This is a genomic window from Paenibacillus montanisoli (assembly GCF_003268025.1).
GTDB classification, from domain to species: domain Bacteria; phylum Bacillota; class Bacilli; order Paenibacillales; family Paenibacillaceae; genus Paenibacillus_Z; species Paenibacillus_Z montanisoli.
The window spans coordinates 1498029-1613371 of sequence record NZ_QLUW01000001.1; the positions used below are offsets into that span (position 1 = coordinate 1498029).

107 protein-coding genes (2 of these 107 cut by a window edge) are annotated in these 115343 nt (G+C 55.2%); 76 read left to right on the forward strand and 31 right to left on the reverse strand.

What is annotated here, in order from left to right:
* The 18 genes from DL346_RS06670 to spoVM all read left to right on the forward strand — a co-directional run.
* A protein-coding gene (locus DL346_RS06670; RefSeq protein WP_112881241.1) for a bifunctional homocysteine S-methyltransferase/methylenetetrahydrofolate reductase crosses the window boundary here: on the forward strand, window positions 1-1800 show its 3' portion. It extends 96 nt beyond the left edge of the window; 1800 of the gene's 1896 nt are visible here — the last part of the coding sequence; the start codon falls outside the window, past its left edge; its stop codon occupies window positions 1798-1800.
* Window positions 1801-2111: 311 nt separating this feature from the next.
* On the forward strand, window positions 2112-2372 hold the full coding sequence (remA, locus tag DL346_RS06675) for an extracellular matrix/biofilm regulator RemA (RefSeq protein WP_020615370.1): 261 nt from the start codon (window positions 2112-2114) through the stop codon (window positions 2370-2372).
* A gap of 17 nt (window positions 2373-2389) precedes the next feature.
* Window positions 2390-3007: a guanylate kinase gene (gene gmk / locus DL346_RS06680; protein ID WP_112881242.1), complete on the forward strand. Its 618-nt coding sequence runs from the start codon at window positions 2390-2392 to the stop codon at window positions 3005-3007.
* Between the two features lie 21 nt (window positions 3008-3028).
* On the forward strand, window positions 3029-3238 hold the full coding sequence (rpoZ, locus tag DL346_RS06685; protein WP_112881243.1) for a DNA-directed RNA polymerase subunit omega: 210 nt from the start codon (window positions 3029-3031) through the stop codon (window positions 3236-3238).
* A gap of 131 nt (window positions 3239-3369) precedes the next feature.
* Complete coding sequence (locus DL346_RS06690; RefSeq protein WP_112881244.1) at window positions 3370-3696, forward strand: ArsR/SmtB family transcription factor; 327 nt, start codon at window positions 3370-3372, stop codon at window positions 3694-3696.
* A gap of 114 nt (window positions 3697-3810) precedes the next feature.
* A complete protein-coding gene (locus tag DL346_RS06695; RefSeq protein WP_112881245.1) occupies window positions 3811-5418 on the forward strand; it encodes a SulP family inorganic anion transporter in 1608 nt (535 codons plus the stop codon).
* A gap of 112 nt (window positions 5419-5530) precedes the next feature.
* Window positions 5531-6751: a bifunctional phosphopantothenoylcysteine decarboxylase/phosphopantothenate--cysteine ligase CoaBC gene (gene coaBC, locus DL346_RS06700; protein WP_112881246.1), complete on the forward strand. Its 1221-nt coding sequence runs from the start codon at window positions 5531-5533 to the stop codon at window positions 6749-6751.
* Window positions 6748-9279: a primosomal protein N' gene (gene priA / locus DL346_RS06705; RefSeq protein WP_112881247.1), complete on the forward strand. Its 2532-nt coding sequence runs from the start codon at window positions 6748-6750 to the stop codon at window positions 9277-9279. Before coaBC ends, priA begins: the two co-directional genes overlap by 4 nt.
* 29 nt (window positions 9280-9308) lie before the next feature.
* Window positions 9309-9794, forward strand: a complete 486-nt coding sequence (def, locus tag DL346_RS06710; protein WP_112881248.1) for a peptide deformylase — start codon at window positions 9309-9311, stop codon at window positions 9792-9794.
* Window positions 9795-9799: 5 nt separating this feature from the next.
* Window positions 9800-10744: a methionyl-tRNA formyltransferase gene (gene fmt / locus DL346_RS06715; protein ID WP_112881249.1), complete on the forward strand. Its 945-nt coding sequence runs from the start codon at window positions 9800-9802 to the stop codon at window positions 10742-10744.
* A complete protein-coding gene (gene rsmB, locus DL346_RS06720) occupies window positions 10741-12219 on the forward strand; it encodes a 16S rRNA (cytosine(967)-C(5))-methyltransferase RsmB (RefSeq protein WP_240633050.1) in 1479 nt (492 codons plus the stop codon). Before fmt ends, rsmB begins: the two co-directional genes overlap by 4 nt.
* A gap of 133 nt (window positions 12220-12352) precedes the next feature.
* The gene (rlmN, locus tag DL346_RS06725) at window positions 12353-13399 is read left to right on the forward strand and encodes a dual-specificity RNA methyltransferase RlmN (protein WP_112881250.1); all 1047 of its coding nucleotides are present in this window, start codon (window positions 12353-12355) and stop codon (window positions 13397-13399) included.
* 6 nt (window positions 13400-13405) lie between these two features.
* Window positions 13406-14161, forward strand: coding sequence for a Stp1/IreP family PP2C-type Ser/Thr phosphatase (locus tag DL346_RS06730; RefSeq protein WP_112881251.1), 756 nt, complete (start codon window positions 13406-13408; stop codon window positions 14159-14161).
* A gap of 5 nt (window positions 14162-14166) precedes the next feature.
* The gene (pknB, locus tag DL346_RS06735) at window positions 14167-16332 is read left to right on the forward strand and encodes a Stk1 family PASTA domain-containing Ser/Thr kinase (protein WP_112881252.1); all 2166 of its coding nucleotides are present in this window, start codon (window positions 14167-14169) and stop codon (window positions 16330-16332) included.
* Complete coding sequence (gene rsgA / locus DL346_RS06740) at window positions 16286-17248, forward strand: ribosome small subunit-dependent GTPase A (protein ID WP_240633052.1); 963 nt, start codon at window positions 16286-16288, stop codon at window positions 17246-17248. Before pknB ends, rsgA begins: the two co-directional genes overlap by 47 nt.
* 1 nt (window position 17249) lies before the next feature.
* Window positions 17250-17894: a ribulose-phosphate 3-epimerase gene (gene rpe, locus DL346_RS06745; protein WP_112881253.1), complete on the forward strand. Its 645-nt coding sequence runs from the start codon at window positions 17250-17252 to the stop codon at window positions 17892-17894.
* 10 nt (window positions 17895-17904) lie between these two features.
* On the forward strand, window positions 17905-18204 hold the full coding sequence (locus DL346_RS06750) for a hypothetical protein (RefSeq protein ID WP_112881254.1): 300 nt from the start codon (window positions 17905-17907) through the stop codon (window positions 18202-18204).
* Window positions 18205-18397: 193 nt separating this feature from the next.
* A complete protein-coding gene (gene spoVM, locus DL346_RS06755) occupies window positions 18398-18478 on the forward strand; it encodes a stage V sporulation protein SpoVM (protein ID WP_010345573.1) in 81 nt (26 codons plus the stop codon).
* A gap of 140 nt (window positions 18479-18618) precedes the next feature.
* Here the strand turns inward: spoVM and rpmB are convergent, their stop codons facing one another.
* Window positions 18619-18807, reverse strand: a complete 189-nt coding sequence (rpmB, locus tag DL346_RS06760) for a 50S ribosomal protein L28 (RefSeq protein ID WP_112881255.1) — start codon at window positions 18805-18807, stop codon at window positions 18619-18621.
* Between the two features lie 220 nt (window positions 18808-19027).
* Between rpmB and DL346_RS06765 the strand changes: the two genes are divergently transcribed.
* The 5 genes from DL346_RS06765 (at window position 19028) to DL346_RS06785 (ending at window position 24534) form a co-directional block, all read left to right on the forward strand.
* Window positions 19028-19387, forward strand: coding sequence for an Asp23/Gls24 family envelope stress response protein (locus DL346_RS06765; RefSeq protein WP_112881256.1), 360 nt, complete (start codon window positions 19028-19030; stop codon window positions 19385-19387).
* A 55-nt stretch (window positions 19388-19442) separates the two neighbouring features.
* Window positions 19443-21248, forward strand: a complete 1806-nt coding sequence (locus DL346_RS06770; RefSeq protein WP_112881822.1) for a DAK2 domain-containing protein — start codon at window positions 19443-19445, stop codon at window positions 21246-21248.
* 12 nt (window positions 21249-21260) lie between these two features.
* Window positions 21261-22115 (forward strand): DegV family protein, encoded by an 855-nt coding sequence (locus DL346_RS06775; RefSeq protein ID WP_112881257.1) that lies wholly within the window; start codon window positions 21261-21263, stop codon window positions 22113-22115.
* A gap of 10 nt (window positions 22116-22125) precedes the next feature.
* Window positions 22126-24174, forward strand: a complete 2049-nt coding sequence (gene recG, locus DL346_RS06780) for an ATP-dependent DNA helicase RecG (protein WP_112881258.1) — start codon at window positions 22126-22128, stop codon at window positions 24172-24174.
* Between the two features lie 72 nt (window positions 24175-24246).
* The gene (locus DL346_RS06785; RefSeq protein WP_112881259.1) at window positions 24247-24534 is read left to right on the forward strand and encodes a stage VI sporulation protein F; all 288 of its coding nucleotides are present in this window, start codon (window positions 24247-24249) and stop codon (window positions 24532-24534) included.
* Window positions 24535-24566: 32 nt separating this feature from the next.
* Here DL346_RS06785 and DL346_RS06790 read toward each other — a convergent pair whose 3' ends face one another.
* Window positions 24567-25235, reverse strand: coding sequence for an SOS response-associated peptidase (locus DL346_RS06790; RefSeq protein ID WP_112881260.1), 669 nt, complete (start codon window positions 25233-25235; stop codon window positions 24567-24569).
* A 120-nt stretch (window positions 25236-25355) separates the two neighbouring features.
* On the opposite strand from DL346_RS06790, the gene DL346_RS06795 reads away from it, so the two are divergent.
* Window positions 25356-26690 carry a DUF2515 family protein gene (locus DL346_RS06795; protein ID WP_112881261.1) on the forward strand — a complete coding sequence of 445 codons (1335 nt, stop codon included), beginning with the start codon at window positions 25356-25358 and terminating at the stop codon, window positions 26688-26690.
* Window positions 26691-26730: 40 nt separating this feature from the next.
* Here DL346_RS06795 and mtnB read toward each other — a convergent pair whose 3' ends face one another.
* From mtnB to DL346_RS06835, 8 genes are all read right to left on the reverse strand, one after another.
* A complete protein-coding gene (gene mtnB / locus DL346_RS06800) occupies window positions 26731-27381 on the reverse strand; it encodes a methylthioribulose 1-phosphate dehydratase (protein WP_112881262.1) in 651 nt (216 codons plus the stop codon).
* Between the two features lie 2 nt (window positions 27382-27383).
* The gene (locus DL346_RS06805; RefSeq protein ID WP_112881263.1) at window positions 27384-28058 is read right to left on the reverse strand and encodes a 2-hydroxy-3-keto-5-methylthiopentenyl-1-phosphate phosphatase; all 675 of its coding nucleotides are present in this window, start codon (window positions 28056-28058) and stop codon (window positions 27384-27386) included.
* On the reverse strand, window positions 28058-29287 hold the full coding sequence (locus DL346_RS06810) for a 2,3-diketo-5-methylthiopentyl-1-phosphate enolase (protein ID WP_112881264.1): 1230 nt from the start codon (window positions 29285-29287) through the stop codon (window positions 28058-28060). Before DL346_RS06810 ends, DL346_RS06805 begins: the two co-directional genes overlap by 1 nt.
* Complete coding sequence (gene proC, locus DL346_RS06815) at window positions 29284-30165, reverse strand: pyrroline-5-carboxylate reductase (protein WP_112881265.1); 882 nt, start codon at window positions 30163-30165, stop codon at window positions 29284-29286. Before proC ends, DL346_RS06810 begins: the two co-directional genes overlap by 4 nt.
* 18 nt (window positions 30166-30183) lie before the next feature.
* Window positions 30184-31431, reverse strand: a complete 1248-nt coding sequence (locus tag DL346_RS06820) for a glutamate-5-semialdehyde dehydrogenase (RefSeq protein WP_112881266.1) — start codon at window positions 31429-31431, stop codon at window positions 30184-30186.
* A gap of 25 nt (window positions 31432-31456) precedes the next feature.
* Window positions 31457-32572, reverse strand: coding sequence for a glutamate 5-kinase (gene proB / locus DL346_RS06825; protein WP_112881267.1), 1116 nt, complete (start codon window positions 32570-32572; stop codon window positions 31457-31459).
* A gap of 408 nt (window positions 32573-32980) precedes the next feature.
* Entirely contained in the window at window positions 32981-34171 is a 1191-nt protein-coding gene (locus tag DL346_RS06830; protein WP_112881268.1) for a pyridoxal phosphate-dependent aminotransferase, read from the reverse strand.
* A 108-nt stretch (window positions 34172-34279) separates the two neighbouring features.
* Entirely contained in the window at window positions 34280-34729 is a 450-nt protein-coding gene (locus DL346_RS06835) for a hypothetical protein (RefSeq protein ID WP_112881269.1), read from the reverse strand.
* Between the two features lie 115 nt (window positions 34730-34844).
* Here DL346_RS06835 and DL346_RS06840 point away from each other — a divergent pair, with 115 nt between their 5' ends.
* Window positions 34845-35642: a carbon-nitrogen family hydrolase gene (locus DL346_RS06840; protein WP_112881270.1), complete on the forward strand. Its 798-nt coding sequence runs from the start codon at window positions 34845-34847 to the stop codon at window positions 35640-35642.
* Here the strand turns inward: DL346_RS06840 and DL346_RS06845 are convergent.
* Window positions 35631-36521, reverse strand: coding sequence for a LysR family transcriptional regulator (locus tag DL346_RS06845; RefSeq protein ID WP_112881271.1), 891 nt, complete (start codon window positions 36519-36521; stop codon window positions 35631-35633). The genes DL346_RS06840 and DL346_RS06845 overlap by 12 nt on opposite strands.
* 174 nt (window positions 36522-36695) lie before the next feature.
* Here DL346_RS06845 and leuC point away from each other — a divergent pair, with 174 nt between their 5' ends.
* From leuC to gyrA, 17 genes are all read left to right on the forward strand, one after another.
* Window positions 36696-38117 (forward strand): 3-isopropylmalate dehydratase large subunit, encoded by a 1422-nt coding sequence (gene leuC / locus DL346_RS06850; protein WP_112881272.1) that lies wholly within the window; start codon window positions 36696-36698, stop codon window positions 38115-38117.
* Window positions 38118-38193: 76 nt separating this feature from the next.
* Window positions 38194-38787: a 3-isopropylmalate dehydratase small subunit gene (gene leuD / locus DL346_RS06855; protein ID WP_112881273.1), complete on the forward strand. Its 594-nt coding sequence runs from the start codon at window positions 38194-38196 to the stop codon at window positions 38785-38787.
* A gap of 171 nt (window positions 38788-38958) precedes the next feature.
* On the forward strand, window positions 38959-39765 hold the full coding sequence (locus tag DL346_RS06860) for an NAD-dependent epimerase/dehydratase family protein (protein WP_112881274.1): 807 nt from the start codon (window positions 38959-38961) through the stop codon (window positions 39763-39765).
* A gap of 173 nt (window positions 39766-39938) precedes the next feature.
* The gene (locus DL346_RS06865; protein WP_112881275.1) at window positions 39939-41354 is read left to right on the forward strand and encodes an N-acetylmuramoyl-L-alanine amidase; all 1416 of its coding nucleotides are present in this window, start codon (window positions 39939-39941) and stop codon (window positions 41352-41354) included.
* A 10-nt stretch (window positions 41355-41364) separates the two neighbouring features.
* Entirely contained in the window at window positions 41365-41973 is a 609-nt protein-coding gene (locus DL346_RS06870; protein ID WP_165822394.1) for a GerMN domain-containing protein, read from the forward strand.
* A 17-nt stretch (window positions 41974-41990) separates the two neighbouring features.
* Complete coding sequence (locus tag DL346_RS06875; protein WP_112881277.1) at window positions 41991-44708, forward strand: S-layer homology domain-containing protein; 2718 nt, start codon at window positions 41991-41993, stop codon at window positions 44706-44708.
* 180 nt (window positions 44709-44888) lie between these two features.
* Window positions 44889-45536 carry an endonuclease III gene (gene nth / locus DL346_RS06880; protein WP_112881823.1) on the forward strand — a complete coding sequence of 216 codons (648 nt, stop codon included), beginning with the start codon at window positions 44889-44891 and terminating at the stop codon, window positions 45534-45536.
* Between the two features lie 48 nt (window positions 45537-45584).
* The gene (locus DL346_RS06885) at window positions 45585-45851 is read left to right on the forward strand and encodes an NAD/NADP transhydrogenase alpha subunit (RefSeq protein ID WP_112881278.1); all 267 of its coding nucleotides are present in this window, start codon (window positions 45585-45587) and stop codon (window positions 45849-45851) included.
* 44 nt (window positions 45852-45895) lie between these two features.
* Window positions 45896-49543 (forward strand): dynamin family protein, encoded by a 3648-nt coding sequence (locus DL346_RS06890; protein WP_112881279.1) that lies wholly within the window; start codon window positions 45896-45898, stop codon window positions 49541-49543.
* Between the two features lie 306 nt (window positions 49544-49849).
* Complete coding sequence (locus DL346_RS06900) at window positions 49850-51628, forward strand: ABC transporter ATP-binding protein (protein ID WP_112881281.1); 1779 nt, start codon at window positions 49850-49852, stop codon at window positions 51626-51628.
* On the forward strand, window positions 51625-53460 hold the full coding sequence (locus DL346_RS06905) for an ABC transporter ATP-binding protein (protein ID WP_240633053.1): 1836 nt from the start codon (window positions 51625-51627) through the stop codon (window positions 53458-53460). Before DL346_RS06900 ends, DL346_RS06905 begins: the two co-directional genes overlap by 4 nt.
* 68 nt (window positions 53461-53528) lie before the next feature.
* Entirely contained in the window at window positions 53529-54707 is a 1179-nt protein-coding gene (gene purT, locus DL346_RS06910) for a formate-dependent phosphoribosylglycinamide formyltransferase (RefSeq protein WP_112881282.1), read from the forward strand.
* A gap of 191 nt (window positions 54708-54898) precedes the next feature.
* Window positions 54899-55726, forward strand: a complete 828-nt coding sequence (locus DL346_RS06915; protein WP_112881283.1) for a GDSL-type esterase/lipase family protein — start codon at window positions 54899-54901, stop codon at window positions 55724-55726.
* Window positions 55727-55741: 15 nt separating this feature from the next.
* Complete coding sequence (locus DL346_RS06920) at window positions 55742-56710, forward strand: ABC transporter ATP-binding protein (RefSeq protein WP_112881284.1); 969 nt, start codon at window positions 55742-55744, stop codon at window positions 56708-56710.
* Window positions 56703-57689 (forward strand): ABC transporter permease, encoded by a 987-nt coding sequence (locus tag DL346_RS06925; protein ID WP_112881285.1) that lies wholly within the window; start codon window positions 56703-56705, stop codon window positions 57687-57689. The genes DL346_RS06920 and DL346_RS06925 overlap by 8 nt, the downstream gene beginning before the upstream one ends.
* Window positions 57690-57762: 73 nt before the next feature.
* Window positions 57763-59736 (forward strand): DNA topoisomerase IV subunit B, encoded by a 1974-nt coding sequence (parE, locus tag DL346_RS06930; protein ID WP_112881286.1) that lies wholly within the window; start codon window positions 57763-57765, stop codon window positions 59734-59736.
* Between the two features lie 20 nt (window positions 59737-59756).
* Window positions 59757-62198 carry a DNA gyrase subunit A gene (gene gyrA / locus DL346_RS06935; protein WP_112881287.1) on the forward strand — a complete coding sequence of 814 codons (2442 nt, stop codon included), beginning with the start codon at window positions 59757-59759 and terminating at the stop codon, window positions 62196-62198.
* Window positions 62199-62202: 4 nt separating this feature from the next.
* Here gyrA and DL346_RS28955 read toward each other — a convergent pair whose 3' ends face one another.
* Complete coding sequence (locus DL346_RS28955; RefSeq protein WP_165822395.1) at window positions 62203-62373, reverse strand: hypothetical protein; 171 nt, start codon at window positions 62371-62373, stop codon at window positions 62203-62205.
* Between the two features lie 197 nt (window positions 62374-62570).
* Between DL346_RS28955 and DL346_RS06940 the strand changes: the two genes are divergently transcribed.
* Entirely contained in the window at window positions 62571-62978 is a 408-nt protein-coding gene (locus DL346_RS06940) for a MarR family winged helix-turn-helix transcriptional regulator (RefSeq protein ID WP_112881825.1), read from the forward strand.
* A 78-nt stretch (window positions 62979-63056) separates the two neighbouring features.
* On the opposite strand, the gene DL346_RS06945 is transcribed toward DL346_RS06940, so the two are convergent.
* From DL346_RS06945 to DL346_RS06960, 4 genes are read right to left on the reverse strand one after another with little or no spacing between them, the layout of a single operon-like run.
* The gene (locus DL346_RS06945) at window positions 63057-64403 is read right to left on the reverse strand and encodes a CapA family protein (RefSeq protein ID WP_240633054.1); all 1347 of its coding nucleotides are present in this window, start codon (window positions 64401-64403) and stop codon (window positions 63057-63059) included.
* Window positions 64400-65158, reverse strand: coding sequence for an RluA family pseudouridine synthase (locus DL346_RS06950; RefSeq protein ID WP_112881288.1), 759 nt, complete (start codon window positions 65156-65158; stop codon window positions 64400-64402). The genes DL346_RS06945 and DL346_RS06950 overlap by 4 nt, the downstream gene beginning before the upstream one ends.
* A gap of 1 nt (window position 65159) precedes the next feature.
* Window positions 65160-66026, reverse strand: a complete 867-nt coding sequence (locus DL346_RS06955; RefSeq protein WP_112881289.1) for a class I SAM-dependent methyltransferase — start codon at window positions 66024-66026, stop codon at window positions 65160-65162.
* A complete protein-coding gene (locus DL346_RS06960; protein ID WP_112881290.1) occupies window positions 66013-66741 on the reverse strand; it encodes a response regulator transcription factor in 729 nt (242 codons plus the stop codon). The genes DL346_RS06955 and DL346_RS06960 overlap by 14 nt, the downstream gene beginning before the upstream one ends.
* A gap of 80 nt (window positions 66742-66821) precedes the next feature.
* Between DL346_RS06960 and DL346_RS06965 the strand changes: the two genes are divergently transcribed.
* Window positions 66822-68933, forward strand: coding sequence for an ATP-binding protein (locus DL346_RS06965; RefSeq protein ID WP_112881291.1), 2112 nt, complete (start codon window positions 66822-66824; stop codon window positions 68931-68933).
* Here DL346_RS06965 and DL346_RS06970 read toward each other — a convergent pair.
* Together DL346_RS06970 and shc are read right to left on the reverse strand one after the other, a co-directional pair.
* Window positions 68917-69240, reverse strand: a complete 324-nt coding sequence (locus DL346_RS06970; protein ID WP_112881292.1) for a helix-turn-helix domain-containing protein — start codon at window positions 69238-69240, stop codon at window positions 68917-68919. The two genes, DL346_RS06965 and DL346_RS06970, sit on opposite strands and share 17 nt — an antisense overlap.
* A gap of 190 nt (window positions 69241-69430) precedes the next feature.
* Window positions 69431-71320 carry a squalene--hopene cyclase gene (shc, locus tag DL346_RS06975; protein WP_240633055.1) on the reverse strand — a complete coding sequence of 630 codons (1890 nt, stop codon included), beginning with the start codon at window positions 71318-71320 and terminating at the stop codon, window positions 69431-69433.
* A gap of 159 nt (window positions 71321-71479) precedes the next feature.
* On the opposite strand from shc, the gene DL346_RS06980 reads away from it, so the two are divergent.
* From DL346_RS06980 to DL346_RS06995, 4 genes are all read left to right on the forward strand, one after another.
* Window positions 71480-72526, forward strand: a complete 1047-nt coding sequence (locus DL346_RS06980) for a FecCD family ABC transporter permease (protein WP_240633056.1) — start codon at window positions 71480-71482, stop codon at window positions 72524-72526.
* Window positions 72527-73543, forward strand: coding sequence for a FecCD family ABC transporter permease (locus DL346_RS06985; RefSeq protein WP_112881294.1), 1017 nt, complete (start codon window positions 72527-72529; stop codon window positions 73541-73543).
* 33 nt (window positions 73544-73576) lie between these two features.
* Window positions 73577-75295: an ABC transporter ATP-binding protein gene (locus DL346_RS06990; protein WP_112881828.1), complete on the forward strand. Its 1719-nt coding sequence runs from the start codon at window positions 73577-73579 to the stop codon at window positions 75293-75295.
* A gap of 138 nt (window positions 75296-75433) precedes the next feature.
* Window positions 75434-76669, forward strand: coding sequence for an aminopeptidase (locus DL346_RS06995; protein WP_112881295.1), 1236 nt, complete (start codon window positions 75434-75436; stop codon window positions 76667-76669).
* A 74-nt stretch (window positions 76670-76743) separates the two neighbouring features.
* Here the strand turns inward: DL346_RS06995 and DL346_RS07000 are convergent, their stop codons facing one another.
* The 6 genes from DL346_RS07000 to DL346_RS07025 all read right to left on the reverse strand — a co-directional run bounded on the left by DL346_RS07000 (window position 76744) and on the right by DL346_RS07025 (window position 80788).
* Window positions 76744-77277 carry a GNAT family N-acetyltransferase gene (locus DL346_RS07000; protein ID WP_112881296.1) on the reverse strand — a complete coding sequence of 178 codons (534 nt, stop codon included), beginning with the start codon at window positions 77275-77277 and terminating at the stop codon, window positions 76744-76746.
* A gap of 56 nt (window positions 77278-77333) precedes the next feature.
* Complete coding sequence (locus DL346_RS07005) at window positions 77334-77966, reverse strand: hypothetical protein (protein WP_112881297.1); 633 nt, start codon at window positions 77964-77966, stop codon at window positions 77334-77336.
* Window positions 77967-77978: 12 nt separating this feature from the next.
* Window positions 77979-78389, reverse strand: a complete 411-nt coding sequence (locus DL346_RS07010) for a permease prefix domain 1-containing protein (protein ID WP_112881298.1) — start codon at window positions 78387-78389, stop codon at window positions 77979-77981.
* A gap of 1 nt (window position 78390) precedes the next feature.
* Window positions 78391-78717, reverse strand: coding sequence for a PadR family transcriptional regulator (locus tag DL346_RS07015; RefSeq protein WP_112881299.1), 327 nt, complete (start codon window positions 78715-78717; stop codon window positions 78391-78393).
* Window positions 78718-79614: 897 nt separating this feature from the next.
* Window positions 79615-80040, reverse strand: coding sequence for a VOC family protein (locus tag DL346_RS07020; RefSeq protein WP_112881300.1), 426 nt, complete (start codon window positions 80038-80040; stop codon window positions 79615-79617).
* A 190-nt stretch (window positions 80041-80230) separates the two neighbouring features.
* On the reverse strand, window positions 80231-80788 hold the full coding sequence (locus DL346_RS07025; protein WP_112881301.1) for a CBO0543 family protein: 558 nt from the start codon (window positions 80786-80788) through the stop codon (window positions 80231-80233).
* A gap of 193 nt (window positions 80789-80981) precedes the next feature.
* Here DL346_RS07025 and DL346_RS07030 point away from each other — a divergent pair, with 193 nt between their 5' ends.
* From DL346_RS07030 to DL346_RS07065, 9 genes are all read left to right on the forward strand, one after another.
* Window positions 80982-81761 carry a hypothetical protein gene (locus DL346_RS07030; RefSeq protein WP_112881302.1) on the forward strand — a complete coding sequence of 260 codons (780 nt, stop codon included), beginning with the start codon at window positions 80982-80984 and terminating at the stop codon, window positions 81759-81761.
* Between the two features lie 12 nt (window positions 81762-81773).
* A complete protein-coding gene (locus DL346_RS07035) occupies window positions 81774-82577 on the forward strand; it encodes a hypothetical protein (RefSeq protein WP_112881303.1) in 804 nt (267 codons plus the stop codon).
* A gap of 6 nt (window positions 82578-82583) precedes the next feature.
* Window positions 82584-83045: a hypothetical protein gene (locus DL346_RS07040; protein WP_112881304.1), complete on the forward strand. Its 462-nt coding sequence runs from the start codon at window positions 82584-82586 to the stop codon at window positions 83043-83045.
* A 9-nt stretch (window positions 83046-83054) separates the two neighbouring features.
* Window positions 83055-83429: a hypothetical protein gene (locus tag DL346_RS28960; RefSeq protein ID WP_165822396.1), complete on the forward strand. Its 375-nt coding sequence runs from the start codon at window positions 83055-83057 to the stop codon at window positions 83427-83429.
* Window positions 83430-83609: 180 nt separating this feature from the next.
* Entirely contained in the window at window positions 83610-84485 is an 876-nt protein-coding gene (locus DL346_RS07050; RefSeq protein ID WP_112881305.1) for an AraC family transcriptional regulator, read from the forward strand.
* A gap of 163 nt (window positions 84486-84648) precedes the next feature.
* Window positions 84649-84789 (forward strand): hypothetical protein, encoded by a 141-nt coding sequence (locus DL346_RS28965; protein WP_165822397.1) that lies wholly within the window; start codon window positions 84649-84651, stop codon window positions 84787-84789.
* Complete coding sequence (locus tag DL346_RS07055) at window positions 84779-85906, forward strand: cytochrome P450 (RefSeq protein ID WP_112881306.1); 1128 nt, start codon at window positions 84779-84781, stop codon at window positions 85904-85906. Before DL346_RS28965 ends, DL346_RS07055 begins: the two co-directional genes overlap by 11 nt.
* A gap of 108 nt (window positions 85907-86014) precedes the next feature.
* The gene (speD, locus tag DL346_RS07060) at window positions 86015-86827 is read left to right on the forward strand and encodes an adenosylmethionine decarboxylase (protein ID WP_112881307.1); all 813 of its coding nucleotides are present in this window, start codon (window positions 86015-86017) and stop codon (window positions 86825-86827) included.
* A gap of 119 nt (window positions 86828-86946) precedes the next feature.
* A complete protein-coding gene (locus tag DL346_RS07065; protein WP_112881308.1) occupies window positions 86947-87474 on the forward strand; it encodes a GNAT family N-acetyltransferase in 528 nt (175 codons plus the stop codon).
* Window positions 87475-87537: 63 nt separating this feature from the next.
* Here the strand turns inward: DL346_RS07065 and ytxJ are convergent, their stop codons facing one another.
* From ytxJ to DL346_RS07085, 4 genes are all read right to left on the reverse strand, one after another.
* Window positions 87538-87885 carry a bacillithiol system redox-active protein YtxJ gene (gene ytxJ, locus DL346_RS07070; protein ID WP_112881309.1) on the reverse strand — a complete coding sequence of 116 codons (348 nt, stop codon included), beginning with the start codon at window positions 87883-87885 and terminating at the stop codon, window positions 87538-87540.
* Between the two features lie 105 nt (window positions 87886-87990).
* Window positions 87991-89925 (reverse strand): glycosyl hydrolase family 18 protein, encoded by a 1935-nt coding sequence (locus DL346_RS07075; protein ID WP_112881310.1) that lies wholly within the window; start codon window positions 89923-89925, stop codon window positions 87991-87993.
* Between the two features lie 140 nt (window positions 89926-90065).
* Window positions 90066-90344, reverse strand: a complete 279-nt coding sequence (locus tag DL346_RS07080) for a YxcD family protein (protein WP_112881311.1) — start codon at window positions 90342-90344, stop codon at window positions 90066-90068.
* A gap of 3 nt (window positions 90345-90347) precedes the next feature.
* Window positions 90348-90776, reverse strand: coding sequence for a hypothetical protein (locus DL346_RS07085; RefSeq protein WP_112881312.1), 429 nt, complete (start codon window positions 90774-90776; stop codon window positions 90348-90350).
* A 132-nt stretch (window positions 90777-90908) separates the two neighbouring features.
* Here DL346_RS07085 and DL346_RS07090 point away from each other — a divergent pair, with 132 nt between their 5' ends.
* The gene (locus DL346_RS07090) at window positions 90909-91427 is read left to right on the forward strand and encodes a DUF309 domain-containing protein (protein ID WP_240633057.1); all 519 of its coding nucleotides are present in this window, start codon (window positions 90909-90911) and stop codon (window positions 91425-91427) included.
* A gap of 100 nt (window positions 91428-91527) precedes the next feature.
* Here DL346_RS07090 and DL346_RS07095 read toward each other — a convergent pair whose 3' ends face one another.
* Together DL346_RS07095 and DL346_RS07100 are read right to left on the reverse strand one after the other, a co-directional pair.
* Window positions 91528-92097, reverse strand: coding sequence for a beta-class carbonic anhydrase (locus DL346_RS07095; protein WP_112881314.1), 570 nt, complete (start codon window positions 92095-92097; stop codon window positions 91528-91530).
* A gap of 55 nt (window positions 92098-92152) precedes the next feature.
* Window positions 92153-92473, reverse strand: a complete 321-nt coding sequence (locus DL346_RS07100) for an iron-sulfur cluster biosynthesis family protein (RefSeq protein ID WP_112881315.1) — start codon at window positions 92471-92473, stop codon at window positions 92153-92155.
* A 121-nt stretch (window positions 92474-92594) separates the two neighbouring features.
* Here DL346_RS07100 and DL346_RS07105 point away from each other — a divergent pair, with 121 nt between their 5' ends.
* The 5 genes from DL346_RS07105 (at window position 92595) to DL346_RS07125 (ending at window position 97704) form a co-directional block, all read left to right on the forward strand.
* Complete coding sequence (locus tag DL346_RS07105; RefSeq protein WP_112881316.1) at window positions 92595-94097, forward strand: carboxypeptidase M32; 1503 nt, start codon at window positions 92595-92597, stop codon at window positions 94095-94097.
* Between the two features lie 55 nt (window positions 94098-94152).
* Window positions 94153-94347, forward strand: coding sequence for a sugar-binding protein (locus DL346_RS07110; protein ID WP_276311536.1), 195 nt, complete (start codon window positions 94153-94155; stop codon window positions 94345-94347).
* A gap of 153 nt (window positions 94348-94500) precedes the next feature.
* The gene (locus tag DL346_RS07115) at window positions 94501-95490 is read left to right on the forward strand and encodes an aromatic acid exporter family protein (RefSeq protein WP_112881318.1); all 990 of its coding nucleotides are present in this window, start codon (window positions 94501-94503) and stop codon (window positions 95488-95490) included.
* A gap of 127 nt (window positions 95491-95617) precedes the next feature.
* Window positions 95618-96172 (forward strand): outer spore coat protein CotE, encoded by a 555-nt coding sequence (locus tag DL346_RS07120; protein WP_112881319.1) that lies wholly within the window; start codon window positions 95618-95620, stop codon window positions 96170-96172.
* Between the two features lie 137 nt (window positions 96173-96309).
* Complete coding sequence (locus DL346_RS07125; RefSeq protein WP_112881320.1) at window positions 96310-97704, forward strand: putative amidoligase domain-containing protein; 1395 nt, start codon at window positions 96310-96312, stop codon at window positions 97702-97704.
* A 128-nt stretch (window positions 97705-97832) separates the two neighbouring features.
* Here the strand turns inward: DL346_RS07125 and DL346_RS07130 are convergent, their stop codons facing one another.
* Window positions 97833-98837: a glycoside hydrolase family 172 protein gene (locus DL346_RS07130; protein ID WP_240633100.1), complete on the reverse strand. Its 1005-nt coding sequence runs from the start codon at window positions 98835-98837 to the stop codon at window positions 97833-97835.
* 172 nt (window positions 98838-99009) lie between these two features.
* Between DL346_RS07130 and mutS the strand changes: the two genes are divergently transcribed.
* The 13 genes from mutS to DL346_RS07195 form a co-directional block, all read left to right on the forward strand.
* On the forward strand, window positions 99010-101754 hold the full coding sequence (gene mutS, locus DL346_RS07135; protein WP_112881322.1) for a DNA mismatch repair protein MutS: 2745 nt from the start codon (window positions 99010-99012) through the stop codon (window positions 101752-101754).
* A gap of 23 nt (window positions 101755-101777) precedes the next feature.
* Window positions 101778-104015, forward strand: a complete 2238-nt coding sequence (gene mutL, locus DL346_RS07140; RefSeq protein ID WP_112881323.1) for a DNA mismatch repair endonuclease MutL — start codon at window positions 101778-101780, stop codon at window positions 104013-104015.
* Window positions 104012-104782 carry a class I SAM-dependent methyltransferase gene (locus DL346_RS07145; protein WP_240633058.1) on the forward strand — a complete coding sequence of 257 codons (771 nt, stop codon included), beginning with the start codon at window positions 104012-104014 and terminating at the stop codon, window positions 104780-104782. The genes mutL and DL346_RS07145 overlap by 4 nt, the downstream gene beginning before the upstream one ends.
* Complete coding sequence (gene miaA / locus DL346_RS07150; protein ID WP_112881324.1) at window positions 104779-105792, forward strand: tRNA (adenosine(37)-N6)-dimethylallyltransferase MiaA; 1014 nt, start codon at window positions 104779-104781, stop codon at window positions 105790-105792. The genes DL346_RS07145 and miaA overlap by 4 nt, the downstream gene beginning before the upstream one ends.
* Entirely contained in the window at window positions 105789-106028 is a 240-nt protein-coding gene (gene hfq, locus DL346_RS07155) for an RNA chaperone Hfq (RefSeq protein WP_112881325.1), read from the forward strand. Before miaA ends, hfq begins: the two co-directional genes overlap by 4 nt.
* Before the next feature lie 217 nt (window positions 106029-106245).
* Complete coding sequence (locus tag DL346_RS07160; RefSeq protein ID WP_112881326.1) at window positions 106246-108828, forward strand: PBP1A family penicillin-binding protein; 2583 nt, start codon at window positions 106246-106248, stop codon at window positions 108826-108828.
* 47 nt (window positions 108829-108875) lie between these two features.
* Window positions 108876-109571 (forward strand): peptidylprolyl isomerase, encoded by a 696-nt coding sequence (locus DL346_RS07165; protein ID WP_112881327.1) that lies wholly within the window; start codon window positions 108876-108878, stop codon window positions 109569-109571.
* Between the two features lie 233 nt (window positions 109572-109804).
* Entirely contained in the window at window positions 109805-110359 is a 555-nt protein-coding gene (locus DL346_RS07170; protein ID WP_090985338.1) for a ribonuclease FAU-1 family protein, read from the forward strand.
* Window positions 110356-111036: a YdcF family protein gene (locus DL346_RS07175; RefSeq protein ID WP_112881328.1), complete on the forward strand. Its 681-nt coding sequence runs from the start codon at window positions 110356-110358 to the stop codon at window positions 111034-111036. The genes DL346_RS07170 and DL346_RS07175 overlap by 4 nt, the downstream gene beginning before the upstream one ends.
* A gap of 105 nt (window positions 111037-111141) precedes the next feature.
* Window positions 111142-112119, forward strand: coding sequence for an AAA family ATPase (locus DL346_RS07180; protein WP_112881831.1), 978 nt, complete (start codon window positions 111142-111144; stop codon window positions 112117-112119).
* Window positions 112120-112152: 33 nt separating this feature from the next.
* A complete protein-coding gene (gene hflX, locus DL346_RS07185) occupies window positions 112153-113445 on the forward strand; it encodes a GTPase HflX (protein ID WP_112881329.1) in 1293 nt (430 codons plus the stop codon).
* Between the two features lie 217 nt (window positions 113446-113662).
* On the forward strand, window positions 113663-114949 hold the full coding sequence (locus tag DL346_RS07190; protein ID WP_420849521.1) for a methionine gamma-lyase family protein: 1287 nt from the start codon (window positions 113663-113665) through the stop codon (window positions 114947-114949).
* A gap of 61 nt (window positions 114950-115010) precedes the next feature.
* Window positions 115011-115343: the 5' portion of a MerR family transcriptional regulator gene (locus DL346_RS07195; protein WP_112881330.1), read on the forward strand. Its footprint extends 78 nt past the window's final position; only the first 333 of its 411 coding nucleotides appear in the window; it begins with the start codon at window positions 115011-115013; the stop codon falls past the right edge of the window.

The window sequence follows — 115343 nt, forward strand, 5'->3', positions numbered from 1 at the left end:
GTTTCATACGAAGAATTTAACGTGCTGCGTCCCGAAGTCATCGCGGACGTGCACCGTCGATATTACGAAGCAGGGGCGCGGGTCATCGAGACGAACACGTTCTCGGCGAACCTGGCCAGCCTCTCGAATTATGGGCTGGATAACCAGGTTGAGGCGATTAACCGCGCTGGCGTGCAGATCGCAAGAGCCGCGGTCGGAAGCGATGCGTACATTGTCGGCGCGGTCGGTTCGATTCGTGCCGGCAAACGCAGAAATATCGGCATGCAGCAGCTCGAGCAGTTGTTCGCGCAACAGATCGACGCGCTTCTCGGTGCAGGCGCCGATGGCATTTTGCTGGAGACGTTCTATGACTTAGAAGAAGCATTGCTCGCACTGCGCATTGCGCGCAAGCTGTCCAATGTGCCGGTCCTCTGCCAGTTTGCGGTTGAGAAAGAGGCTGTGACGCTGGACGGACAACCGCTCGCAGCGGCCTTCGACAGGCTGCGGCAGGAAGGCGCCGATGTCGTCGGCTTCAACTGCAGAAGCGGCCCGAACGGCATTCTGAGGGCGATCGACTCGATCGTCGGCGACGTCGAATTGCCGTTGTCGGTCTTTCCAAACGCGGGCATTCCGGATTATGTGGACGGTAAGTATAAGTTTTCGGCGACGCCGGAGTACTTCGCCGAATCCGCCCGCAAATTCGCGGACCGCGGCGCTCGGATTATAGGCGGATGCTGCGGTACGACGCCGGCGCATATCGCGGCAATCGCGAAGGCGCTGGACGGCTACGCGCCCCAGCCGGTCGAAGCGGATGCGGTCCAACCTGCGGTTCAGCCCGAAGCGATCGTCGTTCAACCGGCCGTGGCACCTGAACCCGGTCCGATCAAAGCAGCCGAAGCCGGCGGCATTATAGAGGCTGAGCCGAACATCGTGGAGCTCGTGAAACAGCGCCACACGGTTATCGTAGAGCTTGACCCGCCGCGAGACCTGAACATTCAGAAGTTCATGGACGGCGCAAAGGCGCTCAAAGCGTGCAAAGCGGACGCCGTAACGATGGCCGACAATTCGCTGGCCGTCACGCGCATGAGCAACATTGCGCTTGCATCGCTCCTTCAACAGCAGGTCGGCATTCGTCCGCTCGTGCATATCGCCTGCCGTGACCGCAACTTGATCGGTACGCAGTCGCATATGATGGGGCTTGATGCGCTCGGTATCGACCATGTGCTTGCCGTGACGGGCGATCCCGCGAGATTCGGCGACCTGCCGGACTCAAGCTCCGTATACGATTTGACGTCGTTCGAAATGATCCGCATGATCAAGCAGCTGAACGAGGGCGTTGCATTCTCGGGCAAGCCGCTGAAGCAGAAGGCGAACTTCATCACAGGGGCTGCGTTCAATCCGAATGTCAAATATTTGGATAAGGCGATCGCGCGTCTGGAGAAGAAAATCGATTCCGGGGCCGACTATATCATGACGCAGCCGGTGTACGACAACGAGCTGATTATTCGGATCGCGGAAGCGACGAAGCATCTGTCCGTGCCGATTTTTATCGGCATCATGCCGCTGGCAAGCGGACGGAACGCCGAATATTTGCACAACGAGGTGCCGGGCATCCAGCTGTCAGACGAGGTCCGCAAGCGGATGGCGGGCCTGGAAGGCGAAGAAGGCCGAGCGGAAGGCGTGAAAATCGCCGAAGAACTGCTAGATACCGCGCTTGAGCATTTCAATGGCATCTATCTGATTACGCCGTTTATGTTCTATGACATGACAGTCAAGCTGACGGAATACGTATGGCAAAAAACGAGAGAAAAAACGGGTTAACCTCGTTTTTTCTCTCGTTTACGCTTTAACACTTGTTCGACTAAAGAAAATGAATTAGAATAGTCAATGGATGCACTTGCCATGCCGCTTCGAATGCGATAGAATAGGTGACCTGACTGTCACTGAGGGGATCGCAAGCAATCGGCTGGCCGAACGTATGCTCCGGACATTTTTCGTCAAGAATAATGCAATATTCTGTCATTATGAATCAAGGTTTTTGGCAGAAGATTAGACTCCATCATTCTTGCGCTTATCTATACATCGTGTTCAATTGCATGATCATGCACGGGAGATACCGGAGGGGAACAAACATGGCCATTAAGCTCATCAATATCGGATTCGGAAACATCGTTTCCGCCAATCGCATTATTTCGATTGTCAGTCCGGAATCGGCGCCGATTAAACGAATTATTCAAGAAGCACGCGACCGCCATATGCTCATCGACGCGACATACGGACGGCGCACACGCGCTGTCATTATTACGGACAGCGATCACGTCATTCTATCCGCCGTGCAGCCGGAGACAGTCGCGCACAGGCTATCGACCAAGGATGACGATCACGACGAATAACGGTGACGGGGAGTATTATGAAAAAGGGATTGTTAATCGTTTTATCCGGCCCATCGGGCGTAGGCAAGGGGACGGTCTGTTCCGAACTTCGGCATAAGCAGAGCGACCTCGTGTATTCCGTTTCGGCCACAACTCGCGCACCCCGCACGGGGGAGATTGACGGCATTAATTATTTCTTCAAGACGCGCGAGCAATTTCAAGAAATGATCGCGAACGACGCGCTTCTCGAGCATGCGGAGTATGTAGGCAACTATTACGGCACGCCCCGCGATTTCGTTGAGCGTACGCTGGAATCGGGGAAGGACATCATTCTTGAAATTGAAGTGCAAGGCGCTTTAAAGGTGAAAGAGAAGTTTCCTCAAGGTGTCTTTATTTTCTTGGTGCCGCCATCCCTGGATGTGCTCAAGCAGCGAATTACAGGACGCGGGACGGAGAATGCCGATATTATTGACCATCGCATGACCGTCGCGGTGGAAGAAATGAATCTGATTCATTATTACGATTATGCGGTCGTCAACGACCAGATTGATGCAGCATGTCATCGCATACAGAGCATTATCGTCGCGGAGCATTGCCGTCGCGACCGGTTTATCGAAGAGCTTGAGGAAGTAAAAGAAGCTTCCGAGAAAGCCTAGCATGAGTGAGGTGAGGGAACGTTGTTATATCCATCGATCGATGAAATGATGAAGAAAGTTGACAGCAAGTATTCCTTGGTAGTTGCGGCATCCCGCCGTGCAAGAATGCTTCGCGACGGCAGCAAGACCGAAATTCGCACGCCAAAGTCCCATAAACACGTCGGCGTTGCGCTCGAGGAGATCTACCACGACATTCTGGTCGTCGAGAGCACGCTGAATAAGAAAGACTAGTTTCGCATCCATTCGACTTCATCAACATTCCAGTAAGGTCACTGTCTCGATTTTTGAGGAGTGGCCTTATTTGATTAACGGGACAAAGGCCATTTGATCCCAACACTACGGTTAAAGGGGAATATAATGTTGTGAACCTTGAACTGCAACAGTTTAAAGCGGAGTTTTTTAAAGCGCTGGCCCATCCGATGCGGATCCGGATATTGGAGGTGCTGTCGGAAGGCGACCGGACGGTGAACGAAATTCAATCCATCATCGGAAGCGAAGGCTCGGCGGTATCCCAGCAGCTTGCGATCCTGCGCAGCAAGAACGTCGTATATGGCAGTAAAGACGGCACGACCGTCATCTATAGCCTGCGCGACCCCTTAGTAAAGGATCTGTTAAGCGTGGCCAAGCGCATCTTCGACAATCACTTGGTCGGTACGATCACGATGCTTGAAAATATGCGCACGGAATGATAGCAGAAAACAACTAATCAATGCCTAAGAGGCGTTGATTTTTTTTGTGCTCGGAGTTATTATTTCTCCATATATTCAAATATTCAAATATTATAAGAAAAGAAGGGTTCCAGTATGAAATGGTCGGGCAGATTCGAAGGGTATCGCTTGGAATCGTTGCGGCGGGATATCGTTTCGGGCTTGATTGTCGGGATCGTCGCGATCCCGCTGGCGATGTCTTTTGCTATTGCTTCAGGCGTAAACCCGCAATTCGGCATTTATACGACGGTTATTGCAGGCTTTCTCATTTCATTGCTCGGGGGATCGAAATTTCAGATTGGCGGGCCGACCGGAGCGTTTATTCCAATCCTGCTCGGCATCGTGCTGCAATATGGATATGAGAAATTGTTGATCGCCGGCATGCTTGCAGGGGTTATGCTGGTTCTCATGGGGATTTTCAAGCTTGGCGTTCTGATTCAATTCATTCCTCGCCCTGTCACCATCGGTTTTACGGCAGGCATCGCCGTTATTATCTTCTCCGGACAGATCTCTAATTTCCTCGGGCTCCGCGGCATCGAGCGGCACGATGATTTTCTCTCAAACCTAGGGGAAATCCTTTCGCACCTGTCAACCATCAATATGTACAGCGTAGCGACCGCGTTTATCTGCTTGATCATCATGCTTCTCATGCCTAGGTATCTTCCGAAGGTCCCCGCTTCGCTTCTAGGACTCCTCATCTCAACCATTGTATCGGTTCTGTTCTTTCATGGGAAAGTGACGACGATCGGTTCGGCTTACGGCTCGATTCCAAGCTCGTTCCCAGTGCTTGTTATTCCCCATTTAACGTTTGAAACCGTGATTCAGCTGCTGCAGCCGGCTTTTGTAATCGCCATGCTTGGCGGCATTGAATCTCTGCTGTCCGCCGTTGTCGCAGACGGCATGACCGGCACCAAACACAACAGCAACCGGGAGTTGATCGGGCAAGGGATCGCCAATCTGGCGGCTCCGCTATTCGGCGGAATTCCGGCTACGGGAGCGATTGCGCGCACGGCAACCAATATTAAGAGCGGGGCCGCTTCGCCGGTTTCAGGCATGGTCCATGGGGTAGCCGTGCTGCTCATACTATTGCTGTTCGCGCCGCTTGCATCCGACATTCCGCTCGCCGCCATGGCGCCCATTCTTATGGTCGTTGCTTGGAATATGAGCGAGCGTAAACATTTCGTTCAAGTGCTTCGGCTGAAGACGAGCGATTCTCTTATCATGGCGGCAACCTTTCTCCTCACCGTTCTGACGAACCTGACTACGGCAGTCGAGCTGGGGCTTCTCATGGCGGCTATTATTTTTGTGTATCGCATGAGGAGCGCATTAACCGTAACTAGAGTGCAGCTTGATCAGAGATCTTCGCAGATCAGCATCATTACGATCGAAGGTCCGCTTTTCTTTGGTGCGGCAAGCAGATTTGAGGAGCTATTCAAGCCCTCGATGCCTCCGAAGCCGAACGTGACGATTCTACAAATGGCGGGCGTTCCTTTCATCGATTCAACAGGTGAACATAAACTGGACATGATCGTCGATCGGATCCATCGGGATGGCGGTTCGGTCGTTTTAGCCGGGATTCAAAAACAGCCGCTGCAATTATTGCAAGCTAGCGGATTGGCCCTGAAGATTGGGGAAGCGAATATCGTGGAGCATCCGGACGAAGCGCTGCACGTCGCGATTCATAGAAAGGATACCGGCAAATAACTAGATTTATTCGGTGCACAGGTTGAACAATTTGACAGGATGGTTATGATAGAAAGAGCATGTTTTAAAAGAGTTTTTATTTCGGATGCAAGTGTGCGAGGAGAGTGCTTAGATGCTGAAAGGGAAAACGATCGTGCTTGGGATCTCCGGCGGAATCGCGGCGTATAAAGCGGCGACGGTATGCAGCAGATTGGTGCAAGCGGGAGCGAATGTGCGCGTCATCATGACGGAATCGGCAACGAAGTTCATCACGCCGCTTACCTTGCAAACCTTGTCGCGCCATACGGTTTATACCGATACGTTCGATGAATTCGATCCCGCCGTCGTAGCGCATATCAATATCGCCGACAGCGCGGATCTCGTCGTGATCGCGCCGGCCACTGCGAACGTGCTTGCCAAGATGGCGAACGGGCTCGCCGACGATATGCTGAGCACAACGCTGCTTGCGACAACGGCGCCGATTCTTGTCGCGCCTGCGATGAACGTGCATATGTACGACCATCCGGCCGTTCAGCACAACATGGAGGTGCTCGCGGAGCGCGGCGTTCGCTTTGTGGAGCCGGGCACCGGGCTGCTTGCATGCGGTTATGTCGGCAAAGGGCGGCTTGCGGAGCCGGAAGATATCGTGCATGCCGTGCAGCAATGGTTCGCGCACAGCCAGGATTTGGCCGGCAAGTCCGTGCTGGTCACGGCGGGCGGAACGGTTGAACGGCTGGACCCGGTACGCTTCCTGACGAACGATTCCTCGGGCAAAATGGGCTTCGCTCTAGCGGAAGCAGCGGCAAATCGCGGCGCGGATGTCACGCTCGTCGCGGCGCGAACTACGTCGGAGCCTATCCAAGGCGTAAACGTCGTCCGCGTCGAATCGGCCGAGCAAATGCTGCAGGCGGTGCTGGAGCGATACGATACGGCGGACTTGGTTATTAAAGCCGCTGCTGTAGCGGATTACCGTCCGGCCGTTCGCGCGAACAGCAAAATCAAGAAGAGCGAAGAGAAGCTCGTTCTTGAGCTGGAGCGGACGACGGATATATTGAAGACGCTCGGCGAGCGGAAGAAGCATCAGTTTCTGGTCGGTTTTGCGGCTGAAACGGAGCAGATCGAGCGGTACGCCATGGACAAGCTCACGAGGAAACGCTGCGATCTCGTTGTCGCCAATGATGTTTCGCAAGAAGGCGCAGGGTTCAACGTCGATACGAACATCGTGCATATCTATGGCGAAGAAGGCCTGGTGGAGGCCTTGCCGATGCTGCAAAAGCGGGAAGTCGCGGACCGGTTGCTAGGTGTTATCGTTAATCGTATGAAGGCGAAGACGGCCAAGGAGGCCGCCGAATGATTGCGAAAGTCATTGTGGATGTGCCGAGCCGCGCGACGGATCGGCCTTTTGATTATGCAATTCCGGCGGACCTGTATGGCTGGGTAGAGATCGGAAGCCGCGTAGGCGTGCCGTTCGGCGGCCGCGTCCTGCAAGGCTTCGTGATCGGGCTGGCAGAGTTTGCCGACATCGACGAAAGCAAGCTGAAGCCGATTGCCGAGCTGCTCGACCATATTCCGCCGTTATCGCCGGATTTGGTTGAGCTGGCGCAATGGATCAGCGACAAATACTGCTGTGCTCTAACGACGGCTCTGCAGGCGATGATTCCGTCGGCGCTCAAAGGGAAAGCGGACTCCGTTGTGACTCTCTCCGAGGACGAGGACACGGCCTTGTTCTCGAATGCCGTATACAGTGAGGCGCCGTGGCTTGCTTATATTCGGGCGAGCAGCGGTCCTGTTCGCATGGCGGCATTGCAGGAACGGTTTCCTGCGGACGCGGCGGCCATTAAGCAAGCGGTCAAACTTGGCGCGCTGACCGAGCAGGTTTCGATCCGGGATCGGCTTGCCGTCCGCAAAGCGCTGACCGTGTTTCCGCCGGAGCAAGCAGCGCTCGCGCAGGAGGCGCTGGCGAATTACCCGGCCCGAGCGGCCAAGCAGCGGGACGTGCTGCGCTATATGCTGGAGCATCCCGAACCGATCGCGCTGACCGCGCTCGTGGAGGCGCTGTCCACGACATCCGCTACGATTCGGGCGGTCGCGGACAAAGGCTGGATTACGATCCGCGAGGTAGAGCAGCAGCGCGATCCTTACGCGGGCCGCGATTTCAAGCAGACCGAGCCGCTTCCGTTAACGGAGGGACAGCAGGCCGTCTATGAGGAGATCGCGGAAGCGCTGGATGCCGAGTCATCCCGCGTATTTCTGCTTCACGGCGTAACCGGCAGCGGCAAAACGGAGGTTTATCTGCAAACGATCGAACGTTGTTTGCAGCACGAACGCCAAGCGATCGTGCTCGTGCCGGAGATCGCGCTCACGCCGCAGATGGTCGAGCGGTTCAAAGGCCGTTTCGGAGATTCCGTAGCCGTGCTGCACAGCCGCCTCTCAAGCGGCGAGCGGTACGACGAATGGCGTAAAATCCGCGAGGGACGGGCCCAAGTCGCGGTAGGCGCAAGATCGGCGGTATTTGCTCCGTTTCCGCGCGTCGGCTTGATCATTATCGACGAAGAGCATGAATCCTCCTATAAGCAGGAAGAGAGTCCGAAGTATCATGCGCGGGACGTGGCGGTAAGGCGTGCAAGGCAGCATGGCGCGTCGGTCGTGTTGGGTTCGGCAACCCCGTCGCTTGAAAGCTATGCAGCGGCTTCCCGAGTGCTCTCGCCAACGCAGACGGACGCTTCGGCGAGCTCTAGAACACCAGGCGGAGCTGCGCTGCTTGCGATGCCAAACCGAGTGGGCAACCGGCCGCTGCCTAAGGTTCATCTGATCGATATGCGGGAGGAGCTTAAAGCGGGCAACCGGTCGATGTTCAGCCGGCAGCTCCACGAAGCGCTGCTGGACCGTCTGGAGAAAGGCGAGCAGTCTGTGCTCCTTCTGAACCGCAGAGGTTATTCCACCTTCGTCATGTGCCGCTCTTGCGGATACACCGCGCAGTGCCCTCATTGCGATATCTCGCTGACCTATCATCAGAAATCCCGCGTCATGCGCTGCCACTATTGCGGCCACGCCGAACAAGCGCCGGAGAAATGCCCTTCGTGCGAGAGCGAGCACATCCGTTTTTTTGGGACGGGCACGCAGCGGGTGGAGGAGGAGCTGGCCAAACTGTTTCCCGGCATTCGCGTCATTCGCATGGACGTGGATACGACGACCGAGAAGGGCTCGCACGAGAAATGGCTCACGATGTTCGGCGAACGCAAAGCGGATGTGCTGCTCGGCACCCAGATGGTGGCGAAAGGGCTCGATTTTCCATACGTTACATTGGTAGGGGTCATTGCGGCGGATACTTCACTGCATTTGCCGGATTTTCGGGCGGCGGAGAAGACGTTTCAGCTTCTGACGCAGGTCGCGGGGCGGGCAGGGAGACATGAGCTCCCGGGCGAGGTTGTCATTCAAACGTACAACCCGGACCATTATGCGATCGTGACGGCTCAGCATCATGACTACGCCGGGTTTGTGCAGGAAGAATTGAAGCATCGCCGCTTCATGTCATACCCGCCTTTCTGCCGCTTGATCGTCGTGACGTTGTCGGATGAGCAGCTGACGCATTTGATCACGGCTGGCGACAAGCTGGCCGCGACGCTTCGCCAGCTCGCTTACGAGTCCGGCGTGAAGGGCTCGATCGACAGTGACGGCACGCGGTTTATCGATATATTAGGGCCAGTCGCCTCTCCGATTCCTAGGATGAAAGATCGCTATCGTTTTCAATGTATGGTAAAATATCGTGGAAACGCAGGGGCGATCGAGCTGCTGAAGAAAGCGATCGCGATGCTGTCGGGGCCGCAGGGTCAGCCGCCGGTGCAGTTAAGCGTGGATGTCGATCCGCAAGTTATTTTATAAGAGGATTGTTTATTATAGGAGGTTTGACGATGGCTATTCGACTGATTGTACAAGATCCGGATCCGGTGCTGCGCGAACGCGCTGCCCAAGTGACCAAGTTTAACGCAAATTTGCATAAATTGCTTCGCGATATGGCTGAAACGATGTACGATGCGGAAGGGGTTGGCCTCGCGGCGCCGCAGGTGGGCATTTCCAAACGAGTAATCGTGGTCGATGTAGGCGACGATCACGGTTTGATCGAAATGGTCAACCCGGAAATCATCGAGGCATCCGGCGAGCAGCTCGGACCTGAAGGTTGCCTCAGCATCCAGAAGCTGAGCGGCGATGTCCGGAGAGCGCAGAAAATAAAAGTGAGAGGGCAGGACCGCAACGGCGCGACGTTCGAGATGGAAGCGTCCGATTTCCTGGCGCGCGCGTTCCAGCATGAGGTGGACCATTTGAACGGCGTATTGTTTACGGATATCGCCGAATCGATCTATGATTCCGCCAACCGCCCTCCACGGGACGGAGAGTGAGCAGCGTGCGAATCGTATTTATGGGGACGCCGGAGTTTGCCGTCCCGTCTCTTGAGGCCATACTTGCCGCGGGTCACACGGTAGAGCTCGTTGTTACGCAGCCCGATCGTCCTAAAGGACGCAAAAAAACGTTGACGCCGCCTCCGGTCAAGGAAGCGGCTCTTCTTCGCGGCTTGCCGATCGCTCAGCCGGAGAAGCTGCGAGGCTCGGGAACCGTTCAGCAAATTGCCGACCTGCAGCCCGATCTTATCGTAACGGCGGCATACGGACAGATTTTGCCTAAGGCTGTTCTCGACGTGCCGCGGCTCGGCTGCATCAACGTTCACGGCTCCTTGCTGCCGCGCTATCGCGGCGGGGCGCCGATTCAGCGCGCAATCATAAACGGCGAGACGATGACCGGCGTCACGATCATGTACATGGCTGAAGGCCTGGATACCGGCGATATGATCAGCGCGGTCCAGGTGCCGATCGACGAGGACGATACGTCCGGCACGTTATTTGCGAAGCTGACCGAAGCGGGAGCGAAGCTGCTCGGCGAGACGCTGCCGGCAATTGAAGCCGGAACGGCCGGACGTACGGCGCAGAACCACGAAGAAGCTACATATGCGCCGAATTTGACGCGCGATGACGAGCGGATCGATTGGACCCGCCCTGCGCGCAGCGTCTATAACCAAGTCCGCGGGCTGTCTCCGATGGCCGGAGGCTTTACGATCTGGAACGGCGAGCCGTTTAAAGTATGGGGCTGCCGGGTCGTGAAACGCGGCAGCGGTACGGCGCAGCCGGGTACGGTGACAGCCGTTGCCGACGAAGGCATCGTAGTGCAGACCGGCGAAGAAGCGCTGCTGCTTACGTTGATCCAGCCGGCAGGGAAAAAGGCGATGCCTGCCTCCGAATGGCTGAAAGGCGCGCGGCTTGAAGCCGGCACTCGATTCGGCGGTGACGAAGCGTGAGCGGCGGAGCAGGAAATGGCCGCGGCAAAGGCGGCGCCGTGGCCGGACAAGCCCGCGCAGGCAAGAAGCCTGAGGACGGGAAGTCCGTCAAGCCGCAGCAGCAGCCGAGAAAGAGAACCGCGCGCGAAGTAGCGCTCGATACGCTAGTTAAAGTAGCGGAAGCCGGCGCCTACAGCAATCTGCAGTTGAACCGCGCCTTGCAGGAAGCCCAGCTGTCGCGGCCGGACGCCGGTCTTGCCACCGAGCTCGTCTACGGCACGATTCAGCATCAGCGTTACCTCGATGATCGGCTGAGCATTCTCGTAACGAAAGGCTTTCAAAAGCTGACGCCATGGGTGCTTGCGCTCCTTCGGATGAGCGCCTATCAATTGCTGATGCTGGACCGGATACCGCCTCATGCCGCGGTCAACGAGGCCGTCGTCATTGCGAAGCGTCGCGGCCACAGCGGCATATCCGGCATGGTGAACGGCGTGCTCCGCAACATGGAGCGCAGATTGTCGGAGCTTAAGCAGCCGATCGAGCGTGACAATCCGGCCGAGCGGATCGGCATTGCCCATTCGTACCCGGACTGGCTCGTGCGCCGCTGGATCGACGCCTATGGCGAAGCGGAGGCAGAGCGGATCTGTGCCGCCGGCAACGAGCCGCCGCACAGCAGCCTTCGCGTGAACCCGCTGCGCTTGTCCCGGGATAAGGCGATCGGGATGTTGAAGGAAAGCGGCTTCGATGCAGCCGGATCAAGGCTTTCGGACGCCGCGGTAATCGTAAGCGGAGGCGGAAATCTGGCTCAATCGGAAGGCTATCAGTCCGGTCTATGGTCGCTGCAGGACGAGAGCTCCATGCTTGTCGCCGAAGTATGCGCGCCGGCTCCCGGGATGAAGGTGCTCGATTGCTGCGCGGCGCCGGGCGGCAAGACGACGCATCTGGCCGAGCTGATGGAGGACCGCGGGCAAGTGATCGCCAACGACGTCCATCCGCATAAGAAGCAGCTGATCGAAGAGCAAGCTGCAAGGCTTGGCCTTCAGACCGTACAAGCCGTTACCGGCGATGCGCTGGATCTTGCGGCCCGGTTCGAGCCGGAGAGCTTTGATCTCGTCCTGCTTGACGCTCCATGCTCCGGCTTCGGCGTCATCAGGCGCAAGCCGGAAATCAAATGGACGAAGAGCGAAGCGGATGTGCACGCCATCGCCGGCTTGCAGTCGGACCTGCTTCAGGTGGCGGCGAAGCTGGTGCGTCCGGGCGGAACGCTCGTGTACAGCACTTGCACAATCGAACGGGAAGAGAACGAACGGCAGGTAGAGAGGTTTCTGGAGACTCACCCGGCGTTCAAGCTGGATGCCGATTGGTCGCCGAAGGTTCTGCGGCCGCTTCGGGAAGGCCGGGCGGTCGATGACAGCTTTGGCGGGATGGTGCAGCTGCTGCCGCAGCAGTTCGGCAGCGACGGCTTTTTTATCGCCCGCATGAAGCGCGGCGAATAGATGAAAACACGACCAATAAACGCTCATGACGGCACAAGTGGCCTGTTATGGGCGTTTGTGGTAAAATAATCAGGGGCACTCTTTTCATAAAGCGTGCCGCACATATTTTTGGAAAAGAAACAGGTGCATATCGATGAAACCGTTCATCTACGACTATACGTTAGAGCAATTGCAGGATTGGATGAAAGAGAACGGCGAATCCGCTTTTCGCGGAACCCAGCTGTTCGAATGGCTGTATGTGAAACGAGTAAAGAGCTTCGACGAAATGAGCAATCTCTCCAAGTCGCTTCGCCAGAAGCTGGACGACCATTTTCAATTTGTTACGCTTACCGAGATCACGAAGTTTGAATCGAAGGACGGAACCGTCAAGTTCCTCTTCGGGCTGCACGACAACCATGCCATCGAAACCGTCATTATGCGCCATAATTACGGGAACAGCATCTGCGTTACGACGCAGGTGGGATGCCGGATCGGCTGCACGTTCTGCGCTTCGACGCTCGGCGGCTTGAAGCGGAATTTGACGGCGGGCGAAATCGTTGCGCAGGTCGTCGTTGCGCAGCAGCTGCTGGACGCAACGAAGGAGCGCGTTTCCAGCATCGTTATTATGGGATCCGGCGAACCGTTCGAGAATTACGATGCGACGATGACCTTCCTGCGCCTCATGATTCACGAGAAAGGGCTGAATATCGGCCAGCGCCACATTACGGTATCTACGAGCGGCATCGTTCCGAGCATTTACAAATTCGCCGAAGAGAACACGCAAATCAACCTGGCGATTTCGATTCATGCTCCGAACGATAAGCTCCGTTCCAAGCTGATGCCGGTTAACCGCCGTTTCCCGTTCGAGGAAGTGATGGAAGCGTGCCGGTATTACATCGCGAAGACCGGACGCCGGATTACGTTCGAATATGCGCTTATCGGCAGCGTGAACGACCAGAACGAGCACGCGCAGGAGCTGGCTGATGTATTGAAAGGCATGCTCTGCCACGTCAATTTGATTCCGGTTAACCATGTGCCGGAGCGGGATTACGTGCGCACGCCGCGCGAGCAAATTTTCGAGTTCCACCGGATTTTAGAGAAGAACCAGATCAATGCCACCATCCGCAGAGAACAGGGACATGACATTGCAGCGGCATGCGGACAGCTACGTGCGAAACATATGGAGTCTACGGCGGGGTGATGAGTTGTGATAATCGCGTATCGGAGCGATGTTGGGCGAGTTCGGTCAGTGAATGAAGATACGGCTTGGTCGGACTCGTATGAGTTCGGCCTGACCGTGGCGATTGTTGCCGACGGTATGGGCGGTCATAAGGCCGGAGAAGTAGCCAGCCAGCTGGCGGTCGATACGTTCCGGGAAGCGCTGCAGCATGTAACTGCGGCGCTGCCTTTGGAGGATCGGAAGCTGCTGATGAGCCAAGCTATTCTGCAGGCGAACGAAGTGATTTACGATTTGGGTTCGAACAATGAGCAATTTCATAATATGGGAACGACAGTCGTTGCCGCACTTATTCAAGATGATACCAGTGTTATCGGACATATCGGCGACAGCCGGGTGTACAAATGGAAAGACGGCGTTTTGACGCAGCTGACCGAAGATCATACGCTTGTATATGAACTTGTTAAATCCGGGCAAATCACGCTTGAAGAAGCGGCTACCCATCCGCGGCGCAACGTTATTACACGCGCGCTCGGTACGGATGAGCAGATAGAGGTAGATATCATTTGCACGTCGTGGCAGGCCGGCGATATGCTTATGCTTTGCAGCGATGGATTGGTTGACATGGCGAGTCCGTCGTCGATTGTTGAAACATTGGGGCGGGAAGATCTGAATCTGGACCAGAAAGCGGATCGACTCGTACAGCTGGCGCTTGAAGCCGGCGGAGAAGACAATATTACCGTAATCCTGCTGCATCATGCCGAAAACACAGAGCTTGAGGGGTGATCGACATGATTGGACATGAATTGGGAGGACGTTACGAAATTATTACCCGCATCGGCGGGGGCGGCATGGCGCTTGTTTATAAAGCCCATGATATTTTGCTGAACCGAAACGTGGCCGTCAAGGTGCTGCGCCAGCAGTTCGTGCACGACGAGGAGTTTATTCGCCGCTTCAGGCGCGAAGCGCAGTCTGCGGCAGCGCTTTCCCATCCGAACGTCGTCAGTATCTACGATGTCGGGCAAGAGGAAGATACCCACTATATCGTCATGGAGTATGTAGAAGGCAATAATTTGAACGAAATCATCAAAGAGCGTGCGCCGCTTCAAACGGAAGAATCAGTACGGATCGCGCAGCAAATTTGCGACGCGCTCGAACACGCGCATCATAATCAAATCATTCATCGCGATATTAAACCGCATAATATTCTAATCGGCAAGAACGGCCGCGTGAAAGTGACGGACTTTGGCATCGCGCGGGCGGTAACGTCTTCAACGATCACTCAAACCGGCTCTGTCGTCGGATCCGTTCACTATTTCTCTCCGGAGCATGCCAAGGGCGTCGTTACGGGCGAGAAATCCGACCTGTATTCTCTGGGTATCGTGCTGTATCAGATGGTGACGGGCAAGCTGCCGTTTCTGGGTGAAAGCCCGATCAGCGTCGCTCTTAAGCATCTGCAGGAAAACTTTGCGGAGCCGCGGACGATTAATCCATACATACCGCAAAGCGTCGAAAATATCATTTTGCGCGCGATGCGCAAAAATCCGGGCGAGCGTTACGATTCCGCCTCGGAGATGCTTGGCGATCTAGAAAGCTGCCTGCAGCCGGACCGTTTGGGCGAACCGAAGATTACGTTCAGCAATCCGGATTTTGACGAGACGCGCGTCATGCCCGCAATTCGCGGCAGCATTTCCGATAATAGGACGGCAAGTACGTCGAGCGTGAAGTCCTCCGATCCAAATAGTTCAGGTTCAGGATCCGGCACAGGATCCGGTCCCGGCGAGAAAGGGGCTGCCGATTCGGATGCCGATCGCTGGAGCTCGGACGGACTTGAAGAAGAGCCGCGCAAACGCAAATGGGTCAAACCTGTCATCACCGTCGCAACGACGCTTATTATCATTGGACTCGTTTATTGGGGCGCTATGACGGTTCTTAGCTGGTTCGATATCGAAGAGGTCGACGTCCCTTACGTGGTAGACATGACCGAAGCCGAGGCCCGAACGACGCTTGAGCAAGCGGGACTTAAAGTAGAGGAGCCATCGATTTACACGGAGAAGGAAGGCGTGCCCAAGGACGTCGTCTATGAGCAATCCAAGCCCAACCAGCGGGTGAAAGTAGGTTCGTTCATTAAGCTTTACGTCAGCAAGGGACCGAAGCTTGAGAAGGCAGGCAATTATACCGGCAAGTCTTACGAGGATACCGTCGCGGCACTGGTCGCCCTTGGCGTTGATGAGGTGAACATCGAGAAGGACGAGGAATACAGCGATGAAGCGCCGGGGACCGTGTTAAGTCAAACGCCCGAGGCCGGAACGGAATTCGATCCGAAAAACGCGGCATTCAGCTTTACCGTCAGCCAAGGCAAGGAAACGTTCCCGATGCCGAAGCTGACTGACCTGACGGAGAAAGAAGCGATTGCGCTGCTGAAATCCAAGGGGCTCGAAATCAATGAAGAAGACATCGTACGCGAGCCTAGCTATAAAGAGAAAGGCACCGTTATCGCCCAGTATCCGTTCGATCCGGAAGCGCCTGTAACCAAAGGAGCGGCTATTACGCTCACAGTCAGCTCCGGCTTGCCTGAAGAAGCGCTCGAATATACGTTCAATATCGTTATTTCGCCGGCCGAAGCCGGGAAGACTAGCAGTATCCGCATTGTGTATACCGATGCGCGCGGCGAGAATATCGAATGGGGCAAACGTAAAATTAAAGATACCCAGACCTTCCCGGTGAAAGTCGTGCTGGATCCGAACACGGAAGCGATGGTTACGATCTATCGAGATAATCAATTTACCGATACCTTCTCCAAAACCTACGATGAGGTGAAATCGGGCGCAACCGGAGCGCCTGAAACGGTACCGGGCAACGAAACGCCGCCGGCAGACCAGCCGGCGCAAACCGAGGAGAATCCGACTGATGAAGGCGATCCAGCCACAAACGAGACAGACCAAAATGGACAGTAAAGCAAGCCAAACAGGAAGGATCGTAAAAGCATTGAGCGGCTATTATTATGTAAAGCCGCTCGATGCTTCTTCGATCGAGGAGCCGATTCAATGCAGAGCCCGCGGCATCTTCAAGAAGCGCGGCGAATCGCCGCTTGTCGGCGATGTCGTGGAATTCGAAGAGACGGAGAACGGCGAAGGCGCCGTCAACCGGATCATGCCGCGCAGTTCCGAACTGATTCGTCCGCCAGTTGCAAATGTCGATTTGGCTGTTCTGGTATTCTCAGTCACGGAGCCGGCTTTGAACCTGCAGCTGCTGGACAAGTTTCTCGTTCATATCGAGCACGCCGGCATCGAGGCGGTGCTTTGCTTAAGCAAACAAGATTTAGCAGTAGACAGCGAGGATGCGGAAACGGCTCGCAGCGCCATGAACGACGTGCTCCGCATCTACGAGCCGATCGGCTATCAAGTGCTGGTGACGAGCTCGCGGCAAGGCGAAGGAACGGCTGCGCTGTCTGAACGGCTTCAAGGCCATCTTGCCGTGTTTGCCGGTCAATCGGGCGTAGGCAAGTCATCCCTTCTAAATGCGCTGGTACCGGGCTTAACGCTTGAAACGAACGCGATCAGCAACCGGCTGGGACGCGGCAAGCATACGACGCGCCATGTCGAGCTTATCGACATTGGCGGCGGTTATGTCGCGGATACGCCCGGCTTTAGTCAGCTGGATTTCGCCGAGCTCGGCATCGAGGAGCTGGGCAGCTGCTTCAGGGAAATGCGCGAGCTGTCTTCCTCCTGCAAATTCCGCGGCTGCACCCATATCCATGAACCGGAGTGCGCCGTGCTTGCGGCGCTGGAACGCGGCGAAATCGCGCCTTCACGCCATAGCAACTACGTTCTGTTCATGGCGGAAATGAAAGAGAAAAAGCGGAGGTACTGAAATGTCTATCATAGCACCATCGATATTGTCGGCTAATTTCGCGACACTCGCAGACGAAATCAAAGACGTGGAACGTGCCGGAGCGGATTGGATACATATTGACGTAATGGATGGCCATTTCGTCCCCACGCTGACGTTCGGACCGCTCGTCATCAGCGCCGTTCGGCCAGCAACGAAGCTTGCGTTCGATGTTCACTTAATGATCGAGCATCCGGAGCATCATATCGCTTCTTATGTCGCGGCAGGCGCCGACCGCATTACGGTTCATGCCGAAGCATGCGTCCACCTGCACCGCGTGATCCATCAAATTAAAGAAGCCGGATTGCCTGCAGGCGTCGCGTTGAACCCGGCTACGCCGATCCATGCCCTGGAGAACGTCCTGGGCGATATCGACATGGTTCTGCTCATGACGGTGAATCCCGGCTTCGGCGGGCAGCAATTCATCCCGCAATCGCTGCAGAAACTTCGCCAGCTCCGTCAGCTGCTGGAGTCGCATGGTCAAGGAGACATGCTGATTCAAGTGGATGGAGGGATCAACGCAGCTACGGCACCGCTCGTTAGGGAAGCGGGCGCTAACGTGCTTGTTGCGGGCAATGCCGTATTTACAGAGAGCGACCGTGCGGCTGCGATCGCCGCGCTTCGCTAGGAGGACAACCATGGGCGAAACCGTAAAGAAAGCGCTGTGGTGCACCCTTTATAGCTTAGGCTGCGGGCTGATGCTGGCGATCTTTCCGAATGTGAAGACAGGCATTAATTTTATTTTCTCAATACTTGCGCTCGTGATCGGGATATTCTATTTCAAGCGGGCAACTTCGCTTCGTTCGCGCATCGTATTCGTTGTAATGACGTTGATTTTCTTCCTGCTTTTTACCGTCGTGATCGCCATCGTCGTCTACATTCGTTCGCATCCGATGCCGGCTGCGGCCGCCTGGACGATGGTCCCGGGTTTGGAATAGGACAATCATAGATCGCATAGGATGGTTACATGAACTAACGTTCTTGTAGCCTTTTTTATTGGGACCAAAAGGCGAGGACCGTTACGGATGTTTATTCAGCATACAAAGAACGTTTTGCTCACGTACAATCCGGTTCACGCTGTATGCTTGCGAAGTAGTTTTGCATCCGCAAAACTTTTAGGAGGGGTGGAGCATGAAATTTTACACGATCAAGCTGCCGAAGTTTTTGGGTGGCTTCGTGAAGGCGATTCTAAATACGTTCCAGAAAAATTGAACGAATGCGAACCGGCCCCAGCGGCCGGTTCGAGACGGACGATCCTGCGCACAGATCGCGGCTTTCTGTTCCACCTGTGCCTAGATATGCAAAAAAGCACCTGAAAAGATCAGGTGCTTTTTGTCCATGGCTGAATGCCGTTATACACGAGTCACTTTGCCGGATTTCAGAGCACGAGTGCTGACATAAACGCGCTTTGGTTTACCGTCCACAAGGATTCTAACTTTTTGAACGTTAACGCCCCAAGAGCGGCGGGTTTTGTTGTTAGCGTGCGAAACGTGGTTACCTACCCCTGGACCTTTGCCCGTAATGAAACATTTGCGAGACATGGAATACACCTCCCTTGAAGATTCACTGCAAACAAACAGACTCCAATATAATATCATATCTCTGGACATTCATCAAGCATGAGTAACCGCGCAAATCAGGTATATAAAGCGCTTAAAATGCAGAAAATGGTCGTAAAATGGGCGTTGGACTTCAAAATCGTTATTATTTATAGTACAATGTTGTTTAGTCCATAATAATACGGTGAAGGAGTGGTTTTCCATGCCCCTGCAGATTAATTCGGAATTAGGCAATGTATTCATAACCGATCATGTGATCTCCGTTCTTGCCGGTTCAGCGGCGCTGGATTGTTATGGACTGGTAGGTATGGCTTCAAGAAAGCAGTTGAAAGACGGCATCGCCGAGCTGCTTGGTCGAGATAATTTGTCGCGCGGTGTTGAAGTCCACCGAGAGAACGAATACTTACACATTGATCTGTACATCATCGTCAGCTATGGCACAAAAATTTCCGAGGTCGCACATAACATTCAGTCCAAAGTGAAATATGTGATGAACGAGGTTATCGGCATTAAGGTCGACGTCGTGAATATTTTTGTCCAGGGCGTACGGGTATCTCGGTAGGAAGGGGTAATCACGTTTGATTAAACGCTTTATTAACGGCTCAGATTTTGCAAGCATGGTACTGAGCGGAGCGGAAAGTTTACAAAAAAATGTTGAGCGCATCAACGCGCTGAATGTGTTCCCGGTTCCCGACGGCGATACCGGGACGAATATGAATTTAACGATGACATCCGGCAAACGCGAGCTTCAGAGCAAAACCTCGCCTGCCATAGGCAAAGTTGCGGAAGCGCTTTCTAAGGGGTTGCTTATGGGCGCGCGGGGCAATTCCGGGGTTATTTTGTCACAGCTATTTCGGGGGTTCGCGAAGAGCGTCGCCAATCAGGATCAGATCGATTCGGTCCAGTTTGCGGCTGCGCTTCAAAACGGGGTTGATATGGCTTATAAGGCCGTCGTCAAGCCGGTTGAGGGGACAATTCTTACCGTAGCGAAGGATACCGCCAAGCATGCCGTATCCATTGCCAAGCGCACGACAGACCTTACAGAAATGCTGCGCGAGGTCGTTACGAAATCCAATGAGTCGCTGACACGCACGCCTGATCTGCTGCCGGTGCTCAAACAGGTCGGCGTCGTCGATTCCGGCGGCCAAGGTCTTGTCTGTATTTATGAAGGGTTTCTGCAAGCGATGAATGAAAATGCCGGAACGGCCGACGACAGTCAAATGGGGTCGGAGGCAGCGTTGCCGGAATTATTCTCTTCTACCGCAGCGAAGGCGCCTGCAACGCCCGCACCGCGCTTGAATCAGGCGCCGGCAAGCGCGCAATCGCAACTGGCGACTGAGAACATCGAGTTTTTATATGACATGGAATTTTTCATTAACCGGAAGCTTGCAAGCCGCAATGCGCTGCGCTTTGACGAGGCCTTGTTCAAAGGCATGCTTGGCAGGGACGGGGATTCGATTCTGGTCATTGCCGATGATGAAATCATTAAAGTTCATGTGCATACACGCAAGCCGGGGGATGTGCTGAATTATGCGCTTCCATACGGCGAGCTAACGGAAATTCATATACTGAACATGCGCGAGCAGCACCGCGATCTTCTGCATGAAGAGTCCGCGGGCCTGAGCGGTACGGGCACTGCCGCGCCTGCTGGCGAGAGCTTGAAAGAAACGGCGATCGTAGAAGAAGCGGCGCTTGGACTTGCCGTTCCCGAAGTGCTGACTGGCACGCCTGCGGAATCCATCTCCACAGAGCAAGCCCATGAGTGGGCGCCGTTCGGGATTATCGCAGTCGCGATGGGCGAAGGCATCGCATCGATCTTCATGGACAACAACGTCGATGTCGTGCTGTCGGGCGGACAGTCGATGAATCCGTCAACGGAAGATTTCGTGAATGCGATCGAATCGCTTTCGGCGGAGCATATCTACCTGCTGCCGAACAACGGCAACATCATCATGGCTGCTCAGCAGGCTGCAGAGCTGTTAGAGCGCAGCGTCACCGTCATCCGGACGAAGAATATTCCGCAAGGACTTGCGGCGGTTCTCGCGTTCAAGGAAGACAGGACGGCCGAAGAGAATGCGGAAGCGATGAACGCGGCGGCTGGCTCCGTGCGTTCCGGCCAAGTGACGAGCGCGGTTCGCAATACATCGATTGACGGCATCTCCATTCAAGAGGGCGACTATATCGGTATTATGGAGAAATCCATCGTAACCGCTTCTGCCAGCCTGCAGGATACATGCCGGGAGCTGCTTGCGAAGATGCTTGAAGACGGCGGAGAGCTTGTGACGGTCCTAACCGGCGAGCAGGCCGACGCAGCCGAAACCAAGGCATTCGTTCAATGGGCGAATGAAACCTTCTCTCATGCCGAGCTAGAGGTTCATGAAGGCGGTCAACCGCTTTACCCTTATCTGATAGCAGTGGAATAGGAGGTGCTCCGAATGGGTGCGATCAAGATTATGACGGACAGCACGGCCGATGTGCCAAAGCGTGTCCGAGAGCAGCATGGCATCGAGATGGTACCGCTGAAGGTGCTCTTCGGGGAAGATACGTATTTGGACGCGGTAACCATCACGAACAATCAATTTTACGAACGACTGGCCAAATCGGAGATGCTGCCTACGACCTCGCAGCCTTCTCCCGCGGAGTTCATGGAGGCCTACGAGAAGGTGCTTGCATCCGGGGCGGACAATTCGATCATTTCCATTCATCTGTCTTCCGCACTGAGCGGCACTTATCAGTCTGCGGTACTTGGCTCGAATCTGCTCGATGCGCCGGGCGACATAACGGTCATCGATTCCAAATCCGCTTCCTACGGCTGCGGCATGCTTGTCGTGAAGGCGGCGGAAATGGTCGCTGCCGGCGAAAGCAAGGAAGCGATCATCGCCAAAGTGGAAGAAATGATTCAAGACAGGAGAATGTACTTCCTGCTCGACACATTGGAATATTTGCAGAAGGGCGGCCGTATCGGAAAAGCTGCCGCATTGTTCGGCTCGATTCTGAACATTAAGCCAATTCTGACGATTGATGGCGAAGGCGAAGTTATGGCGGTCGATAAAGTTCGCGGCACGAAGAAGGCGATGCAGCGCATCGTTGATTTGCTGAAGAGCGATTTCGGCAGCGATCCGATCGAAATGACGGTCGGATGGACGCATAAGAGCGAGCTGGCGCTTGAGCTGGCGGCATTGGCGCAAACGCAGCTTAACGTTCGCAATATACGCCAAACCGAGATCGGTGCAGTTATCGGCACGCACGCAGGCCCGGGCGCGGCTGCCTTATTTATAACACGGGTGTGAGGTAATGGGGATGAAGCTGGATCAAATACCGGTCCGGCAAATGAAAGGCGTGAGTGCTCAGAAGGAACAGGAGCTTCACGCCTTTGGCGTTCATACGATCGCGGATTTGCTGGATTATTTTCCGTTTCGATACGAGGACTATCGCATACGGAGCTTAGGGGAAACGAAGGACGGCGAGAAGGCAACCTTCGAGGGTAAAATCATGGGAAATCCGCTGCTGCAGCGGTACGGCCGCGCCAAGAACCGCTTAACGTGCAAGGTCGCCATCGACGGCGTATTGGTGACGGCGGTTTGGTTCAACCGGCATTTCCTGCAGGAGCATTTGATTCCCGGACGGGATATCGTGCTGACAGGCAAATGGGAGCAGCAGCGGCTGCAGATTACGGTTTCGGAATCGGAATTCCCCGATAAAGGCGCTTCGCGCTCCGGAACGCTGCAGGCCGTTTACTCCATAGGCGGCGGCGTAACGCAGCCATGGATCCGCAAGCTGATGAAGCAGGCGCTGCAGCAGTATGGACCGATGGTGGAAGAGATTTTACCCGTCGAGCTGATGGACAAGCATGGGTTAATGCTGCGGCGCGATGCGGTCCTGCATATTCATCAGCCGGATGATATTGCGCAAGGACAAGCGGCACGGCGCAGGCTGGTTTACGAGGAGTTGTTCCTGTTTCAGCTGAAGCTGCAAGCGTACCGTTCGCTGAACCGCAAACGGATGGACGGCGTCGCCCATGTAGTGGACGGGGAGTCGATCCGGGTGTTCGTGCGGACGCTGCCGTTCGAGCTGACGGACTCGCAGAAGAAAGTCGTGAACGAGATTCTTATCGACATGCGGCATCCATCGTGCATGAACCGCTTGCTGCAGGGCGATGTCGGCTCAGGCAAAACGGTCGTCGCGGCCGTTGCGCTGTTTGCAACCGTGAAAGCAGGTCATCAGGGGGCGCTGATGGTGCCGACGGAAATACTCGCCGAGCAGCATTACCGCTCGTTGCAGAAGCTGCTGGGCGGCGTAGGGCTGCAGGTTGCGCTCCTGACCGGCAGCCTGACGGAGAAGAAACGGCGCGACGTGCTTGCAGGTCTGCAGATGGGACTTATCGATGTCATTGTCGGCACGCAGGCGATCATTCAGGAAGGCGTCAATTTCCGCAGCCTTGGCCTCGTTGTTACCGACGAGCAGCATCGCTTCGGCGTCAATCAGCGGAGCGTGTTGCGCCGCAAAGGGATGAATCCGGACGTGCTCACCATGACGGCAACTCCGATTCCAAGAACGCTTGCGATTTCGGCGTTCGGGGATATGGATGTCTCTACGCTTCGCGAGCGTCCGCAAGGCCGTAAGCCGATTCAGACGAATTGGGTGAAGCACAGCATGCTGGACCGCGTGCTCGGGTTTATCCGCCGGGAAGTGGAGGCAGGCCGCCAATGCTATTTCATATGTCCGCTCATCGAGGAATCGGATAAGCTGGACGTGCAAAACGCGATCGACCTGCATATTCAAATCCAGCAGGCTTTTCCCGATCTCCGCGTCGGTCTTCTTCACGGACGGCTTTCCACGGCGGAGAAGGATGAAGTGATGCGCTCTTTCAGCGAGAACGAGGTGCATGTGCTCGTGGCGACGACGGTCGTGGAGGTCGGGGTGGACGTTCCGAATGCGACGTTGATGGTCATTATGGACGCCGAACGGTTCGGCTTGTCGCAGCTGCATCAGCTTCGCGGCCGTGTCGGCCGCGGCGGACACCAATCGTACTGCGTCCTGATCGCGGATCCGAAATCGGAAATCGGACGGGAACGGATGAAGATCATGACCGAAACCGATGACGGCTTCGAGGTCTCGAGGCGGGATTTGGAGCTGAGGGGACCGGGCGATTTTTTCGGCACGAAGCAAAGCGGCGTACCGGATTTCAAGCTGGCCGATATGGCGGCGGATTTTGCGGTGCTGGAGGAGGCGCGGGACGACGCGGCGGACATGACGGCGAAAGCCGATTTCTGGACGGCTGCGGCCTATGCTCGACTGCGAGAGGTGCTTCGGAAGGAGCAACTTTTTCAAGGGGATCTCTTGGACTAGTTTTTAAAGCGCCGCCTGCGGCATATAGTACAACGTATGGCCTAAGAAGCCGGACGGAGGTGCTGCCCTAGGATGAGCTACACGAAATATGGGATACGTCCCGAACTGGTCGAGCGAGTCAAGGTGAAAATGAAGAATCCGGTCATGAAAGATCGAGTTAAGATGCTGCTCAATGGGGTAACCAAATATGATTTGCAGGACCGTACCAAGGTGAAGAAGCTGATTCGGACCTCGGCCGGTATCTTGCAGGAAAATCTGACTGAACAGCAAGAAGATCAATTAATCGCATTTGTTATAGGCCAAAAAATCGACCCGTCCAATACGCTGCATCTCATTAAGCTGTGGGCGATGTTCCGCTGATCTTCGGATCGGCGGATTTTTTTTTTTGCCGCTTATAGAGGCTCAATGCAGGCAGCATCGTCGTTGGCCACGCTGCCGACCGTTTTGGCGACTGGATAGGCTTCCAGCAGTTCGGACGGGAAAGGGCGGAGAAGGGCCCCCAGCTGCTCGTGATCCTGCACGGTTCGATCCAGCCATAGCGCTTCGCTTTCTTCGTGCAAAATGACCGGCATCCGATCATGGATCGGTTCCATTAGCTTGTTGGGCGTAGTCGTCAGAATCGTGCACGTGCTCAGCTTGATGCCAGCAGGCGACACCCACGTATCGTAAAGACCGGCCATGCTGAACAGCTTGCGGTCGCGCTTCACGATGCGCATCGGCTGCTTGTCTTCTCCGTCCTTGCGCCATTCATAGAAGCCGTCAGCCGGAATGATGCAGCGTTTGCGGCGGATCAGCTGCTTGAAAGCGGGCTTCTCCCAGACCGTTTCGGAACGGGCGTTCAGCATTTTGTTGCCGACCTTCAGGTTGTCGGCCCATGCAGGGACAAGCCCCCATTTGAGCTCGCCCAAACGGTTCTGCGTTCCGTCGCTCACGATGGCAAACACCATTTGTCCGGGGGCTACGTTATATTTGGGCCGATGGTATGGCACATTCGTGGAGGAAATCCAATAACGTAACATAAGTTCTTCCAAAGATACTGTAATCGTATATCGTCCGCACATAGGTTGTTCGTGCCTCCTCGAAACGGTTGGACTACTCCCCTCAGTATACTACGAGCGGCTAATGGAATGTAGAGAAGCCCATACTAAATTGTATACGAAAGAAAGGAGCGGCATAAGCGGATGGAGCAACGCCATACAACGGGAACGTCCTTCTTCGAAAGGTTTGTGCTTGCGCTGCGAAGGTTACCTGCCCGGATAGCGGCATACGTGCAAGCGAAGCGTAAAGCCAGGCGCGAATCCGAGCTGCTGTCCCGGCATGCCGTGCGGCTTGAATTGAAGCCGGAATCAGTCCGGGAGCTGAACGCTGCGTGGCTCGCTAGCGCGGCGCCTTCGTCGCCTGCATCCGCTGATCCGCTTTTCGCATCCGCTGATGCGCATAGCGAGCGCGAACGCGCCCTCATTCAACGAATCCTCCAGGAAACGGAGAAGGCAAACCGGAATAACGTTACCCGAACGGAAGCGTACCGTGCGCTCTATTTTCGTTGTCCCGAGCTGCATTGGGCGCTGCTCGCCCATCTGGTATCCCGCAATGGCGGCTGGAACATGACCGACCTGCAGGGCGAGCTTCTGCCGCGTCTGCTTGGCCGCTCCTTCCGGAAGCATGCTTTTCTGCTGCTGGAACGGGCGAATGCGCTTATTTTCCAGGACGCGTATCCTCAGCTGCTGCTCTATGAAGCGTCGCGCAAGGAAGGGCGGGAGCACTTCGGCTTGCTGCCTGCTTTTGGCGTGTCGAGGTTCATGCGACCGGTCTGGTCGCAGTTTTGGCGCCGCCGCGATGCAGCCATACTAACGACTGCGCTCATCGTTAACGAGCAGAACGTCATCGAAGAGCCGATCGTTCGCAGCGCTTACTTCAAGGAACACGTTCTGCGGCAGCCGGCGTTTCTCCTTCAAGCGCCGCTTCAAACAAATTCGGTGTTCATGCCGTATGGGGCGCCGAGCGAAGACGGGATGAAGCTGGCCGGCCTCGTGCTCGAAAATTTCCGCAGCTTGCAGGAAAGGATCGAATTCGGCAAACGGCTCTACGCCATCTTGTTCGGCGTCACGGACGTGAAGAATGGCGTGCTGGCGTTTGTGCGTGCCGTTCCGCACACCGGCTCGCGCGCCGACTATGCGCCTCAGCTGTTTACCAAGCAACCGCGCAACACATCCGCGAAAGGATACGCCGTTAAGCTGGATGGCTGCAAGCTGAAGCGGGGAGCAAGAAAGCTGTCCAGTCCGGAGCTGGAGATGGCTTGGCAGGACGTGCCCGTCGAGATCGGCAGCCGGTCGGATTGGTTCACGGGTTCGGAAGAAGCCGCAGAAGAGGTTGCCGCATATTTCAAAGCGCTGCCGCTCCCCGACGTCTTCGAAATTACGGAGGAGCACTGCAGCGGAATCAAAAAAATCGAACTGGCCGTTATGGCAGCACAGCGTATAAAGCCGGCGGTTCCGCTGCAAGAGAAAAGGCGATAAAGAAAAGCTTGTTCAAGCTCTCCTTTATCGCCTTTCGTTGTCACGTTCTGCTTTTCAGCAGCTCCCAGCGGTACACATATTCGAACAGAAACTCGAAGGCTTCCAAATGCCGCTTCGCTTCGAAGGCGTTCGCGCCCCAAGCGTAAATGCCGTGCTTGCGCAGCATGATGCCCGGAATTCGCTTATCCAGCCGTTCGGTTACTTCCGGCACGATGCTAGGGATATGCGCGAAGTTGGACACGATTGGAATGTCGATATGAGCTTCCTCGTCCCAAATGTTGAACGCTTTAATGAGCTCAACGCCGTCGACCGGAATCGATGTGCGCTCCCAGAACAGCTCGGAAACGAGGTTGTTGAATACGGTATGTACGTGGAAAATCGCGCCGCAGCCGGTCTGCTTGTAAATTTCGCAGTGGATCAGCGTCTCTGCCGACGGCTTTAGTTTGGTTGGCTCGCTTGGCTTGCCGTCTTGATCGACGAACAGAAAGTCTTCCGGCGTCGAGCGGGACTTGTCTTTGCCGCTGGCTGTGATGGCGAAGTGAAACTCCTCCGGAGTGAAATCGCCAACGCGGATCGACAGGTTGCCGCTCGTTCCGGGAAACCAGCCGCGGGAAGCGAACAGGCTCTTTACTTCGGTTAGTTCTGCAAGCACGCGCTGCTTGTCTTCTAAGGCTAAGTGTGCAAATGACATCGTTAAGTGGTCGCCTCCTGCAGGTTCAGTACATCGATGACGTCATGGAACGTCTTGTATTCATGGTAAGGCAGCCCGAGCTCCTTGCATTTCTGCGTCAGGTGGGAGCGGGCGAATACCACGTCGACGAGCTTGGCGCCTTCGAAATCCGTTACGCTGTCGCCAATGAGAATACGCTCGAATTGGCCGGCAGGGAAGCGGCGGATAATGCTTGTTTTGCACATGCCGCAGTCGGTTTTGCATTCGCCTTCGCAGGGATGCGGCCATGTAATATCGATTCGCTCGCCGGAAAAATCGCTGCCGTTGCAGTAAATATGATCCTCCGGTATGCCAAATGGCGCAAGGAGCGGATAGACGAAGAAGTCGATTCCTCCGCTTGTGACGTAGAATTGGATGTCATGCTCCTTGCAAAACGCAAGAAGGTCGGCAAAGCCTGCGCGGATCTTGGCGTTCGAAATCGCATAATCCACGACTTCCTTCTTCATGGAGGTCGGGAGGAGGCGGAACAGCTCGCCGACGCCTTGGCGAATCGATTTGCGCTGGCCGACGATGTCGTTTACGATCGTTTCCCATCCGGCCGGATTGAAATGGCGGATAATCGCGACGATGTTGTCGTTCTCGGTGATGGTGCCGTCAAAATCACAAAAAATAACGCGTTTTACGGGTCTGGCTGTCATTATTGTTTATACCCCCAACTGTCAATCGCGGCTTGAAGCGCTTCGTTACCCGGCTTAGCAGCTGCGTCCGGCAGAGAAACGCCGGCTCTTGCCGCTTCGATTGCGATACGGAACGCTTGTCCGCCCGCTGCGGTTCCCATCGGATGACCGTGAATGCCGCCGCCTGCATTAACGACGACATCGGTGCCGAAATCGCGCAGAATGAGCGGAACGAGTCCCGGATGTATGCCTGCCGAAGGAACCGGGAAGCTGGGCGCTACTGGCAGTGCCGGATCGATGAGCGCGGCTTGAACGGCCAAATTCTCTTCCCGCGGCATGACGACGGAGCCATATGGCGAAGGGAAGAGGACCAGATCGGCTCCGGCGAGTCTCATCAGCTTGCCAAGCAGGAGCGGAGCTGCGATGCCATAATGCGTGGACGGATACAAGGCGCCGGCCATAGCGGGATGCGCCGCGATCGGCACCGTAATCTCGGGATCGCTGCTTAGCTCGTGCAGGACATCGTAGCCATACGCAAGGACATTGAACAGGAGCGCATTCGCGCCCGCCCCGATTGCGCGTTTCGCCTGCGAAGCCAGCTTCGAGGTCGGACCGGTCAGGTTAACGGCATACAGAAGTTTTTGGCCGGTTACCTCTTCGGCTTGGCGCGCCGCTTCCATGCAAGCTTCTACGCGTTTCTCAAGCGGGGTCAGCGGATTCTCGAACAAAATTTCGTCATCCTTAATGAGATCGACGCCGCCAAGCGCTTGCTGATAGAATTGCTCGCGCAAATTAGGCAGGTCATGGCCGATGACGGATTTGAAAATGCTCATTAGCAACGGGCGCTCATAAGCGCCCAGCAGCTTGCGGACGCCATCGATTCCAAACTTCGGTCCAGGAAATGCCGATACGAACTCGCTGGAGAAATCGAGATCCAGCAGCTTGATTCGGCCGTCCATGGACAGCTTGCCGAATACGGTAACGAGCAGGGCAGGGAGGTCCCGGCTGAAGTTGACGTCCGGATATGCGATGCGGAGATCGGCATAACGCTCTCCGGGTACGGAGCTTTCATGCACGTCGACGGAAATGACGCGGCCGAGATGCTTCTCCATCTCGGCTTTGCGCGCTTCCGGCAAATCGGTCCAGCTGCCAACGGTCAGCCCGACGGCGATCCCTTGCGCTTTCTTATGAAAATCAGCTTTGTCATCGTAACTTCGATAGGTAGCGATACATACGGCTTGATTGCTCATGAGGTTGCTTTCCTTTCAATCTCTGCTCCCATTTCCGCGGCGCGCTCCGCAGCGCGCGAAATCGCGCTGATGACCGCCTGCGAGAATTGGTTCGCATCTAGTTTCTCGATTGCGGCCTGCGTCGTGCCGTTCGGAGAGGTGACTTTGCGGCGCAGCTCCGCCGGGTTCTCCCCAGTAGCTTTCACCATATGCGCAGCTCCTAGTACGGTTTGCACCGTAAGCTCGCGCGCCGCTTCCTCCGACAGGCCAAGCTCGCTGCCTGCCGCAATCATCGCTTCCATCAGGTAATACACATAGGCTGGACCGCTCCCGGATAAGCCGGTTACGACCTCAAGCATCCGTTCCTCCACGACCGTCGTCAACCCGACGGCTTGGAACATCGTTTCGGCCAGCAAGCGCTGCTCCTGCGACACCGCAGCCGAGAAGCTTACGCCGGTCGCTCCGAGCCCGATCGTGCTGGACGTATTCGGCATCGTGCGGACGATCGGCATCGGCTTGCCAAGCAGCGTTTCCAGGGTGCGGATCGTCATGCCCGCGATGACGGAGATAATCAGCTGCCCAGGGTGAAGCAATTCCCGCACTTGGCCGATTGCCTCAGCCGCATCCTTCGGCTTCATCATCAGAAACACGATATCCGCTTCTTTCAGCATGGCGGATTTGTCCGCCTCGATCATCGAGGTATTGACGCCGTAGCGGGCGGTGAGCTCTTCCATGCGAGCGGCATTTTGCCGGTTCATCATGCTGATTTGGCCCGGCTCCGTCAGCCCGCGGTCGAGGAGACCGCGCACCATGGCTTCCGCCATCGATCCCGCGCCATAGAAGCACATTTTCAGCGACGCGATTTTATGTGTTGCATTCGAAGATGAAATTAACGTCATGATCGTGATTCCTCCTGTCTATCCGCGGATTTGACCGCTGCCGTAGATGCGGTATTTGGTTGATGTCAATGCCGGAAGTCCCATCGGGCCTCTTGCATGAAGCTTCTGCGTGCTGATGCCGATTTCGGCGCCGAAGCCGAATTCGAAGCCGTCCGTAAAGCGGGTGGACGCGTTGTGATAGACAGCGGCGGCATCAACCTGCTGAAGGAAGAGCTCCGCATGCTCCCGGTTCTCCGTCACGATGCATTCGGAGTGCATCGTGCCGTACTTGCGAATATGGTCAATCGCTTCGTCGAGGCCGGAGACCATATGAATATTCAAAATGTAATCATTATATTCGGTCGCGAAATCGGCAGCAGTGACTGCAATCGCCTCCGGCACGATAGCGCGCGTCCGGTCGCAGCCGCGAAGCTCGACGCCTGCGTTAAGCATGCGGTCCGCCAATTCGCGCAGATGGCGGGAGGCAAACGATTCATGGACGAGCAGCGTCTCCATGGAATTGCAAACGGAAGGCCGCTGAACTTTGGCGTTGAAGGCGATGTCCGACGCCATGGACGGCTGCGCGCTTTCATCCAAGTAAGTATGACAAATGCCCGCGCCTGTTTCAATGACCGGAACGGTCGCATTTTCAACAACATTTCGAATTAGCGATGCGCCGCCGCGAGGGATGACGACATCCAGCAGGCCGTTCAATTTCAACATTTCGTCGACGGATGCGCGTGACGGGTCCTCGATCAGCTGAAGCGCATCGGCCGGCAGAGCTGTGGAGGCAAGCGCTTCTCGCAGCACCTCCACGATGCGGCGATTCGATTCAAGCGCCGCGGAGCCGCCACGCAGAACGACGGCGTTGCCGGTTTTCAAGCAAAGACCGGCCGCATCGACCGTCACGTTCGGACGCGCCTCGTAGATCATGCCGATCACGCCGAGCGGCACCGAAATTTTCTCCACGCGAAGGCCATTAGGGCGTTCAAAGGCTTCAAGCACGCGGCCGACCGGATCTTCCAGATCCACGACCTGGCGGAGGCCCTCCGCGATGGTTTCGACCCGTGAGGAAGTGAGCGTAAGGCGATCGAGCAAAGATTCGCTCGTGCCGTTCGCGCGGCCGCGCTCAATGTCGATCCGATTTGCTTCAATGATGGAATCCTGTTGGCGGATCAAAGCAGCCGCCATGTCGAGAAGGGCTTCGTTTTTCTGATTCGTCGTCAATGAATTCATGATGGCCGCCGCCTGCTTGGCAAGGGCCGCTTTTTCCCGCAATTCGCTCATATGGTCTCTCTCCCTATAGATGATTTTAAGCTCTGAGGGTAACCCACTCATCACGGTGAATCACTTCGATCCGGGCAACCTCAACCCGTCTGCGCACTTCTTCGGTACTAAGGCCGGCAACGGCCTGCACTTGCCAAGCGGCATAGTTTACGACGCCGCGGCCGAGCGATTGCTGCTGCTGGTTAAACACCTCGACGACATCGCCGGGGTGGAAATCGCCCTCGATCGTGCGGATGCCCGCAGGAAGCAAGCTTTTCCCGCCATCCAGCAGCGCCCGTTCGGCGCCTTCGTCCACGAAGATCCGGCCTTGCGGCATCGAGTGGAAGCCAAGCCATTGCTTCTTCATCGGCAGGTTGTGCAAGCTCGTATCGAAATACGTGCCCTTGCCGATCCCGGAAACAGCTAGCTTCAAGTCGCCCGGCTCAAAGACGCGGCCGATAAATACCGGCACGCCGCCGCGCATCGCGATACGCGCAGCTTCGATTTTGGAGCGCATGCCCCCCGTACCGACGGAAGAGCCTGCACCGCCCGCGATTCGTAAAATGTCATCCGAGATTTGTTCAACGCGGTCGATCCGGACGGCGTTCGGATTTTTGCGCGGATCCTCCGTATACAAGCCGTCCATATCGGTCAAAATAACGAGCCGCTTCGCTTTGACGAGGTTCGCGACCAGCGCGGAGAGCGTATCGTTTTCGCTGAATTTCAGCTCCTCGGTTGCGACCGTGTCGTTCTCGTTCACGATCGGCAGCATCCGTCGGTGAAGCAGCTCCTCGATCGTCATCAGCGCGTTCGAAATGCGCTTACGGTTGGAGAAATCGGCGCGGGTAAGCAGAATTTGAGCGACTCCGACGCCTCCTTGGCTGCCATAGGAAGCGAATGCTTCCTGATAGGCCTGCATCAGCAGCGCTTGGCCGACGGCAGCGGCCGCCTGCTTCTCATGAACGAGCTTCGGCCGGGTTTGATAACCGATTTTTTTGAATCCGGCGGCGATCGCGCCGGAGGTGACAAGCAGCACTTGATAACCTGCTTCATGAAGGGCAGCGAGCTCGTGGGCGAAGAAGGCGATGCGTTCGCGATTGATGCCGCCTTCCTCGGAGGTCAAGGAGCTGCTGCCGATTTTGACTACAATAGTATCTGTCATGTTGGATCTCCCGTCCCCTCTGAACAATAAAAAAAACTTTCATCCTTGTACAATACAAAGGACGAAAGTTTCACTTCCGCGGTACCACCTTTATTAACGGCTATGCTGATCGAGCATGCCGTTCCGCTTTCAATAAGACCTGATAACAGCAGGCCGCTGTCCGACTCATCGCCGGCCGTTCCGGGGTGGGTTTCTGCAGCAATAGCGGTAAGTTCTCACAGCGAACGAACTTACTCTCTGGGCGCATTGCGGGATGCGTACTTGGCCCCATCAAGACGTTAATCGTTTTTAATTAAAGAGAATCTTACCATAGTCCGCCTTATGCTGTAAAGCAATAAAGCTAATAAATAGAAGCCCGTTGTGACGGGCTTCTGCGTGTTGTCCCTTACAGCTGACGAGAGCTGGCTGCTATCCAAAGAGATTGAGCTTGCCGATCCGGTGAATGGCTTCTTGAAGCCGTTCTTCCGGCGCGAGCAAGCCAAGTCTTACATAGCCCTCGCCATGCTTGCCGAATCCGACGCCCGGCGCCAGCACGACGTCCGCGCGTTCAAGCACAAGATCCGAGAAGGACGATGAGGTGAAGCCTTTCGGCACCGGCAGCCAACAGAAGAACGAGCCGCTTGGCTTCGCCGCTTGCCAGCCGATCTCCGCCATGGCCCCGAATAGGGCGTTGCGACGGTTCTCGTAAGCCGATGCGAGCTCTGCCACGCACTGCTGCGAACCGGTAAGCGCCGCCGCCGCCGCCGCTTGAATGCCGCCGAACAAGCTGCAGTAATAATGATCTTGAATCAGGTTGATAAGCGAAATGATTTCGGGATTTCCGAGCGCAAAACCGACGCGCCATCCAGCCATGTTGTAAGTTTTGGACAGCGTATAGAATTCCACGCCAACCTCCTTGGCGCCCGGTGTCTGCAGGAAGCTTACCGGCTGCTTGTCGTCAAAGCCGATCGCACCGTAAGCAAAGTCGCTGGCGACAACGATGCCGTGTTTGGCTGCGAATTCGACGGTTTGCTTGTAAAACTCGCTACCTGCGGTTGCGCCGGTCGGATTGTTCGGATAATTGATAAACATCAGCTTCGCTTTATCTGCAACGGCCGGCGAAATCGCTCCGTAATCCGGCAGGAACGCGTTGTCCGCCGTGAGCGGCATTAATTCCATCACTCCGCCCGCAAGCGCAACGCCGGACCAGTAGTCCGGGTAGCCTGGATCAGGTACGAGACAGACATCGCCAGGATTAAGCAGGCACTGGCTGATTTCGATCAGTCCGGTTTTGCCGCCGAACAAGATCGCGACTTCCTTCTCCGGGTCAAGCTCCACGCCATAGTCTTCCTTATAGCGTTGCGCGACCGCTTGCTTCAGGAACGGATAGCCGCTGAAAGGCGGGTAGCGGTGATACATCGGATTCGGCGCAGCTTCTTGAAGCGCTTCTACGATATGGGGGGGAGTAGGCTGATCGGGATTGCCCTGCCCCAGATTGATGACGTCGCGTCCTTTGGCCGCTTGGGCGTTCGCTTTGCGGACAAGGCCTGCAAAAAATTGCGCCGGCAAACCTGTCATACGGTTTGCCGGACTGATTTGAACTGTTTTTAATCCATCCATTATTGATCACTCCACCGTTAATCTATGCCTAAATGTAGCATAATGTTGGAATGAGTGTCGAGCGCCAAGCTTCGACAGCGGCGGAGCGGCTTCATAAACGCTTAAGCCTTATAGATCCATCGCTTTCAGGAACGGCTTGATATTCGCTTTGAACTGCAGCAGATAAGGCTTGCGGTTCTCATCGAATACGAGCAGCAGCTGCGGCTTCTTCGGGCAATAGAATAGGAAGACGTCCTGCGTCATGATTTGGATCTCGCCAGCCTTTACGGCCGTTGGCTCGTCCAGCGGAATCCGGAATACGTATCCGCATTTGTCCTCCGCCTGCAATCTAGGCGACAGGCCGGTAACGGAATTGAGCCATGTTTTGGCATAGCCTTGAAATTCCGCGCTGTTCGGTACGGATTTCACAACCTTGCCTGCGACGACATCGAAAGCTTGGACTGGGCGCTGCATCGCGCCGCCTTCATCGATTGCGCCTGCGCTCGCTGCAGCGGGAAGCGCTAAAATGAACAAAAGCAGAGCCAGGGCGGCTAAGATTTTCGTGCTCCATATTCTCATTTATGCAGTCTCCTTCGATCGGTTCAGAATGGTTTCCTTCTTACGGTACCCATCTTGACAGCGAAGCATGAGACGATATGATTAGGTAAAACTGAGCAATTCAGGAGGATGTCGAATGAGCGAGAGGAAATTGCGGCTTGCGATCGTGCAAATGCACGTCGATGCGGGGAACCCCGATGTAAACTATGCGCGGCTGCGGCAAAAACTGAACGAGGCCGTTCAAACGGCGGAGAAGCCGGATCTGATCATGCTTCCGGAAATGTGGAACACCGGCTATGCGCTGGAGCAAATCGATCAAATCGCGGATTTCGAAGGCGAGCGGACGAAGGCTCTGCTTTCCGAATTTGCGCGCAGCCATCAGGTTCAAATCATTGGCGGCTCAATTGCCGAGAAGCGCGAGGGCGGGGTATACAACACGATCTATGCGTTTGACGCAAACGGGGACGTTATGGCGGATTATTCCAAAATCCATTTATTCCGTCTTATGGACGAAGAGAAGCATCTGCAAGCGGGAGACAAGCTTGGACGGCTGGAGGTTGCGGGCGCGGAGGCAGGCATGATGATCTGCTACGATATCCGGTTCCCGGAGCTTGCCCGCAAGCTGGCGCTCGGCGGAGCAAAAGCGTTGTTCGTGCCGGCGCAATGGCCGAATCCAAGACTGCATCATTGGCGGACGCTGCTCATGGCGCGAGCCATCGAGAACCAAATGTTCGTCATCGCTTGCAACCGCTGCGGCGCGAGCGGCACCAGCACTTTCTTCGGCCATTCCTTGGTGATCGATCCATGGGGCGAGATCATCGCGGAAGCGGGAGAAGAGGAAGTTATCGTGCGAGCGGAAATCGATCTGGACATGGTGGATGCCGTCCGCGCCAAAATTCCGGTATTCGAAGACCGCAGACCGTCACTTTATTAACGTCGATTTCATCGTATCAATGAATGCCTCAGCCGCTCTCGAGAGATAGCGGCCTTTGCGGCTTGCAATGACGAGCGTCCTGATCGGTGAAGGGGCGGCGATCGGCAAGTAAACCGGCGTTCTCTCGTCGGTTTTATCACGCATCAGCATTTTCGGGACGAACGTAATGCCCATCCCTGCCGCGACAAGCGATTGGACGGTTTCGATGTTGACGCTTTCGAAGACGATCCGGGGCTCGAAGCCGGCCTTTTCGCAAATTTCCATGACATTCTGACGGAAACCTTGCCCTTTTTTCAATACAATGAACGGTTCTGAGCGAAGCCGTTCGATACGGACGGGATCCTTAATTTTAACCAACGGGTGATCGGGCGGAACCGCGAGCATAATATCCTCTTCTATTATCGGAACCCATTCGAGCGACGGCTCGAAGAGCGGAAGCGCCAGCAGGCTGAGATCGGTCTGGCCGCTTGCCGTGAGCTGTTCCAGCTTGGACGGCGTATCCTCGACGAGGACAACTTCGATCGACGGATATTGTTTATTGAAGATGGGAAGCACGATCGGAAGAACGTGAGAACCGGTAATCGACAAACTGCCGACGACGAGCTTTCCTTTGCGCATGTTGGCGAGGTCGTCGAGCTCTTGCTTCAACTGCTCGATGTTGTCTAATATATTTTGCGCCTTGTCGACGAAAACGGCACCCGCATGCGTGAGCTCGACGGAGTTCGTCGTGCGGCGAAACAGCAGCACGCCGATTTCCTTCTCCAGCTTGGAGAGCTGCTGGCTAAGCGAGGGCTGGGCGATGTGCAGCTTCTCGGCGGCTTTGGAGAAATTTTTCTCTTTTGCGATTTGAATGACATATTGCAACTGGCGAAATTCCATAGACCACCACTCCGCAACCTGATTTTGGCAAAACATACCGTCATAGGCCGTACCTATTGCTGTTATAGATATTATATCTTAGATCAATGAAGAAAGAAATGATATGATGGCTTCATTGAAATATTGCTACGCGCAAACGAACTTATCGCAAATGAACTTATGAGGTGAATACAAATGACGAAAAGAACGATGTTTGAGAAAATTTGGGATAATCACGTCATTCATTCTGAAGAAGGCAAACCGAGCGTTATCTATATTGATTTGCAGCTTGTGCATGAAGTAACATCTCCGCAAGCGTTCGAAGGTCTTCGCATGACGGGCCGTAAAGTGCGCCGTCCGGATCTGACGTTCGCGACGATGGATCACAACGTGCCTACGAAAGACCGTTTCAACATTACTGATCCAATCTCCAAACAGCAAATCGATACATTGACGCAAAACTGTAAAGACTTCGGCGTTACGCTGTTCGATCTTGACAGCATCGACCAAGGCGTCGTACACGTTATGGGCCCAGAGCTTGGCCTGACGCACCCTGGCAAAACGATCGTGTGCGGCGACAGCCATACGTCCACGCACGGCGCTTTCGGCGCGCTTGCTTTCGGTATCGGTACTTCCGAGGTTGAGCACGTCCTCGCAACTCAATGCTTGCAGCAGTCCAAAGCGAAGACAATGGAAATCCGCTTCATCGGCTCCCGTAAGCCGGGCGTTACGGCGAAAGACATGATTCTTGGCGTTATCGCCAAGTATGGCACGGACTTCGGTACCGGCTACGTTATGGAATTCTCGGGCGAAGCGATCCGCAGCCTGTCGATGGAAGAGCGCATGACAGTATGTAACATGTCCATCGAAGCCGGCGCTCGCGCTGGTTTGATCGCACCGGACGAAACGACGTTCAATTACCTGCGCGGCCGTGAGTATGCCCCGCAAGGCGAGGCATTCGACCGTGCGGTTGCGGCTTGGAAAGAGCTTGCATCGGACGAAGGCGCTCAATTCGATACCGTTATCGAATTCGACGTTGACGCGTTGATCCCGCAAGTCACTTGGGGCACAAGCCCAGGCATGGGTACGGACATCACGAAGCACGTTCCGGTACCGGCTGAACTCCCGACGGAGAACGAACGTAAAGCTGCCGAGAAGGCGCTTGAATATATGGGTCTGACTCCAGGTACGCCGATGAGCGAGATCGAAATCGATTATGTCTTTATCGGTTCCTGCACAAACGGCCGTATTGAAGACTTGCGCGCTGCGGCAGAAATTGCCAAAGGCTACAAAGTAAGCGATCGGGTAACGGCAATCGTCGTTCCGGGTTCCGGACGCGTTAAGCTGCAAGCGGAGAAAGAAGGCCTTGACCAGATCTTCACCGAAGCTGGCTTCGAATGGCGCGATGCAGGCTGCTCCATGTGCCTTGCGATGAACCCTGACGTCCTGCAGCCGGGCCAGCGCTGCGCATCGACGTCCAACCGTAACTTCGAAGGCCGTCAAGGCCGCGGCGGACGTACCCACTTGGTTTCCCCTGCAATGGCTGCAGCCGCTGCCATCATGGGTAAATTCACAGACGTGCGCGATTGGAAAATCAAATCCGAAGTACTGAACTAGTAACCACGCAATCGAATCGCGTAACATAACGCGATATCGGTTGCAGTAGCAAGAGAGACGAGAGGAGTAAACGACCATGGAAGCTTTCAAACAACTAACGGGTCTTGTTGCCCCGGTAGACCGTGTAAACGTAGATACAGATGCAATTATCCCGAAACAATTTCTTAAGCGGATCGAGCGCAGCGGCTTTGGCCAGTTCCTGTTCTTCGAATGGCGCTGGGATGAGCAAGGCAACGTTATCGAATCGTTCAGCCTGAATCAGCCGCGTTACCAAGGCTCGGAGATTCTGATCTCCCGCGCTAACTTCGGCTGCGGCTCCTCCCGCGAGCATGCGCCATGGGCGATTTTGGACTACGGCTTCAAAGTCGTTATCGCACCGTCGTTCGCGGATATTTTCTATAATAACTGCTTTAAGAACGGCATTCTTCCGATCCGCTTGAGCGAGGAGCAAGTCGAAGAGCTGTTCCAACGCACGGCGAAGACGGAAGGCTACAAGCTGAATGTCGATCTGGAGAACAAAACATTGACGGACGATGCCGGCCTGAACATTGCGTTCGAACTTGACGAGCACCGCCGCCAATTCCTGCTTCAAGGCTTGGACGACATCGGTCTGACGCTCCAGCACGAAGACAAAATCGCAGCTTACGAAGCAAGCCGCGTCGTATTTTAAATCAAACAAGAGCCCTGGTACTTTGCTGCCGGGGCTTCTTTCATAGGCAAGATGTACGGGTACTATCCTCTAGGTAACTAACTAATCATCGTTTCAGTTCTTTCCCGATCGTACGGGCAGTAGCTATACTGGGGGAGGAAGTTATGAAGCTGATAAAGGAGAGCGGATGGAATGAACATCTTAATCACCGGTGCATCGGGAAGCGTAGGGACAGGGGCGGCGGAGGCGCTTGCCGGCCAGCATCAGCTGCGGTTAGCAGATGCGAAGCCAATCAAAACGTCGCTGCCGTTCTATCTGTCCGACGCGAGAATGACAGGCTCATTGGATCAAGCGGCCGAAGGCGTGGACGTTATCATCCATACTCCTGCGTATCATGGCATTCATATGGGGAAGCATTCCGAGCAGGAGTTCTACGACTTGAACGTAACAGGTACGTTTAATATGTTTCAAACCGCCGTCCGCAATAAGGTGCGAAGAGTGGTTTGGCTGTCGAGCATGTCGTTCTTCGGGTCGGATTTTTATGCGTATACGAAAAAGCTGGGCGAGCAGCTGTGCACGTTTTATCATGAACAGCACGGCATTGAAGTGATTATGCTGCGCCCGTCCGACTTTACGCCATTCCGTGACCAGCTTCATTATGGTGAAAGGCTGCTGCATGGCGGCGTTGATCGCCGGGATGTTATTCAAGCCGTAGTCGCCGCGGTTCACGCTCCGGTTTCTTTCGGGGCCTATCATATCGTCCGCCATGATCCGTTCACGGAGAACGATGTCGAGGCTTACGCCGCTTCTCCGATCGATGCATGGGAGAAAGCGTATCCCGGAGCGAAAGCCGTCATTCAGAAGCACCGCTTCCAGCTGCCGAAGCAAATTCAAGCGACGGACCTCACGGCGGAACGCACCGAGCTTGGCTATACTCCGCGGCATCATTTCGGAACATTTCTTGCAGAGCTGGAGCTGGCCAATAAGCAAAATGAATAGATAACGATTCATTCAGGCAGTCGGAACCTTGCGTTCCGGCTGCTTTTTTGCATGTTCGAAAAAGTTACATTTTTCCTCTTTACGCAACTTTTTCTGACAAACTGCGTCTAATATTCGTCTGGGCGTGGTCTCTGTTTACCGGTTCCATGACGAAAAACAGAAACACGAGGTGAATGATGAAGAAGTTTGTATCCGCTGTAATGCTGTTGTCGCTACTCATCTCTATGTTCCCTAGCATCGTGGGAGCAGCGGTAGCCCCAAAACTTTATCTCAACGGAACTTTGCTCCAAAGCGCGGCAGAGCCGAGGATCGTTGGATCATCGACGCTCGTTCCGATCCGTACGGTAACGGAAGGGCTTGGCTTTGACGTCGCTTGGGAGAAGCCGCATGTCACGATTTCGAACGGCGAAACGAATATGGTGCTGACTATCGGCAATAAAAACGCCGTTGTCAACGACCGTGTTGTTCCCCTTGACGCACCTGCTATCATCACGTCGGGCTCCACGATGGTGCCGCTTCGATTTGTCAGCGAACAGTTTGGTGTAAGTGTATATTGGGACAAGACAACGCGGTCCGTCTACCTTAATAAGCCAATCCCTGATGCGCCTCCGGCAGAAACGCCGGATTCCGGAAACGGCGGGGAGTCGCCGGCAATTAGCTCTGCAAGTCTCAACTCTATCGAGTATAATGGACTTGGCAGTATCTACCTTTCCTTTGAAGGCGATTTCAAAGATTTGAAAACCGAAGTGCTTCACAATCCGGAGCGGGTCGTCATCGATCTTCCGTATATGAAGTTCAATGCCGAATCGTTCACGCCTGGCTTTACGGACGCAAACAGCGCGGCTAAGCTGGGAGAAATTATGATCGATTCGCATCCGACGCTGAAAAAAATCAGGTATTCCTATTACTCGGACAAGCCTGATACAGTAAGAGTTGTGCTAGATTTGCTCGCTCCTACCAATGTTCAAACCGCGAAGGAAGACCAGTCGATCCGCATCGACGTCCTGGAACAAACCGGGCCGGCGCCTGTCGTGCCGCCGCCTCAACCTAAGGTATACAAGGTCGTGCTGGACGCCGGTCATGGCGGGAAAGATCCGGGCGCGCTCGCCGTGAACGGACGCAGGGAGAAGGAATACAATTTGGCGATCACGTTGAAAGTGAAGGCGCTGCTCGATAATGAGCCGCGAATCAAAGCTTACCTCACTCGCAGCGACGACACGTTCGTCGAGCTGGACGACCGTGTGGCATTCGCCAACAATCTTGGCGCCGACCTGTTCCTGTCTTTCCATGCGAACAAAGCGACAAGTGCAACGGTTTCCGGAGCAGAGACGTATTACTATCGCGGGGACAGCATCGCCTTCGCGAATGTCATCCACAAGCATTTGATTGCCGGGACAGGCTTCAGGGACCGCGGCGTGAGACAAGCCGATTTCAGGGTCATCAAGTATACGACGATGCCAGCCGTATTGCTTGAAGCCGGTTATCTCTCCAACAGCGGAGACACCGCCACTTTGTTCAGCGCTGCCAAGCAGAGCAAGATCGCGGCGGAAATTGTTGCCGGAATCAAAGCCTATCTAAAACTAAGCTAGGAGAATGCCGATGAAACGTCATATGACTACCAGTGTATTGTCGATCATGGTTGCGGCCGCCCTTATCGTTCCTCTAAGTGCTTGCGGAGTCAAGGAGCAAAGTCAGCAGGAGCAGCAGGTTCAAGCCGGCGGCAATGTCCCGGCGAATGAGCAGAACAGCGGAGTCACGGAGCCTGCCGAACCGGCTGCCAATACGGATGCGCCGGCTGAGGCGGAGGTTCCTATGCCGACCAAGGAGCAGATTTCCGTGTTTTACACCGATGACGACATGATGGAGCTGCATGAGCAGAAGTCGGACATTGAATACGAAGACGTGGAACAGAAGCTTAAAGCCGTGTTTGCGGCCGTGCAAAAGGATGGCGCTAACGGCGAGACTTCCTTGTGGAAGAGCGCCGAGCTATTAAGCGCGAAGCTGGAAGGTACGGCGGTTACGCTAGACCTCCACTTGCCAGATGAAGCAAGGCTGGGCGCGCCTGGAGAAGCACTTGCCATCGAGTCGCTTACCCGCGCGTTTTTCCAGCTTCAAGACGTAACGTCAATCGATCTGCTGGTTGACGGAGAAGCAGTAGAAAGTTTAATGGGCCATGAATCGCTTGATCATCCCATTAACAAACCTTAAGGAGGAACTCGCACATTATGCCGCAGCAGAAGAAATGGGTTAAAGTGGTTTCATCCATGTTAGTATTTTCCGTACTGACAGGATATTCAGCGGCTGGCGGTTCCTTGGCGCATGCCGATTCGGCGGTAACGTCTCGTTTCAGCGACGTGCCTGCCGGACATTGGGCGGAGAAGCATATCGCGAAGCTGGCCATGCAGGGCATTATTAAAGGGAACAACGGTGCCTTCAAGCCATCGGATAACGTGTCCCAACAAGAAGCGGTAGCGCTCGCGATCCGGTTTATCGGGAAAGAGCAGGCGGTTCGGGTGGACGATGCGATCGTTTTCCCGGATTCGTTTGAAGTCAGCAATTATTTCAAGCCTTACATCATCCTTGCGTTCCAGGAAGGCCTGCTTGACCGGCAGGAGGAATTCGAGCTTGCGGAAGCGGACCAAGGCTCGGCTTGGGGAACGAAGAAAGCTTCGCGCGAATGGATTACGAAGCTGATGATTAAAGCGATCGGCAAGCAGAAGGAAGCGGAGGCGCTTGCGAACGACGCGGTCAGCTTCTCCGATGGCAGCAAGGTCGGTGCAGATTATAAAGGCTATGTGAATGCGGCCGTGTCCCTGCAGCTGATCAAAGGAGTATCGGCCGACCGGTTCGACCCGAAAGGCTTGATTACCCGCGCGGCGATCGCCACGATGTTCAGCAGGGCGGAAATCCAATTCCCCGTAAGCTACAACGGGCAGTTGACGGGCATTATTACGAGCGCCGATGAAGCATCGCTGCATCTCTATCAAGGCGACAAAGAATCGACGCTGACGCTTTCTCCGGATACATACGTCTACCGCTTCGATTCCGAGAAGCCTTCGCGAGTGTCCGAACTTACGCCGAACACGAAGCTTCTGGTCATTGCAAGCGGAACTAAAGCGCTCTATGTGGAGCAGCTCGATGCGAAAGAACAGGTCGAACAGCTGAGCGGTACCGTTGAACGGGTTGTGGCAAACGACAGCAAGGTATGGGTTTGGATCGGCGACGAGCCGGTAGCGATCCCATACAACAATAAGACAGTCGTCACGGACGGCTCGGGATCGGTTATAACGCCTGGCGCGCTTGCGGTAGACAGCGAAGTGGAAATTACGCGTGATACATACAGAACGAAGCCTCTGGCTATTTCCATCAAAGTAAAGTCAGCGCCGGTCAACAAGAACGGCCAAGGAACGGTAAGCTCGCTGCAGCTTAACCCGGCTTCCGTAACGGTGAAGGACAGCGTTACGGGAAATGAATCCAAATTCAATGTTTCGCCTCAAGCGGATGTCATTTGGCAGGGGCAGTTATTGGACGGCGGCTTATCTCAACTTCGCGTAGGCGATGTCGTTTCGTACGAAGTGAAGAACTCGGTCGTGACCAAGATAACGATTACGCAGACGTCGGCGAAGCTCGTACGGGGCGAGTTCTATTCCGCTAGCAGCGACGGCAAAACGATTCAGTACCTGAAGAACGCCGGATCGGCGCAAAGCGCCTTGGAGGCCAAATTCGTCGCGGCGAACGCCGAAGTCACGATTGACGGCATGATCGGCACGACGCTGGCGGATCTCGTAAAAGGCGACATCATGGATATTACGCTGAACGAGAAGGATCAAGTAGCGGCTATCAAGGTGGTAAACCGAAAGGTAGAGCTGCTGGCAGGCGCTACAGTACTCAGCTACGATAGCGAATTGAAAGCTTTATTTCTTAAGAAAGCGTCAGGCGAGCTCGTGTCGGTGTTCCTGACCGACAAGACGAAATTCGATATGAACGGCACTTCCATTACGCTCGGCGCGGCTACGCCGATGCTCACAAAAAATCGGAAGCTGACGATCGGCTATACGGACGATAAAGCCGTGCTCGTTCAATTCGTGTACAAGTACAGCGGAACGGTAACCGGCATTAATACGAATACGAGCCAAGTAACCATTACGCAAAGCAACGGCACCGTTGTAACGCTTCCGATGGATGTTCCAAGCGCGGTCGAAATCAACGGCAAAACGCCGGCAGCCCTTAGCGATGTTAAAGCGGGCGACACGGTGACGGCATTGCTGAACGGCAATCAGGATAAAGTAACGAGCCTTCAAGTGCATACAGCCAAGCAAGTGGAGGTAACGGCAGTCGATGTGATCGGCAAACGACTGAAGCTGAAAAACAGTGACGGATCGATTGTGGATCTGAATGCTGCGCTGCTTGAGTTGACGAATGAACAAGGCGACAAACTCGCACTGTCCAGTCTGAAGGCAGGTCAATTCGGCAATCTGCACTATGTCGGATCCGGAGCCGTATCCTTCAAGCTCGTGAAAGTCACGGTAGGCCGGCTTACCGCGGTTACGCCGGATTATATTACGGTCGTTGACTATAACGGCAATGTCGTGGAATTTCCGCTTGGGTCTGCTTATTCCGTCACGAAGAACGGTCTGACGGGAAGCGCGGCAGCAGCTGCGCTGCAAGCGGGCGACCGGGTTGAAGTGAAGAAAGATGCCAAAGACCAGCTCGCGATAACGGTGATCAGCGGCATCAGCAAAAAGTTCTGGAAATACAATGCGGCGACAGGCGAGTTGTCCGTCAAACGGGCAACGCTAACGGAGCTAAACACGTACGCGGTCACTTCCGCGACGAAGATTACGCAAGCCGGTCAGCCGATTACGATCTCGCAATTGAAAGACGGCGACGCGATTCTGCTTTATTTCTATCAGAATGCGTTGGTCGAAATTGCGAAGGCTTAACGAACGAACAACAACTTTGTCCCGGCTCAATCAGCCGGGACTTTTTTTGAACAATTCTGTGAAACTATGCGCAAATTCCGCAAGCAGAGGGTCATTTTCGGTTGATTAATACGACAATATTCGCTAAACTGTGAGACGATGGTTGAATTGGGAGTGAATCGGTTGAAAGCGAAAGAGAAAATGGAACATTTTTTGGGCGTTGTCGGCGAAATGTTTCCCGATGCGCATTGCGAGCTTAACCATTCCAATCCGTTCGAGCTTACGATCGCTGTGCTGCTGTCTGCGCAATGTACCGACGAGACCGTTAATAAAGTAACGGCTGACTTGTTCCGGAAGTATAAGACGCCCGCCGATTATTTGGCGGTTCCGCTGGATGAGCTAGAGCATGACATTAAACGGATCGGACTCTATCGCAACAAAGCGCTGTTCATTCAGAAGCTTTGCCGCATGCTGATTGACGATTACGGCGGCGAGGTGCCTCATCAGCACGAGGAGCTGACGAAATTGCCTGGGGTAGGCCGAAAAACGGCGAATGTCGTCGTATCCAATGCGTTCGGGGTGCCAGCGATCGCTGTGGATACGCATGTGGAGCGAGTGTCCAAGCGGCTTGGCTTCGCCAAGGCTGACGATAGCGTGCTTGAGGTCGAGAAAAAATTGATGAAGCTCGTTCCGAAGGAGCTGTGGACGGAAACGCACCACCGGCTCATATTTTTTGGACGCTACCATTGCAAAGCCCAAAACCCGAAATGCTCGGTTTGTCCGGTGACAGATTATTGCAAAGAAGGCAAACAGCGTATGAAACCAGCTTCAAACCGAAAGGCTAAGTAACAAGAAGATCGTTTACCACTATTTCAATGGATAAGGATGATTGCCACTATGAAATGCATTTCCGTATACACGAAAGATTTCGCTCTATTTTCCGATATTTACGAGCAAATCATGGAAGCGCCGCCGGCCGAGAATGAAGAAATTGTCGTTGAAGGCATCACGGTAAGCGGAGCGGGCGACGTGCCGGATCAATATATTGAACGTATGAGACTGAAACCGGAATGCGTCGTAATGAAGGAGAAGGAGCGCAACATTACGATTTTGCAGCATGGCGACGTGTTCGAAATTTGCATGCCTGAAGTTCAACTGGTTTAGTGTTTTATCGAGCATGATTGAGTAGGAGACAGGGAGAGAGAGAAATGAGCCAAACGATTGAAAAAGCCGCTCATTCGCTGGATGCCTCGCTTGCCGACATGTCGCCGATCATGGCAGCCGCCGGGGATGCGCAGGATGCAAAGCGGCTGCTGGAGCTGCGCGATAAGCTGGCGGGCGGCAAGTTGACCGTTGCCTTCTGCGGTCATTTCTCGGCGGGGAAATCGACGCTCGTCAATCGGCTTTGCGGCACGCAATTGCTGCCGTCCAGCCCGATCCCGACGAGCGCGAATGTCGTGAGCATCGTAAATGGGGAAGCGAAAGCGACCATTAAGAAGCTGGTCGAAGAACAAGAGCAAACGATAGACGTTCCGCTTGGGGAAGTGAACGACTATTGCAAGGACGGCGAAACGGTCCTGTCCGTTTCGTTGTCATATCCGATTCCAAGGCTTGGCAGCCATACGGTGCTGCTCGATACGCCGGGGATCGATTCGACGGACGACGCGCACCGGATGGCGACCGAATCGGCGCTTCATCTGGCAGACGTCGTTTTTTATGTCATGGATTATAACCATGTGCAGTCGGAAATCAACTTTACGTTCGCGAAGCAGCTCAAGGAGTGGGGAAAGCCGCTCTATCTGATCGTGAACCAGATCGACAAGCACCGTGAGAACGAGCTTTCCTTCGAGGATTATAAGCAAAGCGTGGACGAAGCGTTCGGGAACTGGCATTTGGAGCCGAGCGGCATCGTCTATTTGTCGTTGCGCCAGCCGGATCACCCGCATTCGCAGTGGTCTGCGCTTGAAGGGTTGTTCGAGTCGCTTGCCGAAATCCGCGGACCGCTTGCGCTGTGCAGCGTTGACGCATCCGCAAGGCATGTCGTCCGGATGCACGGCAAAGCGATGGAGGAAGCGGCCGAGCCGGAACGCGAGCGGTTGTTGGAGCAGGCCGGCGGAGAAGGCGAAGCTCAGCGGGTAAGCAAGGAGATCGCGGGGCTGGAGGAGCAGCTGCGCATGATTGCCGCCGAAGGCGAGAGCGTGCGCGCGAAGCTTCGCCAGGACGTGCAAAGCATTCTCGATAACGCGAACATTACGCCTGCCGCGACGCGCGATCTGGCGCAGTCTTTTCTTGAAAGCCGAAAGCCCGGTTTTAAGGCCGGCTTGCTGTTTGCCGGCGCGAAGACGGCGGCGGAGCAAGAACGGCGGCTTCAAGCGTTTTATGCCGACATTGCCGATAAGGTGCAGGCCGGCATCGAATGGCATGTGCTTGAACTGCTCCGGCGCACCGCCGACGGTATGGGCTGGCGAGACGAAACGCTCGAACGCGAGCTATCCTCGGCATTCGGCGGACTCTTGACGCCGGACCTGCTGATTTCGCTCGTGAACCCAGGCGCCGTCATGGGGAACGAGTATACGATGACCTACAGCCGCGAGCTTGCTGCGGCTGTGAAGGGCTTGTTCCGCAAGCGCGCGATGCCGTTCATCGATGCCCTTGCCGACCGCGCGGCCGCGGCAGGCGAAGCGACCGCCGCGCCGCTGCGCGAACGGCTTGGCGCGCTGGCGCTGCAAGACGGCGCGCTCGCGCAGCTGGCGGCGCTGGCGGAGCGCGCGGCCGCGCATCTCGCGCGGCTGGCGGCGCTGCTGCCGCCCGCGCCGCCGCGCCCGGCGCTGCCGAAGCCGCTGGCGCCCGGCGCCTCCGACGCCGCGCCGGCGGCGGCGGCGGCTAGCGCCTCCGGCACCGGCGTTGCCGCGGCAGCTGCGCCAGCCGCGGCGGCCTTCGAGGAAGCGCCGGCACAGCCCGGCGCTTCCGGCGAGGCGCTCGCGCCGCAGCGCCAAGCGGCCGAGCGGCTGAGCCGGGCCGCCGCCTTGCTGGCGCCGCACGCGTCGCTCGCGCAAACCGTGCTTGGCATGCGCGACAAGGCGGAGCGCCTGCGCAGCAGCCGGTTCACGATCGCGCTGTTCGGCGCGTTCAGCGCGGGCAAATCGTCGCTCGCCAACGCGTTGCTCGGCGAGGCGGTGCTGCCGGTGTCGCCGAACCCGACGACGGCCGCGGTCAACCGCATCGTACCGCCGTCGGCGGACCATCCGCACGGCACGGCGACCGTGCTCATGAAGTCGCGCGAGGCGATGCTGGATGACTTGCGTTACTCATTGGGCCTGCTGGGCGAGGATGCGCATGCGCTGAGCGATGCCCAGCTGCTTGCTGCGATCGCGAAGCTTACGCCTGACGCCGTGCACGCCGGCGGCCGGCCGCACTACAGCTTCCTGAAAGCCGCAGCCAAAGGCTGGGCGGCGCACGAAGCGAACCTGGGCAAGAGACTGGCTGTCAGCGGCGAAGAATACCGCCAGTATGTAGCGGAAGAATCGCGTTCTTGCTTCGTGAGCGAGATTGAGCTGCACCATGCGAACCCGCTGACCAAGCAGGGCATCGTACTTGTCGATACGCCTGGGGCCGATTCCGTCAATGCCCGCCATACCGGCGTGGCCTTCAACTATATCAAGAACGCGGACGCGATTCTGTTCGTCACCTACTATAATCATGCCTTCTCGCAGGCCGACCGGCAGTTTCTGCTGCAGCTCGGCCGCGTGAAGGATCAATTCGAGCTCGATAAAATGTTCTTCCTCGTCAATGCGGCGGATCTGGCGGCTGACCAGGAAGAATTAGAGGGCGTGCTTGCCCACGTCGAGCGGAACCTGCAGCAGCATGGCATCCGGTTCCCGCGTATGTTCCCTATTTCCAGCCTGCAGGCGCTGGACGGGAAGCGCACGGGCAACAAGGCGCTGATCGAGCAGTCCGGGATAGCCGCGTTCGAAGCGTCGTTCCTCAGCTTTACAAGCGGCGACCTCGGCGCGCTCGCGGTAAGCGCAGCGGAACAGGAGCTGGCGCGCGCGCGGAGCACGATCGCGAACTGGCTGGAGGCCGCCTCCGGCGATGCGCTGACCCGCGAGCAGGCAAGAGCAGATATTGCCTCGCAAGCGGCGCGTGCGCGCAGCCTCGCGGAGGAGCTGCTTGCGCCGCAGCCTAGCGCCCAGCTGCAGCAAGAACTGAAGGAATTGCTTTTCTACGTGCTGCAACGGATTCAGCTGCGGTTCGGCGACCATTTTAACTTCGCCTTCAATCCATCGTCGCTGCAAGATGACGGCCGGGATTTGCGCAAGGCGATCTGGACATCTTGGCTCGAGCTGCAGCGATTGCTGCAAATCGAGCTGGCCCAAGAGCTCGAGGCGACTTCGCTGCGGCTCGATAACCTGCTCGGCAAGCTGACCTTGAAGAAGTTTACCGAAACGGCCGCCGAGGCGTCCGCACTCTTGCAGGGCTTCGAGCCGTCCGGCTTCAAGCCGGCACAGCCGGATAGTCCGGAGGAGCAGCCGGCGTGGCAAGCCAAGGAAGTCGACGTGAAGCTGCTTTGGAATAAATTCAAGTCGCCGCGACACTTCTTCGAAGGCGAAGGAAAAGCGGCTCTGCGCCGCGCGCTCGAAGACGAACTGACAGCGCCGTTGCAGCGCTGGCTCCAATCCGCCGAAGAAACGTGGAGCGTTCGATATGCGGAGCTGTGGAAGGATGCAACGGCGCGCTGCGCCGCCGCGCTCAGGCAAGATATCGACGCGTTCAGCGAAGGCAAAATCGCTTCCTTGTCCGGCAATGCCGACGTAGAGGAGCTGCGGCGCGTGCATGAAGCGCTGCTTACGATCTAGCGAATACGCGTAAAAAAGAAGCTTGTCCGCCACTCGAACAGAGGCGGATAAGCTTCTTTATTTTGTGAAAATGAAATCATGCAAAAACGGAGGCAAATGTGCAAAAACGGAGCAATATGCCCTAAATGGCAATGATTTGCGACGATATCGGAGAATACCCCCATACTTTTGCGCGAGATGGAAGAGAAAGCGAATATTGTCAGCAAAATGCCCTTGAACTCTGTTTGCTGTGCCGGAATGATGCTGTTAATATTCATTCAGGCTCATAAATAAATACAAAAACAGCAGCAGGGAGTGGGTTACCCATTGGACGTCTTCAGGCAACTTAAACCGTTTTACTGGGTCGAACGCAAAAGTCTGATTGCTTCGATCGTCTGTTTGATCTGCGCTACGGCGCTCGGACTGGTTTATCCGAATTTATTGCGGATTTTGATCGACGATGTCATCCGTCCCAGAAACTTTGAGTGGGTGCCGCAGCTATCGCTCGCAGTGGTCGGGGTTGTAACGTTAAAAGGTTCGCTTCAGTTTTTGCACGGATATTTCGGAGGGCGCCTAGGGAACCGGGTGGCTTTCCGCCTGCGCAACGCCTGCTATACCAAACTGCAAACGCTGTCGTATCAGTACTACGACACGGCTAAGACCGGAGACCTGATGTCCAGGCTGACCGCGGATTTGGAGGGCGTGCGGAACTTCATCGCCTTCGGCTTCGCGCAAATTCTCAACATGATGCTGATGGTCGTATTCGGCGCGGCGATGATGTTCTCGATACATTGGCAGCTCACGCTGATCACGCTGGTGACGATCCCGCTGCTCGTGTTCGTCGCATTCAAGTTCGAACGGCTCATCCATCCGGCGTTCCGGGAGATGCGCCAAGCGATGAGCCATCTGACAACGGCCGTCCAAGAGAACATTACCGGCGTGCGAACCGTCAAGTCGTTTGCCCGCGAATCGTTCGAGATGGACAAATTTTCAACCCGCAGTTCGGCCTATAAACAGAACCAAATCGCCGCTTCAGGCCTTTGGGGCAAGTATTTTCCGGTGATGGAGCTGCTCGCAAGCCTGTGCGCGGTCATTCTCCTCGTAGCTGGCGGAACCTTGGTTATTCGGGGATCCATAACGCTCGGAGAGATGGTCGCGTTCTTCAGCATGCTGTGGTACATCATCAACCCGATGTGGGCGATGGGCTTCCTGATCAACAACTTCACGCAATCCAAAGCGTCCGGCGAGCGTCTCGTCGAGCTGCTGAACGAGTATATTCACGTGAAGGATGTCGAAAAGCCGATCGTGCTTGACGACAGCAAGATGGAAGGTCATGTGGAGTTCCATAACGTAACGTTCAACTACGCGGATAAAGCCCCAGCGCTTACGAACGTCAATATCGATGCGAAGCCTGGCATGGTGATCGGCCTTCTCGGTCCGACCGGCTCCGGCAAATCGACGGTCATTCAGCTGCTGATGCGCGCCTACAACGTCAAGACAGGCAAAATTACTCTTGACGGCAACGATATCCGCAATATTTCGATTGAGAGTCTCCGGTCCCAGATCGCGACCGTGTTCCAGGAAACGTTCCTGTTCTCTTGCTCGATCCGCGACAATATCGCCTACGCGGTGAAGGATGTCAGCATGGATCAAATCATCCGCGCGGCGAAGCTCGCCAAGGCGCATGACTTCATCATGGAGCTGCCTGAAGGCTACGACACGATCGTCGGCGAACGGGGCATGGGTCTTTCAGGCGGCCAGAAGCAGCGGATTGCCATCGCTCGAGCACTGATCAAGAATCCGCGGATTCTGGTTCTTGACGATGCGACAAGCGCCGTCGATATGGAGACCGAGCACGAGATTCAAGCGGGCTTCAGCGAGCTGATGGCGGGACGAACGACATTCGTCATCGCCCACCGCATTTCGTCTCTCCGTCATGCCGATGAAATTCTTGTGTTCGACAAGGGGCACATCGTGCAGCGCGGCTCTCATGAGCAGTTGATTGCCGAGCAAGGGCCGTACCAAGATACCTATAACATTCAATATGCGGATCGGCCAAGCGCCGGGACCGCAATTCCGGCAGCAGAAAGAAGGGTCGCACAGTGAGCGAGCAGCAGAAAGGGCAGTCGCGCGCAAGCAACGAACGGTTCGTCTACAAGGATGACGATGCGATCGAAAAACCGTTTAACTGGGCGCAAGTCACGCGGCTGTTCTCGTACATGAAGCCTTACCGGAAGCAGTTATTGCCCGTCATTATCGTGACGATGGTGCTTGGAACGCTTACGCGCCTCTCGATTCCGGCCATCATCATCATGGCGATCGACGAAGCGATCCAGCCGAAGAACGGCGGAGATCCTAGTCTAAGCAAGCTTTATATGTTCGCAGCAATGATGTGCGTCCTTTATGTTATTCAATGGGCCGCTAACACGTACCGGATAAAATACACGAATATGATCGGCCAGCAGGTCATTTACGATCTTCGCCAAGACTTGTTCCGCCATATCCAGAAGCTGTCGTTCCGATTCTTCGATAAACGGCCTGCCGGCTCCGTCCTCGTCCGCGTGACCAACGACGTCAATGCGCTGCAGGACTTGTTCACGAACGGCGTTGTCAACCTGCTGATGGACATGGTGCAGCTCGCCGGCATCGTGGTGATATTGCTGGTGTGGAATTTCAAGCTGGGACTCGCCATCATGATTACGGTTCCGATCATGTTCGTCGTCTCCACGGCGCTCCGCAAACGGATCCGATTTGCTTGGCAGGATGTGCGGATGAAGCAGTCGCGGATCAACGCGCATTTGAACGAAAGCATCCAGGGCATGCGCGTTACTCAAGCGTATACTCAGGAGAAAGCGAATTTCAGCTTCTTCACGCACATTAACAACACCAACATTAAGGCTTGGAACAAAGCGTCCGCGCTTAACCAGACCTTTGGCCCGATTATCGAAATCACGTCCGCCATCGGAACGCTCATTCTGTTCTGGTACGGTTCGCATCTGATTCAGATGGAAGAGATCACGATCGGCGTCCTCGTCGGCTTCGCCAACTATGTCGGCAACTTCTGGGATCCGATCAACCGTCTCGGCCAAATGTACGCACAGCTGCTCATCGCGATGGCGTCCTCGGAGCGGATCTTCGAATTCATCGACGAGAAGCCGACGGTCGGCGAGCAGGTGGACGCGATCGAGCTTCCGCGGATCCGAGGCGACGTTTCGTTTGACAACATCGTATTCGAATACGAGAAGGGGCGCCCTGCGCTTCGAGGCATTTCGCTCGATGTGCAGGCCGGTCAGACGATCGCGCTCGTCGGCCATACAGGGTCAGGCAAGAGCACGATCATGAACCTGCTCTGCCGGTTCTATGATCCGGTTCAAGGCGCGGTGCGCATCGACGGCATCGACGTCCGCAACGTAAGCATCGAAAGCCTGCGCTCGCAGGTCGGGGTCGTGCTGCAGGACACGTTTATTTTCTCCGGCACGATACGCGAAAATATCCGCTTCGGACGCTTGGACGCCACCGACGATGAGATCGTAAAGGCTGCAACGGCGGTCGATGCCCATGATTTCATCATGAGCCTGCCGGACGGCTACGACACGGAGGTGCAGGAGCGGGGCAACAGCCTTTCAATGGGCCAGCGCCAGCTGCTGTCCTTCGCCAGAGCGCTGCTTGCCGATCCGCGCGTTTTGATCCTCGATGAGGCGACGGCCAGCATCGATACGGAGACCGAGCTGAGGATTCAAGAGGCGCTCAAGAAGCTTCTGAAGGGCCGGACGTCCTTTATCGTGGCGCACCGTCTGTCGACCATCCGCAATGCCGACCAGATCGTAGTGCTGGATCACGGCGTAATCGTCGAGCAAGGCAGCCATGACGAGTTGATCCGCCAGAGAGGCACGTATAACGGGCTTATCGAAGCGCAGTACCGCTTTTTATCGGCATAATTCTTGATTTTTCGTCAAAGAACCTCCACAATGGAAGAAAACAATCTTCCGGGAGGTTCTTTTTCTTTATGTATGGATCACCGCTTTCATCCCACGCTCGCAAAATCATGCTGCTCGGCTCAGGCGAGCTGGGCAAAGAAGTCATTATCGAAGCGCAGCGCCTAGGCGTAGAAACGATTGCCGTAGACCGCTACGAAAATGCGCCGGCTATGCAGGTTGCGCACCGTTCATATGTCATCGATATGCTTGACCCTGCCGCACTTCGCGCGCTTATCGAGAAAGAGAAGCCCGACCTGCTCGTGCCGGAGATCGAAGCGATCGCGACCTCCGCGCTTGTGGAGCTGGAGAAGGAAGGCTACCGCGTCATTCCTACCGCTCGCGCGGCGCTGCTAACGATGGACCGCGAAGGGATTCGCCGCCTGGCCGCGGAGACCCTTAAGCTGCCTACGGCGCCATACCGTTTTGCGGATACGTTGGACGAGCTTAAGGCGGCGGTTGCCGAGCTCGGCACGCCTTGCGTCATTAAGCCGATCATGAGCTCATCCGGCAAAGGGCAAAGCGTCTGCAAGACCGAAGCGGATGCGGAAGCGTGCTGGGATTACGCGATGGAAGGCGGCCGCGCGAAGAGAACGCGCGTCATCGTAGAAGGCTTCGTTCATTTCGAATCGGAGATCACGCTGCTTACCGTGCGTTCGGCATCGGGCACATCGTTTTGCGCGCCGATCGGCCACGTGCAAAGGGACGGCGACTATATCGAGTCCTGGCAGCCGCATGAGATGACCGCGCAGAAAATTCATGACGCGGAAACCATTGCGCGTGCCGTTACGGAAGAGCTGGGCGGCTATGGCATTTACGGCGTGGAGCTGTTCCTGACCAAGGACGGCGTCCTGTTCAGCGAAGTGTCGCCGCGTCCGCACGACACGGGGATGGTCACCATGATTACGCAGGATTTGTCCGAATTCGCGCTCCATGCCAGAGCGATCCTCGGCTTCCCGATTCCTACGATCCGCCTATTGACGCCGGGCGCTTCGTATACGCTAAAGGCTGACCGCGATTCCGAAAATTTCCGCATCGGCGGCTTGGAGGAAGCGCTCGCCGTACCGAATACGCAAGTGCGCGTGTTCGGCAAGCCGGTGACGAAGCCGGGCCGCCGGATGGCAGTAGCGCTTAGCTCTGCCGACGATTGCGGCAAGGCTCGCGAGCTGGCGAAGCAAGCTGCGCAGTCGCTTACGATTCAATACGAATAAACGCAAGTTCAGTTGACCGAGTATGCTGATTCCGCTCCGGCAGTTTCTTTTGTGAAGCTGCCTGAGACGCATATTCGGTTTTTTGCGTTATTGGCGAAATTTGCAAATTAGGGCCGAAAGCATTACTTTTAAAAAAAGAATAGTCATCTACCACCATTACATCCGAAATAGGCAAAAGGAGATTCGGGTATATGAGCAGAACATCATCAAGCGCATTATGGCGCAGCATTGCTTTTTCCGCTTTGGCTTCGACTCTTCTATTGGCCGGCGGGTTCGGATATGCCGTGAAGGACATGCTGTATCCAAGCGCGGAAGCGTACACGGGGGCACCTGTAAAATCGGTTCTTCCCGAGCATAAGGAGCTTAGCCGCGCGAAGGAAATCAACGTAACCGCTATCGGCGATTCCCTCACGAAAGGGACCGGAGATGCAACCGGAGATGGCTATGTCAAGCAGCTCGTCTCGCTGCTCAAGGAGAAATATCCGGCCATTCCCGTCAAGCTGAACAACAATTTGGCCGTTAACGGCATACGGGCCGATCAATTGGCGCAGCGTTTGAGCACGGACAAAGGCTATCGGTACGCCTTGCGGCAATCGAACCTCATCGTATTCACGATAGGAGGCAACGATCTGTTCCAAATCGCAAACGGCCGCGCGGCCGGCGAAGCGACCGGCGATATCAGCCTGGAGACGGTCAAGAAAGGACTGAACCAGGGAATCGATCGGCTGGACAATGTTTTTCGCTTGCTCTACGAGATCAATCCGAATGCTCATATCGTGTATACCGGTCTATATAACCCTTTTTACAACATCACCGATTTGAGGGATGGCAGCCTTCAGGTGCAGAAATGGAATGAAGAGGCCTACTCGCTGCTGCACCAATATCCGAACATGATGATGGTGCCGTCCTTCGATCTGTTCGAACGTTCGATCGGCAGTTACCTGTCGAACGACCATTTTCACCCGAATCATGAAGGCTACGCGCAAATCGCAGAACGAATCGCGCAGTCGCTGGATTAGGAGGAGCGAGCGAAGATGCAATCGGCGGCACAATCTGACGTTGTCCTCTCCGTGAAAGACGTCAAAAAGCGGATAGGCGGCAAAATGATTATCAAGAACGTCAGCTTCGATGTTAGAAGCGGCGAAATATTCGGTTTTCTCGGACCGAACGGCTCCGGCAAAACGACGACGATCCGCATGCTGGTCAACTTGATCAAACCGACCTCGGGCGATATCTTGATCTGCGGTAGCAACGTGCAGCGGGACCCGGAGGAGGCGCTGCGCCATATCGGCTGCATCGTGGAAAACCCCGAGGTGTACAGTTATATGACCGGCTGGGAGAACCTAGAGCATTTTGCCCGGATGCAGCGCGGCATCGGCCAAGACCGGATCGCCGAAGTCGTGGACATCGTCGGGATGCAGCACCGCATTCACGACAAAGTGAGAACCTACTCGCTCGGCATGCGTCAGCGGCTGGGCATCGCCCAAGCGCTGCTAGGCCGCCCGAAGCTGCTCATTCTCGATGAGCCGACGAACGGACTCGATCCGAAAGGGATCAAGGAGCTGCGCGAATTTGTCCGCATGCTGGCGGATCAAGGGATGAGCTTGTTTATCTCGAGCCATTTGCTTAGCGAAATTCAACTGATGTGCGACCGGGTCGCCATCATCAGCCACGGCGAGGTGCTTGCGGTAGGCGCGGTCGACGAGCTGGTGAATCAGACCGGCAGCTATGTCGTTTGGCAGTTTGACGATCCGGAAGCGGGAAGAAGGCTGTTGGCGGCGGAACAGGGAATCCGGTTCGTGAAGGAAGACGAGCACCGGATCGACGAAAGTATTTTGGCCGGATTGAAGGAAGCGGTCATTACCTCGATGGATGCCGACCGGATCACTGCTCTGGTGGAGAAGGCCGTGCATGCTGGAATCGGCGTCGCATCGGTTCAGAGGATCGCGCCTACGCTGGAGGAATTATTTTTGCAACTGACGGAGGGTGAGAGCATTGGATAGGCTGCTGCCGCTCATACAGAACGAGACGCTGAAGATTTGGAAGAAGAAGCGTTTCTATGTCGTCGTGCTCGTGCTCATCGTCCTTATTCCGGTTTTTACGTATGCCCAGCTGAAGATCGCCGAAACGAATCGGAAAAATTTCAAAGATTGGCGCAATCAGCTCGTTCAGCAAATCAACGAATATCAAAACATGCTCTCAAGCGAGCGCATTCCTGAGGAATGGAAGCGGAACCGCCGGATTGCCGTTCAGCAGCTGCAGTATTATTTGGATCATGATGTAAATCCTAATTCTCCAGACGGCGTTACGTTCACCCGCAGCTTCATGGCGAATGCGGTAAACTTGTTTTATCCGCTGCTCGTGCTTGCGGTTGCGTCGGATTTGGTATCCGGAGAACGATCGGCAGGAACGATCAAAATGCTGCTGACAAGACCTGTAAGACGCTGGAAAATATTGTTTAGCAAGCTGATCGCGCTTACGCTCTATGTTTCATTAACCGTTGTGGTCAGCGCGATTCTCTGTTATCTTATATCAGGCGCGGTATTCGGCTACGGCGGCTGGGGGATGCCTGTGTTTACAGGATTTGTCATCAACGGCTCGACCGTCGAGAGCACTTATGTGCATGCCGTTCCGCAATGGTTATACGTGCTCATGGAAGGCGGGCTGATTTGGGTCTCGTCCATGACGGTAGCGATTCTGGCGCTTATGGTATCCGTACTCGTGCGGAGCACGGCGGCCAGCATCGTGACGATGATGGCGGCGGTTATCGCGGGTACGATACTTTCCACCATGTCGTCATCCTGGGAGAGCGCGAAATACGTATTCGCGGTCAATTTGCAGCTAACCGATTACTTGGCGGGCTCACCGCCGCCGATCCAAGGCATGACGCTTTCATTCTCGTTAATTATCCTTGCCATTTGGTCGGCAATCGGACTTATCGTTTCATTCGGTGTCTTTACGAAACAGGACATCATGAATTAGAATAGCTTGAAGTGAGCGAATCGGCAGGTTTGGGAAATATGAGCAAAAAAGAAGAGTTTTTTAGGAGGAGCCTATGACTGAGCAGTTGAATCTGTTTGCGGGCGAGACGAATTCGGCTGCCGGCAGCTATAGTGCGGATGACATCCAAGTGCTGGAGGGGCTGACCGCCGTCCGGAAACGGCCGGGCATGTACATCGGCAGCACGAGCACTTCGGGCTTGCATCATCTGGTATGGGAGATCGTCGACAACGCCGTGGACGAGCATCTGGCCAAATTCTGCACGGCGATCGACGTCATCATTCATAGAGACAGCTCGGTATCGGTAAAGGACAACGGGCGAGGCATCCCGACCGGCATGCATAAGACCGGCATTCCGACGCCTCAAGTCGTCTTTACGATGCTGCACGCAGGCGGTAAATTCGGCGGCGGCGGCTATAAGAAGTCCGGCGGCTTGCACGGCGTCGGCGCATCCGTGACGAATGCGCTGTCCGAATGGCTGGAAGTGGAGATTTACCGCGACGGCAAAATACATAAGCAGCGCTTCGAATATTGGGTCGACAAAGACGGCAAGGAGCATGTCGGCGAGCCGGCAACGGGTCTTGAAATTATCGGCAACACGAACCGCACCGGTACGAAAGTCACGTTTAAACCGGATAAGCGCGTGTTTCACGGCAATACGTCGATCAATTATGACACGCTGTCCGAGCGCCTGCAGGAAATCGCGTTCCTGAACTCCGGCTTAAAGGTTACGGTGAAGGACGAACGCAGCGACAAGCAGGATCAATACCACTACGAAGGCGGCGCGCGCCAGTTCGTTCAATTTTTGAACGAGGATAAAACCGTGCTGCACGACGTTATTCATTTTACCGGCGAGCGCGACGAGATTGAGGTTGAGGTAGCGCTGCAGTACAACGACGGCTATACCGAAACGATGGCTTCTTTCGTCAACTCGATCCCGACGCGAGGCGGCGGTACGCACGAGACCGGCTTTAAAACCGCATACACGCGGGTAATGAACGATTACGCGCGCAAGAACGCGCTGATCAAAGAGAAAGACAAAAACCTCGACGGCAACGACCTTCGCGAAGGCATGATGGCGGTCATCAACATCAAAATGTCCGAGGTGGAGTTCGTCGGCCAAACGAAGGACCAGCTCGGCAGCTCGTCGGCCAGAAGCGCGGTCGATGCGATCGTGTCCGATAAGATGCAGGTATTCCTGGAGGAAAATCCGCAGATTGCGCAAATGCTGCTCAAGAAAGCGGTACAAGCGTCCAAAGCCCGCGAGGCTGCGCGCAAGGCGCGCGACGAAATCCGCAGCGGCAAGAAGAGGAGCGAAAGTTCCAATCTCGGCGGCAAGCTGTCGCCGGCTCAGTCCAAGGACGTCACGCGCACGGAGCTGTTCATCGTCGAGGGCGACTCGGCCGGCGGCTCCGCGAAGCAGGGCCGGGACTCCAAGTACCAGGCCATTCTTCCGCTGAAGGGCAAGCCGATGAACCCGGAGAAGGCCAAGCTGATCGATATTCTCAAGAACGACGAATATAAGTCGGTTATCGCGGCGATCGGCGCAGGGATCGGACCCGAGTTCGACGCGGAATCGTGCAACTATAGCAAAATCATCATTATGACGGACGCGGACACCGACGGCGCGCACATCCAAGTGCTGCTCCTGACGTTCTTCTACCGCTACATGAAGCCGCTCATCGATTTGGGACGCGTCTTCATCGCGCAACCGCCGCTTTACAAGATCACGCGCAAATCCGGCAAGCTTGAAACGGTCCGGTACGCATGGTCGGACGAGCAGCTGCAGAACTACTTGAAGGAGTTCGGCAAAAACTTCGAGCTTCAGCGCTATAAAGGTCTCGGCGAGATGAATCCCGAGCAGCTCTGGGAAACGACGATGAACGCGGAAACTCGGACGCTGCTCCAGGTTCAAATCGAGGATGCGGCCAAAGCCGAGCGCCGAGTGTCGACGCTCATGGGCGACAAGGTAGACCCGCGCAAACGGTGGATCGTCGAGAACGTCGATTTTACCGAATTTGAGGAATAACAATTGAGGAGAGTTACGGCATGAGTAGCCTGGAACAGTTTTTGCCGGCGTTTCTAGAGGAGGTCGTAGGGGACCGATTCGGGCGCTATTCCAAATACATCATTCAGGACCGCGCCATTCCCGACGTACGGGATGGATTGAAGCCGGTGCAGCGGCGCATCCTTTACGCGATGTATGATGCAGGAAACACGCCGGACAAAGGGTATCGCAAGTCGGCCAAGACGGTCGGCGACGTCATGGGCAACTATCATCCGCACGGCGATTCTTCCATCTATGAAGGCATGGTCCGCATGGCACAGCCATGGAAAATGGCGCATATGCTCATCGACGGCCATGGCAACTGGGGCTCCATCGACGACGACCCCGCCGCGGCGATGCGTTACACGGAAGCGCGCCTGTCGCCGATCGCGATGGAGCTGCTGCGCGATATTGAGAAACGTACGGTCCTATTCAAGGACAATTTCGATAATACGACGAAAGAGCCGGTCGTACTGCCGTCGCGGTATCCGAATCTGCTCGTCAATGGCGTGAGCGGCATTTCCTCCGGCTTCGCGACGGAAATCCCGCCGCATAACCTGCGAGAAATCATCGATGCTTGCAACGCTGTCATGGATAATCCGGACATCGAGCTATTGCAGCTGATGACGATCGTGAAAGGCCCGGACTTCCCGACAGGCGGACTTATCATGGGCGAAGACGGCATCCGCGACGCGTATCAGACCGGCAAAGGCCGGATCTATCACCGCTCCAAATCGACGATCGAAGATTTGAAGGGCGGCCGTCAGCAGATCGTCATCACGGAGATTCCGTATCAAGTGGTCAAATCCCGTCTCGTAACGGCGATGGAGAACATCCGGATCGAGAAAAAGGTGGAAGGCATTGCCGAGGTGCGCGACGAAAGCGGCCGGGGAGGCCTTCGCATCGTTGTCGAGCTCAAGAAGGACGCGGACGCGCAAGGCATATTAGCCTACCTGCTCAAGAAGACGGATTTGCAGGTCGCTTACAGCTTCAACATGGTCGCGATCGTGAACAAAACGCCGAAGCAGCTTGGCTTGAAAGAAATGCTGACTGCCTATATCGCGCATCAGAAGGAAGTCGTGACCGAGCGGTCCAAGTACGAGTTGGAAAAGGCCGAAGACCGCGCGCATGTTTTGGAAGGCCTCGCGAAAGCGCTCAATTTGCTTGATGAGGTCATCGCCACGATCAAAGCCTCGAAGAACCGCCAGGACGCGCAGCAAAACCTCGTGGCGAAGTTTACGTTCACCGAGCGGCAAGCCGATGCGATTCTGACGCTGCAATTGTATCGTCTGACGAATCTGGAGATTACGTCGATCGAGAAAGAATTGAAAGATATCCAGAAGCGCATCACGTACTTGCGCTCCATTTTGGCTAGCGAGAAGAAGCTTCTCTCCGTCATCAAGGACGAGCTGAACGAGATCCGCGAGAAATACGGGATTGACCGCCGCTCGGATATTCAAGGCGAGGTCGAGGAGCTGAAGGTAAACCTTGAGGTTATCGTTCCTGCGGAGGATGTGCTAGTCACGCTCAGCCAAGAAGGGTACATCAAGCGTACTTCCAAGCTTTCGTTCACGCGCTCCGGAGGCGAGCTGGGCAGCGCCGGCGTCAAGGAAGGCGATGTCATCCGCACGCTGCTCGACGTAAACACGATCGACCAGTTGTTGCTCTTCACGCGCAAGGGACAGTATTATCAGCTGCCCGTCCATCAAATTCCGGAGTTCAAATGGAAAGATACAGGTACGGCCGTCGTTAACGTCGTGCCGCTTCCGAAGGACGACAGCATCGTCAGCGTCATTCCGGTGAAGGATTTCGAAACGCCGGAACGCACGCTCGTCTTCGTCACCAAGCGGGGGCAGGTCAAGCGGACGGAGCTGAAGGAATATAAGTCGACGCGCTCAACGGCGATTGCGGCTGTGAAGCTGGCAGACGGCGACGAAGTGATTCGCGTTGCGCTTAGCGATAATACGAAAGAACTGCTGCTCATTACTAAGAACGGCATGGGCATCCGCTTCCCGGAAAACGAAGTCAATCCGATGGGCCGCGTAGCGGCAGGCGTTCGGGGCATTGCGGTACGCGAAGGCGATGAAATCGTAGCGGCCGAGTGGGTGTCGGGCGATGAGGGAGAAGTGCTTGTCCTGACAGAACTCGGTTATGGCAAACGTTCCCTTCTGCTCGATTATCCGATCCAGGGCCGCGGCGGCAAAGGCGTCGCAACCTTTGAGTTTAAGGAAGGCAAGCGGGTACGCTCCAACGGCGAAGGCCTAATCGGAGGCCTTCACTGTAAGGAAGAGCGCGAACTCGTGCTGCTTACGGCAGCCGGCGCAATTCAGAACGTCTCGACGGAGAAGGCGCCGATCGATGACCGGAAATCGACGGGCCGCGCGATTGCAGCGGTGGATAAGAAAGATGTATTGACCACGTTCTTCGTTCGTGCCGATTTGTAACGGTTCAGTCAAAAGGTTGATGATGGGGCGAGTTCATTCCCTCTATCATTTCCATCATAAGTTCAAGCACGACCCACAAAGGGGCCGGTTCATCTAGCCGGTGTAGCCAATGTGGGTCTTTTTGTATGCCGAGCTGCGATAGTTTGCGTACGAGTTCGAGCTTGCGCTCCTCCATTTGCGAATCACGCTCCTATTCCTAATTTCGAGCCGGTACAACAGCCTATAGAACCAATGTATGTCTAAAGATGTCAAATGGTTCTCTATTGTATCGATTAGTTAGACAAAATATTAACCTCATTAACCTTATATTCGACAAAGCGGCATGGTATAATAAGACATAGGATAAAATCGGATAAAAGGCGGGTGAAGGTCATCGTAACTACAGAATTTGCCCGGTTGTGGATGAAGATGACAAAGGAATGGAAGTCGCATTTGGAGGAGGAGCTGTCACCGAATTTGACGGAAGGCCAGCTGACCGTGTTGGAGCTGCTGCTGCAGCATCAGCCTATGAAGCCGTCGGATTTGCTCAGCTATTTGGAGACAACCCCTGCAGCCATTACTACGCTTCTGGACCGGATGGAGCGCGGCGGACTTGTCGCGCGGAACCGGGACGAAAGCGACCGCCGGATCGTATGGGTTACGGTCACGGATAAGGGGCTGGAAGAAGCTGCGCGAGGCGTTGGAATCCGCGATGCCTATATCAGCGAAGCGCTTGACCGGATTTCTTCGCATAATCAACAGCTTCTCGTATACTTGCTGGGCAAAGTAGCGAATGCATAGGAAGAACGAAACTGCCCTTACGGCTAACCGTAAGGGCAGTTCTTGTTTGATCAGGGCTGGGCAAGGAAGCAGGTTTCCCTAGCCCGTAAGCTTAAAGGGTTGGCCTGACATCGACTTAATCCGCTTCATCAGCTGGCTGTACATCCGCTTCAGGTCGCTGTAGTCCGAAGCGCCAAGATTTTTGAGCGATTTGGCTTCAATCGCCTGCTGCAGCGGGACGATCGCGTATTGGGTCGCTCCGTTATTACGAGTCCGGTGTACCCAGGTAGGGATGGCTTCTACGTCCTTCAGCGTCGTTCGGCCGGTTGCGCCGTCTTTGTGGATCTTTACTTTGTAAATGACGCCGTAATCCTTGGAATCGCCGCGTTGGTTGGAAATGAAATTACCCATGGAATAGATAATAAGTCCTTTTCGAACGGTGCCGTCCGGATTCGTCGCTTCCACCATCTCGTACGGCTGCACGACATGCGGGTGGGCGCCCGCGATGATGTCGGCGCCGGCTGCAATCAGCTTCCGGGCGAGCGTCTTCTGCGCGTCGTTCGGCTGCGTTTGATATTCGACGCCGAAATGCAGGACGACGGCGATAAAGTCGGCGCCGGCATTTCGAAGCTTCTGGATATCGCTGATGATCTTAGCTTCATCGATCAGGGAAACGGCGTAGGGCTGGCCTTTGGGCAGCGGAATCCCGTTCGTCCCGTACGTATAGGCGAGCAGACCCATCGCGATCCCTTTGCGCTTCGCGAGGACGATCCGATCGGCCTCCGCCTTGGAGCGTGCCGTGCCTTTAGTTTCGAAGCCGAGCTTCTCCAGCTTCTCGAGCGTTAAGTCGATGCCTTTTGCTCCGCGGTCGAGCGCGTGGTTATTGGCTGTCGTCACGGTTGTGAAGCCGGCGTATTTGAGCGCGTCGCCGAGCTCGGTCGGCGCATTGAAGCGCGGGAAGCCGGAATAGCCGAGCGACTTGCCTGCGATCGGCGTCTCCAGATTGGCGAGCGTCCAATCTCCTTGCTCCAGAATCGGCTTGACTTGCTTAAAGAAGCCCTCGAAATTGTAGGTTTTGGTTTTCTCGTTATAGGCGCCCGGAAGCTGCGGCATATGCATCATGATGTCCCCTACGGCCATCCAGAGCGCTTCAGCCGACTTCTGAGGGGCTGGAGGCGTGCTCTCAGGCTTCTGATCGTCTGAGGGGGGAGAAGATACCGGATCCTTCTCCGGCGCTTGATTACCGGCCTCTCCGGCCTCTCCGACCTCTCCGGAAGGATGGGTCGAATCCGGCTGCTGCTGTTCTGCAGGCGGCTTAGTCTGCTGCGCCGGTTCAGGCGAAGCGCTGCTCTCCGGTACCGGGTCCTTCGGGATTTGCGAACAGCCGCTGAGCAGGAGGAGGGATAACGCGAGCAGGACCATAAACCGCAAAGGCCGTCTTGTCATGATTGGCTTATTCCTTCCTGCGGCAAAATCGATCTCGCCCGCATGTAGTCATCCTCGCGAAACCGGCTCCATGGCTCTGTCTTCGGCGGCAGGGCGTTTATCGTCAGCCATTCCTTCGTCACCGGATGCGCAAAGCCGATCGATGTCGACCAGAGCGCGATATCCTGCTCGCCTTGGACGGCCGGAGCGCCGTACTTGCGGTCATAGACGAGCGGGCAGCCGATGGCCGCCATTTGCGCGCGGATTTGATGCGAGCGCCCCGTCAGCAGCTTGACGGCAACTAGCGACAGCCCGCCTTGCTTCGAGACAACCGCATAATCCAGTATGGCCTCCTTGGCGTCAGGCACTTGCTTCGGATGGACCGTCACGATATTCCGGCCGGCATCCTTGCGCAGGAAATGCCGCAGCCGCCCCGCGGAAGAGGCGGGCGAACCGTGCACGACCGCCACATACAGCTTGTCAAAGCTGCGGCTTCGAACCGATTCGGATAACCGGGAAGCAGCTTTGGACGTCTTTGCGAAAAGCATCGCTCCGCCGACGGGACGGTCTAAGCGGTGGACGAGCCCGACATAGACATTGCCGGGCTTCTGGTAGCGGACTTTAAGATCCTCCTTCAGCAAGGTCACCATATCCGGCTCGCCGGTCTCATCCGCTTGCGAGAGCATACCTGGAGGCTTGACTACTGCCAGCAAGTGATTGTCCTCGTAAAGTACGGGCAAGAGCGGGGCAGGCGCCGTAAACGGATCGCTCACCATGCTACTTGCCCTCCCAGCGCCCTAGAATGCCGCATGGCAGATGAAGTCCGCTGTTCGTGATCGGAATGCCGATCTCGCCGCAGTGGATCGACCCTTTGTATTTGCGTCCGACCGTCATATGAAGCATGTTGTGCAGCACGGTTGGGGATAGGCCTGTCGTATACGAGTTGATCAAGACGAACAAAGGGTTCTCCGTTAGGATGGTCGTGCAGAAATCGAGGAACGGGAACAGGTTTTGCTCCAGCTTCCACATTTCGCCGTTCGGTCCGCGGCCGTAAGACGGCGGGTCCATAATGATGGCATCGTACCGTTTGCCGCGGCGCTCTTCGCGCTGCACGAACTTGAAGACGTCGTCGGTTATGTATCGGATCGGAGCGGAGGCGAGTCCGGACAGCTCGGCGTTCTCTTTGGCCCATTGCACCATGCCCTTCGCGGCATCGACATGGCATACTTCCGCGCCGGCTGCCGCAGCGGCTACCGTAGCTCCGCCCGTATAGGCGAAAAGGTTGAGCACGCGGATCGGACGGCCTGCATTGCGGATCTTGTCCATCATCCAAGTCCAGTTCACGGCCTGTTCGGGGAATAGTCCGGTATGCTTGAAGCTTGTCGGCCGGATATGAAACTTGAGCTCGCCGTACGAGATGTTCCAGCGGTCCGGCATTTTCGTGCGGAATTCCCACTCGCCGCCGCCTGAAGAGCTCCTATGGTAATGTCCGTCCGCGGTTTTCCACAGTCCGGTTTCGTTTACGATCGGCCAAATGACCTGAGGGTCCGGCCGGCGCAGCACGTAACGGCCCCAGCGTTCCAGTTTCTCGCCGCCGCCGGTGTCGAGCAGCTCGTAATCTTTCCATAAATCAGCGATATACATGTGTGTTACCTTCCTTGGCATTGAATTTGTAGCCTACGCCCCGAACGGTGATGATATAGATCGGGTTTGCAGGGTCGGGCTCGATTTTCTTGCGTAAATTGCTGACGTGAACCATAAGGGTTCGCGTGTCGCCCATACTATCATGTCCCCAAACGATCGTGTACAGATCATCCAGCGAAAAAGCGCGGTTCGGGCTCTTGGCCAGGCGTACGAGCAGCTCGAACTCCTTGGCCGACAGAGACACTTCCTTGCCGTTGACATGGACGGTGCGCGCCGGCAGATCGATCTGCAGCCCGTCATACACGAGCATTTCGCCGAGCGAGCGGTCGACTGGACTTTTGCCGGTTACGGATTGTCGTCTTAAATGGGCTTTCACCCGAGCGACCAGCTGGCTTGGGCTGAACGGCTTCGTCATATAATCGTCGCCGCCTAACGTCAGACCATGTATAATGTCTGTATCATCGCTCTTGCAGCTAATGAACAAAATGGGGACGTTGGAAGTCGTCCGGATCTGCTTGCATACATCAAAGCCGTCCAGATTTTTCAGCGAGATGTCGAGCAGAATCATATCCGGCTCGAGCTCGGCTGCCAGCCGGACGGCATCTTCGCCATTATCGGTTGTGTATACAGCAAAGCCTTCGCGTTCCATATATAAAGTAATGAGCTCGGTAATATCGGCTTCATCGTCTACGACAAGAATTTTGGTACCGTTCATCTCTTGCTACCCCCTCTTCCTAGGCTATTATAGCGAATGTAGGGAGGGGTGGGCAATCAGCGTTTTTCCAGGAGGCCCATATGTTACGTCGATCAGTCCTAATACTTTTAGCCTTGATTATCCCCATGTTGCTGCTTTCCGGCTGCATCGCGCAGAACGGCGGGGAGCATCCTTCCGCGAAGAAAGGCGTTCTTGATTTAAGGCATTGGTCGTTCGCGAATAACGGCGAGCTGCCGCTTAACGGCGAGTGGTCGTTCTATGGCGGCAGGCTGCTGACGCCGTTCGAAGCGGATCAGCTGGACGGTTCAAGCGTCCATGTTCCCCGTTCATGGAACAGCTATCCGGGCGATACCGGCATCCGGGACGGACAAGGTTTCGCCACTTATAAACTAACGGTGCAGATCAGGCCGACAGACCGCGTGCTTGCGCTGCGCGTGCCGAATATATTCAGCAGCTACAAACTGTGGATCAACGGAAAGCTGCTTGCCGAGCAAGGGAAGGTCGGCACGAGCAGAAGCGATTCGGAGGCGATGCAGTATCCGCGGATCGTGTCCTTTAGCGCCGCCACGGGGCAGATCAAGATCGTCGTGCAGGTATCCAATTTCCAGCACCGCAAAGGCGGCATTTGGGTACCGTTCAGTCTTGGGAGCAGCGATACCATCATAGGAACGCAGCTTCGGACGACAGTTCAGGATATGATCATCCTCGGCAGTTTGGTCATTATCGGCGTGTATCATATCGGTCTATATGCGTTCCGCAGGCAGGAGCGATTTACGGTTCACTTCGGGCTGCTTTGTCTATTCGTTGCGGCAAGGGCGGGGGTGACAGGGGAAAATTACGTGCTGCAGCTGCTTCCGATCTCGTGGGAGGGCGGGATGAAAATCGAATACATCTCGTTTGCGCTCAGCGCGGTTTCGGGGTATTTGTATGTCTACCGGCTGTTTCCGCTCGATGCGTCTAAGCGCGTCATTCCGTTTGTAATCGGCATCGGAACGTCCTTCGTCGTATTCGTCATGTTCAGCCCGGCCATCGTGTATACGAAACAGCTCGCATGGTTTCAGCTGTTCGTCGTAGCCGTTAGCATCTATACGCTGGTCGTGCTTATAAAGGCAAGAGCAAGGAAGAGGATCGGGTCGGCCTTTGTCCTTGCGGGGTTGGCGGTATTCGTAATCACGGTGCTGAATGACATGCTCTTCTATAACGAATGGCTCGTATATACCCAGCTTGTGCCGCTCGGATTGTTCTTCTTCATGCTAATGCAGTCTTTCATTATCTCGAAGCGGTTCTCGAGCGCCATGTTCCAGGTGGAGCATGTATCGAACGAGCTTCGGGAGCTGAATGCGCATTTGGAAGAGCGGATCAAAGAGCGGACGGTCGCGCTGAGCGAAGCGAATGAATCGCTTGAGCAAACGAATAATGAATTGCAGCGTTCGGAGACATCGAGACGGCAGCTCATGTCGAACATCTCGCATGACTTGCGTACGCCGATAACGCTGCTTCAAGGGTATTTGGAGGCGTTTCAGGACGGTGTCGTAAAAACGGAGGAGCAGCAGCGGCGCTACCTGCGAATGATGCTTGGCAAGGTCGGCGGGCTGAATCGGCTCATTCACGATTTGTTTGAGCTGACGAAGCTGGAGGCCGGTCAGACAAGGTTTGATTTTGCGGACGTCCCGCTTGGGCAATGGATCAAGCAGCTGAACGACTTGTACGAAATCGACGTCGTCAGCAGCGGATTGCGGTTCCGATGCGACTTTCACAGCGCTAGCTCTCCGCTTGAAGGACACGCTCATGAAAAAGAGCAGCAGAACCGCATTCTGCTCCGCTTGGATTTGCCGCGGATGGATCAGGTATTGGCGAACGTCATTTACAATGCGATCAAGCATACGGAGAAGGGGGGAGAGATAGCGCTTTCCTTTTTCTTCGATGAGACTGCAAACCGGGTCATCGTGACGGTTAGTGATACAGGCAGCGGGATTGAAGAGGAGCATCTACCCTTTATTTTTGACCGGTTCTACAAGAAGGAAATTTCTCGAAATTCGGCTGAAGGCGGAAGCGGCCTCGGACTTGCGATCGCCAAAGAAATTGTAGAAGCTCACGGCGGCACCATCGGAGCTGTCAGCTCCTTGGATAAAGGGACAATGATTTGGTTCGCGCTGCCTGCAACGCTAACAAGCGTTAATCAGCCTGCTTGATGACCGCCATCATTCGGTCGATGGATTGCTTGCGGCGTTCCTGATCCATGTTGTTTAAGATGCGGATAATTTCGATCGCTTCAGGGGTCACCGTCGTTTCCGGTTTACCGGGCTCCCCGCCGATGATGTAGTCAAGCGAAACGTTGAATAAGACGGCCAATTTCTTCAACGTCTCGTAAACCGGCTGGCGGTTGTTGATTTCATAGTGACTGTAAGCGGAACGGGTAATGCCAATTTGCCGCGCGACTTCCTCTTGAGAAATGTTCTTTCGAAGTCGAAGCTCTCTCAAGCGATCTCCCATCGTCATAGTTTGTAGCTCCTTACATCAATCTCACCTCTAGCACTAGTAGGCAGGGTATCCTTCTAACCCTACTATTAGTAATTTATGATACGTTTTGTATCAATGTCAAGCATTTCGTAGCAAAACGGCGATAAATTATTGCGATAATGATAGGATTCCGGTTAAAAGGACTATCCGCGGATGGTCCTTCTCTTTATTATGGTGCGAATTTGTTGCGGTAGTTCGCCAGCGCGAGCAGCGGCCAGATGAGGGAGTAGCTGTCGTAGCGCGTGTAGAGATAGCCCGGCAGACCGGCTCCGGTCGGGTATTGCGCTGCGCGGCCATTCGCGTTCAACTCTTGAAGCAGAAACGAACAGGCGCGTTCCATGGCCTCGGTTGGCCTTCCGGCCGTTACGGCTGTGAGCGCATCAAGCGCCCACGCGGTTTGGGAGAGCGTAGAGTAGGGAAGCGGGCTGAATCTTTTCACGCTGTCGCTCCGGCACGATTCGCCGAACCCGCCGTCGCTGTTCTGGACGCGGTACAGCCAATCAACGGCACGGCGAATTTGGGGATGCTCCGGCGATTCGCCGACGGCAGTCAGTCCCGTGAGCGCTGCCCATGTGCCATAGAGGTAGCACACGCCCCAGCGGCCGTACCAAGAGCCGTTCCGTTCTTGCGTCCCGTACAGCCAATCCGCAGCGCGGCGGACGAAACGGCTGCGCTTGGCGGTCAGTCCGGCATGGCGGCCAAGATAGTCCAGCGTCCTGCCGGTCAGATCCGGCGTCGACGGGTCGGTTGCCGCATCCTCGGCGCCGTCGAGCGGGATAAAACGGATGATGCGGCTGTTCGTATTGCGCTCGAAGGCAGCCCAGCCGCCATCGGAGTTTTGCATGGACAGCAGCCATTGCAGGCCGCGCTCGGCAGCATCCTGATAGGTCATCCCTGCAGGACCGATGCCGCTCAGCGCCTCAAGTGCCCGAAGCGCCGCCGTCGTATCATCCATATCCGGGTTGATCGTATTATGATCGGAGAAGCCCCAGCCGCCTGGAGTCGGGTGCTCCGCATCGGCGCGCAGCTTCCAATCGCCGAGCTTGGTATGCTGGCGGGACAGCAGGTAGCTGCCGGCCGAACGGATGGCCGGGTGAGCGGCCGTAACGCCCGCTTCGCGCAGGGCATGGCTGATGAGCGCGGTATCCCAAACGGTCGAAGTCGTATTTTGCATCGTGACGTGGCCGTTGTCCTGCGTCAGCAGCGCTTCCAGACCGCCGATCGCCCTCGTAATAATCGGATCGGTAATGGCAAACCCTAGTGCTCGCAGCGCTTGCACCATGAGCATGGTTGCGCTGGCATAGCAGTATAGCGTACCGTCCGGCTCAAGCCGCTCGAACATAAAATCAAGCGCTTTCTTGGTGCCTTGTTCGCGCAGCGTGGGCGCCGTCAGCCCTGGGATGTCAAAGAGCCGATTATTGTACATCTCGATGAAGCGACGGTCGAAATGATTGAGCCAGCTTTCGGTAGACGGCTGCGACGGCAGCGGTTCGACATGAGGCAGCTTGAAGGCGGGCTTGCGGTCGCCAAGCAGCATCATCGGGGCCATATGAACGCGGGCATAGCACGAGAATTTATAGAAATGGACCGGCGCGCTCTGGGGCAGCAGCAGCAGCGAGAGCGGGACCGGAAACCACCGCGGCCACTCGTACTGTCCGACGGCAGCGAGCATGAACTTCGTCAGCAAGCTGTCGATGCTCGACAATCCGCCCATGTTCCTTATCGCTTCGCGTGCCTTGACCATGCGCGGCTCCGACGCGGATAGTCCGGCGAATTGCAGGGCGAAATAACATTCCGCCGTCGCCGATAGGTTTCCGCCGTTCTCATCGGGATAGACGCGCCACGCGCCGTCATCGCTTTGCTTGGCTAGAATACGGTCTCGCAGCGAAGAGACCAGCTTAGGCTTGTTGATGCCTGCGCTGGTCAGCAGCAGGACGGCGGCCGCGTCCGTCGACATTCCGTATTCAATAAAGCCGAGCCGCCAGCTGCCGTCAGCACTTTGGCTGGACAGCAAACGGTTGATCAGATTATCGATGCCTGCTTGAATACGCTGGTTCATTGGAATCAATCACCTCGCTATCGTAGTCTATGATGCCGGCAGAATCGTTCATGATGGGTGGACAAGTCGCCATGAACTCTATATTATGAAAATAATTCTCATTGATGCGAATTTGCCGCTTGCATCACAGCTCGACATCAGTAAAGGTGGTTTAGGTTCGTGGAAGCACATTCTTCCCCGCATGCGCAGCCTGCTGCGATTCACGTTCAATCGCGGCCAGTCGCGGCCATGCTCATTCTTATCGGCGGTATCATTGCAATCGTTGTCAGCGCCGCCATATCGATCTGCGTCGGCGCCGCAGATATTTCGATTTCGACCGTTTGGGATGCGCTGTTTCATTTTAATGCCGATATGACTTCGCATCAGATCATTCGAGAGCTTCGGATCCCGCGCGTGCTCGCCGGCGCTCTGACGGGCGCGGCCTTTGCCGCATCAGGCGCCATTATGCAAGGGATGACGAGAAATCCGCTTGCGGATTCAGGCCTGCTAGGCATCAATGCAGGCGCAGGTGTCATGCTGGCTGTTTCCTTCGCCTTCTTTCCGGGCATGTCGTTCGTGTCGCTCATGCTTTTCTCGTTTGTCGGGGCGGCCGCGGCAGCCATCCTTGTATTCGGAACGGGAGCATTCGTCAAGGGCGGCCTGACGCCGGTGCGTCTTGTGCTGGCAGGCGCGGCGGTCACCGCGCTGCTCCTTGCGATCAGCGACGCGATCGCCATTCACTATCAGGTCGGGCGCGACCTTGCTTTCTGGATGGCCGGGGGCATGCAGGGCGTGGAATGGGCGCAAATTCGCATCATGTCTCCGTGGGTGATCGGATGCCTGATCGGCGCCGTGCTGCTCTCGCGTTCGATTACGCTGCTCAGTTTAGGCGAAGAAATCGCCATCGGTCTGGGTCAGCGGACGGGGCTGATCAAGACGCTAGGGATGCTGCTGGTGCTTATCCTTGCAGGCGCTTCCGTCAGCGTCGTCGGCGCCGTCGGGTTTGTCGGACTCATTATTCCGCATGTCGCGAGATATTTGGTCGGCGTCGATTACCGTTGGATCATCCCATGCTCTGCCGTGCTTGGCGCGCTTTTGATTATTGTGGCGGACATCGGCGCCCGGCTGTTCAATCCGTATTCCGAAACGCCGCTCGGCGCGTTGATCGCGCTTATTGGCGTGCCTTTCTTCCTCTATCTGGCCATGAGAGAAAGGAGGGAGCTGTAAATGGTTAACCACCATTTGGCAACGCCTGCCGAATTGGCGCGCAAACGGCGGGCGTTCCGTATTCTGGCGTTGATGGGCGGGCTGGTCGTGGCCGTCTTCATCATCAGCATGAATACCGGCACGCTGCGCCTGTCGCCGTCAGAGATGCTTCAAACGCTGCTCGGATCAGGTACGGATCAGCAAGAGCTGATTCTCTATCAATTCCGGCTCCCGCGCATAGTGATGTCGGTGCTGATCGGTGCGGGCTTCGCGGTTTCCGGTTGCATTTTGCAAGGCGTCACGCGAAACGCTCTTGCCGATCCCGGCATTCTCGGCATTAACGCCGGCGCGGGATTGATCGTTATCTTGTACATATCCGTGATGCCGCTCGATAACTCGATCTTCTTGCTGCCGTTCCTGTCGCTGCTCGGAGCGGGCGCGACGGCGGCTCTCATCTACAGCCTCTCTTACAGGCGCCATCACGGCATTTCGACGATCCGGCTGCTGCTGGTCGGCATCGCCGTTTCAGCCGGCATTGCCGCGGCGATGATCGTGCTTACGCTGAAGCTGAACCCGGATCAGTTCAAATTCGTTCAGGTTTGGATGGCGGGGAGCCTGCTGGGCACGGATTGGCGCTTCGTCACCGCGCTGCTGCCGTGGATCATCGTGCTGCTGCCGTTCGTCTTCTATAAATCCCGCGTCCTCGATGTCTTGAATCTGGGCGATCAAACGGCGGCTGGCCTCGGCGCTGCGCTTAACCGCGAACGGCTGTATCTATACGCGGCGGCGATCGGGCTGGCCGGTTCCTGCGTCGCGGTCGGCGGCGGCATCGCGTTCGTCGGCTTGATCGGGCCTCATCTGGCACGCAGGCTCGTCGGACCGAACCATGCTTACTTGCTGCCGGCATCGGCGATGACGGGTGCGCTTTTGCTTATCGTATCGGATTCATTGGCTAGAATGTACGAGGTGCCAACGGGAATCATCGTCGCCATTCTCGGCGCGCCTTACTTTCTCTACTTGCTGACAAGGGCCAGGTAACGCCAAAAAAGTGAAAAGGAGGAACGTCCTATGCTGCTTAGACGCTTTATCGCGTACTACAAACCGTATAAGAAGCTGTTTTACCTCGACTTCTTCAGTGCGATCGTCGCGGGCTTTCTCGAGCTTGGCTTTCCGATTGCGGTCAATCAGTTCGTGGATCAGCTGCTTCCGGGCAAGGATTGGAGTCTGATTGCCTGGGCCTGCCTGGGTCTGTTGGCGATTTACGCCTTGAACGCGCTGCTCAACTATATCGTCACTTACTGGGGTCATATGCTCGGGATCAACATCGAAACCGACATGCGGCGGAAGCTGTTCGATCATATTCAGAAGCTCTCATTCCGTTTCTTCGACAATAACAAGACCGGTCATCTCATGTCGCGCCTGACCAATGATCTGATGGAAATCGGCGAGATGGCGCATCACGGGCCCGAGGATCTGTTCATCGCGGTCATGACGCTGATCGGCGCGTTTTCGCTCATGCTGTACATCAACTGGAAGCTGGCGCTCCTAACCTTTATCGTGGTGCCGCTCATGATCTGGCTGGCCATCCTCTTCAGCAAGAAGATGACCCGGGCTTTTCATCAGCTGTTCACAGATATAGCGGAGTTCAATGCGCGCGTGGAAGATAACGTAGGCGGCATGCGCGTCGTGCAATCGTTCGCGAACGAAGAGTTCGAGAAGAAGCTGTTTCAGGAGAACAACCTGAAGTTCCGGCTGACCAAGCTGATATCCTACAAAATCATGGCGGCCAACATTTCCATCAGCTACGTGCTGAAGCGGTTCGTTACGCTGTTCGTCATGGTTTGCGGCACTTGGTTCGTCATTCAGCAGGAGCTGTCGATCGGCGAGTTTGTCGGGTTTCTGCTGCTGGCAAACGTGTTTATCGGCCCGATTGAGAAAATCAATACGGTCATCGAGAGCTACCCGAAAGGGTTCGCCGGCTTCCGCCGCTACGTGGAGCTGCTTGAAACCGAGCCCGACGTTGCGGATCGCCCGAACGCGGCGGCTGTCCAGAACCTGCGGGGCGAAATCGTATTCAAGGATGTCAGCTTCGGCTATGAAAATGAATCCAACGTGCTGGAGCATATCCATCTGACGATACACGAGGGCGAGACGGTTGCATTCGTCGGCCCTTCCGGCGCAGGGAAAACGACGCTTTGCAGCCTGCTTCCGAGGTTTTACGATGTAGATGGGGGAAGCATCACCATCGACGGCCGCGATATCCGGGACATAAAGCTCTCTTCGCTGCGTAAAGGCATCGGCATCGTCCAGCAGGATGTGTTCCTGTTTTCCGGCACGATTCGCGATAATATCAAATACGGAAAAATGGATGCGACGGACGCGGAGCTCATGCAGGCGGCGAAGAGGGCGCAGCTGGAAGCGTTTATCCTGTCGCTGCCGGATGGTCTCGATACCGTCGTAGGCGAGCGGGGCGTCAAGCTCTCCGGAGGTCAGAAGCAGCGCGTCGCGATCGCTCGGATGTTCCTCAAGAACCCGCCAATCCTCATTCTCGACGAAGCTACCTCCGCACTGGATACGGAGACGGAATCCGCCATTCAGCAATCGCTTGCTCAGCTGTCGCAGGGACGCACGACGCTTGTCATTGCGCACCGTCTCGCGACGATCAAGAATGCCGACCGGATTGTCGTCGTTACCGAGGAAGGCGTATCCGAGCAAGGCAAGCACGAGGAGCTCCTTGAGGCTGGCGGCCACTACAGCCGGCTGCATTATGCGCAATTCCAAACGACTTAAACGGCTTAAACGGCTTATACACCTGAACGGCCTCAAACGTGCCGATCAGGTGTTTTTTGCATCCGGCGCCGCGCCGCTGGTATAATTGGAAGCTGTAATACGGATTGATCTTATCGCTTACATAAAGGAGACGATTCCATGAAATCTTTCCAGCACCGTCTAGAGCAATATGCGGCGCTTGCCGTAGAGGTCGGGGTCAACGTACAGCCCGGCCAGAAGCTGTGCATCATTTCGCAAATCGCGGCTGCCGATTTCGTTCGCGAGGTTGCTAGACGCGCCTACGAGATTGGCGCAAGCTATGTCCACGTCGATTGGAGCGACGAGCTGCTCACGCGCACGAGACTGGAGAAGTCGCCGGAGGAAGGACTGTCTTATTATCCGGAATGGCATGCGAAAGGCCGGGTCGCGCTGGCCGAAGAGGGAGCTGCCTTCCTATGGGTCGTCGCCGAAAACCCGGATTTGCTGAACGGCATCGACGCCTCCCGCGTGGGGCTGGCAACCAAAGCGCAGCAGGCTGCTCTGCAGCCGTTCCGTAAGTTTACGCTCAGCAACGAGGTTTCGTGGTCGATCGTCGCCGTACCGACGCCGGAGTGGGCGGAGAAGGTGTTCCCGGCGCTGCCGGCATCCGATCGCGTCGATGCGCTGTGGGAGGCGATCTTCGCGGCGACGCGCGTCGATGCGAACGATCCGGTTCAGTCGTGGCGCGAGCACGCTGACAATCTCCGCTCGAAAGCGGGCCGTCTGAACGAGCGGAATTACAAGGAGCTGCGCTACCGCAATGCCGTAGGGACCGAGGTGTCTATCGGCTTGCCGGAGGGGCATATTTGGGTGAGCGCGGGTACCCGCAACAAGCAGGGGACAACGTTTATTCCGAACATGCCGACGGAGGAAGTATTCACTTCTCCGCTGCGTACCGCCATTAACGGCAAGGTCGTCAGCAGCAAGCCGCTGAGCTACAACGGCAATTTGATCGACCGTTTCTCGATTACCTTCAAGGAAGGCCGTATTACAGAATATACGGCCGAGGTGGGGTATGACGCGCTGAAAGGCCTGATCGAAACCGACGAAGGCTCTCATTACTTAGGCGAAATCGCTCTCGTACCGTTCCAATCGCCGATTTCCGATACGAACCTCACGTTCTACAACACGCTGTTCGACGAGAATGCGGCCTGCCATCTCGCAATCGGCTTCGCTTTTCCGTTTTGCATCGAAGGCGGCCTCGGAATGAGCAAGGACGAATTGTCGGAGCGCGGCTTGAACCAAAGCTTAACGCATGTCGATTTCATGATTGGCACCGCCGATTTGGACATCGACGGCGTACGGCCGGACGGCTCGGTCGAACCGCTGTTCCGCGGCGGGAACTGGGCATTCTAATCCAGCGCCATAAAAGAGGGGCAGCCCCGTACGTCACGAATGACGATACGGGGCTGCCCCATTTAAATTGCTAGCTATAACATTTTTTCGTACAGGCAAAATCCGCCCTGAGAAGTGCCTTTATAGGCGTAGCCAAGCCCGCTGTAGAAGGCGTTCAGCTTCTCGTTATCGGCGATGCAGTCAAGCCGGATGCGATCCTTGCCCGGGAACGAGATGCCTTCCTCGGCCCATTTGACGATGTCCGCGCCGAGCCTTTGTCCGGCGTAATCACGGTTGATCGCGAGGCGGTGCAGGTAAACGACCGGTTCATGGCCGTCACTCCCCCATAGGCGGTGATCCCAATCGCCCGGCACTTGCATCAGCAGGACGATGCCGGCCAGGATGTCGCCATCCTTGAACATGAAGAGCTCGCCTTTATCGATATGACCGACTACGTTATGGTGATCATCGCCGGAAAGCAGCGAGCTCCACTGTGTAGATCCTTTGCTTTTCAGCCATTTGGCCGCGCCGACCAAGAGCTCCATAACGGCAGGAGCGTCGGATGCCGTTGCTTGGGATACTCGAATGCGTGCGTTTGCGTGATTGAATTTCATCGTGTAGGATGCCATATGAGTTCTCCATTTGCGTTTTTTGATCCTATTGTAGCATCCCTCGCGCGAGGCTATCAAACGGGCGGGCGTTTCGCGTAAAAGTGCATGCTGAGCGGCCACCAGACAACGGCGAAGATCGGATATATCGCCCAGATCTGGTCAGGCGAAGAGGCCGCGTTCAGCGTGATAAACAAAGCGCTCGTTAGAAGAGAAGCGCAGAGCGCGAATTCGAACCACTTTCGGCTGCGGCTGAAATAAATGGACATCGGCCACCAAAGCGCAGCGTAGGCGGGGAAAATGACCCATGGAAAAGCGGGCGATAAAAGCAAGTTCAGCAGGCCGTACGATACGATAATGAAGAAGCTGCCGATCAGAGCCATGCGCAGCGTGCCTGCGTACCGGCCGGCGTACATCAGGACCGGCCACCAAATAATGGCTAACGACGGATATAAGAACCACGGATGGCCGGGGCTATGCGACATGTTTTCCAAAAACAAATAGAGGATGATCAGCAAGCTGGCAACCGCCGAATACGGTTTAATTCTGCCCGCAGCGGCGAAATACATGGCAATCGGCCATTGGAACAGCGCGAAAGCAGGGTGGATCACCCAGAAATAACCGGGGGACGTCAATTGATTGACGAGCAGCAGAAAAACGAACGTCATCAGACTGCCCATAACGGCGAATGCAACGCGGGGACTTCTCATCTCGCCGCCTCCTTACTTCCAGCCGAGCCACTTGTAGAACATAACAAGAGGCCACCAAGCTACGGCAAAGGTCGGATACACGAACCAAATCGTCCCTGGCGTGTAGTACAAATTGATAAAGACGAAGAGGGCGATGATCAGGCTGCTGCCCCAAATGGAGAACCCAAGGTGAAGGCCGAACTGCTTCCGCTTGGCGGCACGATTGTCGGTTCCCTTTACGCCGAGCTCTTGTTTAATATCGGAGATGTCGCCGAATTCGACGATCGTTTTGTTGATCGCATCCTCTTCGGTTTTGCCGCGGCGCATCAGGTCTTGCACTTTCTCCTCCAGGTTTTGCGTAATTTCCTCCTGCATGGCCTGCTTCTGCTCGCTGTCCTCGATTTCTTGAAACCATTCCTCAACGTGCGCGTGAATCTTCTTCATCTTATAACCCCTCCATGAAAATATTGACGATCTCTTTGATTTCGTGCCATTCTTCGACCGTTTCCTTCAGATAAGCCTTCCCGAGCTTCGTAATCTTGTAATAGCGCCGCTTGCTTCCGTGCGAAATGTCGCCCATGTAAGATTCAATCAGCTCCTTGCGTTCCAGCCGTTGAAAGACGGCATACAGCGTTGCTTCCTTGATCTGAAAGCGATCCTGGGTCCGCAAGCTGATTTCTTTGGAAATCTCGTAGCCGTAGCGGTCATCTTCATAAATGAGCCGCAGGATGATGGCGTCGAGATGTCCGCGAATGAGATCACTTCGAATCATGCTTGGTCCTCCTGTACATCTAAAATGTTCCGCATCTATTTACTCTGCCACATAGTGCTCTATCTGTCATAGCTCTATCTGATGGAGTAAATTTAACATATATTACTCTGCGTGTCAAAGTAATATTTCATGCACAAAAAAAGCGCCTGTACAGGCGCTATATGGGAAGGAGGTCTTGAATGTCGAGAGTCCCATCATCGTTAAAACAGGTGGGTTTGTCGCTTCTATAGGGGTAGCTGCGCATGACAGCACGAGAGAGCGATTGCATAATTTAACGGATGCTCCAGTGCTTATTTGCGCAAAAATAACCCTTCCTAACTTCTAACGGTTGCCAGTGGGGCTATCCCCAAATAGCGTTGCTTAGAACCGTTAGAATTTTAAAAGGGCCATTTTAAGGCTAAATAGCGTGCGTGGCAATCGTTAGCGTATGCGCGGCAGCATGAGGCAATTACGATTCTCGATGTCATTCGAGATTTAGATGATTCCTCGATAGAAATCGACAAGCAGCCTGGGCTAAGTCAACCATCCGGACTCGCGACTGATCCTTGTTACTTATCCCACAGTCTGAGCGCCTGTACAGGCGCTCACTGGGTACCCTGATCCGTTTAATTGACCGGCCGCGGACCTTTTTGTGTATTCTTGCTGCGGTTAACCGCATTCTGTCCGCCTTGATTGGCGTTAAAGCCTGCATCTTTGACGATCTGACCGCCGCTTTGCGCTTTCTGAATCCACGTGATTTTACGACGATCGTTATGAATCGTAATGTTGTAAGCCTCCCATCCTATTTGTACAGGATATGAATCTATGATGGAGGTGACTAGTTAAGTGTCCTGCAGTCTGGCAAATAAAAAAGGCATTCAAACTGATGCCAGTTTAAATGCCATTCCTTCTAACGATTTAAGCTTGTTCGCCGCTGCCCAGGTTAAACTGCCAGCCGATGCCGAACTTGTCCGTTACCATCCCGTACAGTTTGCTCCAAAACGTTTCTTGAAGCGGCATAACGACTTGGCCGCCCTCGCCTAGCTTCGCGTATACGCGCTTAAGCTCTTCCGCATCGTCAATGACGATCGCAAGGCTGATGTTGTTGCCCATGGTGAATGGCATGCCCGGGAAGGTGTCCGAGAACATGAGGTTGCTGCCATAAACATTAAGGCGTGCATGCATAATGCCGTTTCCCATGCCAGGCGGCAGCGGATGGTCAGGACTTGACGGCATGTCGCCGAAGGTCGTGAGGTTCGAAATTTCCGTATTGAATACCTCGGCATAAAATTCGACAACTTCACGGGTATTCCCTTGGAAATTCAGGTAAGCATCAACTGACATTACGTTCACTCCTTAACGATATTGTAGAAGAAGGTAATCTTCACTGACATATTGTAACATTTTTTCGCTTCGGAAGAAAACTTGTCCGAGGTATTTTTGTCCATTGCTTTCATGCCGGCCTGCTGTTATTTGACTAAAAAGAGAAATGACCCGAAAGGCGCGATCTTAGTCAGATAGGCCGGATTACGGGTCATTGTTGCGCGCTGGCTTGGATGCTTTGCACCTTATCCACGAACCAGCGAATAAGGACGGCCAGCACGAAATAGATGGGGAACGAGTAGATCAGTTTCCAGTTTATCAGGAGATAAAGGTCCGCCCAGATGTGGATGGGCTCGATGACAAACGCAACCAAAGCCGAATAAATAAGGGAAGCGATCAGGTAGCTGAGCCAGGACCGGAAATATTGATAAATGAGCATAAACGACAGCGGCAGATAGAACACGTTGTTAATAAAAACCGTGTACATCGGAGTCACCTTGATCGGATATTCCCATAATACATAGCTCGTCCCGATCGTATCGAGCAGCTGCGCTACGGCCGTCCAAATGAGCCCGTAGAACAGCAGCCCCAGGAGACGGCTCTTATCGACCAGCCTCCAAACGATGAAAACGCCAATGAGCGTTAGGAGGATGATGACCCAGAATTGCGTAGAAAACAAACTATAGGTCTTCCAATGCTCATGGAATAGGGTTGATGTCTGCTTGATGGACTCCAATACTTTCTCATAGTGCGAAGGAACTTTGTCCATGACAGGGACCACATCATTTCATCGTAGAATGGATAGTGCATCTCTATTTATTTCCCTGTGTCGCGCGCAGATATTCAAGTCGATTTCCTCTGATTAGAATGTTCTAATTTTTGGTTAATCCGTCATCACTAGGGGATGTAAAACCGGGAAATACTAGCCATAACTTCCGGATGCGTGATGAGGTGCATGACTTTTGTATCAGGCCAGACGACTTAGATCTAATTTATCCACCATCTCGACGACGCAGCTGCATCTGCGAAACCCATGGGTCGTCGCATTCTGGTCATTCGCGTTTCCCGGCTGCGGCAATCTTGTCCAGAATCGAAAAGTGATCGGCATGATACTCATCGTTTGGGAGCTGATCGTGAACACGAATGCCCAGATCAATTTGTCGATCTTCTATTCGCTGCTCGGCCAGTTCGAATTGGCAAAGGAGGTCGTCGATAAACAATGGTTCCTGATGTATATGGGGCTGTATACGTACGGAATATGGGACAGCTTTCGCGGGACGATCGATTTGAACAAGCAATATAGGCTGGCCGATATGGAGGATGCGCCTACCCGGGCGTTTACGATGGGCGCGGTCGATATGAATTTCACCGACATTCGCAAGCCATGGCTTGCGGCCGTGTTTTCCTTGCTGATGCCGGGACTAGGCCATCTGTATGTATTTAAAGTCATTATCGGCCTCTTCATGATAATATGGACGGTTGTCGTTGTCTTTCAATCGAATGTGCTGCAAGCCATTCATCTATCCATGACCGGAAACATCGGCGAAGCGATATCCAGCCTGGACATGCAGTGGCTGATGTACATTCCGTCCATTTACGGCTATGTCTTATTCGACGGCTATGTATCGGCCGTAGAATTCAATAATCTGTTGAAGAAAGAGCAATCTAAATTTCTACGGGACAACTATCCGGTCAGCGCTTTTCCTATGCCTGCCGCATCCGGCCGGGAGCAGAGTCCTTAAGGAGATGATGGTTTGACTACGAATTCCCAATCGCAATCGCAACAATATCAATCGCAATCGCGCCGCAACAGGGCACATCTGTCCCAGTTCAATACGACGCAGATCCATCTGCGAAATCCGTTCGTCGTCACCTTCTGGTCCTTGATGTCTCCGGGGCTCGGGTATTTCATGCAGGACCGTACCTTAAAAGCTTTCGTAACCGTCATATGGGGTATTTTCATCAATGTGAAAGCACAAATCAATCTAGCTATCGTGTATTCGTTTACCGGCCGGTTCGATTTAGCCAAGAGCGTCGTCGATAAACGATGGTTTATACTCTATCTTGCCGTATATGTGTACGGCATTTGGGATGGATACCGCGGGACCGTTGATTTGAATAAACAGTACCGGCTTGCCGATCTTGAGGATGCCAAGCTTCAGACGTTTAACATCGCAAGCTGGGACATCAATTTCATGGATAAGCGATCTCCATGGGTGGCTGTCATGTGGTCTGCTTTTATGCCGGGGCTGGGCTATTTATATTTGCATAAGGTCGTTTCGGGCTTGTTCATGATTGGATGGAGTATCATCGTTCTATATATGTCGCATGCCTTAGAGGCGATCCACCTTACGTTAATCTGCCGCTTCCCTGAAGCGAAAGCAGCTCTAGATACGGAATGGCTGTTGTATTTGCCTGCGACCTATGCGTTTGCCATGATGGATTGCTATATAGACGCTGTTGAGAACAACAAACTGTTCGAGAAGGAACAATCCCAGTTTCTGCGGGAGGAATATCCGATTGCCGGCTTCAAGATGCCGAGACTGAGTCAGGAGTGATACGCTTTGTACCTTATCGCGTCGTTCGAACAAACGATCTATTTGGAAATTGCGCTGAAAACGCTGGAGCAGCATGGTGTCCGCAAGCAGCAAATTCTCGCGGTTCCTCTTGACAAGGGCCCTGAGACGCGACGGATATTCGATACCATGCATTATTCGGACGGTTATAGTTTATTCGATGTTGCGGCGGTGCTGGCCACGTGCGGGATGCTGCTCGGCGCCATATATGGCTTCGTCTTGGAGTGGGGCCCCATTATTTGGGGCATCATCGGATTCATTCTCGGGGCTGGGCTCGGTCTCTTGTTAAAGTATATCTTCATGAAAAAGCAGAAGGCGGTGAAGAAAGCCAACGCCTTAACGGCCGAAGTCTTTATCATGATCGACTGCTTGGAAAATCAGGGCGAATGGATCGAGCGGGTGCTGTGGGAAAATCATGCGCTCGGCATCGCAAAGCTGCGTCAAGGTTGAAGCTGCGCGATGTACTTGGACAAACTGAACGCTAGCTGGACCTCTTTTGCTGCGGAATGCGGACTTAACGTGGAACTGCGCATTACGAACACAACGAAGCTTCGCGGTTGCCCGAAGATGTATATGCTCGAATTCCGGTATAAAGGCGCGCGGTATCATTTGTATCATGAATTGGAAGGGCACAGCTATCACTTGCACATCGTGAACGCCGCCTATCCAACCGCAAGGCTGCAAGACCTGTTCGACTGCGGCGAGGCAGTATGCATGGATATCATTCATGCTTTTATGCACCAGCATTATGAGGGCATTCAGACCTCTGTCGATTGCAGCGGGGGACTTGATGCCGCCAAGCAGTATATTTTACATATGCGATATGCCAATTGACGAAATTCGCGATTCAGGTTACGATTTGGGCTATTGATCATATAGCGCTTTGCTTCCGCTGCAGGAGCAAAGCGTTTTTTCATATCGTCGTACGATAGACGAGTCCGACTAAAATAGGATGAGAATAGTCGGATGGCCGCAAGCAATATCTAGTACTGTAGAGATGCGGGGGAGGTGCTCATGAGCATGCTGGAATCGTTGAATCGCGCACTGGGCTATATCGAAGACCATTTGGCGGATGACCTTGATTTCAAAGAAGTCGAGCGGCTGGCGTTATGCTCGGAGTTTCATTTCAAGAAGATGTTTTCGTTTCTTGCGGGCATATCGATCGCCGAATACATCCGTAGAAGAAGGCTGACGCTTGCCGCATTCGAGCTGAGCGACAGCAGCGCGAGAATCATCGATATCGCCGTGAAATACGGGTATAGCTCGCCGGATTCATTCACGAGAGCGTTCTGCGGTTTGCATGGCTTGACTCCGACCGAAGCAAGAAGCAAAGGGCAGACGTTGAAGGCTTATCCGAGAATGAGCTTTCAGCTCACCATCAAAGGGGGAAACGAAATGAAGTATCGCATCGAGGAGAAGGAAGCGTTTCGCATTGTAGGGATCATGAAGCGGGTGCCGATTATTTTTAACGGCGTCAATTCGGAAATCGCGGCGATGTGGGGGAGCTTGAACGCGGAGAAAATTGCCGCGCTGAAAGGTCTCTCAAATATGGACCCGAAGGGGATCATCAGCGCATCCACGAATTTCTCCGAAGAACGGATGGAGGAAAAAGGAGAGTTGGACCACTATATCGGCGTCGCCACAACGCTGGCTTGCCCGGAGCCGTTCGCTGAGCTGGATGTGCCTGCCTGCACATGGGCCGTCTTTGAAGCGGCAGGACCTTTCCCGGAAACCTTGCAAAATATATGGGGCCGCATTTATTCGGAATGGTTTCCATCCTATAACTTTGAGCAGATCAACGGGCCGGAGCTGTTGTGGACCGAGAGCAAGGATACCTCGTCGCCGACCTTCAGAAGCGAAATTTGGATCCCGGTGAAGAAGCGGGCATAGTCTTTTGGACAAAGAAAACAGTCTCCGTTTGGACACGGGGGCTGTTTTTTTTTTTCGTATAGAAAAAAGAGTATTGTCACCGCGCGTCCAAAATTGTATGTTTGTGGATATCCAAGCCCAATGCATGACCGAATCCAGCCCCTATGAAAGGTGAGTGAGCTTGATGCAAAATCAATCGCATCTCTCGGAAATGTTCAATCTGTCAGCATGGTTTCGAGCGTATTCGGAAGAGAGGCATAGCGATCCTTATCCGTTCTACGCTTATTTGCTCAAGCAGGAGCCGGCGAAGTTTTTTGGAGGATAATAATTTTTGGGTGTATTCCAGGTATGAGGACGTCAACCGAATCTTGAAGGACACGGTCTTTGTCAAAGAGAACCGAAATGCGATGCCGCCGCATGCGAACGAGGCACAGCAGCAGGGGACAACTGCCGAGTCGAACCCGATGATGAGCATGCTCGACAATTGGATGCTGTTTCGCGACCCGCCGACTCATACGCGTTTGAGGGGCTTGGTCAGTCACGCTTTTACGCCAAGAGCGATGGAGAAGCTCAAGCAGAGCATTGTCAGTATCGCGGAGCAGCTGGCAGAGCGAATGGCCGAAGAAGAAGAGCCTGATCTCATCGCATCGTTCGCGTTTCCTTTGCCGGTCATCGTCATCGCCGAGCTGCTAGGGGTACCGCCGGAGGATCGCGACTTGTTCAAGGCATGGTCGAATACGTTCGCCAGAGTGCTGGATGGCGTCGATCATCCTCCTGATTTTGCGGAGCAATCCGCCAAGGCGGCGGTCGAAATCACGGATTATTTCCGCACGTTGATTGCGCAGCGCAAATCTTCGCCTCGAGAAGACATGATCAGCGAACTGATTGCCGCCAAGGAGCAAGGAGACCGGTTAACCGAGCAGGAATTGATCGCTACCTGCGTATTGCTGCTCGTCGCCGGACATGAAACGACGGTCAATATGATCGGAAATACGGTCCTGACGCTCTTTAACCACCCGGAACAGCGGATGCGCCTCTTAGAACGGCCCGACCTTATTCCCTCCTCGATTGAAGAAGCGCTGCGATTCGAAAGTCCGGTACAGATGACGTCGCGTCTAGCTTCCGCCGATATCGAGCTTGGCGGCCAGAAGATCCGGCAAGGCCAGGTCGTGCAAGTGATGCTGGGGGCGGCGAACCGCGATCCGGCCCAGTTCGACCAGCCGGATCGGTTCAACATCGAACGGGCGCCGAATCGGCATCTAGCCTTTGCTTCAGGCGCGCATTTCTGTCTAGGTGCGCCGCTTGCCCGGCTGGAGGGCGAAATTGCACTGACCGTGCTGATGAATCGATTCCCTAAGCTGCGCCAAGCTGACCGCCCGCTGAAACGGACGCAAAGCGTGCTGTTCCGCGGACTGGATCGTTTGTATGTCCGCACGCAGTAATATTGAACTTCTATGACGAAATATGGAATAGAAGAAGACCCGTCTTCCCATCCTAAGCTTAAGCTATTCAGACATCCGCGCCGCTGGCGTTACTTAGGGGGAGCTTCTATGACCATAACATCGGAGCAGCGCATTACGCTGCATGGCTTTAATAATCTGACGAAATCGCTGAGCTTCAACATGTACGATATTTGCTATACCAAGACCAAGGAAGAGCGCGAAGCGTATATCGCCTATATCGATCAGCAGTACAATGCCGACCGCCTAACCTCCATTCTTAAGAGCGTCGCCGACATTATTGGCGCCCACGTGCTCAATATTGCGAAGCAGGATTACGAGCCGCAAGGCGCCAGCGTGACGGTGCTCGTCTCGGAAGGACCGGTCGAGCAGGCGCCGGACGAATCGTTCGAGGAGTCGCCGGGCCCGCTGCCGGAAGGGGTGGTCATGCACCTCAATACGAGCCATATCACGGTACATACATATCCCGAGTATCATCCGGACGAAGGGATTTGTACGTTTCGTGCGGATATCGACGTCTCTACCTGCGGCGAGATTTCGCCGCTGAAGGCGCTAAACTATCTCATCCACTCCTTCGACACCGACATTATGATCATCGATTACCGGGTTCGGGGATTCACGCGCGATATTAACGGCTATAAGCTCTTTATTGACCACGAGATCAGTTCGATCCAAAACTATATCCCGCAAGAGGTTCAAGACCTGTACCAGATGATCGACGTCAACGTGTATCAGGAAAACATTTTCCATACGAAATGCAAGCTGCGCGAATTTGACTTAAACAATTACTTGTTCGGCTATACGAAGGATACGCTGAGCAAGCAGGAGCAGCTGGAAATAGAGAAAAGCGTCAAATGGGAAATGGACGAAATCTTCTATGGGAAAAACATGGTATTTGCATAGGCGGAAGCCGGGCGCGAAGCGAGAAGCGCACCGGCTTTTTTGTTTTTATTTCATCTTGAATGGGATCTGTTATAATTTTACTGCAGGTTTATATCACGCAAGTGGTACAGGAGGATAATATGGTCTCAATCAAGCAAATGAAACTCGAAGATTCCTGCAAGATCCATGATATTGACCGTTCGGAAACCATTCATTTGATTTATACATGCAGCAACGGGGTACTCGAAGAAAAGAAAGCGGGGCATGAATGCCCGAACTGGGAAGAAGATCATGTTGTTGAAATCATTGCTAGGTACGAAGATGAAGTCCAGAACGGAGGGACTGCATACGGAGCATACGACAAGGATAAATTGGTCGGGTTCGGCGTCTTGGCCCACAAGTTTAGGGGGAAGGAGAAAAACCGGCTTCAGATCGACCTTATGTACGTTTCAAGGGAATACCGAAGACAAGGAATCGGCAAGCGGATCATGGATGCATTAAGCCAAGCGGCCATTGAAAAAGGCGCAAAGTACTTATACATCTCTTCGACCGAAACGGAGTCGGCGGTTAAGTTTTATTCCAGCTGCGGTTCCGCAATTACATCCGAAATCGATAAGGAATTATTCGATAAAGAACCTCTTGACATCCATATGCTAAAGAAGCTTTAGTCTCCTGCGAAATGAAAAAGCCAGTCGCCGATTGATATCAGCGACTGGCTTTTTTTGCCTTGATTAATTCATGACCGCGTTCATATGCGCTTCGGTAATGGACCAATGCGATGCGGTCCAGTACTTCGCTTTATCTTTGATCAGGATGATTTGCGGAGATTCGTGCTTCACCGAGGTATCCTCAGCGATTTGGTTCGATACCGGACGGGACTCGATGACTTTGACCAGGATAAAGTCAGTGTCGGCCGATGCAGCTTCGTTATTCTTCAAGTAGTTCGAGAACTCCGTGAACGCGTTTGCGCTGACCGGGCAAGTCGTGCTGTGCTTGAACACAACAAGCGGACGCTTGCTCGAGCTTTCTAAAGCGGCTTGCCATTCTTCGATCGTTTGGATTTCTTTTAATTGGGACATCCGAATTCTCCTAACTGTTATGAAATGAGTTACAGAACAACCAACCTCATCATCATACCATAACGATCGGCGGATGTACTACTTTGCCCGGTCTCAGCTGTAAGCCTATTTCTGCTGAAGCAGCATCGTCCACAGCTCGGCTTGCTCGTATCCGAGGCGCCAAGCGGCGATGCCGGCCAAATCGTATTTCTTCGCGATCGCAACGCGCGCTTTCACGGTATCGGCCGTTTCGGCCCAGAATACATGCGTATACCCGTCCGAGCCTGCGTACATGTATTTCCACTGACCGGCGATTGCGTCATAGGTGCGCGTGGCGCCATTCTCGGCAATCACGCGAGGCAAATCACTCATGTAGATCGCTTTATTATCCACCAGATTGCCGGAGGCATCCACGCGCCATTCCCGCACATAGAACGGGATGCCAAGCATCAGCTTGCTGCGCGGCACGCCATAGGCCAAAAATTGCTTGACGCCGTCTTCCACCCAGGTCAGTTCGGCAACGGAGCCCGCTTCGTCACTGCCTTTCCAGTGCTGGTCATAGGCCATGATCATAATCATGTCGACGATTTGAGCGAGAGCCGCCGTATCGTATGCGGTTTTCAGATCCCATTTCACATCGCCTCTCGGCAAGTCGATGGAAACCGTCAAGCCGGCTTTGTGCGCGGCACCCGTTAAGTTGCGGATGAATTCGGTATAAAGAGCGCGGTCCTTGCCTGCCATGCCTTCGAAATCGACGTTAACGCCTTCGACGCGCAGCTCCGAAAGCCGACGGACTAGCGTAGTGATGAATTTGTTCATGGCAGCCGGATCGCTCAGGAATGCGCTTGTAAGCGCTGCGTCGAACTGATTGCTGACGAGCGGCGTCAGCTTAATGCCGGATGTCTTCAATTCCTCTACCAATGCAGGATCCGAGGAGTCCGTTATGGTGCCGTCAGCGCTTGAAAGCTCGAACCAGGTAGGCGAATCCACATCGAGGCCTTGCGTCTGGCTGATTTGCTCGAGTACCGCTGACGTCCGGGACGTCCCGTTCCAGGCGAGCAGCTGCAGCTTCTTCATGTTGTTCCAAAGCGGCCGGAAATCCGATGTCATGACAACCGATCCGGTATAGCTTGCAGCGAACGCGACAGCGCTTTTCCGGGTATGGAAGGCGTTCAGCTTCTTGTCGCCTTGATAAACGGCTAAGTAAGGCGAATTCGTCCACCAGGTGAGGCCGTTCTTGACGACGGAGGCGCCGGAAAGCGTCTTTGCATAGGCGATTGCGCTCTGAATGCTATGATAGGAGGCCACAACCGGTCCGGACTGTATGACGTTGAATGATGGTTTATTGTTATGTATGATTTGTCCGGTTGCCGTATTGACGACGCTGCTGCCAGGTACCTTCGCTGAAGCGCGAATCGCATCGAGCAAGAAGCTGTATTCCGGAGCGCTTGCGGGAGTATTTTCCGTTATGATGCCATACTTTGGCTCGGCTTTGCGCTGCGTATCCTCCTGGGCAGCCGACAGGTTGTCCCAAATCCATTGGTTCGTTGCCAGCTCGATAATATGGATGTTGCTATAGGCCTTCGCTGCTTTCTTAGCTTCGGCAAGGGTTGCGAACGACCAGTTCGCCAGAGTCTTGTCACCTTGATACATTTGATAGTTCGGATAGGCGCTTTGCACGAAGCCGGGCTTCTCCAAATCGCGAATTTGCGCGAAGCGGACCTTCCCTGCAAATTGCTTCGCTTCATATAGCGTGCGGAACTCGCGTCCGCCGGAGGTAACGCCGTTCTCGTACACCTTATACCGCGGCAGATTGTCCCATATCCACTCGCGGTTCGCGATTTTCTCCACGTGGGTATACGTGAACCGCTTGGCGTACGCGATGGCGCTGCTTTCGGAAGCAAATTCCTTCAATGCGGCGTCGTTGTGGTAGACACGGTACTTAGTCGTGTAGTCGGAACTGCCGGCAGCGTCGGCTTCGGGCGTTCCAATCGGCGCGAATATCGCTTGATAAGCGACGGCAGCAACGACGACGAACGTCCATTTCTTGCGAATAATCATCGGTCAGCATAACACTCCTCTCTAAATCTATTCTATTAGACGTAGAATAGAGCGGGAGGTTGCGTCCGAATCGACATTTTACGATAATTAAAAACAAAAAACGGGATCGGCGTTTGGCGCCAATCCCGTCTGTCTCTCACTTAATCCTCAATATCCGCCCAGAACTCCTCGTCCGCGTCCAGCTTAATCTGCGACCGGAATTTCCGCAGCTGGTATTGCTTCCATAAATACTGTTCGATGGCTTCGAGCAGGTTCGATTCGACCAAGTACTGGTTGCGACCCTGAACCCAAACCTCCGCGGTAAATCCGTATTGCTCCTCCCATGACAGCTGCACTTCGACATCCGTCGGCGAGACACCTCTGCGTTCGGCCATATGGAGGCAAACGGCGTTTATGATCTCGTCCGTGTAAATTCTCATCGCTTAGTAGGTTCTCCGGTCATCGGGACGCGCTGGCTTGCGACGATTTTTGAAATAGTGGAATATCCCGCGTATCGCGACGATCAGAATGTAAATCGCGAGCACGTTGATAATCAAGCCGAACATGTCGCCGAGGAAACCCATGTTGCCGAACAAGCCGCCGAATAGCATACCGGCCAAGCCGCCGATCATGAGTCCTTTCATCAAGCTGCCGCCGCTGAAGAAGCCGCGCTTGCCGGTTGTTGCTGCCCCCGATTTCGGTGTCCCGCTTGTCCCGCTTGTGCTTTTGTTTACACTATCAGCAGGTTTAGAAGGGGTCGTGAAGCTCTTCTTCGGCGAAGAAATTTTGCCTCTTGGCTTCGCATCGACCGCGCCTGCGCTGAACGCGAAGAAAAGCGCGAAAGCCATCAGCATGAGTAAACCCTTTTTCATCTGTCATTCTCCTCCTGATATGCTGCTAATACAGCCTATATTGCCAATCAGTACAATTACGTCTAATATAATCAAAGGTTTCAGTTTTCATTCTCTTTTTTTCGAACAAAAAGACGAAGGCGGGGGATGGCAGTGCCGTTCAAACAATACCCGGCGGCCTATGAGTCGTTTCTCTATGAGTTTCATGCGACTAGGGATTATTTCGAGTGCCATGAGCTGCTCGAGGAATATTGGAAGGAACATCCCGGCGATCCGCTTGGTCCGACCTGGGTCGGTCTCATTCAGCTTGCCGTCGGTTCCTATCATCATCGGAGAAAGAACTACCGCGGCGCGCTGAAAATGATGCGGCATTGCCGCCAGCGGCTGACATCGGAGCGTCTGCGCGAGCTCGGACTCGAAGGCGCTGCGCTTCTTGCGCTTGCGGAGGAGAGAATAGCGGCGCTTGAGCGAATGGAGCCGTTCGAAGACATCGACTTGCCATTTGCCGATCAAGAGCTGCTGGCCCGCGTCATGCAAACCGCGGAGAAGGAAGGACAACGGTGGGGGGCGTCTAGCAGCATGGACGATCAGCTCATCAATCGCCACACGCTGCGCGACCGGAGCGGTGTCATTGCAGCCCGTGAAGCGGCCGCGAAGGCGAAGAAGCGCTAGCCTCTACAGGGATTGACTGAGTCATAAACGACAAAAAGCTTCGCCTTCAAACCATGCTGATGCTGATTTGAAAGCGAAGCTTTATTATATGTTCCCGGATTTATTTAACCGGCTCGTATCCGTTCACAACCAGGTCCAGCTTGCCGGTTTGCGGGTCAATGATCAAGCCGTGCACGGGGGTGTTCGGCGGGAGAAGCGGATGGTTCTTGATGATGCCGACGCTTCGCTCTACGCTGTCATGCACGTTGTCGAAGCCGGTCAGCCAGCGCTCCAGATGCATGCCGGAATTGCGCAGCGTTCTGACCGTCTCCTGAGAGACGCCGCTGTCCAGCATATGCTCGATGACGACCTCGGGATTGATGCCGGTCATGCCGCATTCATGGTGGCCGATGACGACAACCTCGTCAGCGCCCAGCTCATAGAGCGCGATCAGAATGCTTCGCATAATATTGCCGAACGGCTGCGTCACGATCGCGCCGGCGTTCTTGATGATCTTCGCGTCGCCGTTGCGAAGGTTAAGCGCCTTCGGCAGCAACTCGGTGAGGCGAGCGTCCATACACGTGACGATGACCATCTTTTTATCCGGGAAACGGTCGGTCAAATACTTCTCGTAGTCGCGATTGGCGACAAATTGCTCGTTAAATGCAAGAATATCCTTTAGTTTGTTCATGAGGTTCCCTCCAACCCGAGTGTAAAAATAAGTGCTCTCTCTGTAAGAACTAGTATTAGACGTTCATTAACCGCAAATTCGCGGTGTAAATCTGGCTGTCGCTCTTCAAGCTGAATGAGCTGCGCGCTTCATTATAATCCACCTTCAGGTTCGGCTCGAAAAACACCTCGTAGCGGGGCTCGTACCATACCGAATACGGCGTGCCGCTGCCCAATGTGTCATCCTGATGAGGCTGATCCAGGAGCTGCAGCATCGGGACGCCGCTGACGACGCAGCCGCAGCCTTCGGTGTCATAGAGCAGCTTGAGCGATTTGCGGCCATCCTTCAGATAGGGAGCCAGCTTCTCGATCGCAGACGGGGTAAACGTAAAATGCAAGTCCATCACTCCTTTCTTGCCGGATGTCGTGCAAAGTGATGATTAGGTTGATTATACGGTTTGCAAAAAGTATGATCAAGTAGTAGCCGCAAAACGAAAGTGGAAGGGTGATGACAGTTTGATGACAAATGTATTGGATTTGTTTGTTGAACGGATCGGACTTATAAAGAGCTATGAAGAATCGCTGGCTTTGCTCAGCTGGGATTTACGCACGGGAGCGCCCCGCAAAGGAATGGATGTCCGCTCGCAGTCAATCGGCAACCTATCGGGCGAAATGTTCAAGCTGGCAACCGCGCCTGAGCTTGGCGAGTGGCTGACAGAGCTGGAAAAGCCGGATACATACGAGGGATTGAACGAGGTTCATAAACGGCTTGTTACGGAAACGCGTAAGGACTACGACCGCAGCGTCAAGATTCCGCCGAAGCTGTATCAGGAATATGTCGTGCTGACGTCGCAGGCGGAGACGTTTTGGGAAGAAGCGAAAGCGAACAGCGATTATGCGTCGTTCGAGCCGTATTTGGATAAGATCATCAACTATACGAACCAATTTATCGATCTATGGGGCGTGAAGGGCACTCGCTACGATACGCTGCTTGATATGTACGAGCCGGGCATGACGACGGCGGAGCTTGACCGCGTTTTCGGCGGCCTGCGCGAGAAGCTTGTTCCGCTGTCGGCTGCGATCGCGGCATCGCCGCATCAGCCGGAAACCGGATTTTTGAAGCAATCGTACGCCAAGGAAGCGCAGAAGAAGTTCAGCCTGTTTATTTTGGATCAATTGGGCTTCGACTTCTCAGGCGGCCGTCTGGACGAAAGCGCGCACCCGTTCGCGACCGGGCTTAATCCGGGCGATGTCCGGATCACGACGCGTTACCTGACAGATGACGTGACCAGCGCTCTCTTCGGCACGATCCATGAATGCGGGCACGCCATGTATGAGCAGAACATCCGCCAAGACCTGATCGGCACGACGCTTTGCACCGGCACATCGATGGGCATCCACGAATCGCAATCCCGTTTCTGGGAAAATGTCATCGGCCGCAGTTTAAGCTTCTGGAGCCGCTATTACGGCGATCTGCAGCAGCATTTCCCGAATCAGCTCGAGGTGCCGATGGAGGATTTCTACCGCGCGACGAACGTCGTTCAGCCTTCGCTGATCCGGATCGAGGCGGATGAATTGACTTACAACCTGCACATCATCATCCGCTACGAGATGGAGAAGCTGATCTTTAATGAAGGAGTTAAAGCGTCGGAGCTTCCTGAATTATGGAATGAAAAGTATAAAGAGTATCTCGGCATTGAGCCGGCGAATGACGGAGAGGGCGTGCTGCAGGATGTTCACTGGTCCGGCGGAGCGTTCGGCTACTTCCCGTCTTACTCGCTCGGCAACATGTACGCTGCCCAAATAACCGACACGCTCGAACGCGAAATGCCGAATATCTGGGAGCTGGTCGAAAACGGCAACCTGCATCCGATCAAGGATTGGCTGACCGACAAAGTATATCAGTACGGCAAGCTCAAAACGCCTTCCGAGCTGATCGTCGATATTACGGGCAAGCCGCTGGATCCGGATTATTTGTTCACCTATTTAGAGAAGAAGTATTCGGCTATTTACAAGCTGTAACGAATAGAGGCCGCTTCGCGCGATTCACGATCGCGGAGGCGGTTTTTTACTGCTCATCGTATCGAATGTCCTTTCCGCAAAATGGCGCGCGATGTGGATGTGGGATAGCAAAAGGGTTTATTTGCTCGTAGAAGTGACGGATGACAAAAAACTGACCAATGACTCCGTCGAAGTGTATTTCGATGCGGATAACAGCAAAATGGAGAAACGTGGCGGGGCAGCTGCCGATCCGACTGGCAGAATCTGCTAAATAGAAGTAGAAACCAGAAGGCCTCCGGTCAAAGCGGCGTCGACGCTGAACCGGAGGCCTATTTGACGCTCAAGTTGACTGCCGCAGAATGGCAGCAGTACGATAAGAAGCATATGCGGCCGGATAACGGCCGACAACGCGAAGGAGTCTGCCATGGGAATTCGTGTCATCAAAACTGCGATCGCTGCGCTTGCCGCGCTCTATACGGCTCATTATTTGGGCCTCGAAACGCCGCTTTCCGCCGGCTTGCTCGCCATCTTAGGCGTGGAAGTAACGCGGATGCGCGGCCTCAGAAGCGCCTTCGAGCGGTTTATGGCGTCGGTGCTCGGTTTGTTTTTTGCTTCATTACTATTTATCTTGCTCGGGTTCCATCTATGGACCATTTCCATCTTCGTCCTGCTTGCGTTCCCGATCCTCTCCCGGTTTCATCTGAAGGACGGCATCGTGACAAGCGCGGTTATCGTCTTCCACGTGTATGCCAAGGAAGAGGTGACGACGTCGCTGATCGGCAACGAAATTATGCTGCTGCTGACGGGTCTCGGCTGGGCAACCGTCATTAATATGCTCTATATGCCGAAGGAAGAGCATAAACTAATGGAACTAAGGCATTTAACGGAGGAGAAATTCGGGCGGATCTTTCAGAGGATGGCGATGTCGCTGCGGTCGCCGGCGCTGGTCTGGAACGGGGAAGAGCTGCTTGAAGCGGAGCAGGCCATCGAGGAAGGCATCAGGCGGTCGGATATTAGCCGCGCCAACCGGATTTGGGGGCATGGGAGCGAATTTGTCCTCTATTGGCCGAATTATTTTGAGATGCGGCGGCAGCAGCTTGACGCGATCAGCTCGATGCTGACGCAGCTGGCGCTGATTTACGAGTCGCTCCCGCAGGGCGAGCTGGCTGCGGAGCTGTTCGAGCATCTATCGGACGACGTGAAATCCGATGTGTACGAAGGGGCGGTTGAAGCGCAACGGCGGCAGCTGAAGGCCCGTTTCCGCTCGATGCCGCTTCCGGTATCGCGCGAAGAATTCGAAATGAGAGCGGCGCTTCTGCACCTGGTACATGAGCTGGATCGCTATTTGGCCATCGCCAAACGGCTTAAAAAACAGAAAAACAGCCTGATGGCTGCCGTACGCGAATCTGACTGATTAGGCCGCTTCTGTTAAATATATGAATCGGCCTATAAAATTTGTACAGGTCAAAAAGAAATAGTCACCCTAGACGAATGTCCTGCATACACTTTAATTGAATGATTGTATGGAGGAGGTTAGATCGATGGCTTATGCAGATAAACAGCTTAAGGCTAGAGAAATAATTACCAAAGCTGTCTGCGGCAAAGGTCGTAAGTTTTCCACAGTAACTCATAACGTTACGCCGCCTCATCACCCAACGAGCATCCTGGGCGCATGGATTATTAACCATCAGTATGAGGCGGTCCGTTCCGGAGACGGGATCGAAGTTATCGGTACTTACGATGTGAACATTTGGTATTCTTACAACAAAAACTCGCAGACTGACGTAGCAAAGGAAACATTATCCTACGTCGAACATGTGCCGCTTTCCTACCTAGATCCGAAGCACCGGGCTTCGACCGAGGAAGTATCTGCGGAGGCTACGCAAGAGCCAAACTGCATTGAGGCGAACATTTCGTCCAGCGGGAACGGCGTCGTAATTCGCGTGGAGCGCGAATTTGCGGTTGTTCTGGTCGCTGAAACGAAGGTCTGGGTAGCCACATTGCCAGGCGGTGCGGATGACGGCAAAGATTTTGACTACGGTGATGACGGTGATTACGAAGATCTGGATCCGGAGCTGCTCGACGACGAACTGTAATTTTCGCGGGTTACAGTAGGTTAATGTATCGTATGCACGGGCGGGGAAAGATTCGAGGGCGAGAGCCCTCTTTTTTTTCGAAAAGATAGAAGAGCGTTTTTGTTCGGACCGGCTGAAAGGAAAAAGGAGAGACGGCAATGGCGGGCATGGTATGGTTGTGCGACGGTTCGGAGGTCGTCCCGTTCGTTGAAAGCGTGAACGGGATGGCTAGCGGCGTCATGCCGGAGGCCGGGGATGCCGTCATTGCGGGCCGGAACGGATTGAAGCGCGAGTGGCCGGCATCGGTCATTCAGCCGCTTGTCATCAACGCGGGCGCGGCTGAATTCGCCAGGTGGCCGGAAGAGGAAGTGCGGAGGCGCCTAGCCCGGGCCGGCGTAGCGGTATGGGATCCGGCGAAGCGCGGAGTCGGCCGCTTCGAGGCATCCCTGTTTCAGCTGCTGCCGATCGCCGTGGAACGTCGCCGAACGGTCGGCCAAGCTGAACTAAGCGGCGCACCGGTGACGATGCTGCAGCCGGAGGATACGCGGTACAAGCCGCTCGCCCGGCTGGCGGCCCGGGCGCTCTATGCCTGCGGCCTGGACAACGGCAAGGTCGAGCTGACCGAGGATGAGCAGGGCCGCTGCTTCGTTTCGCGCATCGCGCTGCCTGCCCAATCTGGCTATCTGAACGGGATTTGGCGAGAAGCGGCTGCTCGGCTGGCATCTGAGCTGCGGAGCAATATCGGGAATCGGCGTGGCGAAGGGGGCGGCACGCCGATTCTGCTTGGCGCAGACCCTGAATTTCTGTTACTGGATAGCGGCGGCAAGGTGGTATCCGCCGCACGGTATTTGGAAGGCGGGCATGGCGCGGGTTGCGACGCGGTTGTGATCCGCGGGCAGATCAAGTACCCGATCGCCGAGCTTCGGCCGGCGCCCGCCGAATCGCCGGAGCTGCTGGCGCGGAACATCCGCAGGCTGCTGCAGCAGGCGGCGCAGCGCATCCCGGCCGAGCCGCCGCTGCGCTGGGCTGCCGGCGGCATGCCGGCGGCCGGGTTCGCGCTCGGCGGCCACCTTCACTTGAGCGGCGTCGCCTTGACGGGCCGGCTGCTGCGCTTGCTCGACAGCTACGTGGCGTTCCCGCTCGCGATGATCGAGTCGCCTGCGGAGCAAGCGCGACGCCCGAAATACGGCTATCTCGGCGATTTCCGCCTTCAGCCGCACGGCGGCTTCGAATACCGGACGCTGCCGAGCTGGCTCGTATCGCCCCTTGCCGCCAAAGCCTCATTCGCGTTGGCGTTGCTTTGCGCGCGGGAGAGCGCGGCGCTGACCAGCTGTCCAGCCGCGGAAGAACGGTTCATCGAAGCCTACTATAGCGGAGACCGCGACGAGCTGCGCGGCTGTCTCGACGAACTAGCGGCGGCAATGGCAAAGACGGAGTCGTACGGAGAGCTGCAAAGCTGGATTGAGCCTCTGCTGGAGGCGATCCGGAAGCGCAGAACGTGGGATACGGCATCGGATTTCCGTGCGAAGTGGAAGATAGCACCTAATTGCTAGCATGGCAACGGCGGCCTGCTAGTTTCGCGCAAGGCCGTCCCAACAGTCATCAAAAGATGATTGTCGGGACGGCCGTTTGTTTCTCCTAAGGGGCGAACGATTATGAACAAGTTACGAACGCCTGCGCCTTAAGGATAGGACTGGTGATCCGTATCCCGGATTCTGTACAAGCCCATCAGTCTATCGACAGGGAGCTTGCCGGGCAGCGCCGAAGCGCGGTCCTGGTACCAGTAAGCCGTGGATGAATACCAATACGGCTTCAAATGTTGGGCCTCCCACGGGTTGACGAATGCGATGCGCAAGCTTTCCTTAAATGCGATCGCGTCTTGCTCGTGGAACCGGTACATGCTGATCATCGATCGGAGCGTGTCCTTGAGCGGCACGCCATGCAGCTCGCTGCTGAACTCGCCGTCACGGAAATACCAGCCGCCGTTAAAATAATCTTCCAGCCCCGTACCGACGATCGTCGGCTCGCCGCTTTCCGTATCAATGTAGATGTACTCCGGTGCCTCCAGGTAGGACAAATAATTCAGCTCTTCGCCCTGCATGGACAAGCAGCAGCCGACATAGTGCCCTCTTCCTTTAACATCCAGCAACGGCAACGGTTCGGAGCCGCCTAACCGGTTCGTCTGAAACAGGCAGTGGAATCGCCCTTGTCCTGGTTGCGGCTTGTCGTACTCCTCGTAATTGGCGTTAAAGAAAATGTCGATAGGAATGCTATCGTGCAAATTTTCCACTTCAATGCGCACCTTGTTATAGGGCATCGGGAAGTAGCAGTAGAAGCCGCCGCTCGACATGCCCAAATAACGGGAAACATAATGGCGGAACTCGCAGTGGCCGATCCCGAAAAAATCGCCGACCGGCGCTTCCACGGACGGATAGTCCTCGCCATCCCAATAGATGCGAAGAATGAGCTTCTTCAGCGTCGACGGATCGTTCTCGGCCTTCGGATCCCAATGCCTCCAGAACCAGCCCGGGAATGTCAGCCACATCCTGGTGATCATCCCGGGGGTATCGCTTTCGACAAGCGTGGTGGCCGGCGCGCCGGGCATCACGCGTTTGGTTTTGCTCCTGGTTTGCGGATCGAACGTCGTGAACTGCTTCGATGTCACGCTGCGCAGCTCGGAAATCATGGTTGCCACAGTCATCCCGCCTTTGTCATCTGATTGGGATTAATTGTATAATGCGCTCCCGGAATTGTAAATTGACGATTATGGAACGGATTTTGCCGCGATCTCCTGACAGGGGCACTTTTCTGCTATAATGAAATCCTGTTGTTCAACGTTTATTTCAAGGAGGATCCGCATGACTGCATATACCCCAATGATCCAACAATATTTAAGTATTAAAGAGGGCGCGCAGGACGCGATTCTTTTTTTTCGTTTAGGCGATTTCTATGAAATGTTTTTCGACGATGCCATTCATGCCTCCCGGGAGCTCGAGATCACACTAACCGGACGCGAGGGCGGCGGCGACAAGAAAATTCCGATGTGCGGCGTGCCTTACCATTCGGCCGAGAACTATATTGCGCGTTTGATCGAGAAAGGCTATAAGGTTGCGATCTGCGAGCAGGTTGAAGACCCTGCGGCTGCCAAAGGCGTCGTCCGGCGCGAAATCATTCGCGTCGTCACGCCCGGCACCGTCATGGAGACCAAATCGCTGGCGGATAAAGCGAACAATTTCATCGTTTCCGCAGCGGAACACGACGGCGCTTATGCCGTGGCGGCGTGCGATTTGACGACGGGAGAGCTGTACGTAACTTCTTTTCCTGCCGCGCTGGAGTCGTTAACGGACGAAGTAAACGTCTATCATCCTTCTGAGATTGTGGGAGATACCGCCGTATTGGAGCTGCTTAGGCCGCTGGCGGCTGGCTGGAACCGGCCGGTGATCTTCACGGAGCGGACGCCGATGGACCCGGCTAGGTTAGCCCAACAATTCAGCCAACTGGCGCTTGAAGCGCTTGCGCCGGCGCGTCACCGCGCCGTCAGCTTGCTTACCGGCTATCTGGACGAAACGCAAAAGCGCTCACTGGGCCATGTTCGCCGCATTTCGGCCTATGAACCGAATCAATATATGATTCTCGATCCGTTTACTAGACGCAACCTGGAGTTGGTCGAAACGGTTCGGGACCGCAACAAGAAAGGCTCCCTGCTCTGGCTGCTGGACCGTACCCGTACCTCGATGGGGGCACGTCTGCTCAGAAGGTGGATCGATAAGCCGCTTCTGTCGAAGGCGGCGATCGATGAACGGCTGGAAGCGGTGGACAAGCTGTACGGCAATTTTATTTTGCGCGATGAGCTGCGCGGGGAGCTGAACGAGATCTACGACCTCGAGCGGCTCGTTGGCAGGGTAGCTTACGGAAGCGCCAACGGGCGCGACCTGAATGCGCTCAAGTCGTCGCTGCGGCATGTTCCTGCGCTTGCCGAGCTATGCGCGGAATCGGATTCCGCGACCTTGCGTAAGCTCGTTGACGGCGTAGACCGCTGCGCCGACCTGGCCGAGATGATCGAGACGGTCATCGTGGACGAGCCGCCCGTTTCGTTGCGCGAGGGCGGACTTATCCGCGCCGGCTACGATAGTTATTTGGACGAGCTGCGCGAGGCGAGCGTGAACGGCAAGAAGTGGCTCGCGGAGCTGGAGCGCAGAGAGCGCGAGGCTACCGGCATCAAGTCGCTCAAGATCGGCTACAACAAGGTGTTCGGCTACTATCTGGAAGTGTCCAAAGCCAATATCGGCAGCCTGCCGGAGGGCCGTTACGAGCGAAAGCAAACATTGACCAATGCCGAGCGTTATGTCACGCCCGAGTTGAAAGAGAAGGAAACGCTCATTCTCGAAGCGGAAGATAAAATGGTCGATCTGGAATATGCCAAATTTCTGGAGCTCCGCGACCACTTGACCGCGCACTTGCACCGGCTGCAGAAGCTGGCCGAAGTGATCGCGTCCATCGACGTATTCCAGTCCCTCGCTACGGTAAGCGGCGAGCAGCGCTATGTTAAGCCGATCGTGACAGATAAATACAATTTTATCGTTCAGGAAGGACGCCATCCCGTCGTGGAAGCGGTAATGGACGCGGCTTTCATTGCGAACGACACCTCGCTCGCCAGCGGGGCGGATCAATCGTCGATGCTGCTTATTACCGGTCCGAATATGGCGGGGAAAAGCACCTACATGCGCCAGGTCGCGCTCATCAGCATCATGGCGCAGATCGGCTGCTTCGTACCGGCGAAATTCGCGGAGGTGCCGCTCATTGACCGCATCTTTACGCGCATCGGGGCGGCGGATGATCTGATCGGCGGCCAGAGCACGTTCATGGTCGAGATGAAGGACATCCAGATCATGACGGAGAAAGCAACGGAGCAAAGCCTCGTCATCATCGACGAACTGGGCCGCGGCACTTCAACGGGCGAAGGGATGGCGATCGCGCAAGCGGTCATCGAGTTTGTCCATTACGAAGTGGGCTGTAAAGCGCTCGTATCTACGCATTTTCATGAATTGGCGCATCTAGGCGACGCGCTGCCGCGTCTTGCGAATGCCTGCATGGCCGTTCAGGAAACGGGCGACAACGTAACCTTCCTGCGCAAGCTTGTCCCGGGGGCAGCCGGAAGCAGCTATGGGATCTATTGCGCGCAGTTGGCTGGCTTGCCTGACAGCATCATTCAGCGGGCCTACTCCCTGCTTGAGCTTCATACGGATCAGGAAGACGCGGCGGCGGCAGCTGCGGCGGCGAAGCTGCCGTATGCAGCCGAAGCGGCGGCCGGATATGCAGCCCCGTCCGCAGAAGCGTTGTCTCCAGGCGAAGCGGCCTGGACGACGGAAGAATTGGCTGCTCCGGCAGCTCCAGCCGCAACGGCCGAGCCGTCGGCAGTCGAAGTCGTGCAGCTTTCGATCTTCGAAGAACCGGCTCCGGCAGCCGTCAAGCAGCGCAAGGGCAGCACGCGGGCGGAGCAGGTCGCCGATCAGCTGCGCAAACTGGATTTGTTCAATTTAACGCCGTTGCAAGCGATGCAGTGGCTGAATGATATGAAGCTGAAGTTAAACGAAGAGCACTAGAAGCTTAGGAGGGGTCAAGCGCAATGAGCAAAATCCGCATTTTGGACGAGCAGCTGGCCAACCAAATCGCAGCGGGCGAAGTGGTGGAGCGCCCATCATCGGTCGTGAAGGAGCTTGTGGAGAACGCGGTTGACGCGGGCAGCACGGCCATCGATATCGTCATCGAGGAAGGCGGGCTTACGCTGGTTCGAGTAACGGACAACGGCTCCGGCATCGAAGGCGACGATATCGAGACGGCGTTCTACCGCCATGCGACGAGCAAGATATCGTCGAGCAAAGACTTGTTCCGCATTGCGAGCCTCGGCTTCCGCGGCGAGGCGCTTCCGAGTATCGCTGCGGTAGCCAAAGTGGAATGCGTCTCTTCACCCGAGAAAACCGGCCTTGGCCGAAGGCTCGTCATCGAAGGCGGCACCATTACTTTGAGCGAAGAGACGAACGCGCCTCAGGGAACGGACATTAGCGTGCGCGAGCTGTTTTACAACACGCCTGCCAGGCTTAAATATATGAAGACGATCCAAACGGAGATCGGTCATATCGCGGACTACGTCAACCGCCTCGCGCTGGCGCATCCGGGCATCGCCTTTACGCTTAAGCATAACGGCGGCCTGCTGCTGAGGACGTTAGGGAGCGGCGACCGGCTGCAAGCCTTTGCGGCGATCTACGGGTCGGCAACCGCGAAAGCGATGCTGCCGGTGTCCGGCGAGCATCCGGACTATGAGCTGCGCGGCTATATTTCCAAGCCCGAACAGACCAGGTCGAACCGGAATGGCATCACGATCGTCGTGAATGGCAGATATATCAAGAGCTTTATCATTAACCAAGCGATCATGCAGGCCTACCATACGCTCCTGCCGATCAACCGGTTTCCGCTGATCGTACTGGAGCTGGGCATGCATCCGAGTCTGCTGGACGTGAACGTGCATCCGTCTAAAATGGAGGTGCGCTTCAGCAAGGAGGCCGAGCTTCGCGAGTTTATCGAGGAAGCGGTCAAGCGCGCGCTTGGCAAACAGCGGCATATTCCGGGACCTGCCGCGCCGGCCGAACGGTCGAAGCCGGTCTATGTGCAGGATCGGATTTCGTTCCATCAGCCCGAGGATTCGTTCCCGAAGGGTGCTCCTTTGGCACCTTCGTCCGCGCAGGGAGGACAGCAGGTCTCGGTATCGGAGATTGCTGCCGCGCTTCAAATTGCCGAAGAGGCCATCACGGGCGGCACAGCCGGCAACACCGCGCAGCGGCAGTCTCCTGACAACTGGAAGGCGCCTTCAGCCCCTGTTTCAGGCCGTTCCTCACTTGCGGGAAGCGGCGGCGGGACGGGAAGTGCCCGTCCTGCCGGGCAGTACGGCTATGCGCCGGATTGGCAGGCAGGCGGCCAGCGTACCGCTCCCGCGGTTCCGAGGGATGCTGCGGAGCGTCTATATGCGCCGCCTGGCGCTCGGATGGAAGGCGCGGCAGCCCGCGAGACGGCGTCCGCGAATCCGTTCGCGACCGCTGATCGTGCAGCATCCGGCATTTCGCTAAGCAGCGCCTCCGGGGGGACTTCGCCGGATCCGGGCTTCGCTTCAAACGAACTCGAAGCGCAATCCGCGGCATCAAGCGCGATTTCGGAAGAAGCAGCAGCGAGCCGCATTCAAGGCTTGTCCGCTGCATGCGATGCCCCAGCATCTAACGAGCCCGCGTTTCCGGAGCTCTACTGGATCGGCCAGCTGCACGGCACCTATATCATTGCTCAAAATGAAGAAGGACTTTTCCTTATCGACCAGCATGCAGCGCATGAGCGGATTAACTACGAGTATTATTATGAGAAATTCAGCAGGCCGGAGCAGGCCAGCCAACAGCTGCTCGTTCCGCTGACCATGGAATTTACGCAGGCCGAAGCGGCGGCACTGAAGGGCAAGCTGCACTTTTTGAAGGAAGCCGGCGTGGAGCTGGAGCCGTTCGGCGCGCATACGTTTCTTGTTCGTGCCTATCCCGAATGGCTGCCTGAAGGCGAGGAGCATAACGTCATCGAAGAGATGGCGGAATGGCTCATTAACGAGCGCGGCGCCGTAGATGTCGGCAAAATGAGGGAAAAGTCGGCGATCATGTGCTCCTGCAAAGCGTCGATTAAAGCCAACGATAGGTTGACCCGTGAAGAAGGCGAAGGACTTCTTCGGCGGCTGGCCGCATGCGTACAGCCGTATACATGCCCTCACGGCAGGCCGATCGTCGTTCATATGACGACCTATCAGCTCGAGAAAATGTTCAAGCGGGTGATGTCTTGATCATAACGACGCCGCAAAAGCCGACGCAGGAACAAACTGCGTATGCAATCGGCCTGGCCGAGGAGCTGGGTGGGCGATTCGTCCCCCGCAAACAGGATTCGCTCAGCCTGCTCAAAGCGAAGTATGGCGACAACCGGCTCCTTGTTGCAGACGACAGGGGACTGCGCTATTATGAGGATTCGGAGGAGCCGTTGTATTTTCATCCCAGCATGGCTTACGTGCGCGTAAAAAGGATGCGGAAGGGCGAAGCAGACCCGTTGATCGCGCTTACGGGATGCCAGCCTGGCGACCGCGTCATCGATTGCACGGCGGGGCTCGGTTCCGATGCCATTGTTTTCGCCTATGGGGTAGGTCCGCAAGGACAAGTAACCGCTCTTGAAAGCGAGCAAATGCTGTATACAGTCGTCCGCGAAGGGCTCAAGACGTACGAGACGGAGCATGAGGACGTCAATGAAGCGTTCCGCCGCATTGAAATGCGCAACATGAACCATCTCGAATACTTGAGCCGTCTGCCGGACAAGAGCGCCGACATCGTTTATTTCGATCCGATGTTCCGCAAGCCGATGCACGATTCATCCGCCCTGCAGCCTTTAAGAGGCCTTGCCAACAATGCCGCGCTGACCGAAGAGTCGGTCCGCCAAGCTGTCCGGGTCGCCCGCAAAATGGTGGTGCTCAAGGAGCATAAGGACAGCGAAGAATTCCAGCGTCTCGGCTTTGAGCGCCGGCATATCAACAAAATTGCTTACGGAGTGATTCAGCCCACATGAGCCCGGCTACGACGAAGACAGACAACGCCAAACCGAAGCTGCTTGCGCTCATCGGCCCGACAGCTGTCGGGAAAACCAAACTGAGTTTGGAAATTGCAAAAGCCTGGAACGCCGAGATCATCTCCGGCGATTCCATTCAAGTGTATAAAGGCATGGACATCGGCACCGCCAAAATCAAGCCTGAAGAGCGGGAAGGGATTCCGCATCATCTGATTGACATTTGCGCGCCGACCCACGCATTCTCCGTAGCTGAATTTCAGGAACGATGCGCAGTGTTGATTCCTGAAATCGCAAGCCGCGGCAAACTGCCTTTCATCGTCGGAGGAACTGGCCTCTACGTCGAATCCGTCGCCTATGGCTATGACTTTGCCGAGGTCGGATCGGATGACGCCTACCGGGAGGAACAGCGGCTCTTCGCGCTCGAGCATGGCGCCGAAGCGCTTCACGAGCGGCTGCGCGAGGTCGATCCGGCCGCGGCAGAGCGCCTGCATCCGAACGACCAGCGCAGGGTCATCCGCGCGCTGGAGGTGCACCACCTGACGGGAACGACCGTCAGCCAGCAGCTGGAGGGTCAGAAAAAGACGTCGCCTTTCGAAGTCTGTATTATTGGCCTCGCGATGGACCGCGCCAAGCTGTATGCACGGATCAACGAGCGGGTCGATATCATGATGCAGGAAGGGCTGGTTGACGAAGTCAAGAGGCTGCTCGCCGAAGGCGTCCCTGCTAACGCCGTTTCGATGCATGGCCTCGGCTATAAGGAAATCGTTCTTTACCTGGAGGGACATCTCACGCTCGAAGAAGCGGTGGAAATGCTCAAGCGGGACACAAGGAGGTTCGCAAAACGGCAGCTGTCCTGGTTCCGGCATATGAGCGATATTCATTGGATTGACGCCGATGAAAATTTTCAGGAGAATTTGCAAGCAATCCATGGTATAATAGCAGGAAAGTTTAGGATGGATCTTGAATATACTTTTAACCAACCTTTTGACGATGGGGGTAACGCGCAATGAACAAATCAATCAACATTCAGGATACATTTCTGAATCAACTCCGCAAAGACTGCGTGCCGGTAACCGTTTATTTGACGAACGGCTTCCAAATTCGCGGTGTCATCAAAGCATTCGACAACTTCACGATCGTCATTGACAGCGAAGGCCGCCAACAAATGGTGTACAAGCATGCAATCTCGACCTTTACCCCGCAGCGCAATGTTTCGCTCATGCAGGTTCAAGAGACCGAAGCGTAAACGATCGGAGCGCATGCTTTGAAACCTTTTCATAGCATGCAACGTTTAAGTGGATAGCGGCACGACAGAGCAACCCTTGCGACGTGCGGGGTTGTTCTTTTTTGTTTGGGAAGGAATCGAGCGATCCGGCAAGTTGTTTCATTCCTCCTGTTGCCGTTTACACATATAGGGTATAAATAGAGAGAGAAACATCTAGGACTGGAGGGGACCTAAGCTTATGGCAGACGGACCACGCAGCACGAAGAGCAAGAAACCGGAGATGAAAGGCAAGAAGAAGGTAAATAAGCGCAAACTTGGGGTTTGGCTGTTTTTTGCCGGCGCGGTAGCCATCGTTTGTGGCATTATCGGGTATTTGTTAATTATATTGAACGGTGAGCGCATTCTTGCAGAAAACCAGGATAAATTCATTTTGCCGGAGGCTTCGACGATCTACGACGCGAAGGGCAAGGAAGTTACGAAGCTTTCGCAAGCCGGCGGAAACCGCGAGAACGTTGAGTTCGCCGAAATACCCGAGCTGATGAGGCAGGCCGTCATCGCAACGGAAGACAGGCGCTTCGAAGAGCATTCCGGGATCGACCTGTGGTCCATCGGCCGCGCGCTCGTGAAAGATATCATTGCCCGCAGCGCGGTCGAAGGCGGCAGTACCATTACGCAGCAGCTCGCGAAGAACTTGTTTCTGACGGAGGACAAAACGTTTTTCCGCAAAGCGACGGAAGCATCCATCGCCGTAGCCCTGGAGCACAAGAAGACGAAGGACGAAATCATTACGATGTACCTGAACCGGATTTACTTCGGCAAGGGCGTGTATGGGATTAAGGCTGCGTCCAAGTATTATTTCAACACGGAGCTTAAAGATTTGAAGCTGTGGCAAATGGCGACGCTTGCGGCCATCCCGAAGGCGCCGGGCAACTACAACCCGATCAACAACCCGGAAAACTCGCTTGAGCGGCGGAAGGTTGTATTGCAGCTCATGTTTGAGCAAGGCTATATTACGCAAGCTGAAATGGATGAGGCTAAGGCCGCGAAATACGTGCCGGTCGACCATCCGAAAACCTCGAACGATTCGTATCTCGCCTTCATTGATTATGTCGTTGATGAGGCAGAGAAGGTTAGCGGCATGACGGAGGAGGAGCTGCGCATCGGCGGCTACAAGATCTATACGACGCTGAACACGCAGGCGCAATCCGTGATGGAGCGGGAATTTGATGATGACGATAATTTCGAGAAAAGCGTAGACGAGCAGAAGGTACAAGGCGCGATGATCATCGTGGATCATCGCAATGGCGAAATTCAAGCGATGGTTGGCGGCCGCGACTATGTAAACAAAGGGCTCAATCGAGTCACCAAGCAGCCGCGCCAGCCGGGATCCGCCTTTAAGCCGATAACGGTATATGGCCCTGCCGTCGAAAGCGGCGATTGGTATCCATGGTCGGTTTTGCAGGACGTGAAAACATGCTACGGTTCATACTGCCCTACTGATTCCAATAAGGTCAAATATATCGGTCCCGTCAGCATGCGGCAATCGATCAAAGAATCCCGAAACGCCTCCGCGGTATGGCTGCTGAACGAAATCGGCGTCAGGACCGGCATGAAATTTGCGGAAAAAATGGGCTTCGAGCTCGACAGCAAGAAGGACCGCAACCTGGCGATCGGCCTTGGCGGCTTAACGAACGGCGTTACGGTATTCGATATGGCTAGAGCCTATAGCGCCTTCGCCAACGATGGCAAATCGGTAGATCCGCACTCCTTGCTGCGGATCATCGACAAAACCGGCGAAGCGGTTTACGATTATAGCGCTCCTTCGGCCGAACAGCTGATGAGTCCGGAAACGGCTTACTACATGACGGATATGATGCAAGCCGTAACGGAGAAGGGCGGAACAGGCGTCGGCGCCCGTATCGACCGTCCGGTTGCGGGCAAGACGGGTACGACGCAGCACGGCATTCCAGGCCTTCGCACCGGTTATAACCGCGATGCTTGGTTTGCCGGCTATACGCCCGAGTGGACGGCAGTCGTCTGGATGGGCTATGATATTACGGATAAGAACCATATGATCAAGAAGAGCAGCTCGCAGTCCGCAGCCATGTTCGGCAAGGTCATGCGCGACGCGATCAAAGGCGTGAAGAAGGGCAGCTTTACCAAGCCGGCAAACGTGCAAGAAGAGAAACCGCCGGTTGGCATCACAAACTTTAACGCGATCTATGACGAGGCGTCCGCGATGGTGAAGCTGTCGTGGAACCCGATTGAAGGCGAAGGCATCCAGTATCGCGTTTACCGGAAAGAAGCATCCGAGGCCGCCTTCTCGAAGCTGCTCGATTCGCTGGAAGCGGTGGACGTTGACGACATGAGCGTCTCGCCGGGCATGACCTATACGTATTACGTCACGGCTTACGATCCGAGGAAAGAGATGGAGGGCACGCCATCCGACCAATTGACCGTCGAGATCCCGGCAGCGGAAATTACGCCGCCGGAAACTGAGGAGCCGGGTGAAGTCATCCCGCCTGACGAAGGAAATACGGTTCCTGAAGACGGAACGGAGGTGCCCCCTGGTGACGGCACGACGCCGCCGGATGAAGGAACGCCTGGCAACGGCGAAACGCCGGATAACGGCGGACAGCCGGCAGAGCCCGGTACGGGCAACGGCAGCGGTAACGGAACCGGCAATGGCACCGGTAACGGAACAGGTAACGGAGGTACGGGCGATACCGGCACGACGCCGGACGACGGATCCGTTCCGGCTGACGGCCAGCCGACTAACGGCGGCGATGCAGGCGCTGGGAACGCGCCCGCATCGCCGTAACCGCGGCATAAACACACGAACATTCACATTTGGAGGACTATCACAAGATGTTGAACCGAACTGCGCTAGTATTCATCCTCTCGGCCATGTTGATTGTCACGGCTGGATGCGGAACTAAACTAAACAACGCGGGTCAAGAGAACCAAGGCACGCCGACGGAAACGGTCGACAATTCATCCGGAGGCGCCGCTGACGAGAACGAGCCGAAATCGTGGCCGGAAATGCCGGCGATGTCCATCGACAAAGAGAAAACGTACAGCGCCGTGTTCAAGACGAATAAAGGCGAGTTTACGGTCGACCTGTTCGCAAAGGATGCGCCTCAAACAGTGAACAGCTTCGTCTTTCTGTCGAAAGAGAAGTTTTATGACGGAATCAAGTTTCACCGGATCATAAAAGATTTCATGATTCAAGGCGGCGACCCGCTGGGCAACGGGACGGGCGGACCGGGCTACACCATTCCGGATGAGTTCAACAACGGGCACAAGTTCGAGGCCGGCATCATCGCGATGGCGAACACAGGCAGACCCGGCAGCGGAGGCAGCCAGTTCTTCATCTGTACCGGCGCGGGCGCGGACTTCCTCAACCAGCAGCCGAACTACACGATTTTCGGAAAGGTATCGAGTGGGATGGATGTCGTAACGGCCATCGCCAGCACGCCGGTAGGACCGGGCAACGGAGAGCCTACGGATAGCAAGCCGCTGGAGGACGTGACGATCGAATCGATCAGCATTTCCGAGAAATAAGATTGTCCGAACGGGAGAGCAGCCGACGCTGCTCTCCTTTTTTTCGCAGGGGACAAGGCGGGGCTTGGTTTATTTTCCCCCTTCGCTGGAGATGGACGGTAAGTTGTGGTAAGCTTTTTTTAATGAGGGAAATCTACCCTGCTGCTAGCCCGGTTGAATGAGGGCAATACATGCAGTTGGACGCGTTCCGCGCCTAATTTTATGGCGCGATCCTAACGGAAAGGTCGTTCCGTATGAAACGAAAATTTTCTGACCGAGCCAATTGGCGCCGCATCCTGCGTAGAAGCTATACGTGCCTCGCGATGGACGCTGACGAGTTCAAAGGACTCGTGACGTTTTACCGCATTCACGAATTGCGCGAACCGCTTTGGAAAGAATACAACGGGCGGAAATTATGCCTGGCTGACCGCGGATATTTGTGGATGCAGCATTTTCCGCGCGGCGAGCATTTTGTCGTGACGACGATGTTCGATGACAAGAACCGGGTCGTTCAATGGTATATCGATATTTGCAAGACGCAAGGGCTGACGGACCAGCAGGTGCCTTGGTTCGATGATCTGTATCTCGATGTTGTCGTGCTGCCGAGCGGGGAAGTGTTTTTGCTGGATGAGGATGAACTGGAAGAAGCGGTAAGCCAGGGGACGGTAACGAATAAGGATGCCGCCCTCGCGCGCAAGACGGCGGGACGGCTGTTGTCGACCATCCGAAATGGGCGTTTCCGCTATTTTACGCTTAGCTTGAAGCATCGCAAGGCGCTTGCCCAGAATGGAGAGCTTAGCGAATCATGAAGCAAGCCATCATAACCAAACGGCCTAAAAAGCGCAGCGTCCGCAGACGATTCGGCACACTCATCCTCTTGCTGCGGATCTGCGCTTGGGTCGCGGCTTTCGGCGCATTTTGGTGCGCATATTTGTTGTGGTCGATCAACAGCTACAGAATGCCTGAGCCGATTCCGAAAGCAGATGCGGCGATCATACTGGGCGCTGCGCTTTGGTCCAATGAGCCAAGTCCCGGGCTCCGTGAGCGGCTCGACTTCGGGCTCCGATTGTACAAGCAAGGCAACGTGAAGTATTTTATTTTGTCAGGCGGACATGATCATAATGGGTCTACAATCTCCGAAGCCGAAGGCATGCGCAATTATTTGGTGGAGAGAGGCATGCCGGCCGATCGGCTTGTGCTGGAAAAGGATTCCCGGAGCACTTATGAGAACCTGCTGTTTAGCCGGCCGATGGCGATAAAACGAGGCTGGAAGAACGTGCTCCTGGTCACGCATGACTATCATGCTCCGCGGGCGGCGGATATCGCGGAATATTTGAAGTATCCGGCGGATACGCAGGCGCTTGGGTTGAAATCGCAGGTGTTGTCCGTCGCGAAGAACCAAACCCGGGAAGTGCTTGCCTTTACGAAATGGAAACTGGATGAGCTGCTGCTCCATATGGGGTTGAAATTGCCGAATTCGTTCTAACCGGATGCCTTTGAAAACTGTTAATATGGCTGAAATCACTAGAATACAATGGATTATACGTGCAGCTGATGCCGATGATTCAGCGAAGGATAGGTGATGAAGCAGATGGACGAACGAGTCGTATCGACAGGAGGGAGCGGCAGACCTTCGCGGCAGATCAACGTGGTGCTGCGCAGCAGCGAGTCTTATGCGTCCGCAAGCAGCTCGGCGCAAGCACTGGAAAGCGAATCGGTACCGGTAGCAAGGCCGTTGCCGCCGAATGATCCGTATCTGGAAATAGGGCGCGAGCTCGAGCAAATGGTTGGCCTCGAGAACGTAAAGCTGCTCATTTATGAAATCTACGCGCTGCTGCAAATCAGCCGGATGCGTTCGGATGCGGGGCTCTCGGGAGGCTCGCATGTCTACCATATGATTTTTACGGGGAACCCGGGAACGGGCAAAACGACGATCGCCAGAATCGTTGCCAAGCTGTTTAACAAGATGGGCGTGCTTTCAAAGGGGCATATGATCGAAGTAGAGAGGGCCGATCTCGTCGGCGAATATATCGGACATACCGCCCAAAAGACGCGCGATTTGGTCCGCAAGGCGCTCGGCGGCGTTCTCTTTGTGGACGAAGCGTACAGCCTTGCCCGCGGCGGAGAGAAGGATTTCGGCAAAGAAGCGATCGATACGCTGGTCAAGGCGATGGAGGACTACCGGAATCAATTCGTGCTTATTTTGGCCGGGTATCCGCTTGAAATCGAGCATTTTTTGCTGACCAACCCCGGGCTGCCGTCCCGGTTTCCGATCCAAATCGATTTTCCGGACTATTCGATCGACCAGCTGATCCAAATCGCCGAGCTGATGGCCAAAGAACGCGATTATACGCTGATGCCTCAGTCGATCTTTAAACTGCGCCAGCACCTCATGCAGGAGAAGACGATGACGATGTTTGCGTTCAGCAACGCGCGCTACGTGCGCAACGTCATCGAGAAGGCGTTCCGGCATCAGGCCGTGCGGCTGTTGAACCAATACCCTTCCGCATCGCCGGGGAAGCAGGAACTGATGGCGGTGAGGCCGGAAGATTTGAAATGGGAGAAGTAACAGGCCATGACGAAGGAGTGACGATTGTACCCAATGCGGCAATCAACCTATGAAACCGATACGGATGTTCAGGACAGGGCGATTCTTGTCAGCCTGGTGACTCCTGATATTAAGCGCGGTCCCGGCGACCCGGAGCATTCGCTCCAGGAGCTGGTCAGCCTGGCAGAGACAGCCGGCGTAGAAGTGCTCACGACCGTTACCCAAAATAAAGAAAGCGTCGATACGAAGTGGTTCATCGGCAAAGGGAAGGTAGAAGAACTGAAAGCATTGTCGGATGAGCTTGGCGCAACGACGGCGATCTTCGATCAGGAGCTTTCCGGCGCTCAAGTGCGAAACCTGGAGGAAGCGCTGGATCTGAAAATCATCGATCGCACGCAGCTCATTCTGGATATCTTCGCGCAACGGGCGAAGACGCGCGAGGGCATCATTCAAGTTGAGCTTGCCCAGCTCAGCTACTTGCTGCCGCGCTTGTCCGGGCACGGCAAGAACCTGTCGCGTCTAGGCGGCGGGATCGGGACCCGGGGGCCGGGGGAATCGAAGCTTGAAACCGACCGACGGCATATCCGCAACCGGATATCGGATTTGAAGAGCTTGTTGGATGAGGTGGTCCGCCACCGGACGCTTCATCGTGAGCGCAGACGGAAATCGGGCGTACAGCAGGTCGCGCTCGTCGGCTATACGAATGCGGGTAAATCGACGCTGCTGCGCGAGCTGACGCAAGCGGATGTCTATGTCGAGAATCAGCTGTTCGCGACGCTGGACCCAACCTCGCGCAATTTGGAACTTCCAAGCGGCAAAGAGGTCGTCCTGACGGATACGGTCGGCTTCATCCAAAACTTGCCGCATGACTTAGTCGCCGCATTTCGGGCAACGCTGGAAGAAGTCAACGAAGCCGATCTGGTGCTTCATGTCGTTGACAGCTCCTCCGTCATGCGAGACGAGCAAATTTCGGTCGTTGAAGGCATTTTGAGCGATCTCGGCGCTGCCGGCAAGTCGCAGCTTACGATTTATAATAAAATCGATGTTTGTTCGGCTGAGCAAAAGCTGCTGCTGCCGACAGGCGGCTCGGATACGCTCGTCATCAGCGCCTATAATAAAGAGGATTTGCAGCGTTTGAGTCAAGCGATCCAAGATAAGCTTTCCGGCGACACGCGTACCTTCCTGCTGCCGGCGGAGCGGGGCGATTTGATCGCGCTTGCATACCGGACCGGCGAAGTGCTCGAGCAAGCGGTCGACGGTGATGTAATTAAGCTGACGGTCGAGCTGAACAAGCAGGACTACGAAGTGCACGGGCATAAGCTTGCCGAGTACGTAGAGCAAGCTTGACTGCTATAAAACACCAGAATTGCGTTGGCAGGAGCGGAGCGAGCGATCATGGTGGAGAAACGGAGTGGTCGCCTTTGTTATCGGATTTCAACTGCCATCTGGCATTTGAAATTCAAAAGAAATCCGATAACAACAGCGATCGGAATCATGATTCGCACGCGCAGCAGATGCAACATACGCAATTCTAAATGCAACCCATGAGGAGAGACAGAAGAAAGTGAAACAGCAAGAGAGTGAAAAATGGCTGGAATTAACGAAGTGGGCGGAGGCAGCGGAGCTGCAGGCCGCCCCTGTTTTTCGTTCCATCGATGGCATCAGCGAACGCAATCAGTGGAAAGTGATCGATGCGTTTCAGAAGCATCGCGTGAGCGATTATCATTTTAACGGGTCCACCGGTTACGGCTATAACGATCGGGGTCGCGAGGTGCTCGATTTGGTGTATGCCGACGTCATGGGGGCGGAAGCGGCGCTCGTCAGGCCGCATTTCGTATCCGGCACCCATACGATCAGCTGCGCCTTATTTGGGCTGCTTCGTCCTGGGGACGAGCTGCTCTACATAACGGGCAGACCGTACGACACGCTGCATAAGGTAATCGGCAAACCCGGCGACGGAAAAGGCTCCCTGCAGGATTTCGGCATCGGCTACGGCGAGGTTGCACCGCTGGCGGACGGGGCCATCGATTGGGAGACCGTTGCGGCGCGCATCACGGAGCGGACCAAAGTGATCGGCATCCAACGCTCGCGAGGCTACGACTGGCGCGCTTCCTACACCGTTGCCGAGATTGGGGAAATGGTCAAGCAAGTAAAGGCGATGAAGCCGGACGCGTACGTGTTCGTGGACAACTGCTACGGCGAATTCACGGAGGAGCTGGAACCGACGGAGGTCGGCGTTGACCTGATGGCAGGATCGCTGATCAAGAACCCTGGCGGAGGGCTGGCGCCAACGGGAGGTTACGTGGCAGGTACGAAAGAAGCGGTGGAGTTGACGGCATACAGGCTGACGGCTCCCGGCATCGGCGGCGAGGTCGGTGCGACGCTTGGAACGCTGCGCTCGATGTATCAGGGCTTGTTTTTGGCGCCGCATTTGGTCGGACAAGCGCTTAAGGGCAGCGTGTTCGGCGCGGCGATGTTCGAGCTGATTGGCTTCGAAAGCAATCCTCGTTATGATGCGCCGCGGACGGACTTGATTCAAGCGATCCGTTTCGAGAAAGCGGAGCAGCTGATCGCTTTCGTGCAGGGCGTGCAGCGGGCATCGGCGGTGGATGCGCATGTCGTGCCCGAGCCATGGGACATGCCGGGCTATGAGCATCCCGTCATTATGGCTGCCGGGACCTTTATGCAAGGGGGCAGCTTGGAGCTTTCCGCGGACGCCCCGATCCGCGAGCCTTATATCGCTTACATGCAAGGCGGATTGACGTATGCGCATGTCAAATACGGGGTTCTGAATGCTTTAACGGTACTTGCTGAGCGCGAGTTGGTTGTAATTAAACCTTACACACCTTGACACGTTTTTGGCATGGAGGTACAATGGAAGCATATATCAGAAACTGGAAGGTTGATGCGACATGGGTGACGAAATACGCAGAAATATGGCGCTTTTTCCGATCGGCATCGTCATGAAGTTGACCGACTTGACCGCGAGGCAAATCCGTTACTACGAGCAGCACGAACTGATTGTACCCGCTCGTACGTCCGGCAACCAGCGGCTGTTCTCGTTCAACGATGTTGAGAGGCTGCTTGAGATTAAATCGTTAATCGAGAAGGGCGTTAATATTGCGGGCATTAAGCAAGTCATGAATCCGGTATCCAAGGAATCCGAAGACGCTACCGTCGTTAGCGAGCTGTCCGAGGTGAAGCGCCGTGAGCTCTCCGATGCGCAGCTGCATCGGCTGCTGAAG

What these genes read in the sequence shown, in the direction of transcription:
- remA (WP_020615370.1), top strand. Translation starts at nt 2,112, where the DNA reads ATGGCCATTAAGCTCATCAATATCGGATTCGGAAACATCGTTTCCGCC.
- gmk (WP_112881242.1), top strand. Translation starts at nt 2,390, where the DNA reads ATGAAAAAGGGATTGTTAATCGTTTTATCCGGCCCATCGGGCGTAGGC.
- DL346_RS06695 (WP_112881245.1), top strand. Translation starts at nt 3,811, where the DNA reads ATGAAATGGTCGGGCAGATTCGAAGGGTATCGCTTGGAATCGTTGCGG.
- coaBC (WP_112881246.1), top strand. Translation starts at nt 5,531, where the DNA reads ATGCTGAAAGGGAAAACGATCGTGCTTGGGATCTCCGGCGGAATCGCG.
- priA (WP_112881247.1), top strand. Translation starts at nt 6,748, where the DNA reads ATGATTGCGAAAGTCATTGTGGATGTGCCGAGCCGCGCGACGGATCGG.
- def (WP_112881248.1), top strand. Translation starts at nt 9,309, where the DNA reads ATGGCTATTCGACTGATTGTACAAGATCCGGATCCGGTGCTGCGCGAA.
- rlmN (WP_112881250.1), top strand. Translation starts at nt 12,353, where the DNA reads ATGAAACCGTTCATCTACGACTATACGTTAGAGCAATTGCAGGATTGG.
- pknB (WP_112881252.1), top strand. Translation starts at nt 14,167, where the DNA reads ATGATTGGACATGAATTGGGAGGACGTTACGAAATTATTACCCGCATC.
- rsgA (WP_240633052.1), top strand. Translation starts at nt 16,286, where the DNA reads ATGAAGGCGATCCAGCCACAAACGAGACAGACCAAAATGGACAGTAAA.
- rpe (WP_112881253.1), top strand. Translation starts at nt 17,250, where the DNA reads ATGTCTATCATAGCACCATCGATATTGTCGGCTAATTTCGCGACACTC.
- DL346_RS06750 (WP_112881254.1), top strand. Translation starts at nt 17,905, where the DNA reads ATGGGCGAAACCGTAAAGAAAGCGCTGTGGTGCACCCTTTATAGCTTA.
- spoVM (WP_010345573.1), top strand. Translation starts at nt 18,398, where the DNA reads ATGAAATTTTACACGATCAAGCTGCCGAAGTTTTTGGGTGGCTTCGTG.
- rpmB (WP_112881255.1), bottom strand. Translation starts at nt 18,807, where the DNA reads ATGTCTCGCAAATGTTTCATTACGGGCAAAGGTCCAGGGGTAGGTAAC.
- DL346_RS06765 (WP_112881256.1), top strand. Translation starts at nt 19,028, where the DNA reads ATGCCCCTGCAGATTAATTCGGAATTAGGCAATGTATTCATAACCGAT.
- DL346_RS06770 (WP_112881822.1), top strand. Translation starts at nt 19,443, where the DNA reads ATGGTACTGAGCGGAGCGGAAAGTTTACAAAAAAATGTTGAGCGCATC.
- DL346_RS06775 (WP_112881257.1), top strand. Translation starts at nt 21,261, where the DNA reads ATGGGTGCGATCAAGATTATGACGGACAGCACGGCCGATGTGCCAAAG.
- recG (WP_112881258.1), top strand. Translation starts at nt 22,126, where the DNA reads ATGAAGCTGGATCAAATACCGGTCCGGCAAATGAAAGGCGTGAGTGCT.
- DL346_RS06785 (WP_112881259.1), top strand. Translation starts at nt 24,247, where the DNA reads ATGAGCTACACGAAATATGGGATACGTCCCGAACTGGTCGAGCGAGTC.
- DL346_RS06790 (WP_112881260.1), bottom strand. Translation starts at nt 25,235, where the DNA reads ATGTGCGGACGATATACGATTACAGTATCTTTGGAAGAACTTATGTTA.
- DL346_RS06795 (WP_112881261.1), top strand. Translation starts at nt 25,356, where the DNA reads ATGGAGCAACGCCATACAACGGGAACGTCCTTCTTCGAAAGGTTTGTG.
- mtnB (WP_112881262.1), bottom strand. Translation starts at nt 27,381, where the DNA reads ATGTCATTTGCACACTTAGCCTTAGAAGACAAGCAGCGCGTGCTTGCA.
- DL346_RS06805 (WP_112881263.1), bottom strand. Translation starts at nt 28,058, where the DNA reads ATGACAGCCAGACCCGTAAAACGCGTTATTTTTTGTGATTTTGACGGC.
- DL346_RS06810 (WP_112881264.1), bottom strand. Translation starts at nt 29,287, where the DNA reads ATGAGCAATCAAGCCGTATGTATCGCTACCTATCGAAGTTACGATGAC.
- proC (WP_112881265.1), bottom strand. Translation starts at nt 30,165, where the DNA reads ATGACGTTAATTTCATCTTCGAATGCAACACATAAAATCGCGTCGCTG.
- DL346_RS06820 (WP_112881266.1), bottom strand. Translation starts at nt 31,431, where the DNA reads ATGAGCGAATTGCGGGAAAAAGCGGCCCTTGCCAAGCAGGCGGCGGCC.
- proB (WP_112881267.1), bottom strand. Translation starts at nt 32,572, where the DNA reads ATGACAGATACTATTGTAGTCAAAATCGGCAGCAGCTCCTTGACCTCC.
- DL346_RS06830 (WP_112881268.1), bottom strand. Translation starts at nt 34,171, where the DNA reads ATGGATGGATTAAAAACAGTTCAAATCAGTCCGGCAAACCGTATGACA.
- DL346_RS06835 (WP_112881269.1), bottom strand. Translation starts at nt 34,729, where the DNA reads ATGAGAATATGGAGCACGAAAATCTTAGCCGCCCTGGCTCTGCTTTTG.
- DL346_RS06840 (WP_112881270.1), top strand. Translation starts at nt 34,845, where the DNA reads ATGAGCGAGAGGAAATTGCGGCTTGCGATCGTGCAAATGCACGTCGAT.
- DL346_RS06845 (WP_112881271.1), bottom strand. Translation starts at nt 36,521, where the DNA reads ATGGAATTTCGCCAGTTGCAATATGTCATTCAAATCGCAAAAGAGAAA.
- leuC (WP_112881272.1), top strand. Translation starts at nt 36,696, where the DNA reads ATGACGAAAAGAACGATGTTTGAGAAAATTTGGGATAATCACGTCATT.
- leuD (WP_112881273.1), top strand. Translation starts at nt 38,194, where the DNA reads ATGGAAGCTTTCAAACAACTAACGGGTCTTGTTGCCCCGGTAGACCGT.
- DL346_RS06860 (WP_112881274.1), top strand. Translation starts at nt 38,959, where the DNA reads ATGAACATCTTAATCACCGGTGCATCGGGAAGCGTAGGGACAGGGGCG.
- DL346_RS06865 (WP_112881275.1), top strand. Translation starts at nt 39,939, where the DNA reads ATGATGAAGAAGTTTGTATCCGCTGTAATGCTGTTGTCGCTACTCATC.
- DL346_RS06870 (WP_165822394.1), top strand. Translation starts at nt 41,365, where the DNA reads ATGAAACGTCATATGACTACCAGTGTATTGTCGATCATGGTTGCGGCC.
- DL346_RS06875 (WP_112881277.1), top strand. Translation starts at nt 41,991, where the DNA reads ATGCCGCAGCAGAAGAAATGGGTTAAAGTGGTTTCATCCATGTTAGTA.
- nth (WP_112881823.1), top strand. Translation starts at nt 44,889, where the DNA reads ATGGAACATTTTTTGGGCGTTGTCGGCGAAATGTTTCCCGATGCGCAT.
- DL346_RS06885 (WP_112881278.1), top strand. Translation starts at nt 45,585, where the DNA reads ATGAAATGCATTTCCGTATACACGAAAGATTTCGCTCTATTTTCCGAT.
- DL346_RS06890 (WP_112881279.1), top strand. Translation starts at nt 45,896, where the DNA reads ATGAGCCAAACGATTGAAAAAGCCGCTCATTCGCTGGATGCCTCGCTT.
- purT (WP_112881282.1), top strand. Translation starts at nt 53,529, where the DNA reads ATGTATGGATCACCGCTTTCATCCCACGCTCGCAAAATCATGCTGCTC.
- DL346_RS06915 (WP_112881283.1), top strand. Translation starts at nt 54,899, where the DNA reads ATGAGCAGAACATCATCAAGCGCATTATGGCGCAGCATTGCTTTTTCC.
- DL346_RS06920 (WP_112881284.1), top strand. Translation starts at nt 55,742, where the DNA reads ATGCAATCGGCGGCACAATCTGACGTTGTCCTCTCCGTGAAAGACGTC.
- parE (WP_112881286.1), top strand. Translation starts at nt 57,763, where the DNA reads ATGACTGAGCAGTTGAATCTGTTTGCGGGCGAGACGAATTCGGCTGCC.
- gyrA (WP_112881287.1), top strand. Translation starts at nt 59,757, where the DNA reads ATGAGTAGCCTGGAACAGTTTTTGCCGGCGTTTCTAGAGGAGGTCGTA.
- DL346_RS28955 (WP_165822395.1), bottom strand. Translation starts at nt 62,373, where the DNA reads ATGGAGGAGCGCAAGCTCGAACTCGTACGCAAACTATCGCAGCTCGGC.
- DL346_RS06945 (WP_240633054.1), bottom strand. Translation starts at nt 64,403, where the DNA reads ATGACAAGACGGCCTTTGCGGTTTATGGTCCTGCTCGCGTTATCCCTC.
- DL346_RS06950 (WP_112881288.1), bottom strand. Translation starts at nt 65,158, where the DNA reads ATGGTGAGCGATCCGTTTACGGCGCCTGCCCCGCTCTTGCCCGTACTT.
- DL346_RS06955 (WP_112881289.1), bottom strand. Translation starts at nt 66,026, where the DNA reads ATGTATATCGCTGATTTATGGAAAGATTACGAGCTGCTCGACACCGGC.
- DL346_RS06960 (WP_112881290.1), bottom strand. Translation starts at nt 66,741, where the DNA reads ATGAACGGTACCAAAATTCTTGTCGTAGACGATGAAGCCGATATTACC.
- DL346_RS06965 (WP_112881291.1), top strand. Translation starts at nt 66,822, where the DNA reads ATGTTACGTCGATCAGTCCTAATACTTTTAGCCTTGATTATCCCCATG.
- DL346_RS06970 (WP_112881292.1), bottom strand. Translation starts at nt 69,240, where the DNA reads ATGACGATGGGAGATCGCTTGAGAGAGCTTCGACTTCGAAAGAACATT.
- shc (WP_240633055.1), bottom strand. Translation starts at nt 71,320, where the DNA reads ATGAACCAGCGTATTCAAGCAGGCATCGATAATCTGATCAACCGTTTG.
- DL346_RS06985 (WP_112881294.1), top strand. Translation starts at nt 72,527, where the DNA reads ATGGTTAACCACCATTTGGCAACGCCTGCCGAATTGGCGCGCAAACGG.
- DL346_RS06995 (WP_112881295.1), top strand. Translation starts at nt 75,434, where the DNA reads ATGAAATCTTTCCAGCACCGTCTAGAGCAATATGCGGCGCTTGCCGTA.
- DL346_RS07000 (WP_112881296.1), bottom strand. Translation starts at nt 77,277, where the DNA reads ATGGCATCCTACACGATGAAATTCAATCACGCAAACGCACGCATTCGA.
- DL346_RS07005 (WP_112881297.1), bottom strand. Translation starts at nt 77,966, where the DNA reads ATGAGAAGTCCCCGCGTTGCATTCGCCGTTATGGGCAGTCTGATGACG.
- DL346_RS07010 (WP_112881298.1), bottom strand. Translation starts at nt 78,389, where the DNA reads ATGAAGAAGATTCACGCGCACGTTGAGGAATGGTTTCAAGAAATCGAG.
- DL346_RS07015 (WP_112881299.1), bottom strand. Translation starts at nt 78,717, where the DNA reads ATGATTCGAAGTGATCTCATTCGCGGACATCTCGACGCCATCATCCTG.
- DL346_RS07020 (WP_112881300.1), bottom strand. Translation starts at nt 80,040, where the DNA reads ATGTCAGTTGATGCTTACCTGAATTTCCAAGGGAATACCCGTGAAGTT.
- DL346_RS07025 (WP_112881301.1), bottom strand. Translation starts at nt 80,788, where the DNA reads ATGGACAAAGTTCCTTCGCACTATGAGAAAGTATTGGAGTCCATCAAG.
- DL346_RS28960 (WP_165822396.1), top strand. Translation starts at nt 83,055, where the DNA reads ATGTACTTGGACAAACTGAACGCTAGCTGGACCTCTTTTGCTGCGGAA.
- DL346_RS07050 (WP_112881305.1), top strand. Translation starts at nt 83,610, where the DNA reads ATGAGCATGCTGGAATCGTTGAATCGCGCACTGGGCTATATCGAAGAC.
- DL346_RS28965 (WP_165822397.1), top strand. Translation starts at nt 84,649, where the DNA reads ATGCAAAATCAATCGCATCTCTCGGAAATGTTCAATCTGTCAGCATGG.
- speD (WP_112881307.1), top strand. Translation starts at nt 86,015, where the DNA reads ATGACCATAACATCGGAGCAGCGCATTACGCTGCATGGCTTTAATAAT.
- DL346_RS07065 (WP_112881308.1), top strand. Translation starts at nt 86,947, where the DNA reads ATGGTCTCAATCAAGCAAATGAAACTCGAAGATTCCTGCAAGATCCAT.
- ytxJ (WP_112881309.1), bottom strand. Translation starts at nt 87,885, where the DNA reads ATGTCCCAATTAAAAGAAATCCAAACGATCGAAGAATGGCAAGCCGCT.
- DL346_RS07075 (WP_112881310.1), bottom strand. Translation starts at nt 89,925, where the DNA reads ATGATTATTCGCAAGAAATGGACGTTCGTCGTCGTTGCTGCCGTCGCT.
- DL346_RS07080 (WP_112881311.1), bottom strand. Translation starts at nt 90,344, where the DNA reads ATGAGAATTTACACGGACGAGATCATAAACGCCGTTTGCCTCCATATG.
- DL346_RS07085 (WP_112881312.1), bottom strand. Translation starts at nt 90,776, where the DNA reads ATGAAAAAGGGTTTACTCATGCTGATGGCTTTCGCGCTTTTCTTCGCG.
- DL346_RS07095 (WP_112881314.1), bottom strand. Translation starts at nt 92,097, where the DNA reads ATGAACAAACTAAAGGATATTCTTGCATTTAACGAGCAATTTGTCGCC.
- DL346_RS07105 (WP_112881316.1), top strand. Translation starts at nt 92,595, where the DNA reads ATGACAAATGTATTGGATTTGTTTGTTGAACGGATCGGACTTATAAAG.
- DL346_RS07115 (WP_112881318.1), top strand. Translation starts at nt 94,501, where the DNA reads ATGGGAATTCGTGTCATCAAAACTGCGATCGCTGCGCTTGCCGCGCTC.
- DL346_RS07120 (WP_112881319.1), top strand. Translation starts at nt 95,618, where the DNA reads ATGGCTTATGCAGATAAACAGCTTAAGGCTAGAGAAATAATTACCAAA.
- DL346_RS07125 (WP_112881320.1), top strand. Translation starts at nt 96,310, where the DNA reads ATGGCGGGCATGGTATGGTTGTGCGACGGTTCGGAGGTCGTCCCGTTC.
- DL346_RS07130 (WP_240633100.1), bottom strand. Translation starts at nt 98,837, where the DNA reads ATGATTTCCGAGCTGCGCAGCGTGACATCGAAGCAGTTCACGACGTTC.
- mutS (WP_112881322.1), top strand. Translation starts at nt 99,010, where the DNA reads ATGACTGCATATACCCCAATGATCCAACAATATTTAAGTATTAAAGAG.
- mutL (WP_112881323.1), top strand. Translation starts at nt 101,778, where the DNA reads ATGAGCAAAATCCGCATTTTGGACGAGCAGCTGGCCAACCAAATCGCA.
- miaA (WP_112881324.1), top strand. Translation starts at nt 104,779, where the DNA reads ATGAGCCCGGCTACGACGAAGACAGACAACGCCAAACCGAAGCTGCTT.
- hfq (WP_112881325.1), top strand. Translation starts at nt 105,789, where the DNA reads ATGAACAAATCAATCAACATTCAGGATACATTTCTGAATCAACTCCGC.
- DL346_RS07160 (WP_112881326.1), top strand. Translation starts at nt 106,246, where the DNA reads ATGGCAGACGGACCACGCAGCACGAAGAGCAAGAAACCGGAGATGAAA.
- DL346_RS07165 (WP_112881327.1), top strand. Translation starts at nt 108,876, where the DNA reads ATGTTGAACCGAACTGCGCTAGTATTCATCCTCTCGGCCATGTTGATT.
- DL346_RS07170 (WP_090985338.1), top strand. Translation starts at nt 109,805, where the DNA reads ATGAAACGAAAATTTTCTGACCGAGCCAATTGGCGCCGCATCCTGCGT.
- DL346_RS07175 (WP_112881328.1), top strand. Translation starts at nt 110,356, where the DNA reads ATGAAGCAAGCCATCATAACCAAACGGCCTAAAAAGCGCAGCGTCCGC.
- DL346_RS07180 (WP_112881831.1), top strand. Translation starts at nt 111,142, where the DNA reads ATGGACGAACGAGTCGTATCGACAGGAGGGAGCGGCAGACCTTCGCGG.
- hflX (WP_112881329.1), top strand. Translation starts at nt 112,153, where the DNA reads ATGCGGCAATCAACCTATGAAACCGATACGGATGTTCAGGACAGGGCG.